Here is a 115343-nt window from a genome sequence, read left to right as displayed (position 1 = left end):
GTTGGACCGCTTCGTGACGGGGTGAAGATAGGCGGACGCGGCCGAGTGCCGACGTCCGCGCAGCATGGTGGTCTGGAACCAGCCGGCACCCTCCTGCTTGGAACCGTTGTAGTCGCCTGTGCGCGGAATACCGGCGCGTTCGCACGCCTCGACGAGCGCGATCGACACCGGGTGTCGGTCAGCCGGGTCGCAGATGTGAACCGCTCCGTCGTCTGACGGATCGCTCCGACGGCGCTCGATCCGTCGGAAGCAGGGTTCCACGTCGTCCCAGCTCCACCCCGTGCATCCCAGCTGACGCCAACCGTCATAGTCCTCTCGCTGGCCGCGGACATAGAGCAGGCCGTTGATGGAAGAGCTGCCGCCGAGAACGCGTCCGCGTGGCCAGAAGTGCTCCCGCCCGTGCGTGTGCCGGTCCGGCTCGGTGAGGTACGGCCACGTCACCTTGGGATCGGTCATGGCCCCCGCAAACCCGGCGGGATAGTGCAGGGACAGCGCCGATCCCAGATCGCGAAACCGGTGCCTCGGCCGATCATCTCCGCCCGCCTCCAGAAGGACGACCTGCGCCGCGGGATCGGCGCTCAAGCGGTTGGCCAGCACGCACCCGGCCGAGCCCGCACCGATTATCACATAGTCGGCAACGATCGAGGGTGTGCTCGATGGGGTCATGCTCGTCGTCTCCGCCGGCGCTTTGGGGTTTTTAAGGTTCTTCGGGGCGGCCGGTCGCCAACCGTCCCCGCGCGGGTCCACCCGAGTGCTTTGCTATTTGCTATCCTTCGCGGGCAAGCAGGAGTTCGAGCTTTTCAGCCATCGCGCCGACCGCGTCCCGACGGGCGGCGAGCGCGGCTGCCCGCTCCGCCTCCTCGTTCGGAAGCGCAGGCCCTACTTGGCGCAACCAGTCGAGGCGCGCGCCGTCGAGCCAGCGCTGACGCTCTGGTTCGTCTGCCCACCGACGCTCGTTCCGCGCATCGGCGATCGTCGTGCGCAGGAAGTCGCGGTCGGTGTCGGGGTGCGCGATCGGGCGGCACAGCTCGTTCTTAAGGGCCTCGTCGTCGTACGCCGCTTCGACGTGCGCGACGAACGCCGCGCTGAACACCTGCTGGCATGTGCGCACCGATTGGAGCGTAATGAGACCGTCGGCGAACTGAGCTGCCCCCTTCTGAGTGGTCCATCGACTATGACAGTCTGGACCAAGGAAGGGACGACGAATGCCTGCCAAGAAGCACAAGCCCGAGGAGATCATCGGGAAGCTGCGCGAGGTTGAGATCATGCTGGGCCAGGGCGGCACGACCGCCGAGGCGTGCCGGCGGATCGCGGTCAGCGAGCAGACCTACTACCGCTGGCGCAAGGAATATGGTGGCCTGAAGACCGATCAGGCTCGGCGGATGAAGGATCTGGAAAAGGAAAACCTGCGGCTGCGCCGGGCGATCTCGGACCTGACGCTGGACAAGCTCATCCTGCAGGAGGCAGCCAAGGGAAACTTCTGAGCCCCGCACGGCGTCGGCGCTGCATCGACCAGGTCAGGGAGGTGCTGGATGTATCCGAGCGGCGGGTGTGCCGCGTGCTCGGCCAGCACCGGTCGACGCAGCGCAAGGTGCCGTTCGGGGCAGATGACGAGTTGGCGCTCACCGAGGATATCATCGCCCTTGCCAGGCAGTACGGGCGCTACGGCTATCGCCGGGTGACGGCGCTGCTGCATGCGGCGGGTTGGTCGGTGAACCATAAACGGGTGGAACGGATCTGGCGACGCGAGGGGCTGAAGGTGCCGCAGCGCCAGCCGAAACGAGGCCGGTTATGGCTGAACGATGGCTCGTGCATCCGGTTACGGCCGGAGTATCCGGGGCATGTCTGGGCTTACGACTTCGTCGAGGAACGCACCCATGACGGACGCAAGTTCCGCATTCTGACCATCATCGACGAGGCGAGCAGGGAGTGCCTGGCACTCGTCGTCGCGCGCCAGCTCAAACACGAAGACGTACTGGCAGCGCTGGCCGAGTTGTTCATCGAGCGTGGTCCGCCCGCACATATCAGGTCGGACAACGTCCTATGTCGGGAAGCAGCGGCGGGTTTTGGCCAGCAGATATCCATGCGCCGACAACCGTCGGCGCGGCATGCAATCTGAGCCAGATGGCTCCCACCGTCAACGGGATCGCTCCCTGCCATAGCAAACACAGGATCCAGCAGCGCCGAGGCGGCCGTGGTCCTCACCATCCTTAAAACGAGATACGCACCCAGGTGGAAGGCCCGAACATTATCTACAGGGTCGCTCGACGAGCGCCCTCACGGCACTTGCAGAGAGGGGTCCTTCCACCTGGCATCCGACCGTTCGAGGAACGGCCGGTACTCTGTCCCCGTCTTGATGACGGCGTGAGCCACGCGCGCCATCTTGGCGGTGAGCGCCGTCATCGCCTTGCGGCGACGGTCGGCATCGTCCGCGTGCCCGGCGACATATCGTCCGAGCTTGTCGCGGAAGCTGTTGTCGCGCTGACGCGCGGCGACCTGGGCAGCCATCCAGAAGGTCCGGCGCAGGCGCGCATTGCCGTACTTGGACAGCTTCGTGCGGCCACGGAACGTGCCTGACTGACACGTTGCGAGATCGAGACCGCAGAACTTCAGGAACTGACGATGATGGTTGAAGCGCCGCAGATCACCGGCCTCGGCCAGGATGGTCAGCGCGTTGATCGGACCGATGCCCGGAATGTTGCGCAGCAGCTGGTAGTCGACGTCATCGGCGAGCCGCGCATGGGCCAGCCGCTCGATCTCGTCTCGCTGGTGGATGAGGCTGCGGCCCTGCGCGATGACCATGCGGAACATGGTGATGGCGGCTGAGTTCTCCGGCACCGGCAGTGCCGTCGAGGCGGACGCCGTCTCGTAGATGTCGTTGATGAGGCGTGCCTTGGAGACCTTGCGGCCGATGAGCGGCCATGCCGCGGCCGAGAACGCCTCGCGGTCCAGCGCCGTGATGGTGGCCGGCGTCGGAAACCGCTCGATGAGCGCCAGGAACCAGTCGGACCGGCTGTTGCCTGCGAAGCGGGCGATCTCGGGGAAGTACAGCGGCAGGTAGTGGGTCAGGATCCGATGCCAGGTCTGCGTCTTCATCCTTGAGATCGTCTCGTGAGTCTTCGAGAGCTCCTGCAGGTCGTTGATTCCGGCCACCAGCGGGTCGACGTAGCGCTGCGTCGCACCGATCCGCAGCATGTGCAGGATGACCTGCGCGTCCTTGGAGTCGTTCTTGTCCCAGCCGTTGTGCAGCGCCTCGCGCGTTCTGGCGAGCGCGACCGACGAGATGAGGCGCAGCTCGAACCCTGCCGTCAGCAGCCGGTGCGCCAGCGTACGATGGTAATTACCCGTCGCCTCGAACCCGACGATGATAGGGCGCCCGATAGCAGCGAGTTGCTCGGCAAAGCCGTCATAGTCCTGCCTGGTCGCCATGACGGTCATCCGCCGGCGCCGGCCGCCTTCCGGTCGCTCGATGAGAACCTCCTGTCGGCTCTTGGACATGTCGATGGCTACCAGCACGGCGCCGGCAGGCGTAGAGGTGAGCTTGGTCATGGTCGGTCGGCCTCCAAAGTGTTGTCTCGACAACCTCACTTTAGATACCTGCTGACCGGCCATGGCTTGCCCTGATGAAGTCTGCGGCCGCTACGCGGCCTTGTCTTCATCAGGGCCATAGCGGCTCCCGAACCAGCGCTTCCCAATGTGCTATGGCAGCGAGTTCATCGCCACCGCGGTCCAGAAATGGCTCAGGCAGCTCGGCGTGACTACGCTCTACATCACGCCAGGCTCGCCATGGGAGAACGGCTACAACGAGAGCTTCAACGGCTCGCTGCAGGATGAACTGCTGAACGGCGAGATCTTCTACAGCCTCGCTGAAGCCAAGGTGCTGATCGAGGCGTGGCGGCGTCACTACAACACTGCCCGACCGCACAGCAGCCTCGGCTATCGGCCACCCGCCCCGGAAGCGGCGACACCGCCATTGCCGGCCTCCGGTTCCGCTTCGCTCCACCTCCGACCGGCAATGGCGGCGGAGACGACAATGCACTAACTATCAACCCGGACCACCCGGTGGGGGCTGCTCACGGTTGTTCACAGAAGCTCGCTCGAAAGCGTCTTCAGCTCCGCTGCCGCGCACCGACCGTGTGCCCAACGAAGATGCGCTCGGCGCCGTGGACCAGACGGCGACCGGCGGTGCTTGACTTATAAATCAAGTTGCGTTAAGGAGGCGGCTGTTGGCACTGGAGGAGGCCGGACTTGGACGCCACCTGGGATCGGATCGCTCCGTCGCTCAGCGACGACGCACTGCTGCTCGCCGAGACTGCGCACCGGACGCTGAACGAGATCAGCGCCGCCTTGGCCGCGCTCTCGCTGCTGCGGGCGGGGCGTGGCCTGGAGGATCGCGTCGGCCTGCTCGACGGAGCCATCGCCCGCCTGAACGGCTTTGCCGCCGCTACCCGGCTGCTCGCGGGACCCTGGTGCGGCGATGTCGACCTGGTGGGCCGAACGGAGGAGCTCTGGCGGGCGACCGTCGATGCGCGCCGTGCCGCGGGATCCAGCATGCTGGTGCTCGACCCGGGGTGCGGCCGGGTGCCCTCGGCCGTCGGCCGACGCGCCCTCCTGGTGCTTGCGGAACTGATGAGCAATGCCCTCCGGCATGCCGTGGCTGACGGCCGTGGCACCATCGCGGTCGTGGTCAGCCGCTGTGCGGGCGGGCTGCTGCTTGCGGTCGAGGACGATGGTCCCGGCCTGCCGCCCGGCGGCGCGCGCCGCGAAGAAGGGATGGGAGGCCCGATCGTGTCGGAGCTCGTGCGCCGCGGTGGCGGCACGATCGAGTGCGAGACGGGTCCGCGCGGCACTGCCTTTCGAGTGGTGCTGCCGGTGACCTCCCAGCCAGGTCCGGGGGAGCCCTTCTGATGGCTCCCGTCTCCGGTGCCATGCTGCGGGACCTGCTCCTCTGCGAGCGGCGCATGGAGCTCGACCTCAGGGGAGACCCGGCCGGCCGGGACGAGGTCTCCTCCTTCGTCCAGATGCTCTGGGAGGGCGGAGTCCGGCACGAGGAGGAGGTGGTCTCCGGGCTCGAAGGGGCGGTGGCGGACCTGCGCGGGCTCCAGCCGGAGGACCGCGGGCGGGAGACGCTCCGCGCCCTGCAGCGCGGCGTCCGCTGGATCGTCGGCGGCCGCCTCGAGCTGGGCGACCGCGTCGGCGTGCCCGACCTGCTGCTCGTCGAGGGGGACGCGGTGCACGCCGGCGACGTTAAGTCCGGCGATCCTCACGCGCCCGACGGGCGCGCGCCGCGGCCCGAGTACGCTGTTCAGGTTGGGCATTACGCGGCGCTGCTAGCAGATATGGGTCTGGGCGAAGGGAGCCGGGCGTTCGTGATCGGGCGCGACGGCGGGCTGGTCTGGTACGACCTTACCGCGACTGCCCGTGGCGGCAGCGTCGCGGAGCAGGTCGCGACGCTGGTCGGGAAGGCGAGGGCGATCCGCGACGGCAGACTCGGCACTAGGGCGGCGCTCTGCGCGGCGTGTGCGCTCTGCCACTGGCGCACGCTGTGCCGCGCGGAGCTCGAGGCGGCGGACGACCTCACCCTGGTGGCGGGCCTCGGTCGCGCGCTGCGCAGCGTGGTCGAGCCCGTCGCGCCGACGGTCACGGCGCTCGCCGCGCTCGACGTCGCCGCGCTGTCCGCAGATGGGCACGCTCTGCCGGGGCTCGGCGCGGGCCGCCTCGCGCGCTTCCGCGACCGTGCGCGCCTGCTGCGCACGCCGGGCGCGAAGCCGTTCGCACGCCGCGCGCTGGACCTTCGCCGGCATGCGCGCGAGTTCCACTTGGACATCGAGTCCGATCCGCTCGACGGCGGGCTGGTCTACCTGCACGGGGTGGTGGAGGTCGCCGACGGGCGGGAGACCTACCATGCCTTCTTCGCCGACGGCCACGGGGAGGAGGGGGACGCATTCGCGGCCGCGTGGCGGTTCCTGCTGTCGGACCCGGCCGCGCGCATCTTCCACTACTCCCGCTTCGAGCGGACGGCGTACCGCGCGCTCGCCGCGCGCCACCCCCACGTCTGCACCCGGGCCGAGGTCGACGAGCTGTTCTCGCCCGCGCGCGCGACCGACCTCCTCTGCGACGTCGTGCAGCCCGCGACCGAGTGGCCGACCTCGTCCGTCGGCATCAAGGCCCTGGCGAAGTGGCTCGGCTTCCGCTGGCGCGACGCGGACGCGAGCGGCGCGGCGTCGATCAGCTGGTTCGCGGACTGGCGTCGCACCCGCGACCCGGCCGTCCGGACCCGCATCGAGGCCTACAACCACGACGACTGCTCGGCGACCGTGGTCCTGCTGGACGCCCTCATCCGTCTGCCGGTAATGGACGGGGCGGCGTGGCCGCCGCCCGGCCATGGGGCCACCGGGCCGTGAGCCGGGCCTTGGGCGGCACGACGCCCTTGCGGGAGACGGTGCGCTCCGCGCTCCGTGAGGCCGATGAGCGGTTCGAGCGCGAGCGCCTGGCGCTCTACCGCGCATACGTGGCCGCGCTGGTGCGGCGTGCGTCGCCGCTCGTCGTCGACCTGGCGCGGCACTGGGGCCTGGACCTCGCGCCGGCGTTCGCCTCGCTCGCCCCACCCTGGCGGTGGCCGCTCGGCCGGCCCGACCCGCTCGCGCGGCACCACCTTCGCTTCTGGGACGGCGAAGTCCCGCGCGCGTCGCGCTGGCGCCTGCCGGAACGGTCGGTGCGCAGCGCGGACCTGGTCGCGCCGGGCGGCGAAGGCCTGCTGCGGCTAGACGTGCGCGGCGATTGCGTGGACGCCTGCGCCTGGATCGGCGAGACCCTCGTGATCGCGCGCGCCGGGAAGTTGCTCGTGTGGCTGCCGTTCGCGCTGCCCGAGACCCTGGCCATCGCGACCCCGGGCAGGCTGCTGGCGGACGTCGTCGACCACCCGGCGTTCCGCGGGCGGCGCTACCGCGTGTCTCGGGCCTTCGCGGACCTGGGTGGCCGCGCGGTCCTTGAGGCTCGCGCGCGCGCCGTCGCGTTCTCGCTGCCGGTCCCTTCCCCCTCCGGCGACGTCGCCGTCCCTCCGCCCGCCGTCGCGCGGCGGCGGTAGGGGCGCCGGCCAAGCGGCGCGTCGCCCGGCTCGATGCCTTCCACCAGCGCGGTGATCGGTACGTCGAGCGCCAGCGCCAGACGGGCGAGCGTCTTCAGGTTGGCGTTCTGCTGGCCGTCCTCGAGCCTCCAGAGATACTGCTGCGAGATGCCGGCGGCGCGGGCGAACGCGCTGGGCGAGACCTTCCGTGCCTCCCTCAGGTCGCGCACTCGCCTGCCCACTGCCGCGAGCAGCGCATCCCTTTTCTCCCCGTCGGCTACGGTCTCTCCCATGCGGGGGTTTATAGGATGACGCGCTCTTTTCGCGCCAGCGCTCGTTTGCCAGTCGCCGCCGGCGGCGCGGTAACGGTGGTTGGCGCCCCGCGCCGGCTACCCTGGGGAGGGCCGTGGCGTCGAAGGTGCGGCCCGGCGGCCCCTTAGATGCCGGCGGTGGACCGCGGCGGCGACACGATCACGGTGACGTCCTTCAGGCCGCGGGTCGGGCCGGAGAGATCCCTCTGGAGCTGAATGGCCCCATCCAGCACCTGTTTCGGGTCGTAGACGAGCACCACCACGACATCGACGTCCTGGTTGCCACCGTAGTCCCGGACATCGGTGAGCAGCTCGGTCTTGAGCTTCTTCAGGTCCGACTTCCGCCTCGCGAACTTCAGCTCGACCATGAGACGGTGGTCCTTAAGGAGGAATTCGCAGCGCGCGGAGGTCCCGGCGACGGACGGGCTCCACTCCTCAATCCTGACGTCGTGGACGAGCGAGGTCAGGATCGCCCTGAACAGGTACTGGCAGTCCCACTCGTCCGCGACCTGCCAAGTGGTGCCGCCGTGCGGGTGGGTGCGAAGCGCGAGCACGGCTTCGTGGAACTGGCGCGCGGCACGCTCGACGATCGTCCGGGCGTCGCTCGTCGCTGATCCGAGATCCGGCGGCGCGAGCTTTCGGACGTAGGCGGTCGCAGTGGCGACGCGGTTCAGGAGGTCCATGAGATCGGTAGCCTGGTATGGCATGGCCGGGCCGCCCGCCTTTGTGAACGGCGCGAGGACCCTGCACATACTGGCCTGCATCGACGCGACGAACGCCTCGTACTCGTCCAGCCGCTCGGTGAAGTGCTGGGGCGAGCTGAAGCAGGCGCCGGGGATCGCGGGGTCTGGCGCGAACTCCTCCGAGTAGTGGTAGAGCGCGATGACGCAGCTCTTGCCCTCGTGGAACCATTCTTGGCCGCGGTTCTCGTTGCCCTTGAACCCCTCCATGGCGGCGGCGAACTCCGCCTGCGAGCCGTTGCGCATCCGCCGCAAGTAGTCGGCGCCCTCGGTCGCCCAGCGCAGCTTGTCGTCCAAAGTCCCTACTCCTGGCGGCCTGCCCGCCGGCCCGCCCGTGTAGCCGCATCAGTTCCCGTGGACGCCCGGTCAAGCCCGCGCGGATCGCGCTGGCAACACGATTTCGCTTCGGGCTGGGTCCGGACCTGCGAAGCGCCTATATGGGTCGCGGCGCAATCGGAGAAAGCGGCTGAGCGAGGTGCGGTCCTGAACTGTTGACGAGGTGCCTTCGGGTACGCACCGGCCGCGCACAGGTGGCCCGGCGCACTCGAACGCCTACTACGATCTGCAGTGCGACGCCTATGCCGCGCGGACCGGGGTGGCGGGCACGCCGCCCCTGATGCGCGCCTTCCTGGCGGCGCTTCCCCCGGCGGGCGAGGTGGCGGACCTGGGATGCGGCGCGGGCAGGGACCTCGCGCTTCTGGTCGAGCAGGGGATGAGGTGCGTCGGCTACGACCTCTCGCCGAGGCTCGCCGAGCTCGCCCGCGTCCGGTCCGGTGCGCCCGTGCTCGTCGCGGACGTCCGGTCGCTCGAGCTGCCCGACCAGTCGCTTGACGGCGTTCTTGCCGTCGCCTCCCTCCTGCACCTGGAGCTCGACGAGATCGTTGGCGTGCTCGCGCGGATCGCGCGCTGGCTCCGGCCGGGCGGCGTCTTCCTGTCCACCATGAAGGAGGGAGGCGCGTCGGCGCTCGACGGGGAGGGGCGGCGCTTCAACCTGGTCACGGCCGCGGCCTGGGAGGCCATGCTGGGCAACGCGGGACTGCATGTGGTGGGTACGGTCGGGTCGCAGGCCGATCCGGGTGTGTCCAGCTCCGGCCACTCCTGGATCGCCGCGCTTGCGCGACGGCCGGCGCAGGCGTGAAGGGCTTCCGGCCCGGCCGGCCATTCTGGGTCGTCGTGGTGCTGATGGCGCTGCTGGTGGTGACGGCCTGCGCCGTCACGGCTGTCGGGGTCGGCGGCGCGGGTCCGGCGGGCGCGGCGGCGCAGAGGCCGAGCCAGGCGGCGGCTGCCGGGTCGGGGCCCGCGTGGAAGGACGTGATGCTCGCGCTCGCCTCGCTCGGCTCGGCGCTCGTCGCAGGTGCGGCCCTGCTGGTGTCGATGTGGAACACCGACCGGACGATCGCCATGACCGAGGCGTCGAGTCGTGCCCAGCGGCAGCGGGAGACCAACCGGGCCGAGCTGGCGCGCCTGGAGGCGCTCGTGGCCACCTTCCACGTGCCCTACCTCGTGCTCGCGCGGGCCAACAACAACATGGCCCAGGACCTGCGCGACCGCTTCGCCGATCCCGGCTACCGCCTGCTCCTCAGCCTCTTCAGGCCTGGATGGCTGGCGTCGCTGTCCAGGGGCGATCGGACGCTCGTGCGCGAGATCTGCGCGACCGGCATGCGCCTGCGCACGTTCATCGAGGAGCGCGCTGGCGGCACCGACCCGGGGCTGGCCGACCACCTGGCGCGCGCCTCCACGCACTTCCGCATCCTCTGGCTCGCCTACCGGCGGCGCCTCGGCGACGATCCGGCCCCCTTCGCCCGCTACGTCTATCCGCATCAGCTCGACATCGCGCTGCAGGCGGACCTGGGGCGTATCGAGAAGCGCATTGCGCAGCTACGGGCCGAGCCCGAAACGGCGCACCCGGCAATGCCCGCGCTGGTGATCCCGTCGGGCGCGGCGCTCGACTCGTGGCCGAACCCACCGCGGCTCTGATCGGGGGGTTGCCAACGAAGGTAGTCTCAATTAGAAAGAATACGCACTCTTCCCAAATATGGGGTTCGGTGCGTGGTTGCTGATGGGATCGAGACGATGGCGGCAGACGTAGAGAAGGAGGCGCAAGGCGGCACGATCGCCTGCGGAGGCGTGCTGACGCTCCCCGGAGGGACCACCTTCGTCCCGGCCATCGCGCGTCCCTGTACGGATAGGTTCGAGGTCCAGCTTCGCCGGATCGGCTGCCCGTCGGGCGATCGCTCGTCGGCCGAGAACCCTATTGAAGGTGGCCCCGTGTGGTCGACAGCCTTCTCCAGCGAGGAGGCCGCGCGGGGGGTGCTGGATTGGATGGGCGACCGTCCAGCGGACTGGACGTGGTGGGGGCGGATCGCCACCGGTCTGGGGCCTGCGCTGCTCGACGACTGCATCATTCAGGTCGCGACAAGGGCCCTGGCGGACGCGGCGGCGAAGGCGAAGCGCAAGCGCGAGGAGGCTGAGGAGAAGGCGCGCAAGGCGCGGGAGATCGAGCTCTACTACTTCGATCCGAAAGGCAAGCAGCCGGCGCTCGGCTTCCAGCGCGGCGACGGCGACACGGTGTTCAAGATGCACTTCCGCGAGAAGTGGGAGCGCGAACGCGTCATGGATTGGCTGCGGTGGCAGCGCGAGCGCTTCGCGGAGTTCGTCGCCCACGCCGGCGAGCATGGCGGTCTATCTCTGGAACGCGTGATCCTCGCCGGGATGCGGGACGCGGAGAGGGACCTGCGCAGGCGCGGCATCGCCACATCCGGCCGCCGCCCGCTGCGGTTCTGGAGGGGAGAGTGACGATGGCTGTCGTGCCAGCCGTGACAGACCCGGGCTCGCTCGTCCGCGTCGGGGCACGGGCCGAGCCCGCCCAGCCCGAGGTGGCGGTCGCAGCCGGCTTCTCGGCGCGTCCGGTGCCGCTCGGCCTGGACCGCCCGCTGCACTTGCTCGGGGGTAACGCCCTTAAGCGGCTCGGGCCCGATCTCGGGCTGCCCGCCGAGTGGTTCCCCAGCCTGGTACGCGCGGTCGCCGACGAGGGCCGCCGCAGGCTGGAGTCCGGCGAGCGCTGGTTCGGCCTGCCGCCGACGCTGCTGGTCGGAGACCCCGGGACCGGCCGTGGCCACGCCGCGCGCAGGGTGGCTGAGGCCGCCGGAGTCCCCCTGGTGCCCATGGACCTATCCGAGCCCGACTCCGTCCTGCAGCTGCGCGGCGAGCGCCGCGGTCCCGAGCTCGTCCTTCCGTCGCTCCCCGTGCTGGCGATGGCGACGACGCGCTGCGCCAATCCGCTAGTCCTGGTGACCGGCATCGACCGCGCCTCACCGCACGTGCAGGCGCTGCTGGCACGGATGCTGGCGGCCGGCGAGGCGGCCAGGTGGCGCGAGGACGCGCTCGGGGCGGTGGTCGATCTGGGACACGTTACCTGGCTCGTATCGGTGGAGCAGCCGGGAACGCTCGATCCCACGCTCCGGGCGTGCCTGCAGCGGGTCCATCTCCCGCCGCCCGGGCCCGTCGGCTTGCGGTTCCGCGCCCTGGAGATCCTGATCGAGGTGGTCGGTGATCTGGGCCTGTCCGACCCCGCGGCGGACCCAGCCGTGGCCGAGCTGCTCGTCGACTTCGCGGAGGGGCGCTCGGACATGCCGGCGGCTCAGCTGCGCGCGCGTATCCTGGAGACGCTCGTACGACCTCTGTCGACCACCCCGCCGGGGGCGGATGGCAGCCTATACCACCGCTTGCACAGGAGGACTGGAGGATGACGACGAACGAGGAGGGGGCGGCCCAGGTCGCGATCGTGGACGGGATGGACGTGGCGCTGCCGCCCGGTCCCGTGACAGGCGAGGCCGTGCTCAGGGCCGCTGGTGCCGAGCCGGTGCAGGCTCACCTGCTGGTCAGGACCGATGGCGGCCGCGCCCGCGTCGTCGCGGCGGGCGAGCGGCTGGACCTGGCTCTCGGGGACGTGCCCGAGTTCCGCTCCTTCAGGAGCGGCGAGGTCCGCCACCTCCGTGTCGCGGGATCGGTCTGGGCTTGGGGCGCGCCGGCCATTCTGGAGGACGATATCCGCGCGATTGCGGGCTTCGACGACGACTACGAGGTCGTGCTGGACGGCGCCGGCGTTCGCCCAGGGGGGCTGGTCGACCTGACCGGCGAGTTCCCGCCCATGGTGGGGCTGCGCCCATGCGGCTACGGCACCGCCATGGTGCCCATCGTCGTAAACGGCCGCGAGCGCGCGGTTGCCGAGCGGGAGCTCACGTTCGAACGGCTGGTCGATCTGGCCTTTCCCAACCTCCCCGTCGAGGCGAGCAGGTCGTTCACGGTGACCTACCGCCGCGGTCCGGCCGATCGGCCGGAGGGATCGCTGGTCGCAGACCAGGCGACAAGGCTCGAGCCGGGGATCAGGTTCAATGTCACGGCGACCACCAAGTCCTGAGCCGACGCCCGACATTCGTCGCCTGGCGGAGGAGGGCTACTCCGTCTGGCTGGGCCAGGGTCGGCTGGTCGTGGGCGACGTCCCGTATGTCGACGAGGCGAGGCGGGTCTGCCGTGGCACCTTGGTCTGCCAGCTCGAGCTGGCGGGCGACATCATCGTGCCGCCGATGCACCACCAGGCCCACTTCGCGGGCGGAAGGCCGTGCGACGACAGGGGGCGGCCGCTGCGCGCGGTGACCGCCGGCTTTCGGCGCGACTGGGGCGGCGGCCTCGTGACCCAGCACATGCTTTGCACCCTGCCACCGGAGGGGCGCTTTGAGAGCTACCACGACATGGTGACCACCATGGTGGCGCTGCTCGCCGGCCATGCCGAGGCGCTCGACCCGCAGGCGACCGCACGCCTCGGCCGCGTCCTGGTGTCCGAGGCTTCCGCCTCGCCGTTCGCCTACGTCGACACTGCGAGCTCGAGGGTGGGGATCGGCGGCCTTGCAGCCAGGTTTGAGCGGCAGAGCGTCGGCATCCTGGGGCTGGGGGGAACCGGCGGCTACGTCCTCGACCTGGTCGCCAAGACCCCGGTCGCGCGCATCCATCTGGTCGACCACGACGAGTTCCGGCAGCACAACAGCTTCCGCGCGCCGGGTGCGGCGAGCCTGGACGACCTTAGGGCGCAGCGCCGGAAAGTGGACCACTTCGACCGGATCTACTCGGCCATGCACCGGGGCATAGTACCCCACCCGGTTCGGCTCGGACCGCACTCGCTCCACCTGCTCGCGCACATGGACTTCGCCTTCGTGTGCCTCGACGATCCGGCCGCCAAGCCGATCATCCTCGCCGAGCTCGAGCGGCTCGACGTTCCCTACGTCGACGTGGGGATGGGTCTCCAGCACACGGATGCGGGCCTGACCGGCGCCGTCCGGTTGACCGCGAGCACGCCAGGCATGCGCGCCCACGTCCGCGAGCGGTCGCGCATACCAATGACCGAGCCCGGCGGCGCCGATCCCTATGCGAGCAACGTGCAGGTGGCCGACCTGAACGCGCTTAACGCGGCGCTCGCGGTGATAAGGTGGAAGAAGTGGGCCGGCTTCTATGCCGACCTCGAGCGCGAGCACTTTTCCGTATACTCGATCGACGGCAACCACCTGCTCAACGAGGACTTCGCTAGGTGATGAGGTCCGCTGGCTCCAGCGACTAGGCCAGGTCGAACCGGTCAAGTGCGAATGCCCTGCCGAAGCCGATGGCATCGACCGCGGCGCGCAGCTCTCCGGGGCGCAGCCCGACAAGCCCGTGGCGCTCCGAAAGATAGCGGGCTAGCCAGCCGAACATCTGGTCGCGAAGGTCTCCCCGGAAGACAACCTCGACCAGGACGGCGAGCGACTCGACCTCGATCACGGTGATGCAGCCCTGTTCTTCCGGCAGCTCGGCGAGGTGCTCGCATAGCCATGCCAGCGCGCCGAAGTGGCGGGTTACTATGCTGCCGCCCGACTGCCGTGACTGCTCCGGCTCTCGCGCCATGAGCGCTTCCGCGACGTCGAGACGCAGCCGCTGCGCCATGTGCGACAGGCAATCCGCATTTGCGCTGAGCGAGGCCAGCACGATCATCCCGCAGATCTTCCGGGTCAGGTTGTGGGACCAGTCGTTGCCGGGCACGGCGACGGAGGGAAGCGCGAGCACGACCCGATCGACCGTATCGTCGATGCCCCCGACGATGATCTCCGGCCCGATCTCAGGCGGGCACGAAGCCTCGGGATGTTCCGCGAGAACCAGGCCGGCCTCGCCGAGCGCGTTCGAGCGATACTCCATCGCCTCGAGCTCGTGGAACAGGACGGCGCTTTCCGCATAGCTCCGCATCGCCTCCTCGGGCCGCCTCAGGTCGGCCATGCAGTTGCCGCGACGCTGGAGGGCCGCGCCCGTGTTGATCGGGTCCTCAGCCGTGCGCAGGTGCGCGATCGCCTGGTCGAGCAGGGGCAGGGCCTCGACCGGCCTGCGAGCGTCGCTGAGCAGGCACGCCTGCTGTAGGAGCGACAGGGCAGCGCGATGGGTAATCTTGCCGTCGCTGGCCTCAACCAACAGGTCGAAGGAGCGTCGCGCCGCCTCGAGCGCGGCGTTTGTTGCGGTGTCGTCGCGCGCCCAATAGCTCTCGTCCGCATGGAGGACGTGCGCCTCCATGCTCAGCAGGACTCCGCGCGACCGCGGATCGTCCCCGATCGCCAGCTTCCTCGCGTCCCGGAGTGCCGCCTCCGCGAGGTCCGGGCGATTGGCCCGGCCTGCAAGCGACTGCAGCTGGGACAGCAGTTCCAAGGCCTCGAATGGCTCACCGGCGGCCGTAGCCAGGTCCGCGGCGACCCGCATCACGTCGAGCCCGGCCTGGAACGCGCCCGACGTGAAAAAGTAGGTCTGGAGACTAAAGGCGAGCCAGGTGACGAGCGACCGCAGGCGCGGCTCCGCCCCCGAACCCGCTCGCGCGAGGTCCAGGATGGAGAGCGCGTTCGGGAGCTCGCGGTCGAGCAGCCTCATTCCGAGCCTGACCTCGCCGCCGTGGATCAGCCTCTCGTTCAAGTGGGCGACCATGCCGGCGATGCAAAGCGCGACACCGACGCGCACCTCGCCCAGGCCGGCTGGCGGCGAGGTCTCCACCGCCCGCCGGACGAAGTCCCGCACAGGCGACAACATGGTGATCAGCCGCTCGTCCCAGAGCGGCTGATCCTCGATGAGGTGCCATCGTCGCAGCGTCGCCAGAGTCGTGACCGCATCGTCCATGCCTAGGTTGCGCGGATTGATAAGGCCGGTCGCGAGGCCCGCCGGCAGCTGCGCCAGCACCCAGAGCGAGGTCTGCTCGCGATCGCTCAGGGCCTCGAGCGCGACGCTCAGGCATAGGTCAAGGGAGGTGCGGGGGCCCTGTGCGGCTCGACCCGGAACCTCGATGGGGTGGTTCCGTCGGGCCTTAAGCAGATCAACCGCCGCGGAGGCGTCACCAAGATGCCGCACGAGCGCGGCGAGGATCCGCAGGGTCAATGGGTGACCGTCCCCGATGTCGAGCAGATCCTCGCGGTCGATCTGGTCGACGTCGCCGGGGAGGAGCTCGGCCGAGGCCGTCCGGTCCAGCGCGGCCAACGGCAGGTCGGCGTCGAACGCGATCTCCGGCAGGCGCGCCTGCGTGGTCACCACGACCTGGATGTCCTGCCCGTCCGCGGTAAGCCGTTCGACGAGATCGGCCACCGCGGCGAGGCCGCAGCCACCACGCTCGACCCCGTCGAGGACGACGCAGGCCCGGACGCCTGACAGGACCGACACGGGATCGCCATCGCCGACCTTCGCGGCGGCGGCGGCGACATAGGCCTGGAGCAGCGCCTCGCTGCCGCACTCCTCCAGCGGCACCCAGACCAGCGGACGCCCGGTGTTGGCGGCGTTAGCCCCGTGCAGGACGAGCTGTGTCTTGCCGATTCCGCCCACTCCGCGGACCACCACCGATCGCACGGAGCGCAGCGCCGCCACCAGCTGCGACAGATCCCGGGCACGCCCGTGGAGGCGCGCTCGCGGTGGAAGCTCCCGCAGGGTTGTGGAGTGCCCGGCGGCGAGGCGATCGCACACTCGCTGGACGAGGACGTGCTTCAACGTCGTCACTTCTTCGCGGGTGAGGAGCCCCCGGTCGTACTCCGCATGGCACACCGCGCACAGCCGGACGACGTTGCGGTGGTGGTTCGAGCGGCTCGAGCTGTACGGCTCGATGTGGGCGTTCTCGACCGCGACGCCCCGGCCGCATCGCGCGCAGCCGCCGCCGGCCTCGACGCGTAGGTGCGCCGTCACGGCCGCCTCGCAGTCGACGCGCCGGGCTCCGGGCTCTGAGCGCGGCTCGGAGAGACGCTCGTCGAACGCGTCCAGGTCGGGTTCGGAGAACAGCGTGCGGCCGCCGACTGTGCGGGAGGCGAGCCGGAAGGTCCCAAGCGTGGTGCGGGTGTCCCTGCTCGCGTAGTGGAACAGTAGCTCGGGAGTCACGCCCAGCCGGATCGCCGCCGCGACCGGGTCGAGGAGCTCGTCGCCTGGCTCTTTCACCGTCACCGGAATGCTCGGACCGGATCCCGGCTGCCGAGCCGCTGGGTCTTCATTTTCCCTGCACGCGCGCCGGGCGCACTGGCGAGCGCGGCGCCGGCTCCTTTGACGCCGGTCCAGCTGCTCACGTCTGCTGCCTCCACGCCGACATGTGCTCTCACCTCCGCGCATCATCATCCGGTGGAAAGGCGGGTTCCGCAACCATCCATGGCGGGCCGGACCCGCTGCGCCTCTCGCGGGCCTAACTCATCTGGCCAGGGCGCCCGGGGTGAGAGCCGCTCAAGATGAGCGCTGGCGCACGGCGGGACGTTCGCTGTCCATTCGCCACTAGTGCATGGAAAAGTGGCGCAGAACTCGGCACGGGCCCGGATTATGCCGATGGCATGTGTCAGAAAATTATATGCCACAGTGGGATTCTCGACGCCGTTGCACATTTTCACCTCTGCCGCTCCATGCGCTAGTAGTCACTGAAACAGTTCGACTAAACCGCTCACTGGACAGAGTGCGCATTCTTCCCTAAATGAGGGGCATGTCCGAGTCTAGCTTCAGACGCTACCGCACCGACGACCCCCAGCATCCGTTCGTGCTGTTCGGCCCCAACGGTTACCTGGAGGAGTGGACCGTCCTGCTGAATGCTGCCTGCGAGGGCGTCGCCGGCATCAGTCACGCCAACATCGCGCGCTGGACGCTCGACATGTTGCGGCACTGCTGGAAGAGCGAAGAGGGACGCAAGCTGCTCGCGCTGAAGGCGAAGCGCGGCGAGGCCCAGCCGGTACTGCGCGGCTTCTTCTCCTCGCGCGGCTACACGCTGGCTTTCGCCGGGAACGAGGGCGGCTTCCTGCTGACCCGCGCGGACGGCAAACTGAGCGACGTCGACCAGGGCATCCGGGTGCTGACCCGCCTGCTGGACCTGGCGTGGCCGCTCTACCGTAGGCTGAAGAAGTCGCCGATGCGGGTGGGCAAGCGCCACCGCGCCTACCGCGAGGCGCGCGCCAGGACCATCGCCCACGCCGCCGGGGCTAGCCGGTCCGCCAAGCGGCGGACGGCGCCTAGACGGCCTCCCGGCAGCGGCTTCTTCCGCGTGAAGTTCGGCGAGGGCGGGAAGTGGGGTGGCCCCAAGCCGATCCCGCCGAACTTCCGCGACACCCTGGCTCAGGCGGCGATCGACGACGACTGGCCCGAGGCGCTGAAGGTCGGCCAGGTGATCGAAGCCGCGTCGGGCTGCCGCGGCTTCGAGGCGAAGGACAGGGTCTTCGCGGACTGGTGGGACGCATCCCGGTTCGGCAACGAGTTCGACTCGCCCAACAAGCGGTCGCACGGGAGGCGGGTTAAGCGGCTGATCGTCAACGAACGGCGGGTGCGCGTGGTGCGCGGCTACGTGAACGGAGCCCGCCTGAAGCTCGCGCCCGGCAAGGACATGGCCTACTGGCGGCGCGTCGGCGCGCGGGCGGAGGCTGGCTGCGAGGAGGCTCGGCGCGAGCTGGAGACGACGCCGATCCTGCTCGGTCCGCGCGGGGATCGGCCCTACAGCTACCGTTCCAAGGCGCGCTACGTGCAGCGCTCGATGCAGCGGCGCGGCATCTCCGCACGGGGCCACGCACAGCGTCACGAGCACACCATCGAGCGTTTCGACGAGGTCGACGCCATGCCGATCAGCGAGGAGGCCAAGATCCTCCTGCTGAGGGAGCATGGCCGCACCAAGCACTGGGCCGACTTCGACGCCATGCACCGCGTCTACGCTGGCAACGCGGTGCGGCGGCGGCAGCGCCGGCTCGAGGTGGCCTTCCAGGACGCACGCGACCAGGGGCAGCTCGCGGTCCAGCGCCGCCGCGACGACGAGCTCGACATCCCGCAGGGCGACATCGTGCCCGGCGTCCCCGTGCCGGCGATCTTCGCTGCGGCCGCCTTGCAGGGCATGGCTCCGTGCTGACCGGCGCGCTCGTCGAGGCCCGCGGTCAGACCGTCGGCGGCGGGGAGCCACCGGTCGGCCGGGTCCCGGCACCGGATGCGAAGAGGCCGCGCGGCCGGCGCTCGCAGGCGCGGTGGATCGGCCCCGTGGACACCACCGGGGAGGGACCCGAGACGAGGCGCGACGTGTCTGACCGCCTGGGCATGGATCATCACACGGTGACCTGGCTCGTCGAGACGGGCGCGTGGACCGCGACGATGGGCGGCCCAAACGGGCGGCACGGCTGCATCGAGGAGCGCGGGTGGGACCGGCGGCGCACCTGGCTGTCGATCATGGACCGACCGGAGAGCAGGTCGCCGCGGTCGTTCGAGGCATTCGAGCTCATCGCGCGCCAGGCGAACTGGCTCTCCGTCCCTGGCGACTACGTCTTCCCCAACGAGACCTGCGACGCGGCGCTCGAGCTGCTTGAGCGGGAGGGGTTGCCGGGGACCTACCGCGAGTTCGCCGCCCTGTTCCGCGCCGGGGAGCACGTTCTTCCCGACATGTTCGCCCGGGCGATAATCCGGCGGGGCCGGCCCGCGCGCCACCTGGGACCCAAGATGCCCGGCGTGTCCGTGGCCGAGTTCCGGGCCGCGCTCGTCGCCGTCGATGGCGTGGAGGGTACGCTGCTCGCCGAGCCGGACGAGGTCATCGAGAAGCTCATCGACGCCAAGCTGCGTGGCGCCATCGTCCGCATCCCCGATCCGCTGATCAGGAACATGGCGGGGTTGTGGGTCGCGGCCAGGCGGCGGGAGGTCACCCGCGACCATTGCGTGCACAAGGTGTTCGAGGCCCACGTCGCCGCCGAGGTCCTCGCCGGCGTGGACAAGAAGGACGCCATCGCCATCGATGGCGTCCTGCGCTCCTACGTGTTCGGGAAGAACGACGGCTGGCACGACAGCGCGGCCCGCCGCCACGACGTGGGTTCGGGCTGGCTCACGCTCTCCAATCTCTGGGCCGCGCACAAGGCGACCTACCGGGGCACGGGCAAGCGGTTGAAGGCAGCGATGCCCGCCTTCCCGCACCTGGTCACGCACCTGGGGCGGGACCTGCGCACGCGCGGCCGGCGGCTCCAGCGCGCGAGCCGGCACCGGCGCAAGGGGCGCTCGGACGCGATCGCCGACATGCGCGACGAGACGGAGGCGGCGCTCGAGGCCCGCTCCGTCCAGGTCGAGCTCCACCACGCCGAGTTCGAGAGGCGCCGCGCCGAGATGCGGGCGGACCCCTCGGTCCGCGAGATCCGCTACTCCTTCGAGGAGGACGTGGTGCCGTGGGACGGTGTGCCCGATGGATCGCGCCAGGTGGTCCACTACCGGGCGGTCCGGGCCCGCGAGTTCTTCGCGGGGCTCCTGCCGGGCGCCCACGCCTGGGACCGGCGATCGGTGCGGCAGTACGTCGAAGGCAGGGGCAGGAAGGCCAAGGCCGATGGTGAGGAGGTCCTCCTGGTCTTCGAGGCGGTGCGTCCCGTCGGACGGGACGATGTCGCCGTCGTCCCATCGTTCATCCGCCTGCACCACGCGGGCGTCCTCTGCTCGCCGGGGCTGCTCAACGCGCGCAAGCAGGCCGAGCGCGCGGCGCTCTTCCGCGAGTGGCGGATCCCCGGCGTCTCCACGCCCGCCACCGACCTGGTCGTGCAGGCCTGGGGCACGCGGTCGGTCGCGGCGACCTGGGGACTGCGGCAGGACGTCGTGGTGGTGCACATCGACGAGTACCGACACATGGCCCGCTTCGCCCGGGTGCTCGGCAGGCTGGGTTTGAGGACCGGCGGCCGCTCGGGGGAGGCCCGGCAGCTCGCCTGGCAGGTGAGCGGGTTCGGGTTCGCGCGGGTGAACGGCCAGGTGCGCATCGGTTACCGCGCCATCCCGAAGAACGCGGGCGAGCGCCGCCTCTTCCTGCTCGACGACCTGACCTTCATCTCCATCGCCGACCTGGCGGGACTGTCGCGCGCGACCTGGGGTTGGGACCTGCTGCCCCGCGTCCGGATCGAACGCCTGCGCAAGGCGGGTCCGATCGAGGGGCACCTCCTCTTCCAGACCCCGGCGGGGCCGCTCGGCGCGAAGGACCTCAATCTCTTCTACCGCCTGTTCATGGCGGGGCTGCCGCCCACGCTGCTGCACGACCTTCGGCACGTCTACGCCAACCAGGCGCAGCAGGACGGAGTGCCGCTCGAGGACATCTCGGACCTGCTGAGCCACGAGACGAAGGACCTTGCCGCCTACTACGCCGCGGCCACCGCGCGGCAGCTGGCGCGCATCCAGGTGGACCTTGGCCAAGCCGCCGACGACCGGCTCGCCCTGCTGAGCGGCGGGCAAGGCCGCCCGCCAAATTCCCCTGGCAGGATGCGTGAGCCCCTGGTCGCCTGATCGCTGAAGGAGAGTACGCATGAGTGACCTCGAAACAACGGATGGCGCCGCGGAGTCGGGCCAGCCGGCCGGTACCGAGCCCACCGCCGTCCGTCGCAGCCTGGCCGGCCGGTCGCGCGAGGAGGGCGGGCCGGTTGCGCTGCGCGCTCACTACGCCAAGCTGGGCGCGCGGTCGCTGGGGCTGCTCAAGGAGGCGGTGGAGAGCCTCCGCGAGGCCGATCGGGCAGTCTCGCTCGACGCGATCCACGTGCGCAGCGTCCTCCTCGTGGCGGCAAGGGCGGAGAAGGCGCGGGCGGAGGGGCGCGAGCCGGAAAACGAGCGCCCGATCGCGGTGTCCACGGTGCTGAACAACGAGGAGTGCCGCCGCTTCTACTACGCGAACCGCTCGGTCGCCCCGCTCGAGGAGCCCCCGGCTCCCGCCGCGCGGCAGGCCGACCGGCGCAGGTCCAAGCGCCAGCTGTCGCATGCGATGCGCAAGGAGCAGGCGGAGAAGCGGCAGCTGCGCGCCGACATCGCCAGCCTTGGCGCGGTGCGGGCGAGGGCGGACCGCGAGCGGCTTGACGGCGGCGCCGGGCTGGGGCCTGATGAGGACGAGGCGAACTGAGGACGCCGCCGCCCATCAGAGTCCCAGTATGCGGGTCTCCTGGCCGTCGGTTCTCCGCCCGGCCGGACCGACGCCGAACGTCGCGAGGCGCGCGGCCCGCGACAGCGCCGCCGCCTGGCCGCGGTCGATCACGCCGCCGGCCGCGGCCTGACGGAGCAGCGCGGTGAGGTCGCGCGAGAACGCGTTTCGGATCGTTCCCTCCGCCTCTGTTCGTTCAGCCGCCGTGCCTGCGACCGGCGGCGGCAATCCATCCTCGCCGCTCCATCCGAGCACCGCGTCGAGCGTGGTGTGCACGCCTGGGCCGAGCGGCTCGAGCGGTCCCGTGGATGCGGCGACGACGTGGATCTCGCCGCCGTCGGGCTCCGGGTCGGGCTCGGCAGCGAAGCGCCTGAGCGCCGCCGGACCAGGCAGCCTGATCCACCGCCGCGCGCCGGCCACCGAGAAGGAGACGACGAGGTCGCTCACCGGATCCGGACGATTGAGGGGTGACGCAGCAGCCCGAGCAGGTTCGGGTCGTCGACGCCGGCCGCGAGCACCGCCTTCGACATCGCGCGCCAGCCCTCTTCGACCACCAGCCGTCCCAAGCCGAGTTTTGCCGCGCGCACCGTCAGCAGCAGCACGAACGTCGCGCAGACGTCCAGCCTGCTCTTGGCCTCCCGCTCCTCGACGCCGCCGCGGCCGCGTCCAGCGGTCCAGACCGGCAGGTCGAGCGCGGCGCACAGGTCGGCCAGGCGCGGGAAGCGGCCGTCGCCCGCCCACTCCACCATCACGTCGGCATGCTCGGGCGCGGCGAGGTCGCGGACCCGATCCGTGCGGCCGGTGGCGAGCAGGCGGTGCCTGAGGAACGGGAGGTCGTGCGCGGCGCCGTTGAAGGTCGCGAGAAGGCCCCCGGCGCGCCCGAGCATGCGCGTGGCCGCGACGACGTCGAGCAGCATCGCGTCCTCGCTGCGGTTCGCGGTGGAGGCGGAGGCGAGCGCCACGTCGCGGACGGAGAGGTCCGGCCCGACCTCGAAGGTCAGCGTCGCGACCGCGTCGAGCCGGTGCAGCGCGACCCGCTCGGTCGTCGACCGGCTCCCCGCGCCGTCCCGCACCCGGGCCGCGAACACGCCGTCGGGCGCCGTCTCCAGGTCGAGCACCATGCCGCGGCGCCACTTTAGATTGGTCCCGGCAGCGCAACGCGCGCCGCGCGCCGGCCGACTAGGCGCTTGCCCCGTCACGCCCGCGCGTCCATCATCGCCGCATGGAGATCGGTTACGGCACGCTTGAGAACGTGCTCATGAAGATGTTCGGGCTGCGCCCGGCGCAGCGAAGCGCGCTCGTGGGCCGCCTGAAGTACCTCGCGAGGCTCGGCTTCCCGAAGGCGGCCAAGGTCGGGCGCGGCGTGCGGGCGCGCTACTCGGTCGAGGACCTGATCCATGTCGCGCTGGCGCTCGAGATCACGGACTTGGGGGTCGCGCCCGTGCCCATCGTCGAGCGGATCACGCGCGACGAGCGCCTCATCCGCGGCGCGGTGGCGCGCGCGTGGCGCACCGCCGACCTGCCCGGACCCGAGCGCGGCCGGTGGTCCATCGACGTCGCCGTGCTCTCGGGCATCGGGACGGGTGGCGGTGCGGAGCGAGCGACGCCGCTGATTGCCGAGCTGGCGGCCGGTGACGTCGTCGCGGAGCCGACGGACCGACGGGACCTTCCGTTCGACGAGCGCCGCTCGGCGCTCGGCCGCCGATCCCGCATCCTCATGGACGCCGGCAAGTTCCTGCGCGACCTCCAGGACGCCATCGGCGAGGACGATCCCGGCCGGGTCCCGGACTTCATGGAGGCCATGGGCGCGATCGTCCGCGAGGAGCGGGCGAACGCCGTCATTCCTGGTTCGGCTGGGCGCGCCGGATCCGAATGAGGGTCTCGGTTGCGGCGGCGCGGACCGTCGCCCCGTCGTAGGGCGCCAGCCGGTCGGCGGTCGCCGGGTCGACCGGACCCTGCCCGGAGGGATCCACTGCGGCGACCACGTGCAGGATCGCGTCCCGCAGCGTGACGCCGCCGATCGTGCGCACCTCGGCGAACGCGGTGACGCATCCGCGTCCCGCGCACAGCGTGACGGCGCGGCCCTCGATGATGGGCGTCCGCCGCCCCTCGGTGTACTCGCCGCGGCTCCGTGCGAACTCGAGGAGGCGGATCGCCGCCATGCGCCAGGCGTGGCGGGCGCAGAGATCCGGCACCTGGCGCTCGCATCTCGCGTCGAGCGCCGCCCCGCAGGGCACGCCCATTCCGTAGCCTTTGTCGTTTTCCATTCCATCCTCCTCTTCCGCCCGGGACGGGAGGGGATCCTCTGGAACGGCGGCCGGATGGGCCGCCCGCCGGCGTGGCGTGTCACGCGAGAGAGCCGCGCGCCGCGTAGGCGTCGACCGCCTCGATCATCGCCGCGATGCGCTCGCGGCCGTGGCTCATGAAGACGATGGGAGAGAGGTCGTTCTCGTCGAAGGTCCGCAGCCAGCGGCTCGCCTCGCGGGTGCTGGGGAGGACGGCCGGCAGGGCGTCGCGCAGCCTGACGAGCAGTCGCATCCGCTCGCACGCGTCGGACGTGGGCGAGCGGGGCACCATGTCGAGCCCGAACGACTCCCCGTCGACGCCGAGCAGCAGCGCCGCCTCCATCGTGGTCAAACGCCACTCCGCCGTCAGCGCGCGGAAGCGGACTTCCACGATGGCCTGATCCTCTTGGCTCAAGTTCGCCTCCTAGAGTTGACTTATAAGTCAAATTAAGGGTCGCTGATGCCGGAGTCAAGACGGCGGCGGGCGTGGCGCCTTCCCGTTCGCCGGCGTCTTGGCGGCGGTCGGCACCGGGTGGCTGGGGGGAGGCTGCGTGCGACAAGTGCGGAGACATTGCGTGGCGGCCCGCGATCCAGCACCATCGGACCGCAACCGGGGATTGGCTACGACGGATGTTCTTCAGAGTTCTGATCAATGCCATCCCGCCGGATGCGCGCAACTGCGCCTACCTGATCCCGGACAACTGGGACGACTGGTTCTCCTTTCGGACCATGTTCACGCTGATGGTGATCGACGAGGCTGGCGTCCGGCATCAGATCGGCTCCGTGAAGATCGGCAGGGTGGGTCTTCAGCCAGGGGACCGCGTCCAACCAGGCTATCGTGCGCCCGAGGTGCCGGCCGAGTTCGACGACCTCCCGCCCGGCTTCTTCTCGCTCGGGCAGGGAGAAGACTACTACGAGTCGGTCAATCGCCTGAGCGACGAGCAGCGCCGCCGAGTGCTGGTGGGACTTCGCGACTGCGCGCAGGACCTAGCCCTTTTCCGGTCCGTGCAGACAGAGCCCTCGATGGCCCGCTCCCTTCTCAGAAGCGTGAGCGCCGCCAGCGTCACGGGTCGGCTGCACAGGCTCACACGGGGGGAGGTCGAGCTGACCCGCTTCAGCTTCCGGTACACGCTGCCGCCCTCGCAGGCTCCAGGCGGGGCGCTCGTCCAGCCACCTACGATGACGTTCGAGGTCATGCCACACGCCGAACCGCCGACCAACGTGCACGTGCTGATCGGGCGCAACGGCGTCGGCAAGACACGCGCCATGCGTGGCCTTGTGAACGCGCTGCTGAACCGCCGGGACGGCGTGGCGGACGCAGGTGGCGAGGTCGCCTTCGACGCCGCCCGCGCAGGCGAGGGCGAGTTCGCCAGCCTGGTGCTGGTGTCGTTCAGCGCCTTCGACGACTTCGCGGTCGTGCCGGCACCGGCCGATCCCGTGCCGATCGAGCAGGTCGGGCTGAGGGAGGCCACGTCGGACGCCGAGTCCAGGCGCGGTCTGAAGGTCGGCAAGGATCTGGCGGTCGACTTCCGCAAGAGCCTGGAGCGCTGCCGCACGGGGCTGCGCCGCGCGCGCTGGCGCGAGGCTGTCGCGATCCTGGAGGCGGATGACCTGTTCGCCGAGGCGGAGGTGGGCGAGCTGCTCGGCGCCGAGGGGCCCGATTGGCAAGCGGCGGCCGAGCGGCGCTTCGACCTCCTCAGCTCGGGCCACGCCATCGTCCTCCTGACGATCACGCGTCTCGTCGAGCTGGTCGACGAGCGAACCTTGGTCCTCATCGACGAGCCGGAGGGGCATCTTCACCCTCCGCTGCTGTCGGCCTTCATCCGGAGCCTTTCCCGCCTCCTGGTCGCGCGAAACGGCGTCGCCGTCGTCGCGACCCACTCGCCGGTCGTGCTCCAGGAGGTGCCGCGCTCGTGCGCGTGGAAGCTCCGGCGCGCCGGCCGGGTGTCGAACGTCGAGCGCCCCGCGATCGAGACGTTCGGCGAGAACGTCGGGATCCTGACGCGCGAGGTGTTCAGCCTGGAGGTGACGCGGACCGGCTTCCACAGGCTGCTGGCCGACGCGGTCATCGAGCGGGGGCTCGGCTACGACCAGGTCGTCGCGCTCTACGGCGGCCAGCTCGGCGCCGAGGCGCGCGCGATCGTGCGGGCCCTGGTCCTGCAGCGGGATGCGGGGCTGTGAGGTCGCTCCCGCGGCCCGCCCTGACGGCGGCCGAGGTCGTGGCGGCCTGCGTGGCGAGCATCCGCGATCCGGACCTCTCCGCCCGGTTGGCATCGGTGGCCGGCAGGCTGACGCTCGCCGAGACGGCCTACCTGTTTCGCGGCGTGGGCATGTCGCTGTTCGGGATCCCGCCGTCGGACGGCGTGGATGGGCGGGTCACGGCGGCCGAGATGATGCGCGTCTACGCCGGCACGTTCGTGCGGAGCGCCCGGACCCGGGCCATGTACGACGCGCTTAAGGCCGCGCCCGTGAACGACGTTTGCCCGCTGTGCGGCCAGCGCACGGTCTCGACGCTCGACCACTATCTCGCCCAGAGCATCCATTCCGAACTGGTCGTGTCGCCAGTGAACCTCGTCCCGGCATGCGCCGAGTGCAACAAGGGTAAGCTCGACCACCAGCCCGCAGGCGCGGCGGATCAGGGCTTCCATCCCTACTTCGATGACTTCGACGACGCGGCGTGGCTGGTCGCCGAGGTGGTGGAGGGCTTTCCGGCCGCGGTGCGCTTCTCCGTCGCACCCCCGCCAGAATGGCCGCTCATCCAGGGGCAGCGGGCCTCCGCGCACTTCGCCTCGCTGCGCCTGGGCGCACTGTACGCGAGCCATTCGGGGGTCGAGCTCGCGAACATCCGCTACTCGCTCGAGCGCATCGCCGCTTCGGGCACGCCGGACGACGTCCGCGCCTGGCTGGAGGACCGGGCTGAGAGCGCGCGTCGCGCGCATCCGAACGGGTGGCAGGCGGCGATGTACAGGGCTTTGGCCGCCTCGGGTTGGTTCTACGGAGGGGGCTTCCGGGCGTAACGCCCGACCGAGGCGGTTTCCGAGCCTAGCCCATCGCGTCGATCAGGTCGCTGGTTTCGAAGTTCAGCAGGAACTGGGCGTAGGACGAGCTGAAGACGTCGGAGATGTACTCCGCGACCTCCACGTCCTCCATGGCCTGCTCGGTCCCGCGCCGGAGATCGTACTTCCGCGACTTGGTCGTCGCGAACAGAAACAGCGTGTGGAAGTAGACGGCGCTGACGTAGCGGCGTTCGGCGAGCTCGGCGGCCTCGGCCGACTTGGCGCCGCCGTTGAAGTTCTTGAGCACCGAGCTGTCCAGGTTGACGTAGATGCGCGACAGCTTGTCCTCGTCGACGAACGGCTGGACGACCACGTCGTAGCCCATGTCGACGCCCGCCTCCTGGATCTCCTCCCAAGACTTGCGGCCCTCGCCGCCCTCCCTGGAGCAGAGCACAAGCTCCGGGATGCCGAGCGGCGGCTCCGGTTCCGGCCGCGGCTTCGGTGGGCTTCGCTCGGGATCGGTGATCCTGACCAGCACGGTCTCGACCAGGTCGCCCTGCGGGCTCGACAGCGTGGCGCGCATCTCCAGCACGTCGCCGGTGCTTACCCCGCCGGTCGCGCGTACGCCGACCCTGATGGTGCCGTCCGTCGGGCTGGCGCGCGTCACGCTGAGCGCGTCGCCCTCCTGCGAGGGCAGCGATGCCGAGCCGCCGCCACCGCCGGCCTGGGCCGGTCGCATCACCGCGAGCGTCAGCTGTCCCGGATCGTCGGTCCGATCGAAATACTCGTTCTCGACGTCGGTCGCGAACGCGATGGTGCGGTTGCCTCCGGCGGGCAGCTTGTAGAGCCGGACGCCGCCTTCGCTGCCGTCGCCCCCCTTGGCCCGGAACGACGAGGGGTACCGCTGGGGATCGAACGGCGGCGCGTCCCGCTGCTCGCGCCGGGGCCGCTCGGGCTCCTCGCGCTTCCGTTCCGCCGTGCCCGGCTGGCGGTCGGGCAGGTCGAACGTCTGCCGCAGGATCCTGGTCAGCGCCTCGTTCATCGGGAGGTTGCGGGTGATGTCGCGCAGCATCTGCCCGGCGTCCGAGCCGTCCATGTTGAGGCTCGCCTTGCGCCGCTTCGCGATCGCCTTGAGCTCGCTGTCCAGGAGGATGTCCCGCAGGTGCTTGCGGATCGCGTCGGCGGTGTCGCCAGCCTTCAGCCGGTCGCGCGACGCCATGAACAGCTCGTTGCGCACGCCGAGCGAGAGGTTCGAGCAGTCGACGTGGATAAGGAGGTAGTCCTTGAGCAGCGGCATCTTGAGCGCGCGCGTGACGAACTCGGACGTGAAGGAGCCGTGCACCTGTCCGTTGAGCGAGAACAGCACGGTCATGTCGTTCTTGAAGTACTCACGCTGGATGTACTGCTTGGTCTCCTTGACGCCCTGGTCGCGCGAGCGCGCCTTGAAGACGTAGACGGTCAGGCCGAGCTCTCCGAACTCCGGCGTGGTGGAGCCCACGGAGAACTTCGCCTCCACGGTCTGGTTGTCCCCCTCCAGGCGGCGCTTCAGCCCGTAGACCGCCTGCACCGGCGCCTTGTTGTCCGGGTAGCGCTCGTTGTTGTCGACGGTGAGGAAGGGCAGGGCGGGTTCGAACAGGAACTCGTTGAGGCTGACGTTCAGGTCGCGCGAGATGATCGACCGGGAGCCCTCGGGCAGGCGGTAGGAGTAGAGCTTCAGCAGCGACCCCGTGGTGAAGCGCCGGCCGTCGAGCCCCACGTCCAGCTCGTCGACATCGATCGACGCGACCTGGCCGTCGAAGACGAGGTACTCGTACCAGGTGTTCTTCCGGCCTGCGGCGGCCGCGCGCTCCGGCGGGTGCCTGCGCAGGAGCGTGAAGCCGAGCGGGCTCGAGCCGTCGTAGCGCTTGCTGGCGACGAGCTGGAACCGCCGGTCGCCGCAGAACGCGATCGCGCCGGCGCCGCCCATGTTGTACTTGCCCTGGACGAAGTGGACGTCGTTCTTGTTGCCGCGCAGCAGCGACAGGAAGGTGTCGGCGAAGTCGCCGGGCGCCTGCCCGACCCCGTCGTCGTAGACCAGCAGCGACGTGTCGCGCCGCGGCCCCGATGCGACGATCTGGAGCTCGCGCGCCTGTCGCCGCCGGGCGTCCCCCACGTCCCAGTCGCGGTGCTGCGGGAAGTAGCGGTCGAGCGCCTCGCGCACACTCTGCGGCGCCTGGGGCGAGCGGACGTCGCCTAGGTCCTGCAGGACCTTCTTCTCCAGGATGGCGTCGATCCCGTTTGTGACCTTCTCGACCAGGGCGGGGATGGGGTGGGCCTGCTGGTTCTCGACGACCCCGTAGTAAGACTCGTTGTTGCCGTAGGCCGTCCACTTGCTGTCGTCGAACGCCAGCCCCTCAGCGTCGAGGATCGCCTGGATCTCGCCTTCTGTGCCCGCAGCGAGCAGGCGTGTGAACAGCTGTCGCATTCTCTTCGTCACGCGCGTTGCTTTCCGGGATTGGAGCGGATCATGTCCTCGACCTGGTCAGGCGGCCACCACAGCTTCCGCGTCGTCCTCGATCACCATGGCGGGATCAACGCTCAGGAGCTCCTCCATCGCCTCTTCCGAGAGCTTCAGCGTGAGCTGTAGCCAGGCCGCGTCCTTGTCGGTGTCGGGCTTGCCCGCAATCTTGATCGTCGTCGCCAGCGGCCCCTTGTCTTTGGTCGCGGCCCCCTTGACGAGGAAGCCGCTGAGTAGCTGGTCCTCGTTCTTCTCGCGCAGGAAGTCGGCCAGCTTCTTGGCGTCGTCCGGCAGGAGGCTCGCCGCGTCCACGGCGCGCACCTTCTCCACCAGCGAGTGGACGTACGAGCGCCTCAGCAGCACCCGGTGGCCTTTGGCGAGGTCCCCTCGCTCTGGGAGCACCGTCGCGGTCGCGGGGCCCGGCACCTCGAGCACCTCGAACTTACTGCCGTTCGCGGTCTTCATGCGCAGGTGTACGGTGACGGACGCGTCCACGCCCATCGTCGGAGCGACCGCGAGGCCGATCCTACCCAGGTCGGTGAGCGCGAGCCGCTGCACCTCCTGCGCGTAGAGGGGGCGCAGCGTGCCCAGGAACTCGACGCCCTTCATCGAGCCGAGCGATCCAGTTCCGGACACCGCGAAGGTGTTCAGCGTCTTCGGGTTCCACTTCAGGCTGTAGGCCTTATCCTTGTAGAATATGAATTGGTCGGCCGAGGCGCTGTCTTGGTCGAACGACCGGAGCTCTCCGTCCATCGTGAGGACGCGCTTGACCTTCGGCCCGGATCCACGTGGCACCAGGTCGCAGTCTGGCGTGATGACGACCATCACCCGCTTCTCGCCGATCTTGATGAACATGTCGCCCAAGCGGTGGCGGACGCGGGCTCCCTTCTCGTGCTCGTCCACGCGCACGCGCTGGAAGAGGCGTGCGATTGGCACGGAGGGGCCTTCGAACGCCCCTTCGATGCCCTTGCTCAGCTCGTGATCGTCGATCTTCTTGAAGGAGTCGCTGTTCCAGTCGATCTTCTCGGCGACCAGAGCGCGCAGGTTCTCGCCGAAGAGCCACTCGAGGTAATCGCCCATCCGCTCCCCTTCGCTCGCCAGCCGGAACCGGAACAGGTAGGCGAAGTCTTTGGGCTCCAGGCTGCCGATCTCTTTCAGGACCGCCTGTAACGCTTTCTCGGCGCCCCCCTTCCATTCTTTGAGAGCCCGGTGGAGCACTTGGCCGAAGATGAAGCCCTGGCTGGTGTCGAGCAGCGCGTCGGCCGCCTGGTTGTCGATCTTGAGCTGGTCGCCGTCCTTGCTGACCCACCCCTTCTGCAGGAACTGGAAGCGGACCGCCAGGACGTTCCCTCCGAGCTTCTCGACGCTCTGCCGGAACCTTTGCGCCCGCGCCTTCACTTGCTCGGAGGACATTAGGACTATGGCCGGATCCTCCTCGGGCTTGGAGGTGAGCAGCCGGTTCAGCAGGGCGATCGAGGTCTTACGGGCCTTGGCCTTGACCGCGGTGGTTAGTCCTTCGCCTACCGCGTCCGGGCTGAGATAGTAGTCCAGGAACACGACCTGTGGCTTGAAGCTGGCGAATTGCGTCTCTCCGTCGCCCAGGCCGGCGCGCACAATCGCGATGCCGGTACCGCATTTGCTGAGCAGCGTGACGAGCGGTTCGAGGACGTTCAGCGTGAGGCCCTTCTCGACCTCGAAGCGACCGGCCGGGTCGAAGCGGGCGTCGCGCGTCTCGATGAACTTCACGTAGAGCGCCGCCCAGGCGGCCTGCAACTCGTCGGTCTCCGCCTCGCCGCTCTCCACTGCCGCCGTCGCCGCCGCGATAGTGTCGTCGTCCAGCCCCGCGTCGCGGCAGGCCTGCTGACCGTCGATGCCACCGAAGAAGTCGAGCATGGACCCGGACACCTCGCTGAGGGTCGGGGCGTCGTAGACGTCGTCGATCACCAGGACCCGCTTGATGCCGTTGTCCTCGAAGGCGGCGGAGATCCGCTTCTCATGCCCCATGCGCGATTTACCCCATGTCTAGCACGAACATGTTCACGCGGTCCTTGCGGATTCGCCCCATGTCCGTGTCCATTACGAGCTTCCACTTGTGGTATTCGGCGAGTTCCCGCGCGATGTAGAGGCCGAGTCCGCGTCCTTGCCCGGTGGGTTTCGACGTGATGAACGGTTGGAAAATGCGCTCCCGTCGGTCCTCAGTGACGCCGGGTCCATTGTCCTCCACCGTCAAGCTGCGGTCGGCGGCGTCCAGGACGATCGTGAGGCGCGGAGAGAACCCGGGCTCGAAGCGCTTCTGCTGCTTCAGCCAGTAGGCGGAATTCACCACCAGGTTCTCCAGGATCTGAATCACCATGCCGCGGACGGCCTTGACCGTGAAGGGGGCATCGGGGCGCTGGAAGTCGACGCGGATCTCGTGTCGCTCGAATTCGCGGAAGTGGTTCGACAGCACGTCGTCCACCAAGTCGGCCAGGTCGAAAGTGCTCTTCGACTGCCGCTTCTCGCCTGTGAGCTCGTCGAAAGCGGCGATCCGCTTGTGGAGCGTCTTGAGCTGTTCGCGCAGCGAGTCGATCGTGGCCTGCCGGAGGCTGCCGCCGGACAGCAGGTCCATGGTGTGCCCGACCGCCCGCTCAAGCTCGTGGAATATGAACTCGGTCATGAGCCCGATGCCGGCCAGGTAAACGAACTTCTCCCGTTCCTCGTCCGCCTCGGAGACCACCTTCTCAATCCTGCCGACCAGCGCGGCGGACTGCGAGGTGAGTTGGGCGACGCTTTTCGCCACCTCGCTGATCTCGTCGCCAGCGCTGTCGCCGACCACCTCGCGCAGCTGGCTCAGCGCGCGCTCGACCCGCTTCTGCGTCGTGGAGACGTTCTGGGTATCCTGCTCGGCCGCGCGGCGCTCGATAAACTCGATCTCGTCGGCGTCGTTGATCAGGCCGCGCATCTCGGTGTGGACCACCCACATCAGGATCTTGCGCAGCGCGTCCGCCGCGTCCGACTGGATCAGGCCCTCACGGTTGGTCTGCTCGCTGAGCGCCGTGTGCGGCGTCTCTAGCAGCACGCGGCCGATCACCTGCTGCCTGTTGAGCTTGAAGCCCTTCACCCCGAACGCGATCTCATCCAGTGCGAGCCAGTCGTCGGACGGGTCGCCGTAGGGAAGGATCCGGAACCCGTAGCGGTAGAGCATCGGTCCGCCGCTCCAGTGCGAGATCTCGCGCCTGGTGTCCTGCATCTTCTCGGTGAGGCCGGCGACCGCTTCGACCACACGGCGGTTGAACCAGTATATGTCGCACGAGAAGGACCCAAGCGCCTCGAACGCCGACTGCCGCACCGGGACCAGTTTGAAGGCGGCGTGGCCGCGCTTCGCCCGACGTTTCACGGATTCCTGAGCGAGCGAGAACACGCCCGCTCCGCGCTCGTCGATCTTGATGCTGCGGTGCCGGTAGCGGTAGTCGACGGTGCCCTGAAGCACCGGCTCGCCGTTCTCCATCCTGAAGTCGACGTGGCAGTAGGCGTGCGCCGAGTCCAGGAGCGCCTGCGGTATCGACGGGATCGCGATGCGCTGGCCGTTGTGCCGCGCGACGATCAGTCCGTTGGCGGCTCCCTTCTTGAACGGATCCACCATCCGGGCGATCCTGCCTTGGAGGATGTCGGTGAAGCGGACCTCGTCCCAGTCGGCCTGCAGCGCTGATATGAGGATGCTGGTCCCCTTCTCCGAGGGATCGAACTTCTCCTCGCCGATGACCGGCTCGACGTCGATCTCCTGGATCAGCTTGCGAGTGTCGTGGGAAAAGAGTGCCCAGTCTATGTCGAGTAGGTTCCAGTAGATCTCGCCGGCCTTCGAGGTCTTCACGTGCAGGCGGTCACCCAGCCGCATGGTCGAGAGGCGCCCGATGCCCTTGTCGCCCAGGTTCTTGGCGCCCGCGAGGTTCTCGATGCGGCGCGAGCGGGTACCTACTCGCAGGAACACGTCACGCAGGTCGATCAGCGACATGCCGTCCCCCGTGTCGCGGACCTCGATCGTGTTGATTTCGTCGTAGAGGCCGCGGAGCAGATCTAGGAAGTCGGCCTCGTCCGTCGCCCCCCGCAGGGCGGACATTAGCCTCGCGGCGTCGGGATGCGCGGCATCGATCAGGCAGCTCTGGACGTAGTCCGCCACCGCGCCAGTCGTCTGCCCCTCCTCCTCGATCCGCGCGACGGCTTCCTTGAAGTCGGAGCGAGTGAGCAGGACCTTGACCAGTATCTCGACTCGGGGCGAGCCGGCGTCGACGGCGTTCTTGATGAGTTCGTAGAGGGCGACCTCATCTGAGCTGATCAGCTCCTTGCCAAGCTCCAGCAGCGTCCGGGCCTCGAAGGTGAAGCTCACGCCAGCGGGCTCACAGCGTGCAGATCAGGCATGCGTCGCCCTCCGGCTCGTCGCCGTCCCCGGCGAACACCTGCGCCAGGGTCAGGCCGTCGCTACGGCGCTCGCGCGCAAGGCGTCGCCGCTCGTACTCCTCCTTGATCGCCTGCATGCGCTCCGGCCGCTCGAGTTCCGACAGGCTCTCCCGCTCGCTCCAGGTGAACGTGTTGCCGCTGCCCTCGAACGGAACCTCGTAGGCCTTCGCCTTCTCATAGAGGTCCGGGTAGGTCTCCTTGAGGCGCACCCACTCGATCTTCTGCTGGTAGAAGCAGAAGAAGCAGCCCGAGCGCGAGCGACCCCACTTCGTATAGGGCGGCATGCCGACTCCCGAGTCCCGCAGGATACGCTCGATGTCCGGCAGCTTCAGCCCGTCCTCCTGGAAGGGATAGACCGGCGTGATGTTGGGCTTGTGGCTGATGTAGCCCGAGCGGTTCTCGTCCGCGCGCAGGCCGACGTAGTTGAGCACCGGGTCGTCGCCCACGTGGGCCTCGAAGGGCTTCAGCTTGAGCATCTTGGTGCACCAGCGCCGGTGATTCGACGGGATCATCCCGCCGTAGACGTCGTACCAGTGGTCGAAGCCCAGGTCCGCGTTGAGGCGGTGGACCCGCTTGCCGAGATAGTCCTCGATGCTCTCGAGGTACTGGTAGGTCTCGGGTAGCTCCTTGCGGGTGTCGGAGAAGATGTACTCCATGTCGGGGACGCGGTCCCGCATGTAGATCGCGAGCGCCGCGGAATCCTTGCCCCCCGAAAGGCTGAGCAGGTGCCTGGTCGGCTTCACGCCTTCTCCTCCCGGGCCTGCTCCGGCATCCGCTCGACCAGCAGCCGGCCCAGGATGGCGCCAGCGTCGGGCCGCCCCTCCAGGAGCCGCCGCATCTCGGCCTCGACCTCCGCCGACGAGCGGGGCGCGTCGCCGGCCCGCACGACCATCGATTGCTCCTCGCCCGACGTCGAGACGACGTGCACGGTGCGCAGGTCGGACTTCTGCGCGACCGCCTTGCGGATCGCCGCGAGCCAGCGCACGAGTCGCTCGGCCACGGACCGCGCCTCGAACGCGAACTTGTCCAGGCTGTCGTCGGTCCAGCCGTCGATGCGCCGGCCGCCCAGCAGGCCGGTGACGCCCTCGAGCCGGCGCCGGTCGCCCTCCGGCGCGAGCATCCGCTCCACGAACTGCCGCAGCGTGAAGTCTCGCAGCGCCAGCCGGTGGGGCGCGTAGTCGACCCTGACCTGCTCGTGGACGCCGGCCAGGTCGTCGACCCCGAACGCCTCCGCCAGCGCCGCCGACGCCATCCGGCGCAGGATCGGCTCGGCCTCGGTCAGCTCCAGGATGGCCGCGTTCAGCCGCTCGACCAGCAGGTCGGCGTCGATCTCGCCCGTCGGCGTCACGGCGTCGCAGGCCCGCGGCAGTTCGCCGAACACGAGGTCGATCGGCTCGCGCCCCTTCGCCAGCGCCGAGCGCACCGCCTCGGTGCCAGCGGTGAGGCTCCGCGTCGACAGCGTGTATTCGGGGAGCTTGCGCCACCAGGCGTAGAGCCCCTCCACAATCGGCTTGATCGCGGCGTCCGGCCGGGTGCCGCTGTCGAACACGACGAGTTCCGCCGCGAGCCGCTCGAGCACCTGCCGCCTGTCGTCGGCCTCGCCCAGGTGCCGCAGCGCGAAGTTGCCCGGCGACTTGGCGAGCCGCATGAAGTGCGAGCCGGTCAGCTCCGGCTGGAACGTGCCGCGTTCCATCAGCGCAATGTCGCGCCGATTCGCCAGCATGTAGGCGGCGATCAGGACCAGTGCGGGCCCCGCGCGGAGGCCGTAGGGGATCTCGCCCAGCGCCGACACCAGGTGGTCGAACCGGACCAGTCCCGCCTCCTGGACGAGCGAACCCACCCGGTCCCAGGCGGGTCCCCAGTTGAGCGGGTCGGGATCGGGACGCGAGAATCCGAAGCCTCCGTCCGGCCGTTCGCGGTGAATGCCCGACGCGCCGAGCATGGCCAGGTAGACGGTCCGCTCCGGCGGCGCGCCCTCCAGGCCCAGGAACGGCTCGGTGGCGCTCGTGACCATGAGCTCCAGCAGCCGCATCCGGGCGCTCGCGACCGCGGTGGACAGGCGTCCGCGGTTGATCAGTTCGTTCCGGAGCACCGGCGCGCCCGCGAACGTCTCGTCCAGAAGGTCGCTGATGTGCCGGCTGAGCCCTGCGGCGGTCTCGAGCTCCAGCCGCTCGCCACGGTCGAACCAGGTCGAGCGCGCGCCGACCGAGGGCTGCGTCAGGCCGCCGAGCGTGCGGCCGAGCGCCGCCTCGGCCGCCGACAGCCGGGCCGCGACCTCGCCGCGCGCCAGATCGTCGACCCTGAGCTCCTCGCAGCTGTCTCTGATCCAGCGCCACATCGCGAGTTCGTGTGCCCACTTGAGGTCGGCCGCCTCGATCCGCTGGACGCAGTAGAGCGTGAGCGGCGGCGCCGCGCGCGAGCGCTCGGCGGCGTCTGCCATGACCGAAGTCTCGTCCTGATCGGGATGGAGCGGGAGCACGACTATCGCCCCGTCGCCCTCGCGCGCGGCGTCGGCCGAGGTTGTCACCGAGAACGTGCGCAACGTGCCCGTGCGGTGATAGTGGCGATGGGCGACGATCGGCCGCGCGGGTGGTAGCTGGGCCGCCAGGCCGTCAATGCGCGACACGGCGGGCACCTGCACCCGTGCCTCGTCGATCCAGTGATCCAGGTCGACGCTCGTGCTGGACCACAGGCTGTAATCGTCCCGGTGCGGGCGCCGGTAGAGGATCCGCCGCGCCGCGAGCCGCGCGAGCGCCGCCTCGGCCTCCTCCGTGGTCACGCCCATGGACCAGCCGATCGAGGCGGCGTCGGTCCGCAGGCCGGGCAGGGGGTCCAGCACCGCTATCACGGCGACCGCCTTGAGGGCGTCGGTATCGAGCGGCGGCAAACCCTCGGCCTGCACCAGCGCGTCGAGCGCCAGCTGCCACCGGCGCTCCCGGTCCGGCGCCCGCAGGCGCAGCTCGCCCTGCGCGGCCAGGTAGTCGAAGAGACGGGGCAGGAGGTACCAGCCGTCCGTGCCGTACCGGGTGCGCTCCACGTGATCGCGGAACCCGTGCCGCTCGTGGGACTGGAGGAAGCCGAAGACCGAGCGCTCGTTCTGCCCGAACCGCCGCGCCATGGCGGACAGCGCCGCCACGGTGGCGGGGTGCAGCGGGTAGAGGCTCGGGGCCATGGACCGCAGCTCGGCCGGTGCCGTGTGGAACATGCCCCGCTCGCTGGCGGCGGCGAACAGGGTCCGCGCGTGCTTGGCGACGGCGGGGGCGGCGTCGACCGGCGCGAACGCGTGCGACAACAGGAAGAGGGTCTGCTCGGCGCTCTCGCGGAAGGAGATCTCCTCGTATCGCTCGGCCGTGCGCGACCACTCCGCCTCGATCCATTCGCCCAGGCCCGCCACGTAGTCGGAGAAGCGGTGGTGGAGGAGGGTGATCACGGCGAGCGGGGCGCGGCCGCGCCCGCCCGCGCGCTCCGCGAGCGCCTGGAAGACCGACGGGTCCTCGAGCCTCGGGTGGGACGCGGCGAACTCCAGGTAGCGTCCCATCTCGTCGACGATGAGCAGCAGGCCTCGACCGTTTGTCTCCTGCAGGTGGACGGCCAGATCCTCGAGCGCGGCGAGCGCCGGGCCACCGCGGTCTGCCGCGTCCATTATGCATCGAACCGTGTCGGTCACGGACGTGGCGCCCAGCCGGGCGGCCGCGGCGCCGACGGCGTCGAGCAGGTCGTCCACGAAGCTCGCGCGGCGACCGTTCAGGACGATGGGCTCGTAGTTCGGAAGCTCGGTCCCCGGAGCCAGGATCGGCGCGGCGACACGTGCAGCGTCACCTTCGCCGCGGAGCAGCTTGGCGAGCAGCAGTCCGACACTCGACTTGCCGACCCCGTAGGGGCCGGTGATCCGGAACGCCCGCTGACGGGAGGAGGGGCGCAGCCCGTGGGTGACGCGCAGCACCGCCTCGCGGACGGTCGCGGTGACGATGTAGCCGTCGAGCGCCTCGGGGTCCTCCAGGTCGCGCCGGAGGTCGGTCGACCGGACGTACCTTCGCGTGATCTCGAGGTGGTCCGCGATGGTGGAGGTCGGGTTCACCATGCCAGCTCCTCCAGCGCGTCCACCGAGCCCCTGCGGGTCGCAACCAGGTCCACCCCGCCGGCGCCGTCATCGCGCAGCTCGAGCCCCCGGGCGGCGGCGCACAGCGCATCCAGCCGCTCGTGCAGGCCCGCCTCGTCGAGTGCGAACACCATGCCCGGCGATCGGCGGGACAGCATCAGCGAGCGCAGCGAGACCGCGGACGAGCCTGGCGACGTGCCCGTCCAGAAGTCGTGCACCGCGAACGCGAAGGCGGGGATGCCCAGCGTCGGCTTGGGACCGCGCGACAGCCGCAGCGTCGGCGTGCCGAGCACGCTCTCCTCGCGCACGAGGTCTAGCTCCTGCAGCGGACAGCCTAGAGCGTCCTCCGGCACGGTCACGCCGTCGCTGCGGCCCGCGTCGTAGCTCCTCACCAGGATGTCGACGTGTGCGCCGGCAGTGTTGGGCGAGATGCGCGAGCCAGCCGCCTCCGCGCAGCCCGTCACCGCGGTGACGAGGCGCTGGCGTGGGACGATCGCGTCGCGCATGTCCAGGAAGAAGGTCGACCAAGCGCCCAGCCGCGCGCGCGTGGTTAGCAGCCAGTGGAGCCGCCACAGGGAATCGACGTCCTCCAGGTACGGATCCCGCCCGGTCGCCGGGTCCAGCAGACGCTTCGCGAGGCCGGTCGTCACGACCTGACGCCCAGCCTGCTCGGTCAGCCCCAGCGCATCGCCCCAGAACCGGATCGACTTCACCATGTTGCGACCCAGGCCGAGCGTGAGGATCGCCCGCTCGTCGGACGAGAACACGTCGGCCGAAGCCGTCACCGCGTCGTAGAGCTTGGGGAGCCACCCGTAGCGGATCACGAAGGACTCGTGTCCCGAGAACTTCAGTCCGCCTTCGTCCGTCCACGCCCCCGCGGCGCGGGCGGACCTCGTCGCCACCATGTCTTCCCCCGCGTTCATCGCCGTTTCTCCACCGATAGCGCGTGAACCGCATCGATTACCAGCGTCGCGGCTCGAACTATCTGATCCGCCGTGGTTCCACGGCCGAGACCGAACCGCACCGCGCCGGTCACGCGGTCCGCCTCCAGGCCCATGGCCGTCAGCGTGCGCGATGGCGCGATCGCGCCGGAGCTGCAGGCTGACCCGGTCGACGCGACCACGTCAGGCAGCCTCGCGAGCAGCGCGTCGGCGTCGATCCCGAGGAAGGACATGTTCAGGTTGCCGGCTACTCGGTGTTCCGCCGATCCGTTGACGACCGCTTGCGGGCAGCCGTCCAGTAGCGCGCGCTCCAGCTGGTCGCGCAGGGTGGCCAGCCGGCGCTCCTCGTCCCGCATCGTCGCCGCCGCGAGCGCGCAGGCCGCGCCGAAGCCGACGCAGAGCGCCGTTGGCAGCGTTCCTGGGCTGAGGCCGCGCTCCTGCCCGCCGCCGCTGGCGATCGGGCGCATGGTCTGCATCAGGTCGCGGCGGCAGTAGAGCGCGGCGACCCCCTGCGGGCCGTAGAGCTTGTGGGAGGAGACGGCGCCGGCGGCGATGCGGTCGCAGTGCACGTCGGTCGGGATCCGGCCAGCGGCCTGCGCCAGGTCGACGAACAACGGGACCGAAAGGTAGTCGCACAGGTCGCCGATCTCAGCGATCGGCTGGATCGTGCCGACCTCGTTGTTGACTGACATGACGGCGACGACCGAGGCGTTGTCGCCCGCTACCTCGGCGACGGCCTCCGGATCGACCAGGCCATCCTCGCCGACGGGCACCTCAAGGACCCGCACCGCCGGCTCCAGTGCCGCGAGCGTCTCAATCACGCAAGGGTGCTCGATCGCAGACCGGACGACATCGGTCCCTGGCCGGGCCAGGCTGCGCAGCGCGACGTTCGTCGCGATGGTGGCGCTCGGGACGAGGACGATTTCGTCAGCGTCGGCCCCGATCAGCGCAGCGACCTGTCCGCGGGCGTGTTCCACCGCATCCGCTGCCTCGGCCCCCAGCGCGTGCGCGGAGTGGCTGTTCGCCGGGCGGCGCAGCCAGGGCAGCATCGCGTCGACGACGGCGTCGTCGACCGCGGTCGTGGCGTGCGCGTCGAGGAAGATGCGGTCCCGCGTCACCTGATCCGCTCCGCTATCGCGAGGACGTCTTCCGCGAACGTGTCGACGATGTCGCTGAGCATCGCGGCGCGCTCGATGGGCGGTGCGCGGCGCAGGCGCTCGACCTGGGTGCGACGACCGCGCCTGATGCGCTCGCGCTCCCTGAAGTCGTCGCCGATGTAGCTGTAGTCGTGCAGGCGGTGGTCGGGCTCGAAGTTCGTCCAGACCGCCTCGTGCACCGGGCCGGCTTGCGTTTGGTTCGGGACCGCGTGCCTGTGCCATTCGCACAGCGCGGCCTCGTAGGCTGGATTGTCGTAGCCGCTGATCATCACGTGGCAGGGCAGTCGGACGAGGATGTCCAGCAGCTCTGCGTGGTGCTCCCGGCTGTAGTCGTGCCGGTAGCAGCGCGCGCGGCGCCTGGCGTCGGGCCAGTATGGCGGGTCCGCGTAGACGAGTTCGCCGCCCGAGAACGCGAAGCCGCGCAGGAAGTCGACGGCGCAGCCATGGACGAGCTCCAGCCCCGGCGAGGCCGTCGCCCGCCAGCGATCGAGCACCTCCGCGTCTATCTCCACCCCGATCGACCGTCGCGCCGGCCGCTTGCGCCGGAGCACCGCGCCGCCGCCCAGGTGCGTCTCGATGTAGGTGGTGTGCGGCGGCATCAGGCTGATGATGCGCTGGTATGCCCTGCCCTTGCCGCCCGGATACGTCATGTCGCGGAGCATCGCAGATTTTCGCGATGAATGCAAATCGGGGGCGGGGGTCTGCACGGTTTTGCCATCGACGCGGGATCAGGTCGACACGAACCGATCGCTCGGTAGCCCGGCCCATCCTGTCGGCGCGGGCCTGGTCGGCCCGGTGGCGGTGGTCCGGGGAGGCGACTGTCGAAGGATCTCGGGGATGGGGTCCGCGCCTGCTATCTCCGGACTGCCCGAACCCATCCCGGTCCCGCAGGCCATCGCGCCACGCGCCGCTATGCGCCGATCTCGACGCTGTCCGCGTTCAGCTGGAAGCGGGTCCACCCGTCCTGCAGGCGCCGATCCGCGGTATGGTCGGGCGATGTGACGACCTCGGTGATGAGCCTTCTGTCCAGTTCCGAGATGCCCGTGGCCACCAGATCGCCGAGGCGGCGGCCGACCGCGGCGTCGAGCAGCACATGCGGCAGGACGTCACCGAGATCCAGCGCGAAGCCGTGGTAAATGGCGCTCCCGATCGCGACTTCGGCCGAGAATTCGGGCAGGTGTCTGCCCGTCTGGGTCAGCTGGAACCGCCGTTCGCCCACCCACGTCTGCATGTATGCCATGTCGTTGGCGACGAACTGGAGGTAGTCGTCGTTGCTGGCCATGCGTTCGGCCGGGCCGTGGATGTCGACGCCGTCGGCGCGAAGTATCTCCTTCAGCAGCCGATCGATCAGGATATACTCGGTCGGAAGGTCCGCCTGGCCGCCCGGTGCAAGACCCCGGCCGAGCGCCACCTCGTGCATCTGCAAATGGCGATCGAGATGGTTCATCAGCCAATCTTGGAACGGCGTCTGCTCCACTGCCGCGAGGTACTCCTCGTCCCGTCTTTCGGCGAAGAGGGGCGAAGTCGCCTCGTGGGGCAGGTTTCCAAAACCGAAGATGAGCCATCTGAGCCCTACCGACCAGGCCGCGACCTCGTGTTCGACCCACTGCCGGTCAGGGCTGACGGACAGCTTGAACTGTCCCGGCGAGCGCGCAAGGCGGATGTCCGCTACGGTTAGCCCTGTCGCCGGCAACCCGGCACCATCCTTCTCCGTCATCATCTCAACCCCCGGTCACCGACGCTCGATCCTGCGGTGCGAGGTCGGCCAGTGGCTCCGTCGATCTCGCAGGCCGGCACCATCAGTCGCAGGCTGACCAGGTCATCCGCGTCGTCGTCGAAGATGTCTGGATCCGGGGCCGTAGGCTTTCCGCAGCTGACAATGACCGCCTCCCCCGGCAACGCCGCATTGGCGAAGACCGCCCCGACCGACCGGCCCGGGAGAGAGTTCATGAGCGTTTCGGGGAGCCGCGCCCCGCGGACGGTCAGCTCCCGGTGCTTCAGGCTCCATCCGCCGGATCGCGGGACGATCCATCCCTCGATCCTCCCGTCCAGCTGGATCAGCGTCCCATGAAGTTCCTCGCTCCCGCATGCCGAGAACGAGATGTGGACCCAGCCCTCCCTTGCCACGACTTCGATCGCCTCCGAAGCAGGTACGTGTGCATGGCCGAGGATTGCCAGGGCGGTGTGGTCGATCCAGCCCAAGGCGCCCGTGGCATCGCTGCGTCCGCGCGCGACGATCCGTCGTCTGTGATCGTCCATGGCCCTGGAAACCTGCCTCTGGAGCGGCTCCAGGTCGGGGGCCGTTATGCGCTCGATCCCCATCTTCAGGTCGTGACCGAGCATCTCCAGGTCCGCGGTGATGCCGGGCTCGACGTTCATGAAGTCGAAAGTGGCGCCCAACGATGCCAGCTTCGGCGGCATCGGCCCCTCCGCCGCCGCCCGGATGATCGGCTCGATCGACGATAGGGCACGTTCGACGAGGTCGCTGTGGCGGCGCATCGTTCCGAATTCGTGGGCCAGCCCGAGCATGTCCCATGCCCGATCGGCGAAGCCGCTGCAGCCGGAGTCGGCCAGGGGGAGGGCGTATCGGAACTCCGCGCGGCGTTCGCGGGTCTTAGGCACGGCCCTGATCTGCGTCTGGCATCGGCGGGTGTCGGCGGTCTCCCGCGCGAGTGCGATCTCGAAGGCCCTGACCCAGGGCAGGGCCGCAAGTTTCGAGTTCGCGATCCTGAGTATCTCACCGAGTTCGATGGCGCGGAAAGGCGTAACAGCCGCAGGGATCGTGATGCGGGGAGGGGCGGCACGGGTCATGGGCCGACCCTCCGCTCCTTTGGGGAGATCGACGGGTGGCCGAAAGCAGGTAAGCCCATGCTAGCCCTCCGCTGCCAGCGCAGGACGCGACGATCGCCGCTGCCGGCCGTGGGAGGGCAGGGCAACCCGCGTTCTGCAGCGGTCAAATCCAGCCCCCGCAACCACCGCCGCAGAACTCTCGGTTCTGCCGCGGTCGAACACCGTCCCCGCAACCAAACACACACACGCCGCCCTTCAGGGCGGCGTTGTCGTTTGTAGGGCCTGGCCAAGGAACTGGAACGCAAGGCGGCTGGCCGACACAGCCGCTCGTGCTGACTGCGCTGGGGAGCGGCATCAGCTCGCTGTCGGCGCTATCTCGATTCGGTTGCGGCCGGCCGCCTTCGCCCGATACAGCGCCGCGTCCGCAGCCTTGATCAGATGCGCCTGATCGGGATGGCCATGATGCTCCGCCACCCCCATAGACGCGGTGATCGCCAGTGGATCGTCGCTCCCGGCATCGATCCGCGTCTTCTGCAATGCAGCCCGGATACGTTCCGCAATCTCGTGCGCCTGCCCGGCGTGCGTTTCGTTAAGCACGATCAGGAATTCCTCGCCGCCATAGCGGAAGACGAAGTCGCTTGGTCGCACATGATCCATGACGATCTGCGCCACCTGACGGAGCGCCAGATCACCGGTCTGGTGCCCGTGCCGATCGTTGATCCGTTTGAAATGGTCGACGTCGAGCAGGATGATGCACAGCCCGCTGTCGTTCGCCGTGGCGAATTCGATCTCCCGCCCGAGGATTGCCGGCAGGAACCGACGGTTCAGCGCGCGGGTGAGCGGGTCGCGCCCGCTTTCGAGCGCCGTCAGGCTTTGAAACAGCTCCATGACCAGCGCCGATACCCGGCTCACCGCGGCCTGCAGTTCGGACAGCGTCTCCATGCGCTGGTTCGGACCGCCAGTCGTTTCCAGTTCGGGCAGCAGCACGCGGTCGATCCGCTGTGTCTCCGCCAGCAGGTCCTGGTAGATCACCGATCGTTCGAACATGAAGCTCGCGCGGTGCCGCAGCCACAGCCCGAAGGGAGAATCCAGCAGCCGCGTTAGCCCGCGATCAGCCTCCCCCTGCAACAGGCTGAACAGCGTCTTCTGGCTCCACTCCATCAGGCTTGCCTTCTGCGCCTCCTTCTCGGTGGAGACGTCCTGATCGATCGAGAACAGCCGGTATGCCTCATCTAGCCGAGCCCGAGCAGTTGTGTCCTTCACATAGGCCTGGCTCATCATCATGATTGCGACGTCGATCCGCTCATGCGCCAGCTGGAGCGCCGCCAGGCAGCGTTGCGGCTCCGCACGCGCGGAGAAAAGCTGCGCCAGCCGCGCTTTCAGTGTCGCCGCGCCCTGCATCACCAGATGAATGGGAATGTTGATCCGCGCGTGAACCTGCCCGATCACGCGCTGGCTTTCCTGCAGGCGTGGGCAATCGCGGATATCGGCCTCGTCGAACAGCGCCGTCAGCCAGTCGAGCAGTGAGGCGCTCAGCCGCCCGTGGACCACCGAATGGCTGAGGAACCGCTGCGCCTCTTCGTCCTGCAGCAGCGTGTCGTAGAAACGCGCCACCATATCGGCGCCATGCTCCGATGCGATCTGCCGCAGGATTGCGACGCTATCGCCCAGAGCCTCATTCGCTACCATTTCACCTAACACCTAACGATTGCACCATCGACGCGGGTGCCGACCAGACCTGCCTCCCCTGCCTTTGGTGTGCTCTGGTTAGCAAAAGGTCGACGGGTGCGCATCCGTCGGTTCCGGACGTGCGTCCGCCGGCCCCTGTGGGACTTACGGGTATCGCCGTGGTCGGCTTCGGCCTCAAGATTCCGCACACGTCCGGCGGTTGCGCGCTTCTTGAGGATGAACGCCGATGTTCGATGGCCTTGATGCACTGCTCCTCGCCCGCATCCAGTTTGCCTTCACGGTCAGCTTCCATTTCATCTTTCCGGCCTTCTCGATCGGGCTGGCGAGCTATCTGGCCGTTCTTGAGGGCTTGTGGCTGCGCACCGGGCGCGCGGTCTATCTCGACCTGTTCCGCTTCTGGCTGAAGATTTTCGCCATCACCTTCGCCATGGGCGTCGTGTCGGGCATCGTCATGTCCTATCAGTTTGGCACCAATTGGGCGGTCTTCTCCGACAAGGCGGGGCCCGTGATCGGTCCGCTCATGGCCTATGAGGTGCTGACCGCTTTCTTCCTGGAGGCAGGATTCCTCGGCGTCATGCTGTTCGGGATGAAGAAGGTCGGGCGGTCGCTCCACTTCTTCGCCACGCTTATGGTCGCGGCGGGCACATTGATCTCCGCGATCTGGATCATCAGCGTCAACAGCTGGATGCAGACGCCGACCGGCTATGCGATGAATTCGGATGGCCAGTTCGTGCCGGGGCCGGACTGGATGGCGATCATCGTCAGCCCCAGTTTCCCCTATCGGCTGCTGCACACCGTTCTGGCCGCCTATCTGACCACGGCCTTCGTGGTCGGCGCGGTCGGCGCCTGGCAATTGCTCAAGCAGCGACGTGGCCATTCCGTCGCCTCGCACGAGGGCAGCGATCCCCGGGAACTGATCGCCGACGCACCGCGATCCGGCGAGGCGGCGCGGACCATGTTGTCGATGGCGATGTGGATGGCCGCGATCGTCGCCCCGCTGCAGATCATCGCCGGCGACATGCATGGGCTCAACACGCTCGATCATCAGCCGGTCAAGGTGATGGCGATGGAGGGGCACTATCAAAGCTACCCTGATGGCGCGCCGCTGATCCTGTTCGGCATCCCCAATTCACAGGAGCGGCGGGTCGACCACGCGGTGGAGATCCCCAAATTGTCGTCGCTGATCCTGAAGCATGATCTGAACGCCCCGCTCGCGGGGCTCAACACCGTGCCCCTCGCTGAACAGCCGCCGGTGGGGATGGTGTTCTGGGCCTTCCGTATCATGGTGCTGACAGGCCTGGCGATGCTCACGCTCGGCCTGTGGAGCCTGTATGCGCGCGCCACCGGCCGCTTGTACGATACGCCCCTTCTGCATCGCGCGGCGGTGCTGATGGGGCCGTCGGGGTTCGTGGCGGTGATCGCTGGCTGGGTGACAACCGAGGTCGGACGCCAGCCCTACACGATCTACGGCCTGCTCACGACCGCGGACAGCGTGTCGCCGCTTGCGGCACCTGCCGTCGCCGCCTCGCTCGTCGCCTTCATCATCGTCTATTTCGCGGTGTTCGGCTTTGGCACCTGGTACATCCTTCGCCTGATGAACAAGGGCGTGCAGATCCACGAGCCCGAACCAACAGAGGGTTCGGGCCCGATCCGCACCGCCGGCATCACGCCTGGTCCCACGCAACTGGCGGGAGCCTGAGCCATGGGCGTCAACATCGACCTCACGATCGTATGGGCCTTCATCCTGGCCTTTGCGGTCTTCGCCTATGTGGTGATGGACGGGTTCGATCTGGGGATCGGCATCCTCTTCCCCGCCTTTGGCGTCGGGCCGGAGCGCGATCAGGCGATGAATGCGATCGCGCCGGTGTGGGACGGGAACGAGACGTGGCTGGTGCTCGGCGGCGGAGGGCTGCTGGCGGCCTTTCCGCTGGCCTATGGCGTGGTGATGACCGGGCTCTACCCGCCGATCATCGCCATGCTGCTCGGCCTGGTCTTTCGCGGCGTCGCCTTTGAGGCGCGCTGGCGTGATCCGGCACATCGCGCCGGCTGGGATTTCGCCTTCACCGCCGGCTCGTTCGTCGCTGCCTTTTCGCAAGGGGTGATATTGGGCGCGCTGCTCCAGGGGGTGACGGTTGCCGACCGCGCCTATGCCGGCGGGTGGCTAGATTGGGCGAGCCCGTTCAGCATGCTCACGGGGATCAGCGTGGTGTGCGGTTATGGCCTGCTCGGCGCCACCTGGCTGATCTGGAAGACGGAAGGGCCGACGCAGAATCACGCGTATCGCCTTGCCGCCCGCTTCTTCCAGGCGACCCTGGTTGCTATCGTGCTGGTCAGCTTCTCCACCCTCGGCCTCGACGCCGATTACCGCCAGAAATGGCTGGGCGAGCCGGCGATCTATCTCACGTCTCAGGTGCCGCTGCTCAGCGCGATCATCGCCTTCGCCTTTCACCGTTCGCTGCGCCGCCGGCGCGAGGCGCGACCGTTCTTCCTCGCGCTGGCCTTGTTCCTGGTGAGCTTTATTGGGCTGGGGATCAGCATGTGGCCCTATGTCGTGCCGGAGGCGCTGACGATCTGGGAGGCCGCGGCGCCCGAACGCAGCCAGATATTCATGCTGGTCGGCGCGCTGGTGCTGGTGCCGATCATCCTGGTCTACACGGCCTGGTCCTATTGGGTGTTCCGCGGGAAGGTTGGCATGGAGGGTTATCATTGATGGATATGGACGTGCCCTTGTGGCAGCGGGTCGGGTGGATGGCGTTCATCTGGGCGCTCAGCGTATCTGCCGTCGGGATCGTGGCAACGCTGATCCGGTTCTGGCTGAAGACCTGACGTTCCGCTGCCGCTGACCGCGGAACACCTCGTCCGCTTGTCGCCGTCCGCTGGGCTACTACAGCGGGCGGCCCGCCTGGCAGCGCTCCAGTTCGACCGGATCGTGCGCGCAGGCGATCGATACGTCCCCGCGGCGTTCCAGCGATAGCGCGCGCAGCCGGTCCTGATTGCCTAGGCGATGCTCCGCGCTGACCTCCATCAGCCGCTGATAGGCGCGCAGCCCCGGCGTGCATCGCCGCCGCGCGGTACGCATCTCGCCGCGATAGAAATAGGCGTCGCCCGCGTGCAGCAGCCAGCGCCCGTCATCGCGCTGCACCGCGACGCCGGCATGGCCCCAGGTGTGGCCGGGTAGCGGGATCATCAGGATCTCGGGCGGCAGCCCGGGCAGGTCGCGCACCGCATCGAACCCGAACCACGGCTCCCCGGCCGAGCTGTACCGGCGCCAGTTACGCACATCGTTGAGCTGCGGCGTGCGCCAGCGGTTGCGCGCGACAAAGGCATCGTGCGCCGTCGTCGCATCGTCGAACTCGCGCTGCATCACGTGCACGGTCGCCGCGGGAAAGTCGTCCAGCCCGCCGGCATGGTCGAAATCGAGGTGCGTGACGATGATGTGCCGCACGTCGCTGGGGCGAAAACCCATCGCCTCGACCTGCCGGATCGCGGTATCTTCCTCGCGCAGCTTGATGTTCAGCATCGCGCGCCACGGCCGCGGGATGCGGATCCGCCCGTGTTCATGCGGATGGTGCACATCGTTCAGGCCATAGCCGGTATCCACCAGCACCAGGCCGTGAGCATCGGTTTCGATCAACAGGCAATGGCAGACGAGCGTGCCGTGAACGCCCAGGCTGCGCCCGTCGTACAGCGCGCCACCCACCGGACAATCGGTGCCGCAATTCAGGTGATGGATCCGCATAAGGGTTTGCCCATGTGCAAGGGGAGGGCGCCGCGCCGCAACGCCCCCCCGGTCACGCGCGGCGATCACCGCCGCGCGCGGGTCATGACTTACATGCTACCGGACTTCGCGGTCGCTTTCATCATGCGCTGCGCGTCGGTCAGGTGCTGGCGCACGACGGGCACGGCCTTGTTGGCGGAGGAACGCAGCGCCGGCTGGTCGCCGCCGGTGCCATAGCTGCGGTGCAGGTCAAGCGCGGCCTGGTGCGCGGGCACCTGCTGCGCCAGGTACAGGCGGTCGAAATCGCCCGGCGCCGCATTCTGCAATTCGGCCAGCGACGCGGTCACACCGGCATCGAGTGCCGGGGGTGGCGGGGTCATCCCGGCCTTGCGCGCGGCGGCCATGGTCGCTGCCGTGGTGGTCTGATGGTGATCGATCAGCATCTGGGCATAGCGTTTCACTTCTGGCCGCTGCGCCTTCTCCAGCGCGATCTTGCTTGAATTGATTTCGTAGAGGTCGCTCTTGCCCGCCGCCATCACATAGGGCGCGGCCTGGGTCTTCGCTTCGGGCGGGGGCGGCGGGGGCGGGGTTTGCGCCATTGCTGGCAACGCGGTTCCGGCCAGCGCCATCGCCATGGTAAGACCAAATGTCTTCATCATCATTCTCTCCTGTTGTGCGTCACGGGCGATGGGGATCGTGCGTGCCTGTCGCGACAAGGTTCGGCAGAAGGGCCGGCCGACGCTTCCTTGCGCAGGTGCTGCGAGCGGTCCGAGGCGTGAAGCGCGGGTGTCGTCGTTGGTCTAGCGATGCGCGCCTCACCGACTTGCGCTTCCGGACACCTATTTTGTCCCTCGCGCTGGGGCGGCGGCCCGCAATTGTTCCGTTGATCCTCCATTCCCCGGCAAGGAAGCCCCTGCCTGTTGCCTCCAACAAACGAGCGGGCGGATGGTCGCGTCAGTGCCAGGCGCTTTGCCAAACTTTCTGAGCAACTTGGATCAACTTGGCGGCTACTTCGACCGCCCCCGCTTATTCTTCATGGCGGCGCTCACGAGGTCCTTCGGGCCCGTGCAGACTCTATGCCACCTGGTCCCAGGCGGCTTTGCCCACCGCATCATAATGCCGCATCGCATCGATCATCGCCGCGCGCAGCCCGGTGTCGATCAGGGCGGAGGGCAGCATCGGATCACGATTGATCGCGCGGATCACCGATTGGCCAAGCAGCAATGTCTCGCGCGCCGCCCCGTCGGCGGTCATCGTCGGCAGCCGCGCGGCGCTGGCGTCCATCTCGCCGATCCAATGGCGATACCCCGCCTCGATCGCGTCGCGCGGCCACAGCGCCTTCCAGGCTGAGTCATCACTCGAACATGCGTCGCCGATGATCGTCGCCTCGCGGTCGAGCCCGATCGCATGAAGCTGCCGGGCAAGCTGCGGCATCGGATCGGCCAGATTGTGTGGCCGCACCCAGGCGCCCGACGGCGTCCGCGCCAGGCCATGGAGCGTCAGCGCCCGTTCGCGTTCGCGCAGCCGGCGACGGTCGCTGCGACCCAGATGGTCGACCAGCACGATCAGCCATCGCCCGTCCCAGTCCCGCACGCGCGTTTCCGCGCTCGCCCAGCCACGTGCCCGCTCGTCGAGCGCCTTGCCGCCGGGACCGATCGCGTACAGCCCGCGTTCGACCTGCTGCACCGTGCCCTCGCGGCACAGACGGCCCAGCGCCACGCGCATCGCGCCGCCATCCAGGCCCATTACCTCGCCGCGCCGCACCAGCTCGGCGACCCGCATCGGGCGCCGCACCGCTGATAGGAACCCCAGTGCCAGCGATCGCCCGGACAAGGGGGCTCGCCAGTCTTGTAACGAAAATTGACTCACGCCGTCATTATGCGTTACAAGTTGTCCGGTCATTCGGGGAGCCTACGCATGAAGCCCGCACCGATCACCGATTTTCTCAGCAAGGATGAACTGGCGGCGCTGATGCGACCGTCCAACCTGCGCGGCGCCTGGACGATCGCGGTTAATTGGGCGATCATCGCGTTCGCCTTTGTGCTGGCGATCGCCTGGCCCAATCCGCTGACGATCGTGCTTGCCGTCCTGCTGCTCGCCGGGCGCCAGCTCGGGCTTGGCATCATTGTTCATGATTGCGCCCACCATGCGCTGTTCGCCTCGCGCCGTGCGAACGAGATCGCGGGCCAGTGGCTGGCGGGCTATCCGATGAACACGTCGCTGGCGAAATACCGCAGCTACCATCTGAAGCATCATCGCTTCGCCGGCACGCCGCAGGATCCCGACATCGGCTTCGTCCGCGCCTACCCCGTCACCCGTGCCTCGCTGCGCCGCAAGTTCGTGCGCGACCTGACCGGGCGCACCGGCGTTCGGGATCTGGCGCGCGAGCTGAAGACGTTCCGGCTGGCGGAGCAATGGCCGTGGGTCGCGTTCCACCTCGCCCTGTTCACCGCGCTTGCGCTCGCCGGCGGCTGGTGGGCCTATGGGCTGTGGTGGGCGGCGCAATTGTTCGTCTATCCCGCGATCGTTCGCCTCCGCCAGATCGGCGAGCATGGCGTGGCGGAGGAGCGCAGCGATCTCGACCCGCGCCGCAACACCTCCACGACCGTCGCGCGCTGGTGGGAGAAGCTGTTCGTTGCCCCCAACGACGTTCACTTCCATCTCGAACACCATCTCGCGGCGGGTGTGCCGCCCTATCGGCTGCGCGCGATGCACCGGCTGCTGGTGGCGCGCGGCTATTACGACGGTTTCCAGTGCATCTCGCGCGGCTATGCCGACGTGATCCGCCGCGCGGTGCAGCCGCTCCCTGCGCACTGACCGCGCTTCACCCGGCCGGCACTGCCCCGGCCGGCTGCTCGTCGATCGGCACCGCCCGGCCGGACAGCGCCGCGTCGAGCTGCTCGCGATCCAGCCGCCCCTCCCAGCGCGCGACCACGATCGTCGCCACGGCATTGCCGATGAAGTTCGTCAGGCTGCGGCATTCCGACATGAACCGGTCGACACCCAGGATCAGCGCCATGCCCGCGATCGGCACGTCGGGCACGATCGACAGTGTCGCGGCCAGCGTGATGAAGCCGGCACCCGTCACCCCCGCCGCGCCCTTCGACGACAGCATCGCCACGCCCAGCAACAGCAATTGCTGCCCCAGCGTCAGCTCGACGTTGCACGCCTGCGCGATGAACAGCGCGGCGAGCGTCATGTAGATGTTGGTGCCGTCCAGGTTGAACGAATAGCCGGTCGGCACGACCAGGCCGACGACCGTCTTGGGGCAGCCCGCCCGCTCCATCTTCTCGATCAGCGAGGGCAGAGCGCTCTCCGACGATGACGTGCCCAGCACCAGCAGCAACTCGGCCTTGAGGTACGCGATCAGGCGAAAGATCGAAAAGCCGCACAGCCGCGCCACCGCGCCCAGCACCACGATGACGAACAGCAACGACGTCAGATAGAAGGTGCCGACCAGCGCGGCGAGATTGGCCAGCGTTCCCACGCCATAGCGCCCGATGGTGAACGCCATGGCGCCGAACGCGCCGACCGGCGCCGCTTTCATCAGGATCGCGACGATCTTGAACACCGCAAGCGACACGTCGTTCAGCGCGACGAGCAGCCGGTTGCCGCGCTCGCCGATCATCGCCAGCCCGATGCCGACCAGGATCGCGACGAACAAGGTCTGCAGGATGTTGCCGTCGGTCAGCGCCGACAGGAACGTGTCGGGGATGATGCTCATCAGGAACCCAGTCAGCGTCGTCTCGTGCGCCTGTTCCGAATAGGTCGCGACCCTCGAGGGGTCGAGCGTCGCAGGATCGATGTTGAGCCCCGCGCCCGGGCGCACGACATTGGCGACGATCAACCCGACGATCAGCGCCAGCGTGGAAAAGAACAGGAAATAGGCGAACGCCTTGCCCGCCACCCGCCCGACCGCGCTCAGGTCGCGCATCCCGGCGATCCCGGTGACGATCGTCAGGAAGATCACCGGCACGATGATCATCTTCACCAGCTTGATGAAGCCATCGCCGATCGGCTTCATCGCCTCGCCGGTGGCGGGCGCGAAATGGCCCAGCAGCACGCCCGCGGTGATCGCGATCAGCACCTGGACGTAAAGGTGCGAATACCAGCGCGGTTTGCGGGGCAGCGAAACCGCTTCCAATGTAATCAAGCCGATCATCCTCTCAGCATCGCCGGGCTACGGCCCAACGGGGGCCGCGCCGACAATGATAGAGGACGTTGGCGGCTTTGCGCACGATCAGAAATCGCGTCGGCTGCAATTCGCCGTGCAAAAGAACGGGTGTGGCCCCCGGAATGACAAGGGAAGCGGCGGGCTTCAGCCCCGCACCGGCGCCTGGCTCAGGCGGTCGGCCACATCATCAGGCTGGTCTCGACCACGCGTTCCAGCTCCGCACGGCTCGCGCCCGATCCGGCCTGCACCGCCATGCCCTGCAGGATCGCGTAGAGGTACGACGTCAGCGCCTCGGGATCGACATGGTCGGGCAGGTCGCCGTCGCGCTTGGCCTGGCGAAACCGTTCAACCAGCGCCGCCTGCGACGAGGCGCGCCGCTGGATCACGTCGGCCTTGATCGATTCCGCCTCCGCGCCGCACGCGGTTGCGCTGATTACCCCCAGGCACCCCTTCGGATCGCACTTGCTGGTCTGCGCATCGATTGCGCCGCGCATGAAATGCTCGGCCACCGCGCGCGCGGTCGGCTGCTCCAGCGCCTCGCGGGTATAGGCCAGCTTCTCCGCCTCGTAGAGGTCCAGCGCCTTGTGAAACAGCGCTTCCTTGTTGCCGAATGCCGCGTACAGGCTGGGCTTTGTGATTCCCATCGCCTCGGTGAGGTCGGCCATCGACGCGCCCTCATAGCCCTTGGCCCAGAACACGCCGAGCGCCTTGCTCAGCGCCTCGTCGACGCAGAACTCGCGCGGGCGTCCCTTCGCGGCGGCCGGTGCGGTGATCGATTCCATAACGCTTAGTATATAAGGATTTGGCGCGATCTCTCAAGCGCCCGGGCGGCGCGCATCCCTCCCGCGCCATCACCCTGGCACAAGTGGCAGGTCCGCCGCACCCTTTCCGATCGTACAAGAACATGCCGGTTCTGCGACCGGCAAAGAACGAGAACGGCGTGACACGCGCCGCACGTCTTTATGGGAGGAAAATGTGATGTTGCGTTCTACCGCGTCCATCCTTGCGCTGGCGATATCGACCGTCTCGGTCAGCGCGGCGGCGCAGGAAGCCGCCTCGGCCAGCGCCAATCCGGCAAATGATCCCGTCGCACCGGTGCCCGCCACCAGCACGGCCGACGCCACGCGCAGCCCACAGGCGGACGACGGTGAGATCATCGTCACCGCGCAAAAGCGCGAACAGCGGTTGCAGGACGTGCCCGTCGTGGTGTCTGTGCTTAACCAGCAGCAGCTCGAAAATGCCGGCGTGCGCGACGTCAAGGATCTCCAGACGATCACCCCCGGCCTCAACGTCACCTCCTCCACCTCGCCCGCGCAAACCTCGATCCGTATCCGCGGCGTCGGCACGGTTGGCGACAATCCCGGCCTCGAAAGCTCGGTCGGCACGATCGTCGACGGCGTCTATCGCGCACGCAGCGGCGTCGCCTTCGGCGACCTGGGCGAACTTGAGCGGGTGGAGGTGCTGAAGGGCCCGCAATCGACCCTGTTCGGCAAGAACATGTCGGCCGGCGTCATCAACGTGATTTCCGCCTCGCCCAGCTTCAATCCATCGGCCGAATTCGTCGGCAGCTACGGCAATTACAACGCCTGGACCGTGTCCGGCGCGGCGACCGGCGGGCTGATCGGCGATACCGTCGCGGGCCGCATCTTCGCGTTGAAGCGCGAACGCGACGGCTTCTGGAAGGTGCGCACCGGCGCCGGCCCGCGCACCAGCACGCGCGCCGACAATGAAAACAACTGGACGGTACGTGCCCAGCTGCTCATCCGCCCGACCGACCGGGTCGACATCCGGCTGATCGGCGACTGGTCCGAACGCGACGAGGATTGCTGCGTCAACGCGCCCAGCATCGCCGGGCCGACCGCCGCCTTCGTCGATGCGCTCGCGCCGGACGCCGGTACGCTGCGCAACGGCAAGCCGTTCGACCGCATCACCTACGCCAACCGCCCAACCGATTTCCGCATCCGCGACCGCGGCGTCTCGGGCCAGCTCGACTGGGAATTGAGCGACGCGCTCAGCCTCACCTCGATCACCGCCTATCGCTATTACAAGTCGAACAGCGGCGTCGACATCGACTATTCCTCCGCCGACATCTGGTATCGGGGCTCGGACGGCAATTCGAACCAGTTCAAGGTGTTCTCGCAGGAGGCGCGGCTCGCCTATAACAGCGAGAGGATCAACTCGATCCTCGGCGTCTTCTACGCCGACGAGCGGTTGGAAGCGCGCCAGAACACCTTCTTCGGCAGCGATTACGAACGCTATTTCGGCCTGCTGCTGTCCGGGGGCACCAATCCCAATGCGGTCTCGGCGCTCACCGGTATCGCCGCGGGCAGCAATTTCGTGCCCAACACCGGCCAGCGCGATTTCCACCGCCACCGCGCCTCGTCCTTCGCGGTCTTCACCGACAATACCTTCACGATCGCCGATGGTCTCGATCTGACGCTGGGCATCCGCTACACTGACGAGGTCAAGCGCACGACCTCGCACTACACCAACACCTCGCCCGCCAACGCCTGCGCCGCCGCCCTCGCGCGCCGGCTCCCGGCGGCGGCGATCACCGCGCTCTGCTCGCCCACCTCGGATGTCGCGTTCAACGATGTGACGACGCAGCAGCGCCGCCCGGAAAACCGCTGGGCCGGCTCGGCCAAGCTGCAATATCGCTTCTCGCCCACCGTCATGGCCTATGGCTCCTACGCCAACGGCTTCAAATCGGGCGGCTTCAACCTCGATCGCGCCCGCACCGCGATCGGCGTCATCAATCCCGACACGTCCTTTGCCACCGAAAAGGTCGAAAGCTACGAAATCGGCACCAAGACGAGCTGGCTCGGCCAGCGGCTGCTCGCCAACATCGCTGCTTTCTACCAGACGTACACGGACTTCCAGCTCAACACCTACACCGGGGTCAGCTTCGTCGTGACCTCGATCCCAAAGGTGACGTCGAAGGGCGTCGACCTCGACCTTCTCTTCAACACCGGCATCCAGGGCCTGACGCTGAACGCCGGCGCGACCTATGCCGATACGAAGTTCGGCGACTTTCCCCCGCCGCTGCCGAACCTGACGCGCCTGTCGGGCAACCAGCTGCCCTATGCGGCGAAGTGGAACGTCACCGGCGGCTTCACGTCGAAACAGCCGATGACCTCGGATCTCAACTTCCTGTCGTCCGCGTCGCTCAAATGGACGTCGAGCTACAATACCGGCTCCAACCTCGATCCGTTGAAGGTGCAGCAGCCGTTCGCCTTGCTCAACGCCCGTGTCGGGATCGAACCGACCAACGAGGCCTGGTCGCTTGAGGTCTGGGCGCAGAACCTCACCAACTCCAACTATTATCAGGTGATCGTCGATCAGCCGCTGCAAAGCGGCACTTATGGCGCGTTCATCGGCCAGCCGCGCCTTTACGGCGTGACCGGCCGGGTCCGCTTCTGATCGCGACAGCAGCCGGTTCGCGCGGGGGCGATGCTTTTGGCCTTGCCCCCGCGGCTCCGATCCAACACTCATTCTAAAACAGCCGGCTTACCGGCGAGGCGAGAGGATGAGCATATGGATAAGCGCGCTGCCGCCGCGCCGGTCGTCGGAAACTGGCCGGCAGTCTCCCTTGAGGAAACCTACCGCACGCTGACCGCCCCCGGCGCCCCGTTCGAAATGCGTGAGGAGGTCATCCGCGGCGTGCCGCTGCGCACCTATGCCAACGCGCTCAACGACCTGCGGCAGGTGTTCGATCTCGGTCGCGGCTGGGGCGACCGTGAATTCATCATCTATGAGGGCGAACGGCAAAGCTATGGCGCGCATTTCCGCGCCGCCGGGCAACTCGGGCGCGTGCTCCACGATCGCTTCGGGGTGCGCAAGGGCGACCGGCTGGTCATCGCGATGCGCAACCTTCCCGAATGGTCGCTCGCCTTCTGGGCCGGCGTCTCGATCGGCGCCGTCGTCACGCCGCTCAACGCCTGGGGGCTGGGGGACGAGCTCGCCTATGGCATCACCGATTCGGGTGCGCGCGTCGCGATCGTCGATGCCGACCGGCTCGAACGCCTCGCGCCTTTCGTGGCTGATCTCGCGCTCGACGGACTTATCTCGGTGCGCAGTGACACCGATCACGGCACCGGCGCGATCCCGCTCGACCATCTGATCGGCCCGCGCGATCGTTACGCCGACCTCCCCGACGATCCCATGCCCGATCCCGGCCTCCACACCGATGACCCCGCCACCATCCTCTATACCAGCGGCACCACCGGGCGGCCGAAGGGCGCGCTCGGCACCCACCGCAACGTCCTCACCAACGTCATCTCGATCGCCTTCAACAACGCCCGCGCCACCATCCGCCGCGGCGATTCTCTGCCGGAGCCCGATCCTGCCGCGCCCCAGCGGGTGAACCTGCTCCCGGTCCCGCTCTTCCACGTCACCGGCACCAATTCGATGCTGATCCCCACCGTCATGGCGGGCGCGAAGCTGGTGCTGATGCACAAATGGCACCCCGAACGCTTCCTGGAACTGGTCGAGGCAGAGCGGGTGAATTCCACCACCGGCGTTCCCGCCATGGTGTGGCAGGTGCTCGAATCCCCCGATTTCACCCGCCGTGATCTCTCCAGCCTCGACAGCTACGGCTATGGCGGCGCCGCGATTGCCCCCGAACTGACGCTGAAATTCGCTGAGCTGTTTCCGTGGTTCAAGCCGGGCCAGGGCTATGGTGCGACCGAAACGTCATCGGTGTCGATCGGCAACAGCGCGGAGGATTACCTCCGCCGCCCCGACAGCGTCGGCCTCGCCGTCCCGGTCTGCGACGTGAAGGTGGTGGGTACGGACGGGCAGGAGCTGCCGCGCGGGCAGGCCGGCGAATTGTGGATCCGCGGCCCCAATGTGGTCGTCGGCTATTGGAACAAGCCGGAGGCGACCGCCGAAACCTTCACCGACGGCTGGTATCACACCGGCGACATCTGCCGCATCGACGAGGAAGGTTTCGTCTATCTCCTCGACCGGGCCAAGGACATGCTGATCCGCGGCGGCGAGAACGTCTATTGCGTGGAGATCGAGGATGTCCTGGTCGCCCATCCGCATGTCATGGACGCCGCCGTCGTCGGCCTGCCGCACCGCATCCTGGGCGAGGAAGTCGGCGCGCTGGTGCAGCTTCGCCCCGGCGCTGACGTCACCGAGGAGGAGCTGATCGCTTATGCCGCGCGCCTCCTCGCGCCCTTCAAGGTGCCCGTGCGCATCGATGTCCGGCGCGAGGAGTTCCCGCGCAACGCCAGCGGCAAGACGCTGAAGCCTGTCTTGCGCGCAGAGCTCGTCGCGCGGCATCAGGCGGAACCTGCGGGCCGCTCCGGCGCTTCCTGACCGAAAGGGCAGGGGCCTCCTGCCGGGATGCGGCCGGCTGCCGGCACCGATCGATACGGGAGATGGAACATGGCCGAACGGCGACACGGACGGACGCTTCTGCTGGGCGTCGGCGCGGCAGCGATCGGCGCGGCATTGTACCTCACGCGCGGCGCGCCCCGCGACAGGAACGCCATCGCCTATCCGCCGCTCGACGTGCCCAAGCCGCTGGGTGAGGGGCTGTGGATCGTCGACAGCGGCCCGATCAACGCGATGGGGATGCAATTGCCGATCCGCATGACGGTGCTTCGTCTCGCTGACGGCGGCCTCGTCCTTCATTCGCCCACGCAATATACGCCCGCGCTGGCCCGCGCGCTACGCGACCTCGGCCCGATCCGTCACTTGGTCGCGCCCAGCATGGCGCACTGGACGTTCCTTCCTGAATGGCAGGCGGCCTATCCCGATGCGACCACCTGGGCGGTGCCAGTGCTGCGTGATCGTGCGCAGGTGCGTAGCGCGAAACTGCGCATCGACAGCGATCTGGGGCAATCTGCTCCCCCCGCATGGGCCGGCGACATCGAACAGGGGCTGGTCACCGGTAGCGGCGGCTTTCAGGAGGCATGGTTCTTCCACAAGCCGAGCCGCACGCTGGTGCTGACCGACCTCATCGAGAATCTCGATCCGCAGAAACTCGGCCCCGTCACCGCCCCGCTGATGCGCGCGGTGAAGGCGACCAGCGGCACCAGCGCACTGCACGCCCGCGCCGCCCTGCGCGGCCATGCCGGCGAGGTGCGGGCGCAGGTCGACCGGATGATCGCGCTCGCTCCGGAGGCCGTGGTGTTCGCGCACGGCGACATTTTCCGCGGGCGCGGGACCGAACAGCTGCGTCAGGCCTTCGCGTGGCTGAAGGCCCCCGCCTGACGCCAGCGATTAAAGCAGGATCAGCGCCCCGCCCAGCGACAGCGCCAGCGCGACCAGCGAGGCAAGGATGATCACCAGCAGCGGCTTGAACCCGGTTTCTAGCAGCGAGCTCATCGGTGCGCGGATGCCGGTCGCGGCGACCGCGCACGCCAGGCACGCGGTGGCGACATCCTGCGCCCCGTTGCTGACCATCGTCGGGATCACGCCCAGCGAGTTGATCCCGGCGAATACGAAGAAACCGACCACGAACCACGGCAGGGGGATGCCGGTCTTCTTGCCGTCCTCGGACCGGAAGAACGCGGCCACCAGCGCCAGCACCGGGGCGAGCAGCGCGACCCGCGTCAGCTTGACGATCGCCGCCACCTGGCCCGCCTCGTCGGAGAAGCTGTAGCCGGCGCCGATCGCCTGCGCGACGTCATGGATCGACGCGCCCAGCATGAACCCCGCCTGCCGGTCGTTCAGCCCCAATTGGTGCGCCAGTATCGGATACAGGAACATCGCGGCGGCGCTGGCGGCGGAAATGCCCACCAGCACCAGCGCCAGCTGCGCCTGGTTCGCGCGCCGCTCGCCCAACGTCGTCGCCAGCGCCATTGCGGCGGACGCGCCGCAGATCGCCACCGCGCCGCCCGCCAGCGTGCCGAATGCGCTGCCGAGGCCCGCCGCGCGCGCAAACGCGATCCCCGCGCCCAGCGTCGCCAGCAGGATCACCAGCACCGCCAGCAGCGTCAGCGGCCCAAGGTCGATGATCTGCCCCACGGTGATGCGGGCGCCGGCCAGCACGATGCCCAGCCGCAGCAGCGTCTTGGACGCGAACCCCAGCCCCGGTCCCATGCGCGGATCAGCACCGATGAAGTTGAGCGCCAGCCCGATCAGCAGCGCCATCAGCGTCAGCGGCGCGCCATAATGGTCGGCGACGAACGCCGCCGCCATCGTCGCCAGCACCGCGACCGTCAGCCCCGGCAGCAGGTCGCGCCAGCTGCTCTTGGGCGATGGCTCCAGGTCGTTGTACAGGTCCGCTGCCAGCGGCAATGATGCATAGCGCGTCACGCCCGCGCCTCCTTGGTCGCGCGGATCATGTTAGAGCGTGGCAAGTCCGGCGAACAGCGCGGCATGCGCGCTGTCGGTGCGGTAGAATACCGGCGGCTGTCCGATCGGCGCCGCCACTTCCACCGTGTCGCCGCCGGCGAAGGTCTCGCCCGACCAGACGTGGTGCCATTCCGCCCCGGCCGGCAGATAGGCGCTCCACCGCGCCGCACCCGCCTCAATCACCGGCGCGACGATCAGGTCGCGGCCATAAGCGAATTGCGTCTCTACGCCCCAGCAGCCGGCATCATCCTCATAATCGAGGAACAGCGGCCGTTGCAGCGGCAGGCCAGTCGCTGCCGCCTCGCGGCACAGTTCCGCGACATAAGGTACCAGCGCGGCATGAACCTTCGTCATGGCGACGAAATGCGCCAGCACCTCGGCGTCGCCATCCAGCTGAAGGTTTGTGTCGGGCCGATTGCCCTCATGGCTGCGCATGATCGGCGAGAATGCCGACAACTCGCTCCACCGCATCAGCAGCTCGGCGGTGCGGACATTGTCGTACAGGCTGGTGTATCCGCCCAGATCGCTGTGGTGATAGGCATTGCCAACCAGGCCGGAGGACAGCGCCCCTCGGATCACCGTGCCGATCCCGTCATGCCGCGTGAAATCGACGCTCTGGTCGCCGGCCCACAGCAGCGGGCAATATGCGCCCACGCCGCTGAACCCGGCGCGCATGAAGAACAGCGCATCGCCCGTCTTCCCGCGCGAGGCGATCGCGCGCGCATTCACCTCGGCCCAGATCGTCGGCCAGGCATTGTGCGCCAGCATCCCGTCGGTGCCGTCGAACAGGCGAACGTCGGTGGGGAGGTACTCGCCGAAATCGGCCATCCAGCCCGACAGCCCGAAATCCAGCATCTCGCGCCCGATCACGCGATCGGCGAACCAGTCGGCGGCGGCGGGATTGGTGAAATCGACGATCCCGCAATCAAATTCGCCGAAATCGACCAGATACGGCTCATCGGCGTCGAGCTTCAGCGCGAGATACCCCGCCTCCGCCGCCTCGACATACAGCGATCCGTCGACCGCCAGATACGGGTTCACATAGCCAAGAAAGCGAATGCCGCGTTCGTTCAGCTCGGCGATCTTCTGGCGCAGATGCGGATAGCGCGCCTCGTTCGCCTTCCAGTCCCAGAACAGCCGCTTGCCGAAACTGGTGACGCGAAGCCCGACCCAATCCTCGCACCACAGGCCAGTGACGACCGCGCCCGCCGCGATGATCTTCTCCATCCGGTCGAAGCTGTTGGCGCCGTCCTTCAGCCCCAGGATCGCGCCCGCATAGGCCCATTCGGGCAGCAGCGGTTGCCGCCCGAAGCGGGTCGAAAGCTGCGTCACCAGATCGGCGAAGCGCGTCGCGGCGAACAGCTCGATCCGCGCCGGGATCTCCCACACCTCGATCGCTGGCGCGTCCGCGTCCCGGAAGTCGAAGCAGCTATAGGCCGTGGTATCGACATGCAGCGCATAGCGCCGCGACGAGAGGTACGTCGGCTGCGGATAATTGGTATTCCAATAATCCCCGCCCGATCGGTGGTCGCGATCGCACTGGAAAGTCAGCAGCGTGGACTTGTCGCGCCCGACGCCGGGCTCCGATGTCCACATCGGGAAGCGGCGCCCGGCCATGTCGACATAGGACATCTGCTCGCCGCCGCCCCACAGCCGCTCGCCCGCCGCACCGACCATGTTGAGCCACAGGCGGTTGAGCGCCGGATCGAGCGCTTCCAGATGCAGCGCATCGTCACGCAACGTCAGCGTCAGCAGCGCGCGCCCACCGGCGGACAGCGTGACGGTGTCGCCAGCGACGCTCGCCTCGCGCAGCGCGATCCGCTCGTCGACGCGGTCCTCCAGGAAGTAATTGCCGCGGTACATGTCGACCAGCGGCCGCCCCGCACCGACGAACAGCGCAGGCGCGTCGGCGCGGTGGCGAATGACCAGCGCCTCGCCCGCGAAGATATCGAAACCGCTCTCCGCGGGGCGAAGCGTCACCGTCATTCAAAAGCCTCCGGGGAAGGTTGTTACAGCGTCAGCGGGCCGTGCTGCAGCTTGGGAAGCACATGGCGCGCGAACAAATCGGCCTCCGCGGCATGCGGATAGCCCGACAGGATGAACGCCTCGATCCCCATGTCCTGGTACATGCGAAGCTTGGCGAGCACCTGGTCGGGATCACCGACGATCGCCGCGCCGCAGCCCGAGCGCGCCCGGCCGACGCCGGTCCACAGGTTGTCCTCGGCATAGCCGTCGTCGCTGGCATTCTCGCGCAGCGCGGCCTGTGCCGCGACGCCGGTCGACTGGGTGTCGAGCGACTTGTTGCGGATCGCCTCGCCCTGCGCCGCATCCAGCTTGGACAGCAGGCGATCGGCGGCGGCACGCGCCTCGCTCTCGGTCTCGCGCACGATGACATGCGCGCGATACCCGAACTTCAGCGTGCGGCCGTGCTTGGCGGCGCGCGCGGTCATGTCGTCGATGATCGACTGCACCGCTTCCCGCTTGTCGGGCCACATGAGGTACACGTCGGCGCCCTGCGCCGCGGTCTCGCGCGCATCCGGCGACAGGCCACCGAAATACAGCGGCGGGCACTTGCCCGACACGGTGGTGACCGCCGGCGGGTCCAGCTTCAGCTTCCAGAACTCGCCCTGGTGGTCCAGCGGCTCGCCGTTCAGCATGGTCTTGAGGATCTGCATCGCCTCCAGCGTGCGAGCATAGCGCGGCGCGGACGCCAGCGTCTCGCCCGGCAGGTCGGAGGAGATGATGTTGACCGTCAGCCGCCCGCCCAGGATGCGGTCGATCGTCGCGATCTGGCGCGCCAGCTGCGGCGGCCAGCTTTCGCCGATGCGCACCGCCATCAGCAGCCGGATACGCTTCACCATCGTCGCGATCGCCGCGGCAAAGGCGGTCGTGTCGATGCCCAGCGCATAGCCCGACGGCAGCAGAATATTGTCGAACCCGCCGCTCTCGGCCTGAAGCACGATGTCGCGGCAATGCTCCCAGCTCGACTTCAGCTTGGGATCGGGAACGCCGAGAAACTCGTAATCGTCATCGCACAGCGCCGAAAACCAGCTGACTTCGCACTGTTTATTGGTCGAACCGGTCACGGCAAACGCTCTCCCATGCTGGCTTGAAGGACGGCGTACCATTCCTCGCGCGTCCATTGTGGTTTGTAGGCGTCGGGGATCGTCGCGATCCGCGACACATTCTGCGTGCCGACGATCGGGATCGGGCGCGCTGGGTGCGCCATGATCCAGCTATAGGCGGCGGCGGCGCGATCGACGCCCGCTTCATGCGCCTTCACATCGAGCAATGCGGCGACGGCGCGCGCGCGCTCGTCCGTCGGATCGGCCAGGCGACCGCCGCCCAACGGCGACCAGGCCAGCACCGCCATGCCACGCTGCATTGCCTGGTCGAACAGGCCGTCGAACAGCGGCTTGATCGCCAATGCCGAGAATTCCGGCTGATGGCTGACGACCGGCACGGTCAGATATTCGGCCAGCGCCGCGGTCTGGCTTGGCGTATGGTTCGACACGCCGATCGCGCTGATCTTGCCCGCGACACGCGCATCGTCCAGCGCGCGCGCCACTTCCTGCGGATGCGCCAGCAGGTCCGGGCGGTGGATCTGATACAGGTCGATCTTCTCGCAGCCCAGCCGGCTCAGCGACGCGTCGATCGCCTCCGCCAGATAGATCGCGCTCGAATCATACGGCACGCCCATGCGGATGCCGCCCTTGGACGCCAGCACCATCTTGTCGCGCAATGCCGGTGCCTCGGCGAAGACGCGCCCCAGCAGCGCCTCGGCGGCGCCGAAATCCTCGTCATTGTCCGGGCCATAGATGTCGGCGGTGTCGAACAGCGTCACGCCGGCGTCGAACGCCGCCTCGACCAGTGCGCGGGCGGCGGCGACGTCGGTGCCGCGGAAACGCCACATGCCCCAGGCGATGGTGCTGATGGTTAGGCCAGTGTCACCCAGGGCGACGGAGCGAGCGGGAGAAGGCAAATAAGACACCGTTGTCTTATACGTAGGATCCGGCGTACAGGGAAGCAGTCAAATGGAACGTCGCCGAATTCGGGGTCGCCACGCCAATCTCCATCTACTAGGGGGATAAAGCGATGGGGCCGCGGAATTCGCGGCGCATGACTGGTTTGGGGTAGGAGAGGGTAATGGTAAGTTTTTCAAACAAGGCGCTTTTACTTGCGGCCAGCGCAGCTTTCGCTGTCGCGGCGCAGGGTGCGTCGGCGCAGGCCATGTCGCCCGAGGGGCAGGCAGCCGCACCCGCAACCGCACAGGAAACGCCCCCGGCGCCCGGCGTCGCGGCCGAATCGGACGATGCCTCGGGCGTCTCGAACGGCGACATCGTTGTCACCGCGCAAAAGCGTAGCGAGCGTCTGCAGGACGTGCCGCTCGCCGTGTCGGTCGTCGGCGGTGAGGCGCTCGCCAACACCGGCTCGCCGGGTCTCGAGGGCGCGACCACGCTGGTCCCCGCGCTCAACATCCTGAAGTCGGGCACCACGCTCAACCAGTCGCTGTTCCTGCGCGGCGTCGGCACCACCACCTTCTCGATCGCGGGCGAACCGTCGGTCTCGGCCGTGGTCGATGGCGTCGTCCTCGCCCGCACCGCCGAAGCGTTCGGCGATCTCGTCGACGTGGAGCGGATGGAAGTGCTGCGCGGGCCGCAGGGCACGCTGTTCGGCAAGAATGCCTCGGCCGGCGTCATCAACATCGTCACGAAGCAGCCGACGCGCGACTTCGGCGGCTATCTTGAGGGCAGCTATTTCACCGGGGGTGACGAGGCGCGCATTCGCGGCGCGCTGAACGTGCCGATCACCGAAAACCTGCTGTCGCGCGTCACCGGCTTCTACAGCCGCTTCGACGGCAACATCCGCAACGACGCCTTCGACGGCCGCCGCGTCAATGGCTATGAGCATGTCGGCGGCCGCGTCCAGCTGAAGTGGATGCCGAGCGACGCGACCACCGTCGCCTTCATCGCCGATTATCGCAAGAACAACGACGATTGCTGCGCCGAGGTCATCGGCACCGGCGCGCTCAACGCGGCTGGTCAGCCGATCACCAGCCCGATCTTCTCGGTCCTGCCGACGCCGCAGGGCAATGAGACGCGCCGGATCAACCAGAATCTGATCACGCGCACCGAAGAGGAAAGCTACGGCGCCTCGCTGCAGATCGACACGGAACTCGGCAACCAGACGGTGACCAGCATCACCGCCTATCGCGAATATTCCAACACCGAGATCCGCGACGGTGACTTCCTCGCCGCGCCCTATGTCGGCTTCAACCAGCTGCACGATCTCGGGCCCCAGACGGGCGATACGTTCAGCCAGGAACTGCGCCTGACCTCGCCGTCGCAGCAGTTCATCTCCTACGTCGTGGGCGTCTATTATTCGCGCGCTGCGTCGGAGCGGACCTTCTCGCGCGCGGTGGTGAACTGCAATGCGGCGACCGTCCCGTCGACGCTGATCCCGTGCGGCGCGCCCGGCGCACCGGCGACGACCAACCCGTTCGGCGTCGCGAACTTCGGCTCGGTGTTCCAGAACATCGCCGCCTTCAGCCAGTTCACGGTCAACTTCACCGATCGTTTCCGCTTCATCGGCGGGCTGCGCTACACCGCCGACCAGCTCAACGTGTGGCATCGTCGCCAGACGACGCTGGCCGGCCCGGGCGTGAATCCGAATTTCGACCAGGGCGTGTTCGATCGCTACAACCAGCTGCTCGGCCAGGGCGTTGCTCCCGGCGCGGCGCAGACGCAGGCAGTGGCCGCCTCGAACGGCATTCCGTGGCGCGGCAAGACCACCAATGACAATTGGTCGGGCAAGGCGTCGCTGCAGTTCGACGTCAGCCGCGATGTGGTGGCCTATGGCGGCTGGACGCGCGGCTACAAGGGCCCGGCGTTCAACGTGTTCTACAACCTGAACTCGAACGGTACGAACGTGATCGCGCCGGAAACGTCAGACAGCTATGAAATCGGCCTCAAGAACACGCTGTTCAACGGCGCGCTCACGCTGAACCTCGCCGCCTTCTACGCCAAGTACGACAATTTCCAGGCCAACAACCCGGATCTGGTCGCTGGCGTGGTGGTCACCCGCTTCACCAACGCGGGCGAAGTGTCGACCCGCGGCGTGGAGGCGGACATCGTCCTGCGCCCGATCGACGACCTGTCGATCTCGGGCGGCGTCGCCTACACCGATGCGCACGTCGACCGCTTCTTCCAGGCGCCGGGCGCGCCGCCGACGGCGGTCATCGCACCGGGCACCTCGCTCGCCTTCGCGCCGAAGTGGAAGGGCTCGCTGGGCATCGACTATCGCGTGCGCACCGGCGGCGCGGTTGACGTGTTCCTGGGCGCACAGGGCAATTACCAGTCCGAGCAGCTCGCGCTGTTCTCGCCCGATCCCGTGCAGCGCAGCCTCGCGACGATCGACGGCTATGGCCTGGTCAATCTGTCGGCCGGCATCGGCGATCAGGACGATCGCTTCCGCCTGACCTTCCAGGTGCGCAACCTGTTCGACCAGAGCTTCGCGGCGGCGATCGCCAATGGCGGCCCGTCGGGCTCGTACCGCTACCAGATCCCGCGTGAGGCGGATCGCTATTATGGCGTGACCGGCCGGATCAACTTCTGATCCCGCACCTGACGATCGCCTGAAACGACGCGGCCCCGGAGCGATCCGGGGCCGTTTTCGTATCAGCCGCCGCCCGGCGGCGCGGACGATCCACGCAGCACCAGCTCATGCGGCAGCCGCCGCTGCTGCGCGGCACCCGCCGCCGGTGGCGACAGCAACAGGTCGGTTGCCGCATCGGCCAGCGCGCGTACCGGCTGGCGCACCGTGGTCAGCGCCGGCCATACCAGCCGGGCGGTCGGCCCGTCGTCGAACCCCGCGACGGTCAGCGTATCGGGCACGCGGATGCCGCGCCGGTGCGCCGCCGCCAGCACGCCCGCCGCCATGTCGTCGCTCGATGCGAATATCGCGGTCGGCGGCGCGTCCATCGACAGCAGCGCATCCGCCGCCGCCTCGCCCGATGCGAAATCGAACTGCCCCTGCCGGATCAGCGCCATGTCCAGCTCGACGCCGACCGCGCCCAGCGCGCGGATATGCCCCGCCAGCCGCTGCCCCGACGCGGCATAGCTGCGGTCGCCGACGATGAAGCCGATCCGCCGGTGCCCCAGCGTCAGGAGGTGGCTGGTCATGTCGAACGCCGCGCCGTCATTGTCGATCGACGCGCTCGGCCCTTCCTCGACGCGCAGCCCCGGCTGCAACCGGGCAAAGGGGATGCCGCGCCGCTTCAGTTCGTCCAGCACGCGCTGGTCGTCGCAGGCCGGCGGCGCCAGCACCAGCCCGTCGGGGCTCGCCTGGTCGATCAGCGCGGTGATATCCTCCAGCAGCGTCGGCGACGCGCGGTCATAGGGCTGGGCGATCATGCGGATCTTGTCGCGCGCGCATCGCTCGCGCACCCCCAGCTGGATTTCGTAGATGTACCAGGGATTGGGATTGTCGCAGATCAGCGCAATCTGGTGCGATCGGTGCCCCGCCAGTGCGCGCGCCGCATGGCTCGGCTGGAACCCGGTCTCCGCCATCACCTCAAGGATGCGCGCCTTCTTCTCGGCGCTCACATATTGCTGGTCGTTGATGACCCGCGACACGGTCTTGATCGAAACGCCCGCCAACCGCGCGACATCACGAATGGTCGGGCGCGCGGTGTCGGTTGCTGTGCTCATCACTGCCCCTCATAGGGCAGCCAAGCCGTTGGCCAATAGCCATAACGCGCCAGGCCCCCCGGCCCGCGATCACGCGCTCAACAGGCGCACCTTGGGCCGGTTACCGATGTCCAGCGCCAGATAATTGGGGTCGAAGCCCGACAGGCTGACCAGACCGTCCCAGTCATGGATGTCGACACGCTTGCGGCAGATCGTCATCAGCTTCAATTCGCGCAGGCGGCGCAGCGATCGGTTGACGTGCACCGGCGTGATGCCGGTCGCATCGGCCAGCCGCTCCTGCGTCAGCGGCAGGTCGAACTGCAACCGGTGCTCACGCTCCCCGCCGAAGCGCATCGCCATCTCGCACATCAGATGCCCCAGCCGCCCCACCGCATCACCGCGCCCGATGTTGAGCAGCCATTGCATCAGCGTCGCCGTATCGACCGCGCAATGCCGCCAGAACGCCTCGGCGATGGCGGGGAATCGCGCCGCCGCGGCGCGCAGCGCGCGATGCGGCACGCGCAGGATCGTCGTCTCGGTCAACGCCAGCAGCGCGCCGACGCCGGTCGGGCGAACCACCGACAACAGGTCCGCCATGTCGCCGCTCAGATGGATCCCGGTCAGCTGCCGCTGCCCGCTCGCCGTCTGGCCGAACCGCCCCACCAGCCCGGTGGCGACAAAACTCGCGTGGCTCGAAATTTCGCCCAGCCGGGTGACATTGCGCCGTGCACCGATGGTGATGGCATCGAACGGCAGCGCCAGCAGCGCGTCCTGCTCACCGGGGCTCAGGACCGATCTCAGCGCGAGTCGATCAATGAACGGCGCCAGCCCATGCGCGCTCGCGATTACCATGGCACAACTCCCGTTGAGCAAGCGGGAGCGCGTAATATCTCTCAGTCACTGCCGCCTGCAGACGATCGGGCAGTGATGCTTCACCATACACGAACAAACGCCCGCTGGCTTGAGGCACATCAAGCTAGCATGCACTTTGCCGCGATTTATCCTCCGCTCGGGATCAGCGGGCTGTTGCCGCCGGCGGCGTCTGCTGCCGGGCGACCAGATAATCGGTGATCGCCGGAATCTCGCCATCGCCGATCGGCGCGCGATAGGCGTCGCGCATCTTCTCGATGATCGCGGTCCATTGCTCGGGCTTCAGCCGCGGCTGGGTCAGGACCATGCTTGCCGAATGGCACGACAGACACCGCTGGTTGACGAGGTCGACGTTCGGCCCGGGCGGGAAGGTCGCGGCGTCATCGGGCAGTTCGACGCTGGTGGAGGTCAGCGTCACCCCGCCCGCGCTGATCCCGGCGTTCTCGGCAACCGCGGGCGCCGGCGGCGGCGGGGCGTGATGGCCGCGGCTGCTGATGGCGATCAGCACCAACAGGCTCGCCCCGATCAGGACGACGACGATGGCGGCAAGCGATGGTGCGCGCTTCACGTCAGCGCCACCGTCACCGGCTCAACGCAGTTGCGCATATAGCCGCCGGGGTTCCAGTTCGCCTCCATCGGCTGAGTCTCGCCGGCGGTGTTGGTGCAGCGCGCCATCACCCGCACGCGGCCCGGCCGTGGCACGCCGATCCGCGCGGTGAAGCGGCGGAAACCATAACGATCGTCCTCGCGGCCCAGCGCCGCGGGCTCCCACGTGCGCCCGCCGTTGCCCGAAATCTCGACTCGCGCGACGCCGCGGTCGCCGCCCATCGCGATCCCCTCCACCGGCAGCACCGGGTCATAACCATAGCTCGCGCCATCGGCGATGCTGGTGATCCAGGATCGCGGGTTCATCCGGTTGATCGGCACGGTCGGGAAATCCTTTGTCCCCGGCGCAACATGCGCGCGCGGCGTGTCGGGGATCTTGTACGCCTTGGCCATCCAGTACCGGTCGTCCGGCGCGGTCAGCACCTCGATCGTGTTCACCGTCTTCATCCAATAGGTCGAATACCAGCCGGGCACGACCAGCCGCACCGGGAAGCCATTCAGCAACGGCAGCTGCTCGCCGTTCATCGCGAACGCCAGCATCACCTCGCCGCCGCGCGCATGGTCGATCCCCAGCGCCTTCTCGAACGCCGGCGCCCCCTCGACCAGCGGCTTGTCCAGCGCGCCGACCCGTACCGCCACGGCGCCGCCGCGCACCCCGGCCAGGTCGAGCAGATGGCGCAGCGATACGCCCATCCACTTGGCATTGCCCATCGCGCCATGGCCCCATTGCGCGCCGGGCACGCGCGGTTCGAACAATCCGCGCGAATTGCCCGAACATTGGTTCACCGCCGTCAGTTCGATCCGCGGCATGCGCAACAATTGCGCAAGCGAGATCGACAGCGGCCGCCCGACATGCCCGCCGATCGAGATGCGATATTGGTCGACGTCGATGCTGATCGGCATGTCGCTCCAATGCCAGCGCACGTAGAAGCGGTCGTTGGGCGTGAAGAGGTTGTGCTGGAACACCTCCATCGGCGTCTCCAGCAGCACCGGGCGGGCGCGCTGCAGGATCATCTCGCCCTTTTGCGGAAAGTCGCTGGTCAGCGGCCGCGCGGAATTGCCTCCCGGCAGCCGCAGGTCGACGTCGGCGCCCAGCGCGCGCGCGGCGATCAGCGCCGCGCCGCCGCTTATGCCTGCGGTCAGCAGCCTGCGCCGCGACACGCTGCGCGCTGCCTCGAAATCGAGCCGATCCACTACATCTTCTCCACGTCGACGATCGCCACATCGGCGGCATCGCATGCCCGGCCGAGTTCATCGTCTACCTCGTCGGTGACCAGATAGTCGATATCGCCAAGGTCCCCGATCCGCACCGGCGCCGGCCGCCCCAGCTTGGAGGAATCGAGCGACAGGATCACTTGCCGCGCCTGTGCGATGATCGTCTGCGACACGCGAACTTCGTCCACATCGAAATCCAGGAACGTGCCGTCGCGCTCGATCGCGGATGCGCCGATCAGCGCATAATCGACGCGGAAGCTGCGGATGAAATCCATCGCCAGCGCGCCCACCACCGCGCGGTCGCCGGGCCGCACGCGCCCGCCGGCGGCGATCACTTCGATGCCCGGGCTGTCGGCCAATATGTCGACCACGTTCAGGTTGTTGGTGATCACCATCAGGTCGCGCCGCCCGACCAGATGGCGCGCGATCGCCTCCGTCGTCGATCCGATGTTGATGAACAGGCTCGCGCCATCGGGCACCAGCGCGGCGGCGGCGGCGCCGATCGCGTCCTTCACGTCCGCCGCGACATGCCGCCGCTCGGCATAGCGCAGATTGTCGACGCCCGACGTCACCACCGCGCCGCCATGCACCCGCGCCAGCATGGATCGCCGCGCCAGCAGGTTCAGGTCTTTGCGGATCGTCTGCGGCGTGACGCCCAATTGCTCGGCCAGCGCGTCGACCGCGACGCTGCCGGTATGCCGCGCCGTCTCCAGGATCGCGCGATGCCGCGCCGCCACCACGTCTGCGCCGGTCTGGCTCACACCGCGCTCACGCCGCGACGGGGACGACGCGGGCGAGATAGGCGTCCAGCGCCTCTGCCGTCCCGGCGGGCACATGCAGCCCCAGCTTGCTGCGGCGGAACAGCACATCCTCGCTGGTCCGTGCCCATTCGCGCGCCACCAGATAATCGACCTCCGCCTGATACAGGTCGCCGCCGAACGCCGTGCCCAGATCGCGCACGTTCTGCGCCGCGCCCAGCAGGTCATCGGTGCGCGTGCCATAGGCGCGTGCCAGCCGCCGCAGCAGCTTGGGCGGCAGGGCAGGGCGGCTCGTCATCAGCCTGCTGAGGTACAGGTCGAAATCGGCATCGGCCATGTCGCCGCCCGGCAGCACCGCGCCTGCGGTCCACGCCCCCGACGCGCTCGGGAAGAAGCGCGCTAGCTCCTTCATCGCATGTTCCGCCAGCTTGCGGTACGTCGTGATCTTGCCGCCAAAGATGCTCAGCATCGGCGCGCGGCCCTCGCCCGCATCCAGATCGAGCACATAGTCGCGTGTGACGGCGGAGGCGTTGGTCGATTTGTCGTCGTACAGCGGGCGGATGCCGGCATAGCTCCAGCGGATGTCCGCCTTGTCGACCGGCTGCGCGAAATAGCGGCCGATCGTCTCCAGCAGGTAATCGGTCTCGCCCGCGCTGATCTGCGCCCTGCCCGGCTTCTCGTTCCACACTTCGTCGGTCGTGCCGACCAGCGTGAAATCATTCTCGTACGGGATGGCAAAGACGATGCGGCGGTCGGGGTTCTGCAGCATGAAGGCATGCGCCCCCGGGTACAGCCGCGGCACCACGATATGGCTGCCCTTGACCAGCTTCACGCCGCGATCGGTCCGCGCATCGGGCACCCGGCCCAGCACATCGGCCACCCACGGCCCGGCCGCATTAACGATCACCCGCGCCCGCACCTCCCGCGTACCCTGCGCATCGGCAATCGTCGCTACCCAGCCATCGCCGTCGCGCCGCGCGTCGGTCAGCCGGGTGCGCGTTTCGATCACCGCACCGCGCGCGGCGGCATCCATCGCGTTCAGCACGACCAGCCGGCTGTCCTCGACCCAGCAGTCGGAATAGATGAACGCCTTGCCCTCGCGCGGGCTCAGCCCGGCGCCGGCGGCGGACGTCGCCAGGTTCACCGTGCGCGTCCCCGGCAGCTTCTCGCGCCCGCCGAGGTGATCGTACATGAACAGCCCCAGCCGGACCATCCACGCGGGGCGCGGCGACTGGTTCTGCGGCAGCACGAATTCCAGCGGCCAGATGATGTGCGGCGCCATGTTCAACAATCGCTCGCGCTCGATCAGCGCCTCGCGCACCAGCCGGAACTCGCCATATTCCAGGTATCGCAGCCCGCCGTGGATCAGCTTGGTCGACGCCGACGACGTATGGCTCGCCAGATCGTCCTGCTCGACCAGCAGCACGGACAGCCCGCGCCCCGCCGCATCGCGCGCGATCCCCGCGCCATTGATGCCCCCGCCGACAATCAGCAGGTCCACCATCCGCTCCATCTCGCGCTCTTCGCTCATCCTGCCATCATACCGACCGGCGCGTTCAAATGAAAGCGTTGACGTTCGTATGAAACTTGCCAAGGTTCGTTTCAGGTTTCGTTTGGAGAGGTAGGATGGCGTCCCACATTCTTGTGATCGATCAGGGGACGACGTCGACGCGCAGCGTGCTGTTCGATGCCTCGGCGCGGCGGGTTGCCATCGCGCAGACCGAATTCCCGCAACATTATCCGCAGTTCGGCTGGGTCGAACATGATCCGGAGGATATCTGGCGCGACACGCTCGCCACCGCGCGCCAGGCGATCGCGGAAAGCGGCGTGCCCGCACGCAGCATCGCGGCGATCGGCATCACCAACCAGCGCGAAACCGCCGTGGTGTGGGATCGCGCTACGGGTGAACCGATTCATCGCGCGATCGTGTGGCAGGATCGTCGCGGCGCGGATCGCTGCGCGACGCTGCGTGCTGACGGCGCGGAGGATCTCGTCCGCGCGCGTACCGGCCTCCTGATCGATCCCTATTTCTCCGCCACCAAGATCGCCTGGATCCTCGACAACGTCCCCGATGCCCGCGCGCGTGCCGAACGCGGCGAGCTTGCGTTCGGCACGATCGACAGCTTCCTCCTGTGGCGGCTCACCGGCGGCGCGGTGCATGCGACCGACATCACCAATGCCAGCCGCACGATGCTGTTCGACATCCATCGCGGCTGCTGGGATGAGGAGCTTTGCCGGCTGATCGGGGTGCCGATGGCGATGCTGCCCGACGTGCACGACAATGCGCATGTCTATGGCACCACCGCCACCGATCTGTTCGGCGCGCCGATCCCGATCGCCGGCATGGCGGGCGACCAGCAATCGGCGCTGTTCGGCCAGGCCTGTTTCGATCGCGGCAGCGCCAAATCGACCTATGGCACCGGCTGCTTCATGCTGCTCAACACCGGGACGGAGGCGGTCAGCTCGCAGCATCGCCTCATCACCACCCCCGCCTACCGGCTCGATGGCGTCACCACCTATGCGCTCGAAGGATCGATCTTCGTCGCCGGCGCCGCGATCAAATGGCTGCGCGACGGGCTCGGCATCATCACCCATGCCAGCCAGACCAACGACATGGCGACCAAGGTGCCCGACAGCCATGGCGTCTATATGGTGCCCGCCTTCGTCGGCCTCGGTGCGCCGCATTGGGATCCCGCCGCGCGCGGCTCGATCCACGGCCTGACGCTCGATAGCTCCGCCGCGCATCTTGCCCGTGCGGCGCTGGAGGCGGTGGCCTATCAGACGCTCGATCTGGCGGAGGCGATGGTCGCCGACGGCGGCAATCGGCCCGAACGGCTGCGTGTCGATGGCGGCATGGCGGCGAACGACTGGCTGTGCGGCTTCCTCGCCGATCTCACCGACATGGCGGTGGAGCGGCCCGCCGACCTTGAAACCACCGCGCGCGGCGCCGCCTTCCACGCCGGCCTCGCCAGCGGCTTGTGGTCCGGCCTCGATGAACTTGCCGCTCTGTGGTCGCCCGATCGCCTGTTCGAACCCTCGATGACGGCGGCGGCGCGCGCGCCCTTGGTGGCCGGCTGGCACGATGCCGTTGCCCGCACGCTCAGCGCCGGGCCGCGCCAATCCTGATCGCTACAGGCCTGATCGCTACAGCAGCAGGCGGAACACCGCGCCCCCGCCCGGCGCGTCATGCACCTCCAGCGTGCCGCCATGCGCCACCGCGATCTGCCGCGCGAGGTTCAGCCCCACGCCGGTCCCCTTCGCACGCGTGGTGAAGAACGGCAGGAACACCTCCTGCCGCAGCTTCTCGGGCACGCCCGGGCCATTGTCCGCCACCTCGATCATGACCGGGTCGGCGGCGGCGATGGTCAGCGTGACGGCGGGATCGGCGCGATGCTCGCTCGCCGCCTGCGCTGCATTGCGCATCAGGTTCAGCAGCAGCTGCGACAATAAGGCGCGGTCGCCGTGGATCGTCATCGGCGTGCAGTCGACGGTGAACGCGACGCCGGGCCATTCGGCGCGGAACAGCCGGGCATGTTCCTCGGCGAACTCGGCCGCGGCGAAGGCATGGCGCACCACCGCCGGCTCGCGCGCCACGACGCGATAGCTGTCGATGAACTGCCCCAGCCCCTGCGTGCGCCTTGCCAGCGTCGTCGCCGCGTCGCGCGCGTCGGCGATCTGCGCCGCATCGACCCGCTCGTCCGCCAGCAACGACGCGGTGGTCTGCGCCAACGACATGACCGGGGTCAGCGAATTCAGGATCTCATGCGTCAGCACGCGGATGATGTCGGTCTGCGCCGCCATTTCCACCGCATCCAGCGTCTCCTGCACTGGCTGGATCACCACCGCGCGGGTGCGCTTGCCCAGCCGGTTCAGCGTCGCCTGCCGCACCAGCGTCCGCTTCGCCCGCCCGTCGAGGTTCAGGATCAGCATCTCCTCGCCCGCCGCCGCCTCATCCGCCAGCCGGTTGGCAAAGGTCGCGCCATACACCGCATAATCGGCCGGCCGGACCCCGCTGTGGCGGGTGAACAGCGCCCGCGCCGCCTTGTTGCCGGGTGACACCCGCCCCTCGTCGATCGTCAGCAGCGCGACCGGCATGTCGTCGATCAGCGCCTCGAGATAGCGCAGCTCGGCATCGGTCTGCCCGCGTTGCTCGCGCAGCGCGCGGATCGTGTCGTTCAGCGCCGCGCCCAGCCGGCCGAAGCCAGCGCCGCCGGTCTCGGGAAAATGCGCCGCGAAATCGCCCAGCCGCACCGCCTCCAGGAACCGCGCCAGCTCGATATTGGTGCGCGACACGTGCCGCCACAGCGTCATCGCGGCGAGGATCGCGACGCCGATCATCACCACCCTGACCATCAGCAGCGACGGCGTGCGAAACGCCCATACCACCGCGATCAGCGCCAGGATCAGCAGCGACATGCGGAAGATCAGGCCAAGCGTGAAGTGGCGGTCAAATCCCATGGCGGGCCGCTCGCGTCGCGGTCACAGCCCGTGCTTCTCCATCCGCCGGTATAGCGCCGCGCGCGACAGGCCCAGTTCCGACGCGGCCAGCGTGATGTTGTAGCCGTGCTTGCGCAGCGCCTCCTCCACCAGCCGCCGCTCGACCCGGTCGAGGTTCAGGTCAGCGGCCACGCCGCCGCCTGCAACACCGCTCACCGGGGCGGTAACGGCGCGCGGCGCGGCCGCCTCCAGCCCGAAATCCTCCGGCTCCAGCACCGGATGCGCCGCCAGGATCGTCGCCCGCTCAACCGCATGGCGCAGCGCGCGGACATTGCCTGGCCATTCATGCGCGATCAGCGCCGCGCGCGCCGCCTGGCTCAGCTCGGGCCGCGGCCGGTCATAGCGGGCGGCGTAATGCGCCAGGAAATGCTCGGCCAGCTCGATCACATCCTCCGGCCGCTCGTTGAGCGGCGGCAACGTGATTTCCACGGTGTTCAGCCGGTACAGCAGGTCCTGGCGGAACACCCGCTCGTCCATCAGCCGCTCGCGCGGCATATTGGTCGCCGCGATCACCCGGATGTTCACCTTGACCGGGCTGTTCGCCCCCACCGGCGTCACTTGCCGCTGCTCCAGCGCGGTCAGCAGCTTGGGTTGAAGGTGAAGCGGCAAATTGCCGATCTCGTCGAGGAACAGCGTCCCCCCGTCCGCCGCCTGGATCCGCCCCACGCGGTCGGCCCGGGCATCGGTGAACGCGCCCTTCACATGGCCGAACAATTCGCTGTCGATCAGTTCGGTCGCGATCGCGCCGAGGTCCACCGTCTGCAGCACCTGGCCGGCACGTTGCGACCGGGCGTGAAGCGCGCGCGCGACCACTTCCTTGCCCGTCCCGTTCTGCCCCAGGATCAGGACGTTGGCGTCGGTCGGCGCGGCGCGCTCGATCAGCGACTGGACCCGCGCCATCGCCGGCGACTGGCCGAGCAGCGGCGAACCATTGCCCGGCGCGGCAATCGCCCTTGGCGCCCCCGCCGCGACACGCGACCGGCGAAGCGCCGCCGCGGTCCGCACCGTCGCCACCAGCCGATCGTTCGACCACGGCTTGGGCACGAAATCGGTCGCCCCGCGCTTCATCGCCGCCACCGCGACATGCACCCCGGCGTGCGCGGTGATCATCACCACCACCATTTCGGGGTCGATCCCGGTCAGCCGATCGAGCCACGCGAGCCCCTCGCTCGCATCGGTCGCACCGCGCGCAAAATTGGCGTCGAGCAGGATCACGTCGGGCGTCGCGCGCGTTATCTCGGGCAGCACCTCGTCGGGCGTGCGCGCGGTAATCACCTCATGGAACAACGGCCGCAACAGCAACCGCGCGGCGAGCAGGATGTCGTCGTCGTCATCGACAACAACACAGCGGTCAAATTCCGGGCCCATGATCGTCCGCTTTCGTAACGCAAGTGTTCGCGGCCGGACAATCAATTCCTGTGCCATCCCGCCCCGGCACGCCACTGACTGGTGACCGACATCACTTGGCACAGGCCGTGCAAAGCCGCCGGCATGACCAAAGCGCCCCTTTCCCGACTGCTGCTGCTCGCCGCCGCCATTGTCGCGTTTGGCGGCTGGGTGAAACGGCCCGCCGCCTCGGGCATCAGCGCCGATCCGACGCTGTCGGTGTCGCTCCACACCCCGCATCTCAGCCTGTCGGTTTCGCTGTGAGGCGTCCGCTTCTGAACACTATCGTCCGGAAGCGGACACGATGAGCGTCCTTCGCCTGCCGCAGGACCGCGTTGACGAGGCACGCCCCGCATCGGGCAGCGGCATGGACCGGGTGGTGCAGCGTCGCCGCCTGCCGCGCCCCGCGCTCATCGCCGCTGGCCTTGCCGTGCTGCTCGCCGCCGCTTTGCTCTTCTGGTGGTTCGCCCCGCGCGCCGGCAGCCAGTCGGTCGCCGCCAGCCGGCTCACCATCGCGACGGTGCAACGCGGCACCTTTGAGGATTACATTCCGCTGCGCACCCGCGTCACCCCGCTGGTGACGGTCTATATCGACGCGATCGAGGGCGGCCGGGTGGAGGAGGTGCTGGTCGAGGACGGCACCATGCTGGCCAAGGGGCAGCCGATCGCCATCCTCTCCAACGCCGAGCTGCAACTGTCGACGCTCGCCCGCCAGACCGAGGTCGAGCAGCAGATCAACAACATGCGCGCGCAGGAATTGAGCCTCGCCCAGACCCGCGTCGCCAATGAACGCGCCGTGCTGGAGGCGGAACTGGCGCTCCAAAAGGCGCAGCGGCTTTACGATCGCGAGGCGCCGCTCGCCGCCAAGGGCTTCGTCGCCGGCCGCCAGTTCGCCGATACGACCGATCAGTTGCGCTTCGAGCGGCAACGGCTCGCGGTGGTGCGCCGCGGCCGCGCCACCGACGATCGGCTGCAGAACAGCCAGCTGTCGCAGCAGCGCGCCTCCACCGCCTCGCTCACCGCCGGGTTGCAGCTCGCCCGCGCCAATCTCGACGCGTTGAGGCTGCGCGCGCCGGTCGCGGGGCAATTGTCGGGCTTCTCGATCCAGGTCGGCCAGTCGATGCAGCGCGGCGAGCGGATCGGCCAGATCGATTCCCCGGGGCGCAACAAACTGCAGGCCGGCGTCGACGAATTCTTCCTCGGTCGCGTCGCGACAGGGCAGGTGGCGCGGATCGACGCCGGCGGGCGCAGCTACCGGGCACGTGTCACCCGCATCCTGCCGCAGGTGCAGAACGGCCAGTTTCAGGTCGAGCTGCAATTCCTCGGTGAGGAACCACAGGGGTTGCAGCGCGGCCAGACGGTGCAGGCGCGCCTGACGCTCAGCGATCCGTCGCCCGCCATCCTGGTGCCCTATGGTGCCTTCCTCAACGACACCGGCGGCGCGTGGGTCTTCGTCGCCGCGCCGGACGGGCGCTCGGCGGTGCGCCGCACGGTCCGCCTCGGCCGCCGCAATGCCGATCATGTCGAGGTGCTCGACGGCCTGTCGCCGGGCGAGCGTGTGATCATCTCCCCCTATACCGGGTTCGCCGACAAGGACGTGCTCGATCTTGCCCAAGGAAAGGACGTTTGATGCTCCGTATGCGCGACGTGATGCGATTGTACCGGACCGACAGCGTCGAGACGGTCGCGCTCGACGGGATCGACCTGGATATCGCCGATGGCGAATTCGTCGCGATCATGGGCCCGTCGGGCTGCGGCAAATCGACGCTGCTCAACGTCATCGGCCTGCTCGATAGCCCGACCAGCGGCTCCTACGTGTTCGACGGCACCGAAGTCGCCGGCCTGCCCGAGGCGAAGCTCGCCGACTTTCGAAAGGCGAACATCGGCTTCATCTTCCAGAGCTTCAATCTGGTCGATGAACTGACGGTGCGCGACAATATCGAACTCGCATTGCTCTACCACAATGTCTCCGCGAAGGAGCGGCGCGCGCGGGCGGAGGTGGTGATGGACCGCGTCGGCATCGCGCACCGCGCGCGCCATCGCCCCAGCCAATTGTCCGGCGGCCAGCAGCAGCGCGTCGCCGTCGCCCGCGCGCTCATCGCCGCGCCCAAGCTCATCCTTGCCGACGAGCCGACCGGCAACCTCGATACCAATCACGGGGAGGAGGTGATGCGCATGTTGCAGCAACTGAACGCCGAAGGGTCGACGATCGTCATGGTCACCCACTCGCCGGCGCATGCCGATTACGCCAGCCGCGTGGTCAACATGCTCGACGGCCGCGTCCTTCAGGAACGCCGCCGCGCGGCGTGATCGCCATCGCCTGACCCCCACCTCGATCGAAAGCGACCGTCGGCCATGTGGCGAAACTATCTCACCGTTGCGGTCAACGCCCTGGCGAAGAACCGCGCTTATTCGATCATCAACCTCCTGGGGCTGGCGATCGGCATGGCAGCGTGCCTGCTGATCCTCGTCTTCATTCGCTATGAAACCAGCTACGATCGCTGGCTGCCGCGCGGCGAGGATACCTATCAATTCCAGACGTGGATGCCCAATCCGCGCGACGGCGCGCCGTACATGCTGCAGATGTCGAGCTACATCACGGCCGAGCGGCTGAAGAAGGATTTCCCGCAGGTGGAGGCGGTCAGCTACGTGCTGGGCGGCACCCCCTCGATCCTCCGCCAGGGGCAGGTGAGCACGGCGGAAGACTATCTCACCGCCGACAATGATTTCCTCGCCGTGGTCGACCTGCCGATCCTGCGCGGGTCGAAGAACGCGCTGAACGCCCCCGACACCGCGGTGCTGACCCGGTCGGAGGCAATCCGCCAGTTCGGCACCGACGATGTCGTCGGCCGGACGCTCAGCCTCATTCAGAAGGGCAAGACCTATGATTACCGCGTCAATGCGGTGCTTCAGGATCTGCCCAAGAACTCGCACCTTCGCATCAACGCGGTCGTGCGGCGTGATTTCGGCTCCTATTTCACGCAGGAACCCGAATTCCTCACCTGCTGGCAATGCCAGTCGGGCTGGGTCTATGCCCGGCTGAAACCCGGCACCGACGCCGACGCGCTGAACGCGCAGCTTCCCGCCTGGGAGAAACGAAACATCCCCGACGAAAATCTCGCCGGCACGCGCTACAATGCCGGCGACGATACCGACTGGGCACTCGTTCCGGTGGCGGACGTTCACCTCGGGGTCGCGCAGGCCGGCTCGATGGCGCCGGGCAACGATCACCGCTCGATCGTCACCTTCGCCATCATCGCGGTGCTGATCCTGCTGATGGCGGTGGTGAACTTCACCAACCTTGCCACTGCCCGCGCCGGCCAGCGCGCCCGCGAGGTCGCGCTGCGCAAGGTGCTGGGCGCGACGCGCCGCCAGCTGATCGTTCAGTTCGTCGGTGAATCGCTGCTGATCGCCGCCATCGCCGTCGCCATCGCGCTGGCGCTGGGTGAGCTGCTGGTCCGCCCCTTCGCCGCCTTCCTCGGTGCCGACCTGCGCTTCAGCTATTTCGGCGCCGACGGCATGTTGTGGCCGGCGCTCGCGCTGATGCTGATCGTCGGTGTCGCCGGCGGCCTCTATCCCGCCTTCTTCCTGTCGCGCTTTCAGCCGGCCAGCGTGCTGAAGGCGAACAAGTCCTCCACCGAGACCCCCGGCACCGGCATGCTGCGCAACATGCTCGTGGTGGCGCAATTCGCCATCTCGATCGGCCTCATCATCTGCACCGCGATCGTCTACGGCCAGACCGTCTACGCCCGCTCGGTCGATCCCGGCTACCAGCGCGATCACCTGCTGCAGGTCGGCAATATGAGCCGCTACCAGCTGATCGGCCGGGGCGAGCAGATTGCCGAGCGGATGAAGCGCGTGCCCGGGGTCGTTGCGGTCGGCCGCACCGACATCGGCGTCGCGACGCAGAACACCAACACCACCGGCGTGCTCGTTCCGGGCAATCCGCAGCCCGTCGCGCTCGGCCGCTACCGCGTCGACCACGACTTCCGCGACGCCATGGGGCTTCAGCTCGTCGCCGGTCGCTGGTTCGACTCTGCCCGCCCGATGGACGATCAGACGCTCTCCTTCCCGGAGGATCCGGCCGAGGTCCGCGCATTGGTCGCCCGCGGCGCCAATGTGGTGGTCAACGAATATGCCGCGCGAAAGCTTGGCGCCGCCGATCCCGCGGCGGCGCTCGGCAAGACCTTCCGCATGGCGCTGGGCGAGCAATATGGCGACGTGCCGATCACGGTCGTCGGCGTTGTGCGCGATTCCCGCTTCCGCTCGGTGCGCGAGCCGCTGGAGCCGATCGTGTTCATCGGTTCGCGCGAGGGGCCCTCGACCATGGTGATCCGCTACGACGGTGATCCCGCCGCCGTCCGCGCCGCGGTCGAGCGCGAGTGGCGTGCCGCCGCCAGCGACGTACCGTTCGAGGGAAAATTCAGCGAGGCGATTATCGAGGAGCTCTACGATGCGGAGGAAAAGCGCGCGCAGATCTTCGCCGGATTCGCGGTGCTCGCGGTGGTGATCGCCTGCCTCGGGCTGTTCGGCCTCGCCGCCTTCACCGCCGAGCGCCGTACGAAGGAGATCGGCATCCGCAAGGTGCTGGGCGCGCGCACGATCGATATCGTCCGGCTGCTCGTCTGGCAGTTCAGCCGCCCGGTGCTGATCGCCAACCTCATCGCCTGGCCGGTCGCCTGGTGGGCGATGCGTGACTGGCTGAACGGCTTCGACACGCGCATGGCGCTGACCCCGGTGCCGTTCTTCCTCGCCGGCGGCGTCGCGCTGGGAATCGCGGTCGTCACCATCGCCGGCCATGCGTTCAAGGTCGCCCGCGCCAACCCGATCCGCGCGCTGCGCTACGAATAGCGGCCGCCGCCACGCTTGTTCGCCCCTGTCGGCCGTGCGATAGGCGCCGCCCTTTCGGCGGGTCTCGCCACGACCAACAAGGGAGACATCGCGTGGACAGCGCCGCCACTGCGCTCGGCCTCGATTTCGGCACCACCAACACCGTCGCCGCGCTGGCCGACGGCACGGGCGAATCGCACCTCGTCTCCTTCGCCGGTGATCGCGCCACCGGCCCGGTATTCCGCTCGGCGTTATGCTTCTGGGAGGATGAGGACGCGTGGAACGGCATCGCACATGAGGCGGGGCCCTGGGCGATCGGCGAATATCTCGATTCCCCGCTCGACAGCCGCTTCGTGCAATCGTTCAAGACCGTCGCGGCCAGCGCCTCGTTCGAACGCGCGCTGATCTTCGGCAAGCCGTTCCGCTTCGAGGATCTGGGACAGCGTTTCCTGCAGCGGCTCGTCGCGCACAGCGGCGGCCGGCTCGATCGCCGCCCGCGCCGCGTCATCGTCGGCCGTCCAGTCGAATATGCCGGCGCGCGGCCCGATCCGGCACTCGCGCGGCAACGCTATGACGCGATGCTGGCCGATTTCGGGGTAGAGCTTCACTATGTCTATGAACCGCTCGGCGCCGCGTTCAGCTATGCCGCGCGGCTGACGGAACCAGCGACGATCCTGGTCGCCGATTTCGGCGGCGGCACGACCGATTTCTCGATCGTCCGGGTCGAGGCGCCCGGCGCCGCGCGCCGCTGTGTCCCGCTCGCCTCCGCCGGCATCGGTATTGCCGGCGATCGCTTCGACCAGCGCATCGTCAGCCAGCTGCTGCTGCCGCTGCTGGGCAAGGGCGGCCACTATCGCTCGTTCGGCAAGGTGCTCGACATTCCCGGCGGCTATTTCGCCGATTTCGCCGATTGGTCGCGCCTCGCCATGATGCGCAACCGTCGCACGCTGGAGGAGCTTCGCCGGCTTCAGCGCGATTGCATCGATCCCGTGCCCATCGGCCGAATGATCGCGCTGATCGAGCATGAACAGGGTTTCCCGCTCTACGATGCCGTGGGGCAGGTGAAGCGCGCGCTGTCGCAGGGGGAGGAGGCGGTGTTCCATTTCGAGGGCGGCGGTGTCGCCCTGCGTGCGCCCGTCACGCGCGAAGCGTTCGAACAATGGATCGCCGACGACCTCATCCGGATCGAGGCGGCGATGGACGTGGCATTGGCGCGCGCCGCAACCGACGCGGCCGCGATCGACCGCGTGTTCCTCACCGGCGGTTCGTCGCTCATCCCCGCGATCCGCGCGATCTTCGACCGCCGCTTCGGCAGTGAGCGGATCGCCACCGGCGGCGAACTCACCTCGATCGCGCATGGCCTGGCGCTGATCGGCGAACAGCCCGATCTCGCCGGCTGGACCGCCTGACACCAAAGGGCCCGGCCGCAGCGAACCTGCGACCGGGCCGTGGCTTTTCGAGAAAAGGGCAGGGGCGCTCACCCCCGCCCAATGCTCAGAAGCGAATGCGCCCGCCGACCGTGATGTACCGCCCGATCGTGTCGTACAGCAGCGGGTCCACCACGCGCGACGTGCCGAGCGAGATGTTGTTGGTGTCCGACGGCGGCGGATCCTTGTCGAACAGATTGTTGATCGACAGGAACAGCTCCGGCTTGGCGTTGCCCGCCTCGATCTGCTGGCGGATCGTGAGATTCGTGTAGAATACCGCCGGGACATGATCCTGGTCGATCGTGACCGGCGGGATCACGCGGCGATGCGCGCCGATGAACCGCTCCTGGATCGCGATGGTGGTGCCGCCCGACGTATAGGTCGCCTGCAGGTTCGCGCGCCAGCTCGGGAAGGAACCCGTGCCGGCATATTGCACCGCCGCCACGCCGCGCGCTTCCTGCGTGTAATTGTCGAGATACGTCGCAATCCCGCGCAGGCTCAGCTGCCCGCCGGCAAAGCGCGTCTGGTAGCTCGCGTCGAAGTCGATGCCCGAAATGTCGACCGTCGCGATGTTCAGCGCGACGCCGTTGACGTCGGTCAGCCGCCCGTCGGCGCCGCGCACCGTCAGCGCGCACAGCCCCTGATCGCCGGCAAAGCACTGGTTGACCAGCTGCTGCGCCGACAGCGTCTGGATCGCGTCGTCGATCTTGATCTTGTAATAGTCGACCGAGAAGCCGAGCCCCGGCAGGAATTCGGGGCGATAGGACAGGCCGGCCGCGATCGTCTTGGCGCGCTCGGGCAGCAGGTCGGGGTTGCTGCCGGTGAAGGTGAACACGTTCTGCGTCACCAGGTTGTTGTTGAACGGGTCGACGATCGCCACGACGTTGCGCGAACGCGGCCCGAACAGGTCGCCGATATTGGGTGCGCGGATGTCCTGCGAATAGGTGCCGCGCAGCCGCAGGCCGGATACGACTTCGCTGGTCAGGCCCAGCTTCCACGTCGTCACGCCGCCGCTGGTGCTGTAATCGGTGCGGCGGATCGCACCGTTGAAGTCGATCGACTGCAGGAAATTGGCGCCACGATACAGCGGCACCAGCACTTCGCCGAATGCTTCCTTCACATTGTATCCGCCGCCCGACGGCTGCGGGTTGGTCGCGACGAACCCGATCCCCTGCGAAATCGGATCGACCGTGATCGTGCCCGACATGTCGCGATATTCGGCGCCCACCGCGGCCGCCACATCGCCCGCCCAGGTGGAGAACAGATTGCCACGCACCGTCAGCGCGACGACGTCCTGCTTGGCGATCGACCGTGCGAAACCGGCACCCTGCTGATAGGCGCGCTGCTCCGCCGTCATTGGCGTCTGGCCGAACGGGTTCCACGCCACGCAGCCATTGTCGGGGTTGGTCAGCGACGAACGGCAGACGATCTGGCCGGTGGCCGGGTTGACCACCGCATCCGCCGCCAGGCGCGTGTTGGCGTTGATCCGCTGGTTGCTGGTTTCCAGCAGGTACCGCGACTCGCCATGTTCGTAATAGCCGTCGATGGTGAACTGGCCGACCGTCGCCTTGAACCCGGCGGTCAGGTTCAGCGTCTTGGTCGTGTTGGTCACCCGGTTCTGGCCAAAGGTCATGTCGACCTTGCCCAGCTCGATCGCGCTGTATCCGTTGGCGGCCATCGCATTGCGCAGATTGTCGGGCAGGAAGGCATTGTCGGCCTGCACCACCAGCGCAGCGGTGCCGATGAAGAACGGCGCCAGCAGCGGATATTCGCTGCGCGAATAGCCATAGGCACCCTCGGCAAAGACCGAGAAATTGTTGCTGAACTCATATTCGGCATGGCCGAAGATGTTCTTGGCGTTCAGTTCCGACACGATCGCCGCCGGGTAGCGCGGGCCGTCGCCGCCGACCTCGACCGTCCCGGTGAACAGCTCGCCGTGGCGATAGGCGGATTGCGAACCATCGGCGCCGAACTGGATGTCGCGCAGCGGCCCGGTGGTGATCCGCGTCCCGTCGCGGCGCATCCCGGTGATCAACCCGCCATAGGTCGCGGCGGCAAGATTGACGTTCTCGCGCAGCAGCAGCTGCGGCTGCCCCGCCTGGCCCGACAGCGGGTTGGGCACCATCGCCCAGCCACGGTTGGCCCATTCGCGCGCGCGCCCGTCGACCGGCGCCTGTTCGTTGATCGATCCGCTGATGACGATGCTGCCGCGATCGTCGTCGAAGCCAAAGCCGGCCGATGCCTCGGCGGCCCAGCTATGCCCGTCGCCATGCGTCGAGATGCCGTTGCGCAGCTCGCCCATCACGCCGCGGAACTTGGTGTCGAGCACGAAATTGACGACGCCGGCGACCGCGTCCGATCCATAGGCCGCCGATGCGCCGCCGGTCACGATGTCGACGCGCTTGATCAGCTGCTGCGGGAACATCGAAATGTCCGCAGTGCCGGTCACGCCCGATGCCGGCGGACGGCGCCCGTCCAGCAGGACCAGCGTGCGGGTGATGCCCAGGTTGCGCAGATTGGCGGTGCTCGACGTGCTCGATACCGATCCGCCCGGCGTGAAGCTCGGGGTCGACGGCCCGGTCGATCCGGTCAGCTGCGGCAATTGGCGCAATGCCTCGGTCAGGTTCGGCGCGGCGTTGCGCAGGTCCTGGCTCCCGACGACGGTGATCGGCGTCGGCGCCTGGTATCCGTTGCTGACGACGCGCGAACCCGTGACGATGATGTCACCATCGGTGGAGGAGGCCGATTCGCGCTCGGCCGATGCCGCCGGCTCCAGCGATTCGGTCTGCGACTGGCCGGGGGTGCCGGTCGGCGCGGTACCGGCGACCGCATCGTCGGGCACGGTGCCAAGGCCGGCCGGCGCGGTCTGCGCCGCCGCACTGGTCGCACTGATGGCGATGATGGAGCAGCACGCCAGCATGTTGATGAGCTTCAAGACTTCCCTCTCCCTTGCACGCACCTTCGATCCACCCGGTCCCCGCGCGCTCCGTATCCTCGGATATCGCTGGCAGGGCATGGCCGCAGGTCGACTGATCATCTTTTTAACGGATGAACAAGAATGCCTTTAATGCCCTTTCACACTTTGCTTTACAAGTGTGAAAAATCGGGTCTATTCAGCGGCGAACGAAAAATGGGCAGGTGATGGCGAACGGCGACGGAATGGATGATCGGGGATGTGGCCGGCACCGGGCGTTCCGTGGCCGATTGTCTCCGCTGGCAGGCCGGCGGCAGGCCGCATGACGGCCGCCACTGATCGCGGCGCGGCCGCCGGTGCGGCCCGTCTTGGGGCCTCCGCACGCGATATCCTGCTCGACGCCGCGCGCGACCTGATGATCGAAACCGGCAGCAGCGATGTCTCGCTTCACGCCATCGCCCGCCGCGCCGGCGTCACCGCCCCGCTCGTCAAATATTATTTCGGTGGCAAGGAAGGGCTGCTCACCGCGCTGGTAGAGGCCGATACCAGCCGCTCGCTCACCCAGCTTGAGGGGCTGCTCGCGATGGACGTGTCGGCCACCCAAAAACTGACCCTCCATGTCACGGGAATCATTCGCAATTACGCCCGTCACCCGTATCTGAACGGGCTGCTCAACCGCCTGGTGCGCGACTCTGGCAACGAGGCGTCGGAGCGGATCAAGGCCAATTTCGTCGAGCCGCTGATCAACGCCCAGCGCCGGATTATCGAGCAGGGGGTCGCCGCGGGCGAATTCCGCGCGATCGATCCCGACCACGCCTATTTCCTCATCGTCGGCGCTTGCCAGTACCTGTTCGCCACCCGCGTCCCCTTCGGCGACCTGATGAACGGCGCGCCCTCGCAGGACACGTTCGTGCGTACCTTCACCGCAGAGGCGGTGGACTTCATCCTCCGCGGGCTGCGACCCTAGCCATGCACCCCCGCCGATTTGCCACGCAAACCCCTGACAAACCGGCCTATATCATGGCCGGCACCGGTGAGGGCGTCACCTATGCCGAGCTTGAGGCACGCGCCAATCAGGTGGCGCACTGGCTGCGCGATCAGGGCGTTCGCGCCGGCGACGTCGTCGCGATCATGGCGGAAAATCACCCGCGTTTGTACGAGTTCATCTGGGGCGCGCAGCGGATCGGCGTCCATTATCTGCTGATCGCGACCGCGCTGACCGCCGGAGAGGTCGACTATATCCTGCGCGACGCCGATGCGCGGATCGCCATCCTCTCGGCTCGGGTGTTGGAACGCCTCGGCGAGCCGCCCTTGCCGGGGCGCACGGCATGCCTCGACGATGATCTGGTCGCGACGGTGCGCCGCTACCCCGATCATCCCGTGCGTGACGAGGCGCCCGGCACCGACATGCTCTATTCGTCGGGCACCACGGGCTTCCCGAAGGGCATCAAGTCGCCGCTTCCCGCCAGCTTCGACCAGCCGCCCCGCGCGGTCGAAATCGGCACCCGCTTCTTCGGCTATGCGCAGGACAGCATCTATCTCTGCCCCGCGCCGCTATACCATGCCGCCCCGCTGCGCTGGAGCCTCGCAATCCATCGCGTCGGCGGTACCGTCATCCTCATGGAACGGTTCGACGCCGCCGCGGCGCTGTCGGCGATCGCCCGCCACCGCGCGACCATCGCGCAGGTGGTGCCAACGCATCTTGCCCGCATGCTCGCGCTGCCCCCCGAGGAGCGCGCGCGCCACGACATTTCCTCGCTTCGCTCCGTGTTCCACGCCGGCGCACCCTGTCCCGTGCCGCTGAAGTACCGAGCGATCGAGTGGTTGGGGCCAATCGTCGGCGAATTCTACAGCGGGACTGAAGGGGTCGGCCTCACCGTCGCCACCTGCAGCGACTGGCTCGCGCATCCCGGCACCGTCGGCCGCGCGGTCCAGGGCGAGATCCGCATCTGCGGCGAGGATGGGGAGCCGCTTCCGACGGGCGACGAAGGCCTCGTGCGCTTCGCCAACGCCAATCCCTTCGCCTATCACAAGGATCCCGAACGTACTGCCGCGGCGTACAACCAGCATGGCTGGCCAACCCTCGGCGACATCGGGCGCATCGATGCCGACGGCTTCCTGTACCTCACCGATCGCGCCAGCTTCATGATCATCTCGGGCGGCGTGAACATCTACCCGCAGGAGGCGGAGAACCGCCTGTTGCAGCACGCACAGGTCGCCGATGTGGCGGTCGTCGGATTGCCCGATCCCGAGATGGGCGAGCGGGTGGTGGCGCTGGTCGAGCCGCGCATATGGCCGCTCCTGGACGAAGCAGCGCTGGCCGCCGAGCTCGACGCCTTCGCCCGCCAGGGCCTCAGCCCGGTGAAGGTGCCGCGCCGCTACGTTTTTCGTCCCACGCTGGAGCGTACCGATGCGGGCAAGCTGGTGAAGCGGCGACTGCGCGACACCTTGCTGGCCGAGGATACAGAAATGGTGATCCAATGAGCGACGCGGCAACGATGGATCGATTAGACGCGGTGCCGGGGGGCCTGCAACCCGCTGCACCGGCGGCGGAACCGCAGGGTGCGGCGTCCTTCCCGCTGCCAAGCGCTGCGGCCGCACGCTATTCGGTGTGGCTGCTGACCTTCATCTACATGCTGAACTTCGTCGATCGGCAGATCGTCAACATCCTGGCCGAACCGATCAAGCGCGATCTGGGGCTCGCCGACTGGCAGCTGGGCGCGATGACGGGCCTCGGCTTCGCCATGCTGTACACGACGCTGGGCATCCCCATGGCACGCCTCGCGGAACGCTATCACCGCGGCCGGATCATCTCCGGGTGTCTTGTCGTGTGGAGTGGCTTCACCATCCTGTGCGGCCTGACGACGACCTTTGCGCAAATCCTGTTCGCCCGCATCGGTGTCGGTGTGGGGGAAGCGGGGTGCACGCCCTCGGCGCAGTCGCTGATTGCCGACAGCGTGCCGGCGAACCGGCGCGCGTCGGCGCTCGGCACTTTCTCGATGGGCGTGCCGATCGGCTCGCTCGCGGGCCTGATGATCGGTGGGCTGATCGCGCAAAGCTATGGCTGGCGGGCGGCCTTCATGGTCGCTGGCGCGCCCGGCATCCTGCTGGGCGTGATCGCCTTTGCCACCTTGCGCGACCCGCGCCCCGCAGGAACGCCGAAGGATCGTGCGAACCTGCTGCCGCTCAGCGCGGTGCTGAAGCAATTGCGCGGTCAGCCTGCCTTCTGGTGGCTTGCCGCAGGCTCGGCGATCACCTCCTTCGTGGGCTATGGGCAGCAGGCGTTCTACGTCTCCTTCTTTCTGCGCAACTACACACCGGAACTCACCGCCGCGGCGCAGGCGGTCGGCTTCGCCGGGCCGCTCGCCTTCATCGGCGTCACTCTGGGCATCGTGCTGGGCGTGTCCGGCGGCCTTGGTACCTTGATCGGCGGGCGCCTCGGCGATCGCTATGTCGCGCGCGGACCCGGCGGCTATGGCATGGTCGCTGCGATATCGATGCTGATCTCCGGTCCGCTCCTCGCCGCGGTGTTCTTTCTCGGCAGCGGCCTGACGATCCTCGTGCTGCTGACCGTGCCCCTGTTCTTCAAGAACATGTGGTTCGGCCCGGTGTTCGCCGCCATCCAGGGCATGATCGCCCAGCGCTCACGCGCCACTGCCACCGCGATCTTCCTGTTTGTCCTCAATGCAGGCGGGCTGGGCTTGGGCGCGCTGCTCACCGGGCTGATCAGCGACCTGTTCGCCACCAGCTACGGCGAGGCGGAGGGGGTACGCTACGCGCTGGCGGCGACGTCGCTGGTCTCCTTCCTGTCGGCGGCCTGTTTCTGGCGGGCCGCCGTCGTGATGCGCCGCGAAGCTGCTGGCGCGTGAGCAACGCTTTCTTTTCTGAAGGGAATCACTGAATGCAGATCACCGCTGACACCGCCGCCGTCGTGACCGGCGGCGCCTCCGGCCTCGGCCGCGCCAGTGCGGAGGCGCTCGCCGCCGCCGGCGTGAAGGTTGCCATCTTCGATCTGAACGAGGAAGCGGGACAGGAAGTCGCCGACGCGATCGGCGGCATCTTCTGCCACGTGAACATCATGAGCGAGGAGTCGGTCCTCGCCGGTTTCGAGAAGGCGCGTGCCGCCCACGGGCAGGAGCGTATTCTGGTTCACTGCGCGATGGCCAACCGCAAGGGCAAGACTGTCGGCCGCAACAAGCAGACCGGCGAGTTCACCCGCTTCTCCACCGAGGATTTCGCATTTGCCACCGACGGCATCCTGATCTCCAGCTACCGCATGGCCTCGCTGTCGGCATTCGGGATGGCCGGGCTGGAGCCGCTGGAGGACGGCGAGCGTGGCGCGATCATCCTGACCTCATCGGTAGCGGCGCAGGACGCGCAGATCGGGCAGGTGGCTTACGGCGCCGGCAAGTCGGGCGTAAACGGCATGGTGCTGCCGATGGCGCGTGACCTCATGGACCTGGGCATTCGCGTGAACGCGATCATGCCGGGCATCTTCGGCACGCCGCTGCTGGGCAAGCTGCCACAGCAGGTGTTCGACAATCTCAACGCGTCGGTGCCCTTCCCCAAGCGCCTGGGCAAGCCGGAGGAATATGCCTCGCTGGTTCTCGAACTGGTGCGCAACGCCTATTTCAACGGCCAGTCGATCCGCCTCGACGGCGCCATCCGCATGGCGCCGCGCTGATCCGTCCGATCCCTGCGGCAACGCTGCAGGGTCGATTTGATGCCTCATGGAAGGAAGAGCTGCCATGTCCGCTGCCTATATCGTCGATGCCGTCCGCACCCCGCGCGGGGGGGGCAAGCTGGGCAAGGGTGCCCTGACGCATCTGCATCCCCAGCACCTTGGCGCCACCGTGCTGAAGGCGCTGCGCGACCGCAACGCGCTGGATACGTCGCGGGTGGACGACATCATCTGGTCGACCAGCCAGCAGCGCGGCAAGCAGGGCGGTGATCTGGGCCGGCTGTCCGCGCTGTTCGCGGGCTATGACGTCAAGGCGTCGGGCGTGACGCTTGACCGTTACTGCGGCGGTGGGATCAGCAGCGTCGGCTTTGCCGCGTCACAGATCATCGCCGGGTTCGAGGATGTCGTTATCGCCGGCGGGACCGAGATGATGAGCCACCATGCCGAGGCGGACGGCTGGGAGCAGGGAACGCCCTTCGCGGAGCTTGGGCGCGCCAAGGGCAATTACGCGCTGTACGAGGAGCATCCGATCTCGCACGTCGGCGTCGCCGCGGACGCGATCGCCGCGATGGAGGGCATCGGACGCGCCGAACTCGATGCATTTGGCGCCGAGAGCCAGCGCCGCGCCGCGCTTGCCATGGCGGAGGGCCGCTTCGACCGCAGCATCGTCCCGGTCCATAACGACGACGGCACGGTTGCGCTGGACCACGACGAATATCCCCGGCCGGAAACCACCGCGGAAAGCCTCGCGGCGCTGAAGCCCAGCTTCGCCGCGATCGCCAACGTGCCGGCATCCCCTGATGGCACCACGATGAAGCAGATGATCCAGCGCAAATATCCCGAGCTGGAATGGGAGCCGGCGCATCATGCCGGGACGTCATCGGGCGTGGTGGATGGCTCGGCAGCGCTGCTGCTCGCCTCCGAGGAGGGCTTGCGGGCCAATGGCTGGAAGGCGCGCGCGCGCATCGTCACCGCCGTCAACCAGGGTGATTGCCCGACGTTGATCCTCAACGCGCCGGTGCCCGCCGCGCGCAAGGCGCTCGAGCGTGCGGGTCTGACAGTGGATGACATCGACGTGTGGGAGATTAACGAGGCATTCGCCGTCGTTACCGAAAAGGCGATCCGCGATCTCGGGCTCGACCGTGGCAAGGTCAACATCAATGGTGGCGCCATTGCGCTCGGCCATCCGATCGGGGCGACGGGATCGATGTTGATCGGGACTGCGCTGGACGAGCTTGAGCGTTCCGGCGGGCGCTATGCGCTGATCACGCAATGCGCCTTTGGCGGCATGGCGCCGGCGATCATCATCGAGCGGCTGGACGGCTGACGCTTTCCGCGTCGGCTGCGTTGGGCCGCGCCGGGAACGGGCGGTCCGGCGCTTCGTTGCCTCTGGAGAACCCAAGCCGATCAGGGTCTTGTGACCGCGTGATCGGCATCCGGAGGTGATGATGAGCAGCAAGCAGCCGATGCAGGCAGACGGCGCCGCGAGCAAGACGGCGCGCAGCGGTGAAACGCCCGGGCAGGAGAAGAGCGGCGGCGAGAGCCAGGGCGGCGCCTATCCCAACCCACACAGCGACAAGAATGGGAGCAAGAAGGGCGGCAAGTTCGACGGCGGCCAGTCCGAACGCGCCTATCATGGCACCGGCCAGCTCGGCGAGCAGAAGACCGGCGAGCAGCCCAATGCAGGTTCGACCGAATAGGCGCGCCCGCGCCCGATCAATGCGTCTCCCGTTCGACCTTTAAAAGCGAAAGGCCGCCCTCTTGCGAGGACGGCCTTTCCATTGTCAGCCGTTCAGGACCTTCGTCAGGCGACGACCACCTTGGTGGAGGCCGCGTTCATCGAGTGAGCCTTGAGCGGCGTGAGACAATGAGACATTCGACCACCTCCTTTCAGTTGTTGCAGGGTAGCGGCGATATGGAAATCATCGCCGCTCTTTCAAGAGCTTAGCGGGGGCTATAGAGCGGCGCCCGCGCTGGCGCTCACACCTTGGCCTTCGCTTACACCTTGGCCTTCAGGGAGCCGCCCTCAGCATAGAGCGTCGCATAACGGCGCGTGACCATTGGTAGCGATTCATCGATCCACGCGGCCATCGCCTCTTCTTCGCCCAGCGACTGCTTCAGCGCGGCCGTGGCAGTGGAGAAGCCGCCGTCATCGGCCATGACCAGCAGCGACTTGTACGCGGCGATCTCGAAATGCTCGAAGGCGTAGTTCGCGAAGCTGTTCTTGACGATCTCGTCACCCGCCATGCTGTGCGTGATCGCGGCCATGCTGCCCGACATGCTGAGGCCAAGGTCCTTGATCGTGGAACTGCTGGTCTCGAAACTCGCCAGGATCTCCTCCAGCCGCGCAATCTGGCCGTTGGTCTCTTCGATATGGGCGCGCAGCCGATCGGCAACTTCGGGGTAGTGTTCGATGCGCGCCACTTGCGGGGTCATGATCGAAAGGGCCTGCTTTTCCACCGCATGCGCGTTGACCAGGCCGGTGATGAACAATTCGCGAAGCACATCGTGACTGGGCATCAGGCTTGACTCCTTTGCGTGACAGACAGCGAAGATCGGGGGCAGGACCCCGATATGATGGGATAATGCCCGCCATCGATCTTCTGCGGTCCTCAACCCATGAGCCGGCGGATCGTCTCCGCGCAAAGGCCGGCGACGACGGGAAAACCCGCTAACTTCGATCAGCCTGCGCAGATTGCTTGGCGGCTTCCGCTTGTCATCGCGGAATGAAGTAGGGGAAAACGGCTTCTCTACATGCCTGGCAAGGTGATGAGATGCCCACGGTCGCCGTCTGCATGACTGGCGTGCAACGCGGCCTCATCATTGCGTTTCGTCGCAAGGAAGCGCAAACATGGCTTGAACTTTTAGACTGCTGGCTCGTACCGCATTACTGATGCCTGCCCCGCACGAACCGTCCGACCCCGCCAAGCACACCGACTCCGAAGGAGGGGGGCAGGCATCCGGCCGCCCCGCGGCAGGGAAGCTGGATCAGGGCAGCACCGAGACGATGCCGCAGCCGGGGCTGCATCATTGGCGCGAAAGCACGATCACCGATCCCGATCTGCAGAATCGCGGCGGCGTGTTCTTTGCCGCGATCGAGATGACGCGGATGCCGATGATCCTCACCGATCCCAATCGGGAGGACAATCCGATCGTCTTCGCCAACAAGGCCTTCCTTGACCTCACCGGCTATGAGGAATCGGAAGTGCTCGGGTGCAACTGCCGCTTTCTCCAGGGCGCGCAGACCGACCGAAACTCGGTCGCTGAGCTTCGCGAGACCGTGGCGGAGAAGGGTTCGATCGCGCTCGAGATCCTGAATTATCGCCGCGATGGTACGCCGTTCTGGAATGCGGTGTTCATAGGCCCGGTCTATGACACCGATGGCAAGCTGCAATTCTTCTTTGCCAGTCAGCTGGATGTCACGCGGCGGCGCAACACCGAGCAATCCTACCGCCAGGCCCAGAAGATGGAATCGATCGGCCAGCTCACCGCCGGGCTGGCGCACGATTTCAACAATCTGCTGCAGGTGGTGAACGGCAATCTGGAACTGGTCACCGCGACTGACGATCCCGACCGGATCAGGCGCTACGTCGCGGCGGCGCAATCGGCGGCCGAGCGCGGTGCCAAGCTGACACGGCAATTGCTGGCCTTCGCACGCAAGACGCGGCTTGAGCCGCGAGCTGTCAACCTGACGCAGCTGGTGTCGGAATTCAGCGAGCTGATCGAAAGCTCGGTCAACAAGCAGGTCGACATTCATCTCAGCCTGCGGCGCGGCCTGCCCTATGTCGTGCTCGACCCTGACCAGCTCGAAATGGCGCTGCTGAATATCGTCAACAATGCACGCGACGCGATGAGCGACGGTGGGCTGGTGACGATTGCCACGCGCCCGCTGCGCCTGACCGAGGAAACCGCCGCCACCGACCTGGAACCCGGCGACTATGTCGTCCTTGAGGTGCAGGATGAGGGACCGGGGATGAACCCCGACGTGGCCGAGCGCGCAACTGAGCCGTTCTTCACCACCAAGGGCGTGGGCAAGGGCACGGGTCTTGGCTTGGCGATGGCCAGCGGCTTCGTGCGCCAGTCGGGCGGGCGGCTGGAGATCGAGACGGCGCCGGGTACCGGCACCACCGTCCGCATGATCTTTCCGGTCCGCCGCGACGCCGAGGTGGAGCCGGCGCGCGAGCAGCAGCAGGAGGAGCAACGCCTCGACGATACCTTGGGTCCGGCACATATCCTCGTCGTCGAGGACAATGACGAGGTGTTGGCACTGGCGCGCGAGATCCTTGAAAGCCAGGGCTACAAGGTGTCGACCGCGGTTACCGGCGAAGATGGACTGCGCCTGTTCGATGAACTGCACCCCAAGACGCGTATCGACCTGCTGTTCACCGATCTGGTGATGCCGGGCGGCATGAACGGCCTGATGCTCGGCGACGCGATCATTGCGCGCGATCCATCGGTGTCGATCCTGATGACGACCGGCTATAATGAGGAACTGGTCGTTAACGGCCCGCGCGCCCGAGCATCGGACGTGCTGAGCAAACCGTACCGCCGTGCCGAACTGCTGGACCGGGTGCGTCAGGCGCTCAATCGGCGTGGTGAGAACGGCGACCGACGTCGTCGGTCGGATTTCGGCGCGGCGCAGGCCTGAACCTCTACCGCTTCCTCGCCCGATCCGGGGCACCTATCAGCCAGTAGATTGAAAAGCCCCAATCTTTCAGTGGGGCGATTGCGCAGGAGCGGGACAGGCGGCTAGCGCCCGTTGAACGCGGGGCGCGTGTCTGCGCCCCATCTGCGTCGGGCGGTTGCCCGACGGTTCCGCCGCTGCCGCCATGTGACCGGGCAACCCCCGGTAGTCGCAGCGACGATCGAATGGACGTCCGAACGATGCACGATCGCTGGTCCGATGTTGCCGAGCTGATTGCGGCCCATCGCGAGATCGCGGGCCTGCTGATCGGCGCGCTCACCTTTCTGGAATGTACCGCGGTGGTGGGCGTGCTGTTTCCCGCGACGGCGACGATGCTGGCGATTGGGGGGATGGTCGGCGCGCGGCTGCTCGACCCGATCGTCATCGGCCCGCCTGCGATCATCGGGGCGATCCTGGGCGGCTGGCTGTCGTTCCGGATGGGTCGCTGGCTTGGCCCGCGGGTGCTGTACCGCCGGCCGTTCCGGCGCCATCGCCCCGCTGCGGCGCGGGCGCGGTTGCTGTTCAGCCGCCACGGTGTCGCCCTGCTGCTCGCGGCGCGCTATTATGCGCCGGCCCGCGCGACCGTGCCGATGGTGGCCGGCATCCTCAACATGCGCCGGTCGCGCTTCCACATCGCAGATGCGGCGGCCGCAGTGCTGTGGGTGGTGTCGCTGCTGACGATCGGCAGCCTCGCCGCCGCTGCACTTGATGAGGTGGCGATCGGCGCGACGGGCAAGCTGATCCTGTTCGCCGCGATGGTGATCCTGACGAGCGCGATCAGTACCGCCGCGATGAAACGCCTGTTTGGCGGAGAGCGTGGCCGGGTGCGCGGCGGGATGGACGCGCGGCAGGCGGCGCGTCCGTGACCCTCGCCCTTGCCGCGGCCATCCCGGCCGCAACTCATCGCGCGGCAATCGTCCGCAACATCTACAGCCGGCACAATCGGGGTCGGGCCGACGCGCACCAGCCAGCCACGGTCGCGGGCATCCCGGTGCACGAGCCTGCCAGCAAGGCGGCGCTGGAACGCCATCTGGCGCAGCTTGCGGCCGAGGGGGTGGAGACGCTGGTCGTTGACGGCGGTGACGGAACGATCCGTGATATCCTGACGATCGGCCTGCCCCTCTTCGGTGCCCGAATGCCGGCGATCGCGCCGGCCCCATCCGGCAAGACCAATGCGCTGGCGCATGACCTCGGCATCGGCACGCGCTCGCTTGAGGATGCCGTGCGGGCAATCGCAGACGGCCGGCGGGTCACGCGCCGCGCGCTGGCAGTGACGCGGGCAGGGGAGGCGACGGTGCTGCACGGCTTCTTGTTGGGCAGCGGCGCCTTCGTGCGCGCCACTGCGCTGGCGCAGCGGGCACATCGCTTCGGCGCGTTCAACGGGGTCGCCGTGGGACTGTCGCTCGCCTCGGTGATCGGCCGGACGCTATTTGGCGGTGACAATGGCGTCTGGCGCCGTGGGGAGCCGATGGCGCTGGCACGCGACGGCAGGGTCGCGATCGACCACCAGACCTATATGTTTCTGGCCGCCGCGCTGACCCGCTTCCCGCTGGGATTAGCGCCGCTCGGGAATGGGCCGTTTGCGGACGACCGTGTCGCCAGCCTCACCATCGACGCACCGCCGCGGCACTTGCCACGCCACTTGCCGGCGCTGCTGCGCGGCGGTGCCGACGATGCGCTCGCACGGGCCGGTTATCACCGCTGCCGCGACCGTCAGGTGGAGCTGGACACCACGAGCGGCTTCGTGATCGACGGCGAACGTTTCGATGGCGGACGGATCATGATCCGGCGCGGCCCGGCCGTGACCTTCATCGCCGGCCGCTGATCCATCGACAATCATTGAAAGCTGCCAATGTTGTGCCCGGCGGCGGGCGCCGACGGCACCCGCCCGCCTTGTGACGCGTTAATGATCCGAAGCGACCCCGTTGCGGGGCCGTGACAAGGAGAACGACCATGGGTGAAGCCACCGACAAGCTCGCCGCCGCCGGCAACAAGCTGGCTGGCAACATCAAGGAAGCGGTCGGCAAGTCGACCAACAATCCCGATCTCGCCGCCGAAGGCCAGGCGCAGCAGCTCAAGGGCACCGGCCAGGATGTGAAGGGCAGCGTCAAGGGCGCGCTGGGCGACAAGATCTGAACCGATGGCCTGCCGCGCCGGGAAGATGCCCGGCGCGGCGGGCGATCAATGTGCGGCCTTTTGCATCCGCGGCAGGATGATCCGCACGCTGAGCCCCGGCGCATTGTCGGCCAGCTCGATCGTGCCACCGTGCGAGGCGACGATCGCCGCCACCAGGCTCAGGCCCAGCCCGTGGCCGCTGCCCCCACTCGCCATCCGCTCAAACGGTTGCAGCGCGCGCGCGCGATCCGCCTCGGCAATACCCGGGCCATCGTCGGCGATGGTCAGCTCGACCGTCGGATGGGCGCTGTCCTTGCCCGATATCAGTGACAGCGTGATGCGCGCCCCCGGCGGCGTGTAGCGCAAGGCGTTTTCCAGCAGGTTGACGACGATCTGCGCCAGGAGGTCGCGGTCGCCGTTGACGGTGATGCCCGGCTCCAGCCGGGTGACAAGCGCGCGTCGCCCGTCCTCCGCCGCCAGCGCATAGCTTTCCGCGAGCGCCTCGACCGTGGCGGTGAGCGCGACAGGACGGAAATAGGCCCGAAGCCCGCCTGCTTCGACCTCGGCGATGCGCAGCAGCGCCGCGAACAGCGACAGGATTGAATCGATATCGGCGATCGACCGCTCGATCGCCGCAGCTTCCGGCGTACCCTCTCCGGCATCGGCCAGCGATTGCTCCATCCGCAGCCGCAGCCGCATGATCGGCGTGCGCAGCTCATGCGCGACGTCGCTCGATACACGGCGAAGGTTGACGATGTGCGCCGCGTTGCGATCCAGCATATCGTTCAGCGTCGCGGCGAGCTGGTCGAACTCGTCATTCTGCTGGCTGACCGGTATCCGGGCGTCGAGCTGCCCGCGGCTGACCGCGCTGGCGATGCGATTGATGGTGTTGAGGCGGCCGATGATGGTGCGGCCGAACAGCGCGCTGCCGACGATGGCGATGGCGACCAGCAATACGAGTCCCAGCGCAAACAGGAACAGCAGGCGATTGCGCAGCTGGACGGGCAGGTCCGATTCCATCGCCACCGTCAACTGAAGCCCGCCGGGCAGCCGGGTGACGAGCGATCGCGCGGGGTGTCCCTCGCCATCGGGATCGCGGAAACGGATGTCGTGCCAGCCCTCGCCCAGCGCCTCGGTAACGAGTTCGCCGCCCAGCCGTTGCCCGTCGGGCGCGGTCAGGAGATAGCCGAAGCTGTTGACGCCGCGATCGTCGCGCCGGCGCAGCGCCTCCATCAGCGCGGCAAGATCGCCTTCCTCGGCAACGGCCCGCATCGCGCGGGTTTCGGCGATGATCTGTGCGTCGAGCTGCTCATGCACCACGTCCTCGCCGAGCAGATAGGCGCCGGCACCGAGCAGCAGGGTGACCAGCGCGAAGCCGGCGGTGAAGAACAGCGTGATCTGCCGGACCGTATGCGCGCGGTCAGGCATCGGGATTCAATCGGTAGCCGACACCGCGCACCGTGGTGATGGCGTCGACGGCAAAGCCCGCGTTCAGTTTCTGCCGCAGCCGGCTCATGTGCGTTTCGACGATGTTGGTCTGCGGATCGAAATGGAGGTGCCAGACCTGCTCCAGCAGCATGGTGCGCGACACGGTCTTTCCATTCTGGCTGACCAGCCGTTCGAGCAACGCGAACTCGCGCGGCTGGAGAACGATGCGCTGGTCGCCACGCCACGCTTCGCGGCGCAGCCGATCGATCCGAATGCTGCCGAAGGTGGCGACCGCCTGCAGGTTCATGCCCCGCCGCAGCAGCGCCTCGACGCGCGCGACCAGTTCCGCCACCGCAAAGGGCTTCACCAGATAATCATCCGCCCCCGCGCGCAGCCCGGTTACCCGGTCCTCGATCGATCCTAGCGCCGTGAGCATCAGCACCGGGCCTAGATAGCCGCGGCCGCGCGCCTCGATCACCATCGAAACGCCGTCCGTGTCGGGCAGCATGCGGTCCACGACGAGGAGGTCGGGGGCATGCGCCTGCAAGCTGCGCAATCCGGCCTCGGCGCTGGGTTCAACGACCGCCGTATGTCCCTCCGCGGTCAAGGCATCGAGGATCCGTGCGCCCGCCTCCGCCTCGTCCTCGACAATCAGCAATCGCACGCACCACCTCCCGCCGTGATCCCCTCACTCATAAACGCTGTTGCGCGGCATCGCGCGGCAGAAAGGTTGCAAATTCCCAATCTTCGGGGCGGGCGATTGAGCGTCCGCGTCGGTCCGCCTAGTGCCGCAACCCCGTGACCTGTGCCCTGTCCTCCGCCACCCGCCGTTCCACTCGCCCCATCGGGAGCCGCTGACGTGGATGAAGCAATCGGCCGCGTCGCCACCTTCATCGCCGATCATGCCATCTGGGCCGGACCGATCGTCATGCTGCTGACCTTTGGCGAATCCCTGGTTGTCATCGGCATGCTGATCCCCGCCACCGCGCTGATGATCGCGATCGGTGGGATGATCGGCACCGGTCTGCTGGATCCGGCGAGCGTACTGATCTGGGCCATCGTCGGCGCGGTCCTGGGCGACTGGGTGTCCTATGTGCTCGGCCGCAAGTTCGGGCCGGCGGCGTTCCGGCGCTGGCCGCTCAACCGCTATCGGCTGGCGGCCGCAAAGGCGCGGCTGGTGTTTCGCCGTTATGGCGCGGCGTCGATCCTGCTCGGCCGGTTCCTCGGTCCGATGCGGTCGACCGTACCGCTGGTCGCCGGGGTGCTCGGCATGCGCCAGCGCACCTTCCAGATCGCCAATGTAGTCTCGGCGATCCTGTGGGTGCCCGCGCTGCTGCTGCCCGGCTATCTCGCGGCGCGGTCGGTCGGCGGCGTGCAGATCACGGAGATGCACCTTCTCGCCGTGGCGGGCATCGTCGCGGTCGTCACGCTGGGCGGCAGCGCGCTGAGCGTGCGGTTCCTGCGCCGCGGCATGGCCCCGCGTGAGCGCCGCGCCCTGACCCCGCGCACGCCGCAGCGCGACCCCTCCTGACGATGGCGAACAGCTGGGTCGAGGCGGCGATCCTGGGGCTGGTACAGGGGCTGACCGAGTTTCTGCCCGTTTCGTCCAGCGCGCATCTGCGCATCGTGGGGGCGCTGATGAACCCCGGAACGGATCCGGGCGCCGCCTTCACCGCCATCACGCAGATCGGCACCGAACTAGCCGTGCTGCTGTACTTCCGCCGCGATCTGTGGCGCATCGCCGCCGCATGGCTGGGCGCGCTGGGCAAGCCGTGGCGCGCGATGGACGCCGATGCGCGCGCCGGCTGGCTGGTGCTGATCGGCACGCTGCCGATCGTGGTGCTCGGCCTGTTGTTCAAGGATGCGATCGAAACGGTGCTGCGCGACCTGCGCATCACGGCGACCATGCTGATCGTCTTTGCGCTTGTCCTCGGCTTCGCCGACCGTGTTGGGGCGAAGCGGCGCCCGCTGGGATCGATGAGCGTGCGCGACGGCATCCTGCTCGGCTTTGCACAGGCGATGGCGCTGATTCCCGGCGTGTCGCGGTCAGGGGGCACGATCAGCGCCGGGCTGCTGCTGGGTTACACGCGTGAGGCAGCGGCGCGCTATTCATTCCTCCTCGCCGTGCCCGCCGTGCTGGGCTCCGGATTGTATCAGTTGGCGAAAAGCTGGGGTGACTGGGGCCCGATCGGGCCGGGTGAAACCGCGCTGGCGACGCTGATCGCCTTCATCGTCGGCTATGGCGTCATCGTCGTGTTCCTGCGGCTGGTGAGCACACGCGGCTATTGGCCTTTCGTGATCTACCGCATTGCCATCGGGCTCGCCGTATTCGCACTGGTCGGCGCGGGGATCATTCCCGCGACTGCCTGATCCGACCCTGCTATTCCGCTGGACTTGAGCCGCGCGGAAAGTAGCCTGGAAGGCGGGCATCGAAGGGGTGGGGGCATGAAGCCAACGATTGGGTTTGCGCTGCTGGCCATGCTCCTCGTGCCCGCCAGCGTGTCGGGTGACAACAGCCCTCGCGTCGTCATGGCTACGCCCGGCGGCAGCGGCGGGACGATCGATCGCTTCACGATCCGCTTCAGCCAGCCGATGGTGCCGCTGGGCGATCCGCGCGCGGCGTCACCCGTCACCGTCACCTGTTCGATCGACGGCGAGGGTCGCTGGGTCGATCAGCAGACCTATGTGTGGGAATTCGTCGGTCCGCTCCCCGGCGGCACGAACTGCGAACTCAAGACGCGCGACGGGCTGAAGAGCGTCAGCGGCTATGCGCTGCCCGCGCAGCAGCGCTTCACCGTCGACGCCGGCGGTCCGCGTGCGCGTGCCGTGCTTCCCGCCAGCCGTGACGAGATCGAGGAGGATCAGGTGTTCCTGGTCGCCGCCAATATGCGCGCCTTGCGTGCCTCGGTGGCCGCCAATGCCTATTGCGCGGTGGATGGGATTGGCGAGAAGATCGCGGTCGACGTTCTGCCCGCCGATGTGCCGGCCAAGGTGCTGTCGGGGATGGGCAGCGATCGCTGGGAAGTGCGCAGCTTCCTCGAAAATGCCGGCCTTCCCGACGCGCTCCCCGACAATGCCGCAGACCGGCAGAAGATGCTGGGGGCGGTGACGGCGCTGCAATGCCGGCGCCCGCTGCCGCCGGGACGCGACATGGCGCTGGTGTGGGGCGGAAAGATCGCAGGCGCTGGCGGCAGGCTGGCCGGCGCCGACCAGCGTTTCGACTATAGCGTGCGCGCGCCTTTCACGGCGCGGTTCGAATGCAGCCGCACCAATCCGCAAGCGGGGTGCAGCCCGGTACAGCCGGCGCGGGTCCGCTTCACCGCGCCCGTGCCGCTGAGCCAGGCCGCTGCGATCCGCCTGACCACCGCCGATGGCAAGCAGATCGCGCCCAAGCTGTCGGATGAGGCGCGCCGTAATGCGACGGTGACCGACGTGACCTTTGCCGCGCCGCTGCCGGCGGGCACCACCGGCACGATCACGCTCCCTGCGGGGATCAAGGATGATAGCGGGCGCCCGCTCGCCAATGCCGAACGCTTCCCCCTCGACGTCCGCTTCGATGTGGCACCCCCGCTGGTGAAGTTCGCCGCGAGCTTCGGCATCCTCGAGGCTGGCGAGGGCGGCGTGCTGCCGGTGACGGTGCGCAACGTCGAGCCTGAGTTGCAGGGCCGCGGCGTGGCGGTTAGCGGCGACAGCCTGCGCGTGACTGGCGGCGATGGCGAGATCGCACGCTGGTTGCGCGCGGTCGCCACCGCGGACGAGACCGACATTGAGACGGTCGAACGGGGATCGGAAACGATCCGCATCAATCACACGGGCGAGAAATCCATCCTCCCCGCTGGTGCCGGATCGCCGATCACGGTGACGTTGCCGGGCAAGGGCAAGGAGTTCGAAGTCGTCGGCATTCCGCTGACCAAGCCGGGCTTCTACGTGGTCGAGCTCGCCAGTCCGGTGCTTGGCCGCGCGCTGCTGGGTCGCGATCAGACGCGCTATGTCGCCACTGCTGCGCTGGTCACCAACATGGCGGTCCATTTCAAATGGGGAGAGGAACGCAGCCTTGCCTGGGTAACGCAATTGTCGGACGGCAAGCCCGCCGCGAATGCGCTGGTGCAGGTGACCGACAGTTGCACGGGCAAGCTGCTGGCGCGCGGCATGACCGATCGCACCGGCGGCCTCTTCATCCCCGCCGGCCTGCCGCGGCCCGAAACCTATTCCAATTGCGAATCCGCCGGTTCTCCCCATGCGCTGATGGTCTCCGCGCGGCGCGGCGACGATTTCAGCTTCGCGCTCTCCGACTGGGGCGAGGGCATCCGGCCGTATGATTTCGACCTGCCCTATGGCTACACCGCGCGTGGCGAGATGGTCCACACCGTGTTCGATCGCGCGCTCGTGCGGCGGGGCGACACGATCCACATGAAGCATATCCTGCGCCGTCCGATCGGCGCCGGATTCGCCCTGGCGCCCGCCGTTCGTGGCACGCTGCGCTTGTCGCACCGCGGATCGGACACACAGTTCGAGCTGCCACTGGCGATCAATGCCAGCGGCGTGGGCGAAAACAGCTGGACCGCCCCCAAGGGCGCGCCAATGGGGGATTACGACCTCTCGATCATCGCGGGCGATCGATCGATCGAGACGAACCAGTCCTTCCGCGTCGACGAATATCGCCTGCCCACCATGCGCGCGACAGTGACAGGTCCGGAGGCGGCGCTGGTGCGGCCGGCCCGCGTGCCACTTGACCTCTACGCCGGCTATCTGTCGGGCGGCGGCGCGTCGAACCTGCCGGTGGACCTGCGCGTCGGCTGGTTTGCGCGCAGTGCAACGCCCGCGGGCTATGACAATTTCACCTTTGGCGGCCGCGCGGTCATCGAAGGCGTACGGCCGCTGAACGGTGAAGGCGAGGAGGATCGCACCGAATTGCCACCGACGCAGACGGTGCCGGTGCGCCTGGGCGCCGATGGCACCGCACGCCAGACGATCGAAGTACCGCAATCACTCGACGGCAGCGCCGACATGCGCGTGGAGATGGATTATCAGGATGCCAATGGCGAAACGCTGACCGCGTCGCGCACCATCCCGATCTATGCCTCCGGTGTGCAACTGGGCATCCGCACCGACGGCTGGCTGATGAAGCAGGATGACCTCAGGCTTCGCTTCGTCGCGCTGAATACCGAGGGAAAGCCGATCAAGGGGCAGAAGATCGCGGTGGCGCTGTACCGCCGCGAGGTGCTGACCGCGCGGCGGCGGCTGATCGGCGGCTTCTACGCCTATGACAATCAGATGCGCACGACGAAGCTGGACGCTGGGTGCACCGCGACCACCGACGCGCAGGGGCTGGCGCAATGCACCGTTGATCCGGGGGTGTCGGGCGAAGTCTATGCCGCGGCGACCACCACGGATGCCGACGGCCATGTCGCACGCGCGGTGCGCAGCGTGTGGCTGGCGGGCGAGGACGATTGGTGGTTCGGCGGCGACAATGGCGACCGGATGGACCTGATCCCCGAGCAGCAGACTTACAAGGCCGGCGATACCGCGCGCTTCCAGGTGCGCATGCCATTCCGCGAGGCAACCGCGCTGGTAACGGTCGAGCGCGAGGGCGTGCTGTCCAGCTTCGTCACCCATCTATCGGGCAACAATCCGGTCGTGTCTGTGCCGATGGCCGGCAGCTTTGCCCCCGACGTCTATGTATCGGTGATGGCGGTGCGCGGCCGGGTGGAAAGCGGGTTCTGGACGTGGATCAACCGGATCGCGCGCACACTGGGGTTGTCGAGCAAGCCGGACGAGGCGCAGGCTCCCACCGCGCTCGTTGATCTCGCCAAGCCGGCCTATCGCATGGGCATGGCCAGGGTGAAGGTCGGCTGGGAAGCGCACGAACTGCGCATCGCGGTGAAGGCGGACCGGGACCGTTATGCCCCGCGTGATACCGCGCAAGTGGCGGTTGAGGTCCGCCGCCCCGACGGGAAGCCGGCACGGTCGGCCGACCTTGCCTTTGTCGCCGTCGATCAGGCGCTGTTGCAACTGGCGCCGAACGAAAGCTGGAACCTGCTCCCCGCCATGATGGGGGAACGGCCGCTGTCGGTGCTGACCTCCACCGCGCAGATGCAGGTGGTGGGCAAGCGCCATTACGGGCGCAAGGCGGTGGAGGCTGGCGGTGGCGGCGGTGATGCCTCCGCGCTCAACCGTGAGAATTTCGAGCCCGTGCTGCTGTGGCGCGATCGGGTGGCGCTCGACGAACAGGGCCGCGCCCGCATCGCCGTGCCGTTGTCGGATGCGCTGTCGTCGTTCAAGCTGGTGGGGATCGCCACCGACGGCGCGCAATTGTTCGGCACCGGCAGCACCGATATTCGCACGGCGCAGGATCTGTCGATCTTCGCCGGGCTGCCGCCGCTGGTGCGCACAGGCGACTATTTTTCGGCCGCCTTCACGCTGCGCAATGGCTCCGCCCGACCGATGACGGTGACCGCCAATGTCGACGTCTTCCCGCGTATTGCCGCTGGGCGCCCGCTGACGGTGACGATCCCGGCGGGTGGCGCCAAGGCGGTGGCGTGGAACCTGACCGCACCCCAGGGACATGACAGGCTGCGCTGGCAGGTCAGCGCACGTGCCACCGATGGCCGCGCAAGCGACAGGATCACCGTCACGCAGGATGTGATTCCCGCGGTCCCGGTCAAGGTTTGGGCGGCGACGCTCGCCCGCGTCGGCGCCGACACGCAGATCCCGATCGCACCGCCGGCCGGCGCGCTTCCCGGCCGCGGCACGCTCGACATCCGGCTCGACGACAGCCTCGCGCCGCCGCTGCAGGGCGTGCGCGCCTATATGGCCGCCTATCCCTATCAGTGTTTCGAGCAAAGATTGTCGCGCATCGTGGTGCTGGGCGATGGTGCGGGGTGGAGCCAACTCGCCGGTGAACTGCCCACCTATCAGGCGCCTGACGGCCTGTTGCGTTACTTCCCGGGCGATCAGCTCAACGGATCGGAAGTGCTGACCGCTTATGTCCTGTCCATGGCGGGGGAGGCGGGGCTCGCCCTTCCGGAGACTGTCGAGGCCAGGATGATCGAGGCGCTGAAGGCCGTGCTCGACGGCCGCTTGCGGCGCGACGACTTTGGCGACGTCAGGCTGCAGCGGGTCGCGGCGCTGGCGGCGCTGGCACGCGCGGGGGCGGCGACGCCGGCGATGCTGGGCCAGATCGGCATGCCGATGGGCGACATGCCGACCGGCACGCTCGCCGATTATCTCGCCGCGATCGAGCGGATCCCGGGGCTGGCCAATGCCCCGGCGCTCCGCGCAGAGGGGGAGCGCGTGCTGCGCACCCGGCTGGTCTATGAAGGAACGCGGCTCGACCTCACCGATCAGGCAGCCGCGCCGTGGTGGCTGATGTCCTCGGGTGACGAGACCGCGATAAAGGCGACGCTCGTCACGTTGGGGCGGCCCGGGTGGCAGGACGATGCGCCGCGGATGATGGTCGGCACCGCGCTGCGACAGAATCGCGGGCATTGGGACACAACCACCGCTAATGCCTGGGGCGTAGTTGCCGCGCGCAAGTTCGCGTCGCTTTATCCTCCCGAGGCGATCGGCGGCACGACGATGCTGCGCTATGCCGGGCGGCAGATCGCGAAGGGTTGGCCGCTCGCAGCGTCAGCACGCGACGCGGCGTTCCCGCTCGCCGCTGCGCCCGCCCCATTGCGGCTCGCGCAAACGGGCGGGGGGGGGCCATGGGCCAGTGTCTCCGTCTCGGCTGCGGTGCCGCTGACCAAGCCGCTCGCCGCCGGCTATCGCATGACGCGCGAGGTCAGCGTGGTGCAGGCGCGCAACGCCGGGCGGCTGACCCGCGGCGATGTGGTGAAGGTGACGATCACCGTCGACGCCTCGGCCGAGCGCAATTGGGTGGTGGTGAGCGATCCCGTCCCCGCTGGCGCGACGATCGTCGGCGACCTCGGCGGGCAATCGGCGATGCTGCAGGCTGGGAATGACGGCGAAGGCGTCTCGCCTGCCTATGTCGAGCGCGGGCGGGAGGCGTGGCGTGCCTATTTCGCCTGGGTGCCGCGCGGCCGGTTCCAGGTGTCGTACAGCCTCAGGCTGAACGGCGCCGGCCGGTTCAACCTGCCGCCCAGCTGGGTGGAGGCGCTGTATTCGCCCGCGATCCGCGCTGCCGTCCCCAATGCGCCCGTCGTCGTTGCCGCCCAATAACGTGCCGGGGCACGAGTGTCGCGACGGCGCGGGTGAGACGCGGCCGCGGGTCGGCGCGCGGGGTGTCGCGGTCGTCACGATTGCGGTCGCGGCGCTTGGCCTTGGTGTCGCGGATTATGCGACCTATCCCGCACCCCTGCCGGACTATGCCGCCGCCCGCGCCGCCTATCGCCCCTCCGAAGCGTGGTTGTACGACCGCAACGGCGTGCTGGTGGACAGTTCGCGAGTCAATTTCGCTGCCCGTCGACTGGCATGGACGCCGCTGGACCAGATTGCTCCGGCAGTGCCGCAGACGATCGTCGCAGCCGAGGATCGCCGCTTCGCGCAGCATGGCGGTGTCGACTGGCTGGCGCTCGCGGGATCGGCGTGGGGGCGGGTGAAGGGGCAGCGCGCGCGCGGCGCCAGCACATTGTCGATGCAAGTCGCGGCGTTCCTCTCGCCCGACCTCGCAGCGCCGGGCGCGCGCGGGTGGCGCGACAAATGGCGCCAGCTGCGCGCCGCCCGGGCGCTGGAGGCGCGCTGGACCAAGCCGCAGATCCTGGAGGCTTATCTCAACCTCGCCCCCTTTCGCGGCGAGGCGCAGGGCATCGGGGCGGCGGCGCTGGGGCTGTTCGGCAAGACGCCGGTGGCCTTGTCACGCGAAGATGCGGTGCTGCTCGCCGCGCTGCTGCCCGATCCGCAGGGCAGCGCCGGGCGGCTGGCGACGCGCGCGTGCCGGCTGGCGCGGGCGCGCGACTGCACCGGCTATCAGGCGGCGGCGGCATCGATGCTGGGCCCGGCGCGAAGCCTGGCGCTCGATCCCGGGCTGGCGCCGCACCTGTCCGACCGGCTGCTAACCAGCGCCGGCGCGCGCGTTCACACGACGCTCGACATCCGAATCCAGCGCGTGGCGGCGGCGGCGCTGCGCCGGCAATTGCAGGGGCTCGGCGGCAGCCGCGCGCGCGACGGCGCGGTGCTGGTGGTCGACAATGAAAGCGGCGACGTGCTGGCCTATGTTGGTGGGATTGGCGGCGCATCGACGGCGCCGGCGGTGGACGGCGCGAGCAGCTATCGCCAGGCGGGATCGACGCTGAAGCCGTTCCTGTACGCGCAGGCGATCGAGCGCGGCTATCTGACCGCGGCGTCGATCCTCGACGACTCACCGGTTCAGCTGGACACTGCGTCGGGCCTCTACGTGCCGCAGAATTACGATCGAGGGTTCAAAGGGCCGGTATCGGCGCGCGCCGCCTTGGCAGGCTCGCTCAACGTGCCCGCGGTGCGCACCCTGCTGCTGGTCGGCGTGGATCCATTCCGCGACCGGCTATGGGACATGGGGTATCGCGGGCTGACCGAGGCCGGGCAATATTACGGCTTCTCGCTGGCGCTGGGATCGGCGGAGGTGACGTTGCTGGAACAGGCGGCGGCCTATCGCAGCCTGGCGCTCGGCGGCGCATGGTCGCCGCTGCGAGTGATCAAGGGCCAGCCGCGCACGGCGCCGCGACAGGTGACCACCGGCCCGGCCGCGTGGATCGTCGGCGACATGATGGCCGATCCCAATGCCCGGGCGGCGACCTTCGGCCTCGATTCCGCGCTTCGTCTGCCGTTCTGGGCCGCAGTGAAGACCGGCACGTCAAAGGCGATGCGCGACAATTGGTGCATCGGCTATTCGGATCGCTTCACCGTCGCTGTTTGGGTCGGCAATGTGGAGGGCGATCCGATGCGCGCGGTGTCCGGCACCAGCGGCGCGGCGCCGGTGTGGCGCGACGTGATGATGGCGCTGCATGCGCGCGTGCCGGGGCGAGCGCCGGTGCGGCCCGCGGGCGTCGAGGCGCGGCAGATCGTGTTCGAGCGTCAGATCGAGCAACCACGGCGGGAATATTTCCTGGCCGGGACCGGGCAGACGCACATCGACGCCGCGCCGCGCGAGACCCGGCGGCCGCGCATCGTCAGCCCGGTGGCGGGCACCGTCTATGCGATTGATCCCGATATTCCGCCCGATCGCCAGCGGTTTGCGGTGGCGGTGGCCGGCGACGTGATGGCGCAGCGGCTGATGCTCGACGGACGCAACCTGGGGCCGGCGAGCGCGCAGCCGATGATCGCCGCCGCACCGGGCCAGCACCGTCTGGGGCTGGTCGATGCGGGCGGCGCGATCGTCGACGAGGTGCGCTTTACCGTTCGGTGATCGGACGGCGGCGGGCGATCAGAGCAGGTCGCCGCCGCAGGCCGAGGCGGTGGTGCCGGTGCGCTCATACGCCTTGATGACGTTGCGGCCGACCGTCCAGCGGTGCACCTCGTCCGGGCCGTCGACCAGCCGCTGCGAGCGGATGTGGGTGTACCAGGCGGCGAGCGGGGTATCGAGGCTGAAGCCAAGCGCGCCGTGCAGCTGGATCGCGGTGTCGACCACCTGATGCACCATGTTCGCAAGGAAGATCTTGGCGATCGAATTTTCCTGCCGGATATCGTCGCCGCGCTCCGCCTTGTAGGCGATGTGGAGCAGCATCAGCCGCGCCTTGTAGATTTCCGCCGCGCAATCGGCGAGCATCCACTGGACACCCTGCCGCTCCTTCAGGAGCTTGCCGAACGTCTCGCGCTGGATGACGTGCGCGGTGGCGAGGTCGAGCGCGCGCTGCGCCATCGACACATTGTGCATGCCATGGCGCAGGCGGCCGTAGGCGAGGCGATGCTGGCCCATGTTGAAGCCATTGCCTTCGCCGCCGAGCAGATCCTCGGCCGGGACGACGAGATCCTTGATCTCGACCTCCGAATGACCGCCGCCGAGGATCTCGGTCAGGGGGCCATGCACCGCCATCGTCTCGATATCGCGGACGATGCGATAGCCGGGGTTGGGCAGTTCGACGATGAAGGTCGAATAGCGCTGATGGCGCGGCGCGTCGGGATCGGTCATCGCCATGACGAGCGCGATGTCGGCGACGCTGGCGGCGGAGGAGAACCACTTCTCGCCGTTCAGCACGTAATTCTCGTTGCCGTCCTTCACCGCGCGGGTCTGCATGCCGGTGGCGTCGGCGCCCGCCGCTTTCTCGGTCATCGAATAGCAGATGCGCTTCTCGCCGTTGAGCAGCGGCTTGAGATACTTCTCCTTCTGATGCTCGGTGCCGTGCGCCAGCAGCGTCATCATCGTCGCGTCATCGGGGCCTTGCGTGTTCATCGACAGCGCGCCGAGATGGCTTTCGCCAAGCTCCATCTGGACGAGAGCGTTGGCGAGCGGCCCAAGCCCCATGCCGCCATATTCCTTGGGGATGAACGGACACCACAGGCCCTGCGCACGCGCCTTGGCGCGCAGTTCATTGAGGACCGTCTTGTAATCCTCGCCCGCGACCAGCCGCTTTTCAGCGGGCTTGCATTCGTCATGCACCCATTGGCGCACCCGCTCGCGGATCGCCTTGGCCTCGGCCGGGATTTCGAAATCGATCGACATGTGATCACTCTCCTGATGGGGTGCCCGGGCTTGTCGCCGGTGCTTATTCCTTCATCGCCGCAGCGGCCTTGTTGAGGTCGGGCGCGTTGGGCGATCGCATCGCCACCCCGCCCTGCTGCCCCGCCTTGAGCGCGGCGGCGGCGCCTTCGTGCGACATGATCTTGGACAGGACGGCCTGACCGGCGCGCTCGAACGCGTCGCGGTGGTCGACGACATATTGGCGCGAGGTGCGATAGCCTTCGAGCAGGCCGTGAATCTCGGGGATGACGTAGCGTGCGACGAGATCCCAGCTTTTCGCGGTATTCTCGCGGTTCGCCCAGTCGTGGACGAAGCCGAGCACGGTGCCGAAGCCTCCGGCTGAGGCGTGAAGCTTGCGGATCGCGGCGACGAGATCGTCGGGCGTGCCGATCACCGCGGCAGCGCCGTCGACGAAGGCCGTCAGGTCCACCGCCTCGTCGGGCGAGGCGAAGGGCTTCGCGCCCGGGCGCATCAGCGTGCCGACGGTATATTCATTGTGCCATTTCATCAGGCCGGCGCCGGCCTGGGCGCGGGCCTCCTCGCGCGTTTCTGCGATGTGCCAGCTCATCAGCACGCGCCAGTCGTCGCGGCTGACCGTCTTGCCGGACTTGGCGGCGGCCTGTTCGGCAAAGCCCCATTGCGTCGGCAGCGCGGCGAGCCCCGCGTCGGAATTGGAGCCGATCGAGAGCGCGCCGATGCCGTACTTCCCCGCCAGCGTCATGCCCGACGGGCTGATCGACGAGGCGACGACGAAGGGCATGTCCTCCTGCAGCGGGAACAGCTGAAGCCGCGCGTCCTTGAGCGTGAACCAGTCGCTTTCATGGGTGACGCGCTCGCCCGCGAACAGCCGGCGGATGACGCCGATCGCCTCGTCCTGCCGATCGCGCTGAGTCATCGGATCGATGCCGAGCATGTATGCGTCGGACGGGAGCGCGCCGGGGCCGGTGCCGAAGATCACGCGCCCGCGCGTCATGTGATCGAGCTGGACGATGCGCTGCGCGACGTTGAACGGGTGGTGATAGGGCAGCGAGACGACGCCGGTGCCGAGGCGAATGCGCTGGGTGTGCTCGCCAACGGCGGCGAGGAACAGCTCGGGCGAGGCGATCACTTCCCAGCCGGTCGAGTGATGTTCGCCGACCCAGAATTCATCATAGCCGAGTTCATCGAGATGCTTGGCGAGGCGAATGTCCTCGCGCATCTGCAGCATCGGATGCTCGCCGATGGGATGATGGGGTGCGAGAAATGCGCCGAACTTCAACCGAGCCATGACCAGCCTTTCGAACCGAACGGCGACCCGACGGTCCGGCATGGGCATCGGAATCCCAGGCGAACGATCCTGCCACCCTCTCCCGGACGCGCCGCATCGGCCCGCCCGCCAATTAAGTCTTATCGCTTAATTGAGGACGTGATCCGTGTTGCGCGGCCCCGTGTCAAGAACGGGGGCGTCGTTTTCCGGGAATGGGTGAGGCCAGCTTTGCGCGTCAGGCGCGCGGCGTACACCGGTCTCCAGCAGGTGCGCCAGCACGCAGCAGCGCCTCCGCGGCCTCCGCCGGCACCGCCTCGCTGTACAGATAGCCTTGCGCATAATTGCAGCCGCGCCGGGCGAGATATTCCGCCTGCTCGTCCTGCTCGACGCCCTCAGCAACGACCGCCATGTCGAGCCGCTTGGCGAGCGTGATGATCGCATCGACGATCGCGGCGTCGTGCGACTCGGCGCTCAGGTTCGACACGAACGTCTTGTCGATCTTGATCACGTCGACCGGAAAGGTCTTAAGATGGGTCAGCGACGCATAGCCGGTACCGAAATCGTCGAGCGCGATGCGGAAGCCATGATCGTGGAAGGTGGCGAGCGTCGCCGCGAGCCGGTCGGTGTCGCGGCCCAGCAGCACGGTCTCGGTAATCTCAAGCTCGATCCGGTCGAACGGCACGCCGCGCTGGCGGAAGGGGCGGGTGATGCGATCGACCAGCCCGTCGTGGCGGAACTCGGCGGGTGACAGATTGACGGCGACGGGCACAGGCGGCACCCCGCGGTCGATCCAGCGGCGCATGTCATCCGCGATGCACCCCAGCATCCGGTCGCTCATCGCGATCGCCAGCCCCAGATCCTCGAATGCGGCGGCAATGGTGTCGGGCCCCTGCACGCCCAGCAGGTCGTCGCGCCAGCGCAGCAGCGCCTCCAGCCCCACGATCCGACCTGTCGAGAGGCAGATCTTGGGCTGGTAATAAGGGACGATCAGCGCATCGCGCACCGCGACGCGCGCCACGTTCAGCATTGAGGTGCGGCGCTGTGCATCGGCGCGCATGGCTGGCTCGAACAAGGATATCTCACCGCGGCGCTGCGCCTTGCCGACGTAGAGCGCGATATCGGCCGCTTTCAGCAATTCGTCGGCGGTGGTGCCGTGCGCGGGGAACAGCGCAGCGCCCGCGGTCGCCTGCGTGTCGCAGGTGTAGCCGTCGAACTCGAACGGCTGGCGCAGCCGCAGCAATGCGCGCGACACATGCGCCTGGACGCGCTCGCCGGGCACGCCGCTCAACAGCACGGCAAATTCATCGCCACCCAGCCGGCCGATCGCCGCGCGCGGCCCGAACGCCTGCTGCAGCCGCCGCGCGAAGGTTCGCAGCAGCATGTCGCCCGCGTCATGGCCGATCGTGTCGTTCATCTCCTTCAGATGATCGAGGTCGAGCAGGACCAACGCCAATTGGCTGCCGGGCGGCGTTCCCGCCAGTGCCGCCTCAAGTTCTCCGGTGAAATGGCTGCGGTTGGGAATACCGGTCAATGCGTCGTGCGTGGCGGTCCAGCGGATCCGTTCCTTCGCGGTACGCTCGTCGGTCACGTCGCGGATGGTGACGAGGATCCGCTCCAGCCGCCCGGTCGACGCGCGGATGCGCCAGCCGCTGGTCTGCATCCACCGTTCCTCAAGGTCGCTGGGGCGGCGGATGCGCAAGGTCACGTCGAACTGCGCGCTGCTGTCCCCCGACCAGGCCGCCGTCGCCAGCGCCTGCAACAGATTACGGTCCTCGGGCACCACCACCGACATGGCGGTATCGAGCGAGGGCACGGTATGCGGCGACAGGCCCAGCATCTCCTTGAACTCGGCGGACCATTCGCGGCGCTGGTTCACCGCGTCATAATCCCAGATACCCAGCCCGGCCGCTTGCGCGGCGAGGCGGAACCGCTCCTCGCTGTCGCGCAGCGCCTGCTCGGTGATCCGCTGTTCGTGAATGTCCTCCAGCGTACCGTACCAGCGCATCACCTCCCCGGCGGCATCGGTGCGCGGCGCGGCGCGGGCGCGAAACCAACGCGGCGATCCCTGGCACAACAGGCGATAGGTCAGGTCGATCGGCTCGCCTGTGTCGACCGCGCGCCGCCACGCGCGCTGCGTGCGCTCGACATCATCGGGATGGATCGCGTCGAGCCAGGAATCGCGTGTTGCATCATAGGGATCGACGCCGGTGATCTCCGACCAGCGCGGGCTGATCTCGACCACCGCCCCGTTGGCATCGGCCGACCAGGCGATCTGCGGGGCGAGCTCCACGGTGTGGCGGTAATGTTCCTCGCTCTCGCGCAGGCCCTGCTGCGCCTCGTAACGGGCGCCGATGTCGGATGCGACGGTGATGGTCGATTGCGGGCGACCCGCGGCATCCAGCACGAACGACACGTGGACGGCACACCAGGTCGCCGACCCGTCGGGGCGGATGTAGCGCTTCTCAATCTCGAACGGCTCTGCCCTGGCGAGCTGCTCCAAATACAGACGGCTCGACCTTTCCCGGTCGTCGGGGTGAGTGAACGCCTCGAACGGAAGCCCGGCCAGCTCGTCCGAAGAGCGGCCCACGATCGCGCAGAAGGCATCATTGACCAGCAGCACGCGCCGTTCGAGATCGCGATGGAGGATGCCGACACGCGCCCGGCTGAGAACGATTTCCAGCCCGGCGCGGCTCGCCCCCGGCACGCTGCCCGGCCGGGCGCTCTCCATCGCGGTCTCGGCAAGCGGATGCGCGCCCGGCCCGGTCAGCGGCGCTGAACCAGCACGCATCACCTGAGCCGACACATGTTGCACCCTCGAATGCTCCCCCCGATCGATTCGCCCAGCAACGGAATCGACGACCCTGATCTGCGACAAAGGAATTAAGCTACGGTAAAACCGCCAAATAACCTATGATGTGTTGAACAAACGGTCAGCAACCTTATCGATCATTCAACTGCTGCGTTTGTCCGTCGCTGCCGGAATAGCCGGTCGCGGCAAATGTTCATGTGCACGCGTTCTTTTCGCTATCGGACGTGCGGTGGCGGTCACGCAGCGATAAAGCACGGCGACAAAGGAGAGACGCGATGGAGTATGTAAGGCTTGGCACGACGGGTCTTGAAATATCCCGGCTGTGCCTGGGATGCATGACCTATGGCGATCCGGCGCGCGGCAACCATGAATGGACGCTCGACGAGCATCGCAGCCGGCCTTTGCTGCGCCAGGCATTCGAGGCGGGGATTACCTTCTTTGACACCGCCAACGTCTATTCCGACGGCAGTTCGGAGGAGATCGTTGGCCGCGCCGTGCGCGAGTTCAGCCGGCGCGAGGATGTGGTGATCGCTACCAAGGTCCACGCTCGGATGCGGCCAGGCCCAAACGGCGCCGGCCTCAGCCGCAAGGCGATCATGCATGAAATCGACGCCAGCCTGACGCGGCTCGGTACCGATTATGTCGACCTCTACCAGATTCACCGGTTCGACCATGACACGCCGATTGAGGAAACGCTGGAGGCGCTGCACGACGTGGTGAAGGCCGGAAAGGCGCGCTACATCGGTGCCTCGTCCATGTATGCGTGGCATTTCGCGACGATGCTCCACGTCGCCGAGGCGAACGGCTGGACGCGTTTCGTCAGCATGCAGAATTACTTGAACCTGCTCTATCGCGAGGAAGAGCGCGAGATGCTGCCGCTCTGCGCAGCCGAGGGTATCGGCGTCATCCCGTGGAGCCCGCTGGCGCGCGGGCGCCTGACCCGCGACTGGGATGAAAGCACGCCGCGGTCG

Annotated in this window: 87 protein-coding genes and 3 pseudogenes (2 of these 90 cut by a window edge); 46 read left to right on the top strand and 44 right to left on the bottom strand. The window is 68.2% G+C overall.

The window, feature by feature from the left end:
* Positions 1–747, bottom strand: the start of a protein-coding gene (locus CA236_RS11405; protein WP_241212620.1) for a GMC family oxidoreductase N-terminal domain-containing protein. It extends 987 nt beyond the left edge of the window; only the first 747 of its 1734 coding nucleotides appear in the window; its start codon is at positions 745–747; the stop codon falls past the left edge of the window.
* Between the two features lie 19 nt (positions 748–766).
* Positions 767–1093 carry a hypothetical protein gene (locus CA236_RS18795; RefSeq protein WP_164518920.1) on the bottom strand — a complete coding sequence of 109 codons (327 nt, stop codon included), beginning with the start codon at positions 1091–1093 and terminating at the stop codon, positions 767–769.
* Between the two features lie 112 nt (positions 1094–1205).
* Between CA236_RS18795 and CA236_RS11395 the strand changes: the two are divergent.
* Positions 1206–2038: pseudogene (locus CA236_RS11395) on the top strand (IS3 family transposase); the annotation flags it as partial.
* Positions 2039–2252: 214 nt separating this feature from the next.
* Here the strand turns inward: CA236_RS11395 and CA236_RS11390 are convergent.
* Positions 2253–3549, bottom strand: a pseudogene (locus CA236_RS11390) (IS110 family transposase).
* Between the two features lie 154 nt (positions 3550–3703).
* Here CA236_RS11390 and CA236_RS11385 point away from each other — a divergent pair.
* The 4 genes and pseudogenes from CA236_RS11385 to CA236_RS19120 form a co-directional block, all read left to right on the top strand.
* Positions 3704–4042: pseudogene (locus CA236_RS11385) on the top strand (integrase core domain-containing protein); the annotation flags it as partial.
* A gap of 206 nt (positions 4043–4248) precedes the next feature.
* Entirely contained in the window at positions 4249–4908 is a 660-nt protein-coding gene (locus CA236_RS11380; RefSeq protein WP_125945685.1) for an ATP-binding protein, read from the top strand.
* On the top strand, positions 4908–6404 hold the full coding sequence (locus CA236_RS11375; RefSeq protein WP_125945684.1) for a TM0106 family RecB-like putative nuclease: 1497 nt from the start codon (positions 4908–4910) through the stop codon (positions 6402–6404). The genes CA236_RS11380 and CA236_RS11375 overlap by 1 nt, the downstream gene beginning before the upstream one ends.
* Before the next feature lie 8 nt (positions 6405–6412).
* A complete protein-coding gene (locus CA236_RS19120) occupies positions 6413–7087 on the top strand; it encodes a hypothetical protein (RefSeq protein ID WP_241212619.1) in 675 nt (224 codons plus the stop codon).
* A 415-nt stretch (positions 7088–7502) separates the two neighbouring features.
* Here the strand turns inward: CA236_RS19120 and CA236_RS11365 are convergent, their stop codons facing one another.
* On the bottom strand, positions 7503–8414 hold the full coding sequence (locus CA236_RS11365; RefSeq protein ID WP_125945682.1) for a hypothetical protein: 912 nt from the start codon (positions 8412–8414) through the stop codon (positions 7503–7505).
* Between the two features lie 319 nt (positions 8415–8733).
* Here CA236_RS11365 and CA236_RS11360 point away from each other — a divergent pair, with 319 nt between their 5' ends.
* The 6 genes from CA236_RS11360 to CA236_RS11335 all read left to right on the top strand — a co-directional run bounded on the left by CA236_RS11360 (position 8734) and on the right by CA236_RS11335 (position 13702).
* On the top strand, positions 8734–9255 hold the full coding sequence (locus CA236_RS11360) for a class I SAM-dependent methyltransferase (protein ID WP_125945681.1): 522 nt from the start codon (positions 8734–8736) through the stop codon (positions 9253–9255).
* Positions 9252–10094, top strand: coding sequence for a hypothetical protein (locus CA236_RS11355; protein ID WP_125945680.1), 843 nt, complete (start codon positions 9252–9254; stop codon positions 10092–10094). Before CA236_RS11360 ends, CA236_RS11355 begins: the two co-directional genes overlap by 4 nt.
* Before the next feature lie 96 nt (positions 10095–10190).
* Positions 10191–10913 (top strand): hypothetical protein, encoded by a 723-nt coding sequence (locus CA236_RS11350; protein WP_125945679.1) that lies wholly within the window; start codon positions 10191–10193, stop codon positions 10911–10913.
* 2 nt (positions 10914–10915) lie between these two features.
* Positions 10916–11866 carry a hypothetical protein gene (locus CA236_RS11345; protein WP_125945678.1) on the top strand — a complete coding sequence of 317 codons (951 nt, stop codon included), beginning with the start codon at positions 10916–10918 and terminating at the stop codon, positions 11864–11866.
* Positions 11863–12537, top strand: a complete 675-nt coding sequence (locus CA236_RS11340) for a multiubiquitin domain-containing protein (RefSeq protein WP_125945677.1) — start codon at positions 11863–11865, stop codon at positions 12535–12537. Before CA236_RS11345 ends, CA236_RS11340 begins: the two co-directional genes overlap by 4 nt.
* Positions 12512–13702 carry a ThiF family adenylyltransferase gene (locus tag CA236_RS11335; RefSeq protein ID WP_125945676.1) on the top strand — a complete coding sequence of 397 codons (1191 nt, stop codon included), beginning with the start codon at positions 12512–12514 and terminating at the stop codon, positions 13700–13702. Before CA236_RS11340 ends, CA236_RS11335 begins: the two co-directional genes overlap by 26 nt.
* 22 nt (positions 13703–13724) lie before the next feature.
* Here CA236_RS11335 and CA236_RS11330 read toward each other — a convergent pair whose 3' ends face one another.
* Positions 13725–16592 (bottom strand): HNH endonuclease, encoded by a 2868-nt coding sequence (locus CA236_RS11330; protein WP_125945675.1) that lies wholly within the window; start codon positions 16590–16592, stop codon positions 13725–13727.
* A gap of 520 nt (positions 16593–17112) precedes the next feature.
* On the opposite strand from CA236_RS11330, the gene CA236_RS11325 reads away from it, so the two are divergent.
* The 3 genes from CA236_RS11325 to CA236_RS11315 are packed head-to-tail and all read left to right on the top strand — an operon-like array spanning position 17113 to position 21498.
* Positions 17113–18513 (top strand): hypothetical protein, encoded by a 1401-nt coding sequence (locus tag CA236_RS11325; RefSeq protein ID WP_125945674.1) that lies wholly within the window; start codon positions 17113–17115, stop codon positions 18511–18513.
* Entirely contained in the window at positions 18507–20894 is a 2388-nt protein-coding gene (locus CA236_RS11320; RefSeq protein WP_125945673.1) for a site-specific integrase, read from the top strand. The genes CA236_RS11325 and CA236_RS11320 overlap by 7 nt, the downstream gene beginning before the upstream one ends.
* Before the next feature lie 19 nt (positions 20895–20913).
* Complete coding sequence (locus tag CA236_RS11315) at positions 20914–21498, top strand: hypothetical protein (RefSeq protein ID WP_125945672.1); 585 nt, start codon at positions 20914–20916, stop codon at positions 21496–21498.
* Between the two features lie 15 nt (positions 21499–21513).
* On the opposite strand, the gene CA236_RS11310 is transcribed toward CA236_RS11315, so the two are convergent.
* Both CA236_RS11310 and CA236_RS11305 read right to left on the bottom strand, forming a co-directional pair.
* Positions 21514–21963: a hypothetical protein gene (locus tag CA236_RS11310; RefSeq protein WP_125945671.1), complete on the bottom strand. Its 450-nt coding sequence runs from the start codon at positions 21961–21963 to the stop codon at positions 21514–21516.
* Entirely contained in the window at positions 21960–22637 is a 678-nt protein-coding gene (locus tag CA236_RS11305; RefSeq protein WP_125945670.1) for a hypothetical protein, read from the bottom strand. Before CA236_RS11305 ends, CA236_RS11310 begins: the two co-directional genes overlap by 4 nt.
* Positions 22638–22738: 101 nt before the next feature.
* Here CA236_RS11305 and CA236_RS11300 point away from each other — a divergent pair, with 101 nt between their 5' ends.
* Positions 22739–23392, top strand: coding sequence for a hypothetical protein (locus CA236_RS11300; protein WP_125945669.1), 654 nt, complete (start codon positions 22739–22741; stop codon positions 23390–23392).
* Here CA236_RS11300 and CA236_RS11295 read toward each other — a convergent pair.
* Entirely contained in the window at positions 23355–23783 is a 429-nt protein-coding gene (locus CA236_RS11295) for a hypothetical protein (protein WP_125945668.1), read from the bottom strand. The genes CA236_RS11300 and CA236_RS11295 overlap by 38 nt on opposite strands.
* A gap of 79 nt (positions 23784–23862) precedes the next feature.
* The gene (locus CA236_RS11290) at positions 23863–24216 is read right to left on the bottom strand and encodes a hypothetical protein (protein ID WP_125945667.1); all 354 of its coding nucleotides are present in this window, start codon (positions 24214–24216) and stop codon (positions 23863–23865) included.
* A 215-nt stretch (positions 24217–24431) separates the two neighbouring features.
* Between CA236_RS11290 and CA236_RS11285 the strand changes: the two genes are divergently transcribed.
* Positions 24432–25982 (top strand): AAA family ATPase, encoded by a 1551-nt coding sequence (locus CA236_RS11285; protein WP_125945666.1) that lies wholly within the window; start codon positions 24432–24434, stop codon positions 25980–25982.
* A 50-nt stretch (positions 25983–26032) separates the two neighbouring features.
* Positions 26033–26818, top strand: a complete 786-nt coding sequence (locus CA236_RS11280; protein ID WP_206430556.1) for a hypothetical protein — start codon at positions 26033–26035, stop codon at positions 26816–26818.
* A 25-nt stretch (positions 26819–26843) separates the two neighbouring features.
* Here CA236_RS11280 and CA236_RS11275 read toward each other — a convergent pair whose 3' ends face one another.
* The 11 genes from CA236_RS11275 to CA236_RS11230 all read right to left on the bottom strand — a co-directional run bounded on the left by CA236_RS11275 (position 26844) and on the right by CA236_RS11230 (position 44404).
* Positions 26844–29261 carry a hypothetical protein gene (locus CA236_RS11275; RefSeq protein ID WP_125945664.1) on the bottom strand — a complete coding sequence of 806 codons (2418 nt, stop codon included), beginning with the start codon at positions 29259–29261 and terminating at the stop codon, positions 26844–26846.
* A 57-nt stretch (positions 29262–29318) separates the two neighbouring features.
* The gene (locus tag CA236_RS11270) at positions 29319–31298 is read right to left on the bottom strand and encodes a hypothetical protein (RefSeq protein ID WP_125945663.1); all 1980 of its coding nucleotides are present in this window, start codon (positions 31296–31298) and stop codon (positions 29319–29321) included.
* Positions 31299–31305: 7 nt separating this feature from the next.
* Positions 31306–33657: a sensor histidine kinase gene (locus CA236_RS11265; protein WP_125945662.1), complete on the bottom strand. Its 2352-nt coding sequence runs from the start codon at positions 33655–33657 to the stop codon at positions 31306–31308.
* A gap of 10 nt (positions 33658–33667) precedes the next feature.
* The gene (locus CA236_RS11260) at positions 33668–34471 is read right to left on the bottom strand and encodes a phosphoadenosine phosphosulfate reductase family protein (protein ID WP_125945661.1); all 804 of its coding nucleotides are present in this window, start codon (positions 34469–34471) and stop codon (positions 33668–33670) included.
* The gene (locus tag CA236_RS11255; protein WP_125945660.1) at positions 34468–37809 is read right to left on the bottom strand and encodes a hypothetical protein; all 3342 of its coding nucleotides are present in this window, start codon (positions 37807–37809) and stop codon (positions 34468–34470) included. The genes CA236_RS11260 and CA236_RS11255 overlap by 4 nt, the downstream gene beginning before the upstream one ends.
* Positions 37803–38732, bottom strand: coding sequence for a DUF4007 family protein (locus tag CA236_RS11250; RefSeq protein ID WP_277600067.1), 930 nt, complete (start codon positions 38730–38732; stop codon positions 37803–37805). The genes CA236_RS11255 and CA236_RS11250 overlap by 7 nt, the downstream gene beginning before the upstream one ends.
* 14 nt (positions 38733–38746) lie before the next feature.
* Complete coding sequence (locus CA236_RS18790; protein ID WP_164518918.1) at positions 38747–39886, bottom strand: cysteine desulfurase family protein; 1140 nt, start codon at positions 39884–39886, stop codon at positions 38747–38749.
* Positions 39883–40587: a DNA adenine methylase gene (locus CA236_RS18785; protein WP_164518917.1), complete on the bottom strand. Its 705-nt coding sequence runs from the start codon at positions 40585–40587 to the stop codon at positions 39883–39885. Before CA236_RS18785 ends, CA236_RS18790 begins: the two co-directional genes overlap by 4 nt.
* A gap of 248 nt (positions 40588–40835) precedes the next feature.
* The gene (locus CA236_RS11240; RefSeq protein ID WP_125945657.1) at positions 40836–41645 is read right to left on the bottom strand and encodes a hypothetical protein; all 810 of its coding nucleotides are present in this window, start codon (positions 41643–41645) and stop codon (positions 40836–40838) included.
* Positions 41642–42736, bottom strand: a complete 1095-nt coding sequence (locus CA236_RS11235; RefSeq protein WP_125945656.1) for a hypothetical protein — start codon at positions 42734–42736, stop codon at positions 41642–41644. The genes CA236_RS11240 and CA236_RS11235 overlap by 4 nt, the downstream gene beginning before the upstream one ends.
* Before the next feature lie 333 nt (positions 42737–43069).
* The gene (locus tag CA236_RS11230) at positions 43070–44404 is read right to left on the bottom strand and encodes a GGDEF domain-containing protein (protein WP_125945655.1); all 1335 of its coding nucleotides are present in this window, start codon (positions 44402–44404) and stop codon (positions 43070–43072) included.
* Positions 44405–44630: 226 nt separating this feature from the next.
* Here CA236_RS11230 and CA236_RS11225 point away from each other — a divergent pair, with 226 nt between their 5' ends.
* The 3 genes from CA236_RS11225 to CA236_RS11215 are packed head-to-tail and all read left to right on the top strand — an operon-like array spanning position 44631 to position 47230.
* Positions 44631–46103 carry a cytochrome ubiquinol oxidase subunit I gene (locus tag CA236_RS11225; protein ID WP_125945654.1) on the top strand — a complete coding sequence of 491 codons (1473 nt, stop codon included), beginning with the start codon at positions 44631–44633 and terminating at the stop codon, positions 46101–46103.
* 3 nt (positions 46104–46106) lie between these two features.
* The gene (gene cydB / locus CA236_RS11220; protein WP_125945653.1) at positions 46107–47114 is read left to right on the top strand and encodes a cytochrome d ubiquinol oxidase subunit II; all 1008 of its coding nucleotides are present in this window, start codon (positions 46107–46109) and stop codon (positions 47112–47114) included.
* On the top strand, positions 47114–47230 hold the full coding sequence (locus CA236_RS11215) for a DUF2474 domain-containing protein (RefSeq protein WP_082102772.1): 117 nt from the start codon (positions 47114–47116) through the stop codon (positions 47228–47230). Before cydB ends, CA236_RS11215 begins: the two co-directional genes overlap by 1 nt.
* A gap of 58 nt (positions 47231–47288) precedes the next feature.
* Here CA236_RS11215 and CA236_RS11210 read toward each other — a convergent pair whose 3' ends face one another.
* The 3 genes from CA236_RS11210 to CA236_RS11200 all read right to left on the bottom strand — a co-directional run bounded on the left by CA236_RS11210 (position 47289) and on the right by CA236_RS11200 (position 49904).
* Positions 47289–48143: an MBL fold metallo-hydrolase gene (locus tag CA236_RS11210; protein WP_125945652.1), complete on the bottom strand. Its 855-nt coding sequence runs from the start codon at positions 48141–48143 to the stop codon at positions 47289–47291.
* Between the two features lie 89 nt (positions 48144–48232).
* The gene (locus CA236_RS11205) at positions 48233–48778 is read right to left on the bottom strand and encodes a DUF4142 domain-containing protein (RefSeq protein WP_052742470.1); all 546 of its coding nucleotides are present in this window, start codon (positions 48776–48778) and stop codon (positions 48233–48235) included.
* 418 nt (positions 48779–49196) lie between these two features.
* Complete coding sequence (locus CA236_RS11200) at positions 49197–49904, bottom strand: PaaX (protein WP_125945651.1); 708 nt, start codon at positions 49902–49904, stop codon at positions 49197–49199.
* A gap of 135 nt (positions 49905–50039) precedes the next feature.
* Here CA236_RS11200 and CA236_RS11195 point away from each other — a divergent pair, with 135 nt between their 5' ends.
* On the top strand, positions 50040–50939 hold the full coding sequence (locus CA236_RS11195) for a fatty acid desaturase family protein (protein WP_125945650.1): 900 nt from the start codon (positions 50040–50042) through the stop codon (positions 50937–50939).
* Positions 50940–50946: 7 nt separating this feature from the next.
* Here the strand turns inward: CA236_RS11195 and CA236_RS11190 are convergent, their stop codons facing one another.
* On the bottom strand, positions 50947–52284 hold the full coding sequence (locus tag CA236_RS11190; protein ID WP_125945649.1) for a dicarboxylate/amino acid:cation symporter: 1338 nt from the start codon (positions 52282–52284) through the stop codon (positions 50947–50949).
* Between the two features lie 179 nt (positions 52285–52463).
* Entirely contained in the window at positions 52464–53078 is a 615-nt protein-coding gene (locus CA236_RS11185; RefSeq protein WP_046408189.1) for a TetR/AcrR family transcriptional regulator, read from the bottom strand.
* Positions 53079–53274: 196 nt separating this feature from the next.
* Here CA236_RS11185 and CA236_RS11180 point away from each other — a divergent pair, with 196 nt between their 5' ends.
* The 3 genes from CA236_RS11180 to CA236_RS11170 all read left to right on the top strand — a co-directional run bounded on the left by CA236_RS11180 (position 53275) and on the right by CA236_RS11170 (position 58518).
* Entirely contained in the window at positions 53275–55716 is a 2442-nt protein-coding gene (locus CA236_RS11180) for a TonB-dependent receptor (RefSeq protein ID WP_125945648.1), read from the top strand.
* Positions 55717–55830: 114 nt separating this feature from the next.
* Positions 55831–57618: a class I adenylate-forming enzyme family protein gene (locus CA236_RS11175; RefSeq protein ID WP_125945647.1), complete on the top strand. Its 1788-nt coding sequence runs from the start codon at positions 55831–55833 to the stop codon at positions 57616–57618.
* A 69-nt stretch (positions 57619–57687) separates the two neighbouring features.
* Positions 57688–58518: a DUF4336 domain-containing protein gene (locus CA236_RS11170; protein WP_125945646.1), complete on the top strand. Its 831-nt coding sequence runs from the start codon at positions 57688–57690 to the stop codon at positions 58516–58518.
* Between the two features lie 9 nt (positions 58519–58527).
* Here CA236_RS11170 and CA236_RS11165 read toward each other — a convergent pair whose 3' ends face one another.
* Genes CA236_RS11165 through CA236_RS11150 form a run of 4 tightly spaced genes read right to left on the bottom strand, consistent with a single transcriptional unit; the run spans position 58528 to position 63517 of the window.
* Positions 58528–59565 carry a putative sulfate exporter family transporter gene (locus tag CA236_RS11165; RefSeq protein ID WP_241212618.1) on the bottom strand — a complete coding sequence of 346 codons (1038 nt, stop codon included), beginning with the start codon at positions 59563–59565 and terminating at the stop codon, positions 58528–58530.
* A gap of 30 nt (positions 59566–59595) precedes the next feature.
* Positions 59596–61590 (bottom strand): alpha-glucosidase, encoded by a 1995-nt coding sequence (locus CA236_RS11160; RefSeq protein ID WP_125945645.1) that lies wholly within the window; start codon positions 61588–61590, stop codon positions 59596–59598.
* Between the two features lie 23 nt (positions 61591–61613).
* Positions 61614–62690 carry an LLM class flavin-dependent oxidoreductase gene (locus CA236_RS11155; RefSeq protein WP_241212617.1) on the bottom strand — a complete coding sequence of 359 codons (1077 nt, stop codon included), beginning with the start codon at positions 62688–62690 and terminating at the stop codon, positions 61614–61616.
* Positions 62687–63517: an aldo/keto reductase gene (locus tag CA236_RS11150; RefSeq protein ID WP_125945643.1), complete on the bottom strand. Its 831-nt coding sequence runs from the start codon at positions 63515–63517 to the stop codon at positions 62687–62689. Before CA236_RS11150 ends, CA236_RS11155 begins: the two co-directional genes overlap by 4 nt.
* A gap of 233 nt (positions 63518–63750) precedes the next feature.
* Here CA236_RS11150 and CA236_RS11145 point away from each other — a divergent pair, with 233 nt between their 5' ends.
* Positions 63751–66219, top strand: a complete 2469-nt coding sequence (locus CA236_RS11145) for a TonB-dependent receptor (RefSeq protein ID WP_241212616.1) — start codon at positions 63751–63753, stop codon at positions 66217–66219.
* A 62-nt stretch (positions 66220–66281) separates the two neighbouring features.
* Here the strand turns inward: CA236_RS11145 and CA236_RS11140 are convergent, their stop codons facing one another.
* The 6 genes from CA236_RS11140 to CA236_RS11115 all read right to left on the bottom strand — a co-directional run bounded on the left by CA236_RS11140 (position 66282) and on the right by CA236_RS11115 (position 72272).
* Complete coding sequence (locus CA236_RS11140) at positions 66282–67313, bottom strand: LacI family DNA-binding transcriptional regulator (RefSeq protein ID WP_125945642.1); 1032 nt, start codon at positions 67311–67313, stop codon at positions 66282–66284.
* 69 nt (positions 67314–67382) lie between these two features.
* Positions 67383–68144 (bottom strand): Crp/Fnr family transcriptional regulator, encoded by a 762-nt coding sequence (locus tag CA236_RS11135; protein WP_125945641.1) that lies wholly within the window; start codon positions 68142–68144, stop codon positions 67383–67385.
* A 163-nt stretch (positions 68145–68307) separates the two neighbouring features.
* On the bottom strand, positions 68308–68730 hold the full coding sequence (locus tag CA236_RS11130) for a cytochrome c (RefSeq protein WP_125945640.1): 423 nt from the start codon (positions 68728–68730) through the stop codon (positions 68308–68310).
* A complete protein-coding gene (locus CA236_RS11125) occupies positions 68727–69962 on the bottom strand; it encodes a molybdopterin-dependent oxidoreductase (RefSeq protein WP_125945639.1) in 1236 nt (411 codons plus the stop codon). Before CA236_RS11125 ends, CA236_RS11130 begins: the two co-directional genes overlap by 4 nt.
* On the bottom strand, positions 69962–70744 hold the full coding sequence (locus tag CA236_RS11120; RefSeq protein WP_241212615.1) for a DeoR/GlpR family DNA-binding transcription regulator: 783 nt from the start codon (positions 70742–70744) through the stop codon (positions 69962–69964). Before CA236_RS11120 ends, CA236_RS11125 begins: the two co-directional genes overlap by 1 nt.
* A 7-nt stretch (positions 70745–70751) precedes the next feature.
* Complete coding sequence (locus CA236_RS11115) at positions 70752–72272, bottom strand: glycerol-3-phosphate dehydrogenase (RefSeq protein ID WP_164518916.1); 1521 nt, start codon at positions 72270–72272, stop codon at positions 70752–70754.
* Between the two features lie 95 nt (positions 72273–72367).
* Between CA236_RS11115 and glpK the strand changes: the two genes are divergently transcribed.
* Positions 72368–73867, top strand: coding sequence for a glycerol kinase GlpK (gene glpK, locus CA236_RS11110; RefSeq protein WP_125945637.1), 1500 nt, complete (start codon positions 72368–72370; stop codon positions 73865–73867).
* 18 nt (positions 73868–73885) lie between these two features.
* Here the strand turns inward: glpK and CA236_RS11105 are convergent, their stop codons facing one another.
* Both CA236_RS11105 and CA236_RS11100 read right to left on the bottom strand, forming a co-directional pair.
* Positions 73886–75199 (bottom strand): ATP-binding protein, encoded by a 1314-nt coding sequence (locus tag CA236_RS11105; RefSeq protein ID WP_125945636.1) that lies wholly within the window; start codon positions 75197–75199, stop codon positions 73886–73888.
* A gap of 21 nt (positions 75200–75220) precedes the next feature.
* Positions 75221–76606 (bottom strand): sigma-54 dependent transcriptional regulator, encoded by a 1386-nt coding sequence (locus CA236_RS11100; RefSeq protein ID WP_125945635.1) that lies wholly within the window; start codon positions 76604–76606, stop codon positions 75221–75223.
* Positions 76607–76729: 123 nt separating this feature from the next.
* On the opposite strand from CA236_RS11100, the gene CA236_RS18780 reads away from it, so the two are divergent.
* The 5 genes from CA236_RS18780 to CA236_RS11080 all read left to right on the top strand — a co-directional run bounded on the left by CA236_RS18780 (position 76730) and on the right by CA236_RS11080 (position 82863).
* A complete protein-coding gene (locus tag CA236_RS18780) occupies positions 76730–76888 on the top strand; it encodes a hypothetical protein (RefSeq protein ID WP_156167190.1) in 159 nt (52 codons plus the stop codon).
* Between the two features lie 40 nt (positions 76889–76928).
* Positions 76929–78254 (top strand): efflux RND transporter periplasmic adaptor subunit, encoded by a 1326-nt coding sequence (locus CA236_RS11095; RefSeq protein ID WP_125945634.1) that lies wholly within the window; start codon positions 76929–76931, stop codon positions 78252–78254.
* Positions 78254–78934: an ABC transporter ATP-binding protein gene (locus tag CA236_RS11090; protein WP_046408211.1), complete on the top strand. Its 681-nt coding sequence runs from the start codon at positions 78254–78256 to the stop codon at positions 78932–78934. The genes CA236_RS11095 and CA236_RS11090 overlap by 1 nt, the downstream gene beginning before the upstream one ends.
* A 45-nt stretch (positions 78935–78979) precedes the next feature.
* Positions 78980–81475, top strand: a complete 2496-nt coding sequence (locus CA236_RS11085) for an ABC transporter permease (protein ID WP_125945633.1) — start codon at positions 78980–78982, stop codon at positions 81473–81475.
* 92 nt (positions 81476–81567) lie between these two features.
* Entirely contained in the window at positions 81568–82863 is a 1296-nt protein-coding gene (locus tag CA236_RS11080; protein WP_046408214.1) for an Hsp70 family protein, read from the top strand.
* Positions 82864–82948: 85 nt separating this feature from the next.
* Here the strand turns inward: CA236_RS11080 and CA236_RS11075 are convergent, their stop codons facing one another.
* Positions 82949–85816: a TonB-dependent receptor gene (locus CA236_RS11075; protein ID WP_164518915.1), complete on the bottom strand. Its 2868-nt coding sequence runs from the start codon at positions 85814–85816 to the stop codon at positions 82949–82951.
* A gap of 301 nt (positions 85817–86117) precedes the next feature.
* Between CA236_RS11075 and CA236_RS11070 the strand changes: the two genes are divergently transcribed.
* From CA236_RS11070 to CA236_RS11045, 6 genes are all read left to right on the top strand, one after another.
* Positions 86118–86762 (top strand): TetR family transcriptional regulator, encoded by a 645-nt coding sequence (locus tag CA236_RS11070; protein WP_052742460.1) that lies wholly within the window; start codon positions 86118–86120, stop codon positions 86760–86762.
* A gap of 2 nt (positions 86763–86764) precedes the next feature.
* The gene (locus tag CA236_RS11065; RefSeq protein WP_125945630.1) at positions 86765–88279 is read left to right on the top strand and encodes an AMP-binding protein; all 1515 of its coding nucleotides are present in this window, start codon (positions 86765–86767) and stop codon (positions 88277–88279) included.
* A complete protein-coding gene (locus tag CA236_RS11060; RefSeq protein WP_206430554.1) occupies positions 88276–89664 on the top strand; it encodes an MFS transporter in 1389 nt (462 codons plus the stop codon). The genes CA236_RS11065 and CA236_RS11060 overlap by 4 nt, the downstream gene beginning before the upstream one ends.
* 32 nt (positions 89665–89696) lie before the next feature.
* Positions 89697–90479 carry an SDR family oxidoreductase gene (locus CA236_RS11055; protein ID WP_125945629.1) on the top strand — a complete coding sequence of 261 codons (783 nt, stop codon included), beginning with the start codon at positions 89697–89699 and terminating at the stop codon, positions 90477–90479.
* 64 nt (positions 90480–90543) lie between these two features.
* The gene (locus tag CA236_RS11050; protein WP_125945628.1) at positions 90544–91803 is read left to right on the top strand and encodes an acetyl-CoA C-acetyltransferase; all 1260 of its coding nucleotides are present in this window, start codon (positions 90544–90546) and stop codon (positions 91801–91803) included.
* Positions 91804–91924: 121 nt separating this feature from the next.
* Complete coding sequence (locus tag CA236_RS11045; protein ID WP_125945627.1) at positions 91925–92176, top strand: hypothetical protein; 252 nt, start codon at positions 91925–91927, stop codon at positions 92174–92176.
* A 298-nt stretch (positions 92177–92474) separates the two neighbouring features.
* Here the strand turns inward: CA236_RS11045 and CA236_RS11040 are convergent, their stop codons facing one another.
* A complete protein-coding gene (locus CA236_RS11040; protein ID WP_046408223.1) occupies positions 92475–92996 on the bottom strand; it encodes a ferritin-like domain-containing protein in 522 nt (173 codons plus the stop codon).
* A 373-nt stretch (positions 92997–93369) separates the two neighbouring features.
* Between CA236_RS11040 and CA236_RS11035 the strand changes: the two genes are divergently transcribed.
* The 4 genes from CA236_RS11035 (at position 93370) to CA236_RS11020 (ending at position 97296) form a co-directional block, all read left to right on the top strand.
* Positions 93370–95124 carry a histidine kinase famiy protein gene (locus CA236_RS11035; protein ID WP_206430553.1) on the top strand — a complete coding sequence of 585 codons (1755 nt, stop codon included), beginning with the start codon at positions 93370–93372 and terminating at the stop codon, positions 95122–95124.
* 221 nt (positions 95125–95345) lie between these two features.
* Positions 95346–96026 carry a VTT domain-containing protein gene (locus tag CA236_RS11030; RefSeq protein ID WP_125945626.1) on the top strand — a complete coding sequence of 227 codons (681 nt, stop codon included), beginning with the start codon at positions 95346–95348 and terminating at the stop codon, positions 96024–96026.
* Positions 96023–96985 carry a diacylglycerol kinase family protein gene (locus CA236_RS11025; protein WP_125945625.1) on the top strand — a complete coding sequence of 321 codons (963 nt, stop codon included), beginning with the start codon at positions 96023–96025 and terminating at the stop codon, positions 96983–96985. Before CA236_RS11030 ends, CA236_RS11025 begins: the two co-directional genes overlap by 4 nt.
* A gap of 128 nt (positions 96986–97113) precedes the next feature.
* Complete coding sequence (locus CA236_RS11020; RefSeq protein ID WP_046408228.1) at positions 97114–97296, top strand: CsbD family protein; 183 nt, start codon at positions 97114–97116, stop codon at positions 97294–97296.
* A 45-nt stretch (positions 97297–97341) separates the two neighbouring features.
* Here the strand turns inward: CA236_RS11020 and CA236_RS11015 are convergent, their stop codons facing one another.
* Both CA236_RS11015 and CA236_RS11010 read right to left on the bottom strand, forming a co-directional pair.
* Positions 97342–98703, bottom strand: coding sequence for a HAMP domain-containing sensor histidine kinase (locus CA236_RS11015; protein WP_125945624.1), 1362 nt, complete (start codon positions 98701–98703; stop codon positions 97342–97344).
* Positions 98696–99367 (bottom strand): response regulator transcription factor, encoded by a 672-nt coding sequence (locus tag CA236_RS11010; RefSeq protein ID WP_125945623.1) that lies wholly within the window; start codon positions 99365–99367, stop codon positions 98696–98698. Before CA236_RS11010 ends, CA236_RS11015 begins: the two co-directional genes overlap by 8 nt.
* 195 nt (positions 99368–99562) lie before the next feature.
* Here CA236_RS11010 and CA236_RS11005 point away from each other — a divergent pair, with 195 nt between their 5' ends.
* The 4 genes from CA236_RS11005 to pbpC all read left to right on the top strand — a co-directional run bounded on the left by CA236_RS11005 (position 99563) and on the right by pbpC (position 109045).
* Positions 99563–100234, top strand: coding sequence for a DedA family protein (locus CA236_RS11005; protein ID WP_241212613.1), 672 nt, complete (start codon positions 99563–99565; stop codon positions 100232–100234).
* A gap of 2 nt (positions 100235–100236) precedes the next feature.
* The gene (locus tag CA236_RS11000) at positions 100237–101073 is read left to right on the top strand and encodes an undecaprenyl-diphosphate phosphatase (RefSeq protein ID WP_125945622.1); all 837 of its coding nucleotides are present in this window, start codon (positions 100237–100239) and stop codon (positions 101071–101073) included.
* A 75-nt stretch (positions 101074–101148) separates the two neighbouring features.
* A complete protein-coding gene (locus CA236_RS10995; RefSeq protein WP_125945621.1) occupies positions 101149–106884 on the top strand; it encodes an Ig-like domain-containing alpha-2-macroglobulin family protein in 5736 nt (1911 codons plus the stop codon).
* Entirely contained in the window at positions 106856–109045 is a 2190-nt protein-coding gene (gene pbpC, locus CA236_RS10990; RefSeq protein ID WP_125945620.1) for a penicillin-binding protein 1C, read from the top strand. The genes CA236_RS10995 and pbpC overlap by 29 nt, the downstream gene beginning before the upstream one ends.
* Positions 109046–109063: 18 nt before the next feature.
* Here the strand turns inward: pbpC and CA236_RS10985 are convergent, their stop codons facing one another.
* From CA236_RS10985 to CA236_RS10975, 3 genes are all read right to left on the bottom strand, one after another.
* On the bottom strand, positions 109064–110299 hold the full coding sequence (locus CA236_RS10985; RefSeq protein WP_125945619.1) for an acyl-CoA dehydrogenase family protein: 1236 nt from the start codon (positions 110297–110299) through the stop codon (positions 109064–109066).
* 43 nt (positions 110300–110342) lie between these two features.
* The gene (locus CA236_RS10980) at positions 110343–111584 is read right to left on the bottom strand and encodes an LLM class flavin-dependent oxidoreductase (RefSeq protein WP_125945618.1); all 1242 of its coding nucleotides are present in this window, start codon (positions 111582–111584) and stop codon (positions 110343–110345) included.
* Between the two features lie 214 nt (positions 111585–111798).
* Positions 111799–114351 carry an EAL domain-containing protein gene (locus CA236_RS10975; RefSeq protein ID WP_125945617.1) on the bottom strand — a complete coding sequence of 851 codons (2553 nt, stop codon included), beginning with the start codon at positions 114349–114351 and terminating at the stop codon, positions 111799–111801.
* A 296-nt stretch (positions 114352–114647) separates the two neighbouring features.
* Here CA236_RS10975 and CA236_RS10970 point away from each other — a divergent pair, with 296 nt between their 5' ends.
* On the top strand, positions 114648–115343 hold the 5' portion of the coding sequence (locus CA236_RS10970) for an aldo/keto reductase (RefSeq protein ID WP_125945616.1). The gene runs 285 nt beyond the window's last position; 696 of the gene's 981 nt are visible here — the first part of the coding sequence; it begins with the start codon at positions 114648–114650; the stop codon falls past the right edge of the window.

Origin of the sequence: Sphingomonas sp. ABOLG (assembly GCF_003950435.1) — a bacterium.
GTDB classification, from domain to species: domain Bacteria; phylum Pseudomonadota; class Alphaproteobacteria; order Sphingomonadales; family Sphingomonadaceae; genus Sphingomonas; species Sphingomonas panaciterrae.
This window is presented reverse-complemented; position numbering and strand designations above follow the sequence as displayed.

Bases quoted from the DNA above. Each gene is read 5' to 3' on its own strand.
- CA236_RS11350 (WP_125945679.1), top strand. From the start codon at position 10,191: ATGGCGGCAGACGTAGAGAAGGAGGCGCAAGGCGGCACGATCGCCTGC.
- CA236_RS11295 (WP_125945668.1), bottom strand. From the start codon at position 23,783: ATGGAAAACGACAAAGGCTACGGAATGGGCGTGCCCTGCGGGGCGGCG.
- glpK (WP_125945637.1), top strand. From the start codon at position 72,368: ATGGCGTCCCACATTCTTGTGATCGATCAGGGGACGACGTCGACGCGC.
- CA236_RS11190 (WP_125945649.1), bottom strand. From the start codon at position 52,284: ATGATCGGCTTGATTACATTGGAAGCGGTTTCGCTGCCCCGCAAACCG.
- CA236_RS11035 (WP_206430553.1), top strand. From the start codon at position 93,370: ATGCCTGCCCCGCACGAACCGTCCGACCCCGCCAAGCACACCGACTCC.
- CA236_RS11065 (WP_125945630.1), top strand. From the start codon at position 86,765: ATGCACCCCCGCCGATTTGCCACGCAAACCCCTGACAAACCGGCCTAT.
- CA236_RS11300 (WP_125945669.1), top strand. From the start codon at position 22,739: ATGGAGATCGGTTACGGCACGCTTGAGAACGTGCTCATGAAGATGTTC.
- CA236_RS11045 (WP_125945627.1), top strand. From the start codon at position 91,925: ATGAGCAGCAAGCAGCCGATGCAGGCAGACGGCGCCGCGAGCAAGACG.
- CA236_RS11375 (WP_125945684.1), top strand. From the start codon at position 4,908: ATGGCTCCCGTCTCCGGTGCCATGCTGCGGGACCTGCTCCTCTGCGAG.
- CA236_RS11015 (WP_125945624.1), bottom strand. From the start codon at position 98,703: ATGCCTGACCGCGCGCATACGGTCCGGCAGATCACGCTGTTCTTCACC.
- CA236_RS11225 (WP_125945654.1), top strand. From the start codon at position 44,631: ATGTTCGATGGCCTTGATGCACTGCTCCTCGCCCGCATCCAGTTTGCC.
- CA236_RS11095 (WP_125945634.1), top strand. From the start codon at position 76,929: ATGAGCGTCCTTCGCCTGCCGCAGGACCGCGTTGACGAGGCACGCCCC.
- CA236_RS11090 (WP_046408211.1), top strand. From the start codon at position 78,254: ATGCTCCGTATGCGCGACGTGATGCGATTGTACCGGACCGACAGCGTC.
- CA236_RS10995 (WP_125945621.1), top strand. From the start codon at position 101,149: ATGAAGCCAACGATTGGGTTTGCGCTGCTGGCCATGCTCCTCGTGCCC.
- CA236_RS11030 (WP_125945626.1), top strand. From the start codon at position 95,346: ATGGACGTCCGAACGATGCACGATCGCTGGTCCGATGTTGCCGAGCTG.
- CA236_RS11050 (WP_125945628.1), top strand. From the start codon at position 90,544: ATGTCCGCTGCCTATATCGTCGATGCCGTCCGCACCCCGCGCGGGGGG.
- CA236_RS11360 (WP_125945681.1), top strand. From the start codon at position 8,734: ATGCGCGCCTTCCTGGCGGCGCTTCCCCCGGCGGGCGAGGTGGCGGAC.
- CA236_RS18780 (WP_156167190.1), top strand. From the start codon at position 76,730: ATGACCAAAGCGCCCCTTTCCCGACTGCTGCTGCTCGCCGCCGCCATT.
- CA236_RS11100 (WP_125945635.1), bottom strand. From the start codon at position 76,606: ATGGGCCCGGAATTTGACCGCTGTGTTGTTGTCGATGACGACGACGAC.
- CA236_RS11070 (WP_052742460.1), top strand. From the start codon at position 86,118: ATGACGGCCGCCACTGATCGCGGCGCGGCCGCCGGTGCGGCCCGTCTT.
- CA236_RS11335 (WP_125945676.1), top strand. From the start codon at position 12,512: ATGTCACGGCGACCACCAAGTCCTGAGCCGACGCCCGACATTCGTCGC.
- CA236_RS11000 (WP_125945622.1), top strand. From the start codon at position 100,237: ATGGCGAACAGCTGGGTCGAGGCGGCGATCCTGGGGCTGGTACAGGGG.
- CA236_RS11345 (WP_125945678.1), top strand. From the start codon at position 10,916: ATGGCTGTCGTGCCAGCCGTGACAGACCCGGGCTCGCTCGTCCGCGTC.
- CA236_RS11250 (WP_277600067.1), bottom strand. From the start codon at position 38,732: ATGGTGGCGACGAGGTCCGCCCGCGCCGCGGGGGCGTGGACGGACGAA.
- CA236_RS11255 (WP_125945660.1), bottom strand. From the start codon at position 37,809: ATGGTGAACCCGACCTCCACCATCGCGGACCACCTCGAGATCACGCGA.
- CA236_RS11285 (WP_125945666.1), top strand. From the start codon at position 24,432: ATGTTCTTCAGAGTTCTGATCAATGCCATCCCGCCGGATGCGCGCAAC.
- CA236_RS11145 (WP_241212616.1), top strand. From the start codon at position 63,751: ATGGTAAGTTTTTCAAACAAGGCGCTTTTACTTGCGGCCAGCGCAGCT.
- CA236_RS11020 (WP_046408228.1), top strand. From the start codon at position 97,114: ATGGGTGAAGCCACCGACAAGCTCGCCGCCGCCGGCAACAAGCTGGCT.
- CA236_RS11115 (WP_164518916.1), bottom strand. From the start codon at position 72,272: ATGAGCGAAGAGCGCGAGATGGAGCGGATGGTGGACCTGCTGATTGTC.
- CA236_RS11205 (WP_052742470.1), bottom strand. From the start codon at position 48,778: ATGAAGACATTTGGTCTTACCATGGCGATGGCGCTGGCCGGAACCGCG.
- CA236_RS11135 (WP_125945641.1), bottom strand. From the start codon at position 68,144: ATGGTAATCGCGAGCGCGCATGGGCTGGCGCCGTTCATTGATCGACTC.
- CA236_RS10985 (WP_125945619.1), bottom strand. From the start codon at position 110,299: ATGTCGATCGATTTCGAAATCCCGGCCGAGGCCAAGGCGATCCGCGAG.
- CA236_RS11240 (WP_125945657.1), bottom strand. From the start codon at position 41,645: ATGATGACGGAGAAGGATGGTGCCGGGTTGCCGGCGACAGGGCTAACC.
- CA236_RS11175 (WP_125945647.1), top strand. From the start codon at position 55,831: ATGGATAAGCGCGCTGCCGCCGCGCCGGTCGTCGGAAACTGGCCGGCA.
- CA236_RS10980 (WP_125945618.1), bottom strand. From the start codon at position 111,584: ATGGCTCGGTTGAAGTTCGGCGCATTTCTCGCACCCCATCATCCCATC.
- CA236_RS11140 (WP_125945642.1), bottom strand. From the start codon at position 67,313: ATGAGCACAGCAACCGACACCGCGCGCCCGACCATTCGTGATGTCGCG.
- CA236_RS11085 (WP_125945633.1), top strand. From the start codon at position 78,980: ATGTGGCGAAACTATCTCACCGTTGCGGTCAACGCCCTGGCGAAGAAC.
- CA236_RS11180 (WP_125945648.1), top strand. From the start codon at position 53,275: ATGTTGCGTTCTACCGCGTCCATCCTTGCGCTGGCGATATCGACCGTC.
- CA236_RS18785 (WP_164518917.1), bottom strand. From the start codon at position 40,587: ATGCTCCGCGACATGACGTATCCGGGCGGCAAGGGCAGGGCATACCAG.
- CA236_RS11270 (WP_125945663.1), bottom strand. From the start codon at position 31,298: ATGGGGCATGAGAAGCGGATCTCCGCCGCCTTCGAGGACAACGGCATC.
- CA236_RS11185 (WP_046408189.1), bottom strand. From the start codon at position 53,078: ATGGAATCGATCACCGCACCGGCCGCCGCGAAGGGACGCCCGCGCGAG.
- CA236_RS11160 (WP_125945645.1), bottom strand. From the start codon at position 61,590: ATGACGGTGACGCTTCGCCCCGCGGAGAGCGGTTTCGATATCTTCGCG.
- CA236_RS11340 (WP_125945677.1), top strand. From the start codon at position 11,863: ATGACGACGAACGAGGAGGGGGCGGCCCAGGTCGCGATCGTGGACGGG.
- CA236_RS11325 (WP_125945674.1), top strand. From the start codon at position 17,113: ATGTCCGAGTCTAGCTTCAGACGCTACCGCACCGACGACCCCCAGCAT.
- CA236_RS10975 (WP_125945617.1), bottom strand. From the start codon at position 114,351: ATGCGTGCTGGTTCAGCGCCGCTGACCGGGCCGGGCGCGCATCCGCTT.
- CA236_RS11055 (WP_125945629.1), top strand. From the start codon at position 89,697: ATGCAGATCACCGCTGACACCGCCGCCGTCGTGACCGGCGGCGCCTCC.
- CA236_RS11170 (WP_125945646.1), top strand. From the start codon at position 57,688: ATGGCCGAACGGCGACACGGACGGACGCTTCTGCTGGGCGTCGGCGCG.
- CA236_RS11105 (WP_125945636.1), bottom strand. From the start codon at position 75,199: ATGGGATTTGACCGCCACTTCACGCTTGGCCTGATCTTCCGCATGTCG.
- cydB (WP_125945653.1), top strand. From the start codon at position 46,107: ATGGGCGTCAACATCGACCTCACGATCGTATGGGCCTTCATCCTGGCC.
- CA236_RS11195 (WP_125945650.1), top strand. From the start codon at position 50,040: ATGAAGCCCGCACCGATCACCGATTTTCTCAGCAAGGATGAACTGGCG.
- CA236_RS11040 (WP_046408223.1), bottom strand. From the start codon at position 92,996: ATGCCCAGTCACGATGTGCTTCGCGAATTGTTCATCACCGGCCTGGTC.
- CA236_RS11275 (WP_125945664.1), bottom strand. From the start codon at position 29,261: ATGCGACAGCTGTTCACACGCCTGCTCGCTGCGGGCACAGAAGGCGAG.
- CA236_RS11305 (WP_125945670.1), bottom strand. From the start codon at position 22,637: ATGGTGCTCGACCTGGAGACGGCGCCCGACGGCGTGTTCGCGGCCCGG.
- CA236_RS11230 (WP_125945655.1), bottom strand. From the start codon at position 44,404: ATGGTAGCGAATGAGGCTCTGGGCGATAGCGTCGCAATCCTGCGGCAG.
- CA236_RS11210 (WP_125945652.1), bottom strand. From the start codon at position 48,143: ATGCGGATCCATCACCTGAATTGCGGCACCGATTGTCCGGTGGGTGGC.
- CA236_RS11200 (WP_125945651.1), bottom strand. From the start codon at position 49,904: ATGCGGGTCGCCGAGCTGGTGCGGCGCGGCGAGGTAATGGGCCTGGAT.
- CA236_RS11215 (WP_082102772.1), top strand. From the start codon at position 47,114: ATGGATATGGACGTGCCCTTGTGGCAGCGGGTCGGGTGGATGGCGTTC.
- CA236_RS11150 (WP_125945643.1), bottom strand. From the start codon at position 63,517: ATGTGGCGTTTCCGCGGCACCGACGTCGCCGCCGCCCGCGCACTGGTC.
- CA236_RS11235 (WP_125945656.1), bottom strand. From the start codon at position 42,736: ATGACCCGTGCCGCCCCTCCCCGCATCACGATCCCTGCGGCTGTTACG.
- CA236_RS11060 (WP_206430554.1), top strand. From the start codon at position 88,276: ATGAGCGACGCGGCAACGATGGATCGATTAGACGCGGTGCCGGGGGGC.
- CA236_RS11315 (WP_125945672.1), top strand. From the start codon at position 20,914: ATGAGTGACCTCGAAACAACGGATGGCGCCGCGGAGTCGGGCCAGCCG.
- pbpC (WP_125945620.1), top strand. From the start codon at position 106,856: ATGCGCCCGTCGTCGTTGCCGCCCAATAACGTGCCGGGGCACGAGTGT.